This window comes from Rhodococcus sp. NPDC059234 (assembly GCF_042754225.1).
GTDB lineage: Bacteria > Actinomycetota > Actinomycetes > Mycobacteriales > Mycobacteriaceae > Rhodococcus_G.
Window position 1 is genome coordinate 1 of record NZ_JBHZAH010000003.1, and the last position, 105232, is coordinate 105232.

Sequence of the window (105232 nt, forward strand, 5' to 3'; positions counted from 1 at the left end):
CGCCCGAATCTCGGGCGGGGTCACTGTCGTCTGGCGAGGAGGCCGCGCCGGTTCTACCGTGAGTACATGACTGTCACAGCGGACGATTTGCGAATGCTCCTCGACAGCTCCGTCGACGCTCCGACACTGGTGCTCGAGGAGGGCTCGATCAGGATCCTGGCGGGCAACGACGCGACGCAGCGTTCGGCGTGGGTGATCATCACCCTCGAGGACCTGCGCCGGGAACTGCCCGACGGCGACAATCCCACCGAACACGACCTGGTGGAGAAGGCCGCCATGCTCGACGAGCTGATATCCAGTCCGGGAGCGTGAGCCGGCACCGCGTTCCCCCCGACAGCGAAAGGCCCCGGTCCTGCAGTGCAGGACCGGGGCCTTTCACGTCGACCCGGCTAGCGGGCCGTCACATCACGCGTTGCCGGACAGCTTCTCGCGCAGCGCAGCGAGCTGAGCGTCGCTGGCCAGGGATCCGCTCGCCTCGGTCGACGAGGTACCGGCGGACTCGCCACCCTCGGCGGAACCGGACTCCGAGGAGTAGCCGGCGGCAGCGTTGGCAGCCTCGGCGGCCTCGTCTGCGGCGGTCTTCTCCATCTGAGCGGTGTGCATCTTGTGGCGACGCTCGGCCTCGGCGTAGCGGCCTTCCCACTCTTCACGCTGCTTGTCGAAGCCCTCGAGCCATTCGTTGGTCTCGGGATCGAAGCCCTCGGGGAAGATGTAGTTGCCCTGCTCGTCGTACGAGTCGGCCATGCCGTACTTGGACGGGTCGAACTCGGCGTTGTAGTCCTCGTTCGCCTGCTTGAGCGAGAGCGAGATACGACGACGCTCGAGGTCGATGTCGATGACCTTGACGAGCGCATCGTCGCCGACACCCACGACCTGGTCCGGAACCTCCACGTGGCGCTCGGCCAGCTCGGAGATGTGCACCAGGCCCTCGATGCCCTCCTCGACGCGGACGAACGCGCCGAACGGAACCAGCTTGGTGACCTTGCCCGGAACGATCTGACCGATCGCGTGGGTGCGGGCGAACTGACGCCACGGGTCCTCCTGGGTCGCCTTCAGCGACAGGGAGACGCGCTCGCGGTCCAGGTCGACGTCGAGAACCTCGACGGTGACCTCGTTGCCGACCTCGACGACCTCGGACGGGTGGTCGATGTGCTTCCAGGACAGCTCGGAGACGTGCACCAGGCCGTCGACGCCACCGAGGTCCACGAAGGCACCGAAGTTGACGATGGAGGACACGACGCCCTTGCGGACCTGGCCCTTCTGCAGCTGGTGCAGGAACTCGCTGCGGACCTCGGACTGGGTCTGCTCGAGCCATGCACGACGCGACAGGACCACGTTGTTGCGGTTCTTGTCGAGCTCGATGATCTTCGCCTCGATCTCCTTGCCGACGTACGGCTGGAGGTCGCGGACACGACGCATCTCGACGAGCGAGGCCGGGAGGAAGCCGCGGAGACCGATGTCGAGGATCAGGCCGCCCTTGACGACCTCGATGACGGTGCCCTTGACGGCCTCGTCCTTCTCCTTGAGCTCCTCGATGGTGCCCCAGGCGCGCTCGTACTGAGCACGCTTCTTCGACAGGATCAGTCGACCTTCCTTGTCCTCCTTGGTGAGGACCAGGGCTTCGACCTCATCGCCCACGGAGACGACCTCGTTGGGGTCGACGTCGTGCTTGATGGAGAGCTCACGGGAAGGGATGACACCTTCGGTCTTGTAACCGATGTCGAGCAGGACCTCGTCGCGGTCGACCTTGACGATGGTGCCTTCGACGATGTCGCCATCGTTGAAGTACTTGATCGTGGCGTCGATGGCGGCGAGGAAATCCTCGGCAGAGCCGATGTCGTTGACGGCTACCTGCGGCGAGGTGGTGGTTGTGGAGGGCATTAGGTGAGTTGCTCCGGAGGGATAGATAGTCGGTTGATGGTGTTCTGTCGGACTCACGAACATCCCCGCGCCGCGCCGGTTTCGGTGCGGCAGTGTGGACACTCGCGTGGATTAGGGTACGCGACCGGTACTTAGCTGGGCAAACCCGGGCCGATGGCCGACGGGATTCAGCGATTCCTCAGCGCGGAATCGGTACCGTCGAAGTGACTCGTCTCACATCAGGAGGGTCGCGATGACCACGCCCGGTACTCCACCTGCACCCGAACCACCCGCGACCGCCGAAACACCCAGCGCCACCCCCGACGCCGGGCGCGCGCGACCGCCGAGCAACGCCGGATGGGCGGTGGCGTCGCTGCTGTTCTTCTGGCCGCTCGCCTTCGCCGCGTTCACCCATGCGTTCAACGTCTACCCGCTGTGGGCCGACGGGGACGTCGAGGGCGCCACCGACGCGTCGGACCGGGTTCGCCGGCTCGGCCAGATCTCGCTGTGGCTCTTCGGCGGCCTGCTCCTGCTCTTCGTACTGGTCTACGCGGTGGTCGCCGTCACGGTGTTCGCGCACGGCGGCGGCTACCACGGGTACGTGCATCACCGGATGCGTTGACGGCGACTGGTGAGTGGCCCCCTGTTCGCCTCCCCGTGGTGGCTGGCGCTGCTGCTCGCGCCGGTCGCGCTGCTCGTCGGCTACCTGGTGGTGCAGCGGCTCCGCAGACGCCAGTTCCTGCGATTCACCAACCTCGAGCTGCTCGAGCAGGTCGCGCCGCGGCGCCCCGGAGTGTCCCGGCACGTCCCGACAGCCCTGTTCCTGGCAGGGACGGTGCTGCTGGTCGTCGCACTGGCCGGCCCGACCGCCGCGCAGCGGATCCCCCGGAACCGGGCCACGGTGCTGCTGGTCATCGACGTGTCGTTGTCCATGAAGTCCACGGACGTCGCACCGTCCCGGATCGCCGCGGCCCAGGAGGCGGCCAAGGCGTTCGCGGACGAACTCACCCCGGGCATCAATCTCGGGCTGGAGGCCTTCGCGGGGACGGCCTCGGTGCTGGTGTCGCCGACCCGCGACCGCAGCGCGATCAAGGCGGCCATCGATCACCTGCAACTCGCCGAACGCACCGCGACCGGCGAGGCCATCTTCACCGCTCTGCAGGCAATCGACGCGTTCGGCGCGTTGGTGAGCGGCGAGGGCACCCCGCCAGCCCGGATCGTGGTCGAGTCGGACGGCAAGGAGACCGTGCCGGAGAATCTCGACGACCCGCGTGGAGCGTTCACCGCGGCACGTCAGGCCAAGGACAAGGGAGTGCCGGTGTCGACCATCTCCTTCGGCACCGAGGCGGGAACGGTCGCGATCGAGGGCCGGCAGATCCCGGTCCCCGTCGACGATGCCTCGCTCGCCGAGATCGCCCGGCTCTCCGGCGGGTCCTCCTTCACCGCGACCAGCGGCGCCGAACTGCGCAAGAGCTACCAGAGCCTGCAGGAGCAGATCGGCTACGAGGTCACCCGTTCGGATGCGAGCCAGCCGTGGCTGGTCGCGGGCACGCTGGTGCTGATCGTCTCCGCCGGGTCGGCGCTGGTGCTCACCCGACGGCTGCCGTGACGCGCGTCCGGTGTCGGTGGTCGCTGCGAGGCAGTGGATGATCACTCTTCGACTGAGCACGATCGACAACACCTGCCAGGGGTCCCCCGATGACGCAACCTCCCACTCCCGACGACCGCCACGCCGCGGCCAACGCCACGCTGGGCACCGCCGGCGTGAGCCGCACCCGCGTCGGCTCGGCCGACAGCGAGCGGGCCAGCCGCGCCTGGTGGGACGCCGACGCCGACGACTACCACCGCACGCACGGGGAATTCCTCGGGGTGCAGTCCGCGGGCGGCGAGTTCGTCTGGTGCCCAGAGGGTCTGCACGAAGGCGACGTCCACCTGCTCGGCGATGTCGCGGGCAAGGACGTACTCGAGGTGGGGTGCGGTTCCGCCCCTTGCGCACGCTGGCTCGCCGGCCGGGGAGCGCGAGCGGTCGGACTGGACCTGTCGCGGGGGATGCTCGCCCGCGGCCTCGACGCGATGACAGCGGGCGGGCCGCGGGTGCCGCTCGTGCAGGCGGGCGCCGAGGCGCTGCCGTTCGCCGACGAGTCGTTCGACATCGCCTGCTCGGCGTTCGGCGCCGTCCCCTTCGTCGCCGACTCCGCGCTGGTCATGCGGGAGGTCGCGCGGGTGCTGCGACCGGGCGGACTGTGGGTGTTCTCGGTGAATCATCCGGTGCGCTGGATCTTTCCGGACGACCCGGGGCCGAAGGGTCTCACCGCGACGATCCCCTACTTCGACCGCACGCCCTACGTCGAGGTGGACGACGACGGGACACCGACGTACGTCGAGCATCACCGGACGATCGGCGACCGGGTCCGCGAGATCGTCGCCGCCGGACTGGAACTGCGCGACATCGTCGAACCCGACTGGCCGGAGTGGCTGGACCGCGAATGGGGTCAGTGGAGTCCCCTCCGCGGCCAACTGTTCCCCGGGACCGCAATCTTCGTCTGCCACAAGCCCTGACCCTCGCCGGCGAGGGGCAGCGCGAATCAGCCCGAGTCGCGCGGCGGACGACCCGCCGCCTCGAGTGCGCGCCGCAGCGCGTACTCGAGTTGCGCGTTCACGCTGCGGAGGTCGTCGGCGGCCCACTTCGCCATCGCGTCGTACACGGCCGGGTCCAGCCGCAACAGCACTTTCTTGCGTTCGACCATGGGTCTACGAGTACAGCGTGCCCGCGTTGACGATCGGCTGCGTCGCCTTGTCTCCGCAGAGCACGACCAGCAGGTTGGACACCATGTTGGCCTTGCGCTCCTCGTCGAGTTCGACGACGCCCTGCTCCCCCAGCCGATCCAGCGCGAGCCCGACCATGCCGACCGCACCCTCGACGATCATGGTCCGGGCCGCGACCACCTGTGCGGCCTGCTGGCGCACCAGCATCGCCTGGGCGATCTCCGGCGCGTAGGCCAGGTGCGTGATCCGGGCCTCGATCACCTCGACGCCCGCCAGGTCGGTGCGCTCGCGCAACTCCGCGGTGAGCTCGGCCGCGACCTCCGCACCGTCCCGCAGGCTGGTGACGTCGGCCTGATGCGAGTCGTAGGGGTGCGTGGTCGCGAGGTGACGCACCGCCGCCTCGGACTGGATGGCGACGTACTCCTCGTAGTCGTCGACGGCGAAGGTGGCCTTGCCGCTGTCGACGACCTTGTAGACGACCACGGCGGCGATCTCGACCGGATTGCCCGCCGCGTCGTTCACCTTCAGCTTGGCGGTCTCGAAGTTGCGCACCCGCAGGGTGACTCGACGCTTCGTGGTCAGCGGGATCACCCACTGGAAGCCGGCGTCGTCGACCGAACCGACGTAGCGGCCGAAGAACTGCACGACCTTCGCCTCGTTCGGGTTGATCACCGTGAAGCCGGTTGCGATCAGGACGATCACGACCGCGATCACGACCGCGCCGCCGATGCCGGCGTCGCCGGTGGCGGCGACGCCCGCCGCGATCACCGCCAGCACCACCAGGCCCAGCAACACCATGAATCCGTTGAGCCGAAACGCCCGACGCTCCATCTACCCTGCCCCACCTTTGCTATCGAAGTGATATCACTACGATAGCAGTCCTGATCGAGTGAACGGTACGTTCGTTCGATCAGATCGAGTGAACGCTTCCGTTCACTCGATCTGAGTGGGGGCGGGGCGGGGCGGGGTGCGAGTCAGAGGAGCTTGGACAGGAAGGCCTTGGTCCGATCGTGGGTCGGATTCGCCAGCATCTCCCGCGGCTCACCGGACTCGACGACCACGCCGCCGTCCATGAACACCAACTGGTCCGCGACCTCGCGGGCGAAGCCCATCTCGTGGGTGACCACGACCATGGTCATGCCCTCCTTGGCGAGGGTCTTCATCACCCCGAGCACCTCCCCCACCAGTTCGGGATCGAGCGCCGAGGTCGGTTCGTCGAAGAGCATCAGCTTCGGGTCCATCGCCAGCGCCCGGGCGATCGCCACCCGCTGCTGCTGACCACCGGACAGCTGGGCCGGGTAGGCGTCGGCCTTGTCGCTGAGCCCGACCTGGTCGAGCAGGTCACGGGCGCGGGTCATCGCGTCCTTCTTGCGCACCTTCTTCACCTGGGTGGGCGCCTCGATGACGTTCTCCAGCGCGGTGCGGTGCGGGAACAGATTGAAGTGCTGGAACACCATGCCGATGTCGCGGCGTTGCCGCGCCGCGGCCCGCGGATGCAGCTCGTACAGCTTGCCCCCGCGTTCGGCGTACCCGACCAGTTCCCCGTCCACGTACAGCCGGCCCGCGCTGACCTCCTCGAGGTGGTTGATGCAACGCAGGAACGTCGACTTGCCCGATCCGGACGGACCGACCAGGCACAGCACCTGTCCGCGGTCGATCTCGAGGGTGACCCCGCGCAGCACCTCGAGTGCCCCGAAGCTCTTGCACACCTGGTCGGCCTTCACCATCGGTGTCGTCGTCACAGCGATCCTCCTGCATCGGGCGCAGCCGCAGGCGGCACCGGTTTGCGCTGGGCGTCGGCGAGCGCCTGCAGTTGCCGCGGGGTGAGCACCCGGGACAGGCCCTTCGAGTAGTGCCGTTCGAGATAGAACTGCCCGACCATGAGCACGCTCGTGATCGCCAGGTACCAGGTCGCCGCCACGAGCAGCAGCGGGATGGGCTCGAAGTTCGCGCCGGAGATGTCCCGGGCCCGGCCGTACAGTTCGCCGGTGTACGGCACCGCGGCAACCAGCGAGGTGGTCTTGAGCATGCTGATCAGCTCGTTGCCGGTGGGCGGGATGATCACCCGCATCGCCTGCGGCAGCACGGTGCGCCGCATCGTCTGCGACCAGGTCATGCCGAGCGCGGTCGACGCCTCGGTCTGCCCCTCGCTGACCGAACCGACTCCGGCGCGCACGATCTCGGCCATGTACGCGGCCTCGTTGAGGCCCAGTCCGATCACGGCGAACAGGAACGCCGCCTGCAGGTCCTTCAGGTCGAAATGGGCGAACTGCGGCCCGAACGGAATGCCCAGGTCGACCGACTTGTAGATCGACGGGAACAGACCCCAGAACACCAACTGCACGTACACCGGGGTGCCCCGGAAGATCCACAGGTACACCCAGGCGGCAGTGCGCAGCACCGGATTCGGCGACAGCCGCATGACCGCCAGCACCACCCCGAGCACGACCGCGAGCAGCATCGCCAGAACCGTGAGCTGGATTGTCTTCCAGGCACCCTCGGTGATGCGGGCGTCGAACAGGTACTGGCCGTACACGTCCCAGGCGAATGCCTCGTTGGTGGCCGCGCCGTAGACGAACAGCGCCACCAGCACCAGGACCACGACGGCGGCGATCCACCGTCCCGGCCGTCGCAGCGGCACCGCGCGTATCGGCTCCGGTTCGCCGGTATCGGCGCCCGGCGCGCTCGCAGCGTTCTCCGACATCATCTGTGCCTCTCTACCCGGTGGCGCCATTGATCTGTGAAGTCGCGATGGTGCCCGCGCCGACACCCCAGTTGTCGGCGATCTTCTGGTAGGCGCCGGTGTCGATCAAGTGCTGCAGCGCCTGTTGCAGCACCGGCGCCAGCGGCGACCCCTTCTTCACCGGCCAACCGTAGGGCGCCGAGTCGAACTGCGGACCGGCATTCTCGAGCCGGCCGTTGCTGCGTTTGATCGCGTAGGCGGTCACCGGGGAGTCCGCGGACATCGCGTCGACCCGGCCGAGGATCAGCGCGTTCGACACGTCGTCCTGGCTGTCGTACTTGATCTTCGCGATCGGTTCCTTCCCGGCCGCGACGCAGGCGTCGCTCTTCGCGGGTACCTCGTCGATGTCCTCGGTGGTGGTCGTCTGCACACCGACGCGCAGCCCGCACGCGTCGTTCGGATCGATCGCCTCGCCGGTTCGCTGCGCCCACTGGATGCCCGCGGTGTAGTAGTCGACGAAGTCCACGGACTTCTGCCGTTCCACGGTGTCCGTGAACGACGACATCCCCATGTCGTAGGTGCCGGCCTGGACCGCGGGGATGATCTTGTCGAAGTCGGCCTGGTTGAACTCGGCTCGCAACCCCAGTACCGAGGCGACGGCATTCACCAGGTCGACGTCGAAGCCGACGATGTCGCCGTTCTCGTCCTTGAACTCGTTGGGCGCGTACGGGACGTTCACCCCGATCTTCAACCGCCCACTCGCCGCCGTGGCCTGCGGTACCTGCGCGGCGATCTCGTCGACCCGGTCCACGTGCACGGTCGCTGGCGGCACCAGGCCCTCGCTGTTGTGGACGCACCCGGCCAGGACCACCGAGAGCAGCAAGGCTGCGGCAAGCCGGACCCCGCGCCGCGACGACCGACGCACCGGTTTCCCGGAACCGATCCGGCGCTCTCCTGGTGATGTCACCAGCAGAACTTTACTGGCTCAGGTCCGAATCGCAGATTCACCGCTCGACCGTGCGATCCCAAGGTGAGGAGGCGTTACCACCTCAGAATGCGAGCATCGACCGTCTCGGTGAACTCCGCGGTGGACGCGAGGCCGCCGAGATCCGCAGTCGCGACACCGGCCGCGAGTGTGTGCACGATCGCGCCGCGGATTCGCTCGGCGGCCCGCGCGAGCACATCCGATTCGCGCTTCCCGGACAGCCAGTCGAGCAGCATCGCGGCCGAGAGCATCAGCGCGGTCGGGTTCGCTCGGTTACGTCCCGCGATGTCCGGCGCGGCGCCGTGCGAGGCCTGGGCCATCGCCTGGGTCTGCGAGGCGTTGATCGACGGGGCGATGCCGAGAGAGCCGGACAGCTCGCCCGCCAGGTCGGAGAGGATGTCGCCGAACATGTTCTCCGTCACGACCACGTCGAACTCGGCACCGCGCCGGACCAGGTGCGCGGCCATCGCGTCGACGTGCTCGGTGCGCACCTCCACCCCGGGGTACTGCTCGCCGACCTCGAGGCACACGTCGCGGAATAGTCCGGTGGTCAGCGCCAGCACGTTCGCCTTGTGCACCACGGTCACTCGGCGCCGACGCCGCGACGCCAACTCGAAGGCGGTGTGCGCGATGCGTTCACAGGCCTGCCGGGTGAACACTGCGACCGCCAGCGCGACGTCCGGCGTAGGCATGAATTCGCCACTGCCCGTGTGCATGTTGCGATCCGCGTAGAAACCCTCGGTGTTCTCCCGCACGATCACCAGATCCATCGCCGGCACGGTGGATCGCACCCCGGCGAACGCGCGGGCCGGCCGGATGTTCGCGAACAGGTCGAACCGTTTGCGAATCGTCCCGCCCGGCGTCAACTGTCCGCGGAACGCCTGCGGGTAGGCGGCACTGTCGTGGGGTCCGAGGACCCATGCGTCGAGGTCACCGAGCGCCTCCAGAGTCTGCTCCGGGATCGGGGAGCCGTGCGCGGCGATCGCCTCCAGCCCGACGGGGAGTTCGACCCACTCGATCGGCGGCGCGCCGACCGCCGACATCGCGGTGTCGACGACCCGCTGCGTGGCGGGCACGATTTCGTGGCCGATCCCGTCGCCGACCAGCAGGCCCAACCGGGTCGACTCGGGTGTTGTTGCGCGAGGCTGGTTCACCCGACCATCATTGCTCAGATGGTGCAGTCCGTGGAACTGCTGCTCGACTCCGATCTCGACGCTGCGGTGCGCCGGGAGTGGCGACGACTGTCCGACGCCAAGCTGCCTAGCCAGGACATCGTGCGCAAGTCGTCGAACCGGCCGCACATCACGCTGGCGGTGGCACAGCACATCGAGCCGGAAACCGAACTGCTGCTTCAGCAGGAATTGCTGGCCCCGAAACTGCACGTGTCACTGGGCGGGCTGGTGATCTTCGGTGGGCACCGGAAGACACTGGCGTACCTGGTGATTCCCACCTCCGGGCTGCTCGCGTTGCAGCGGACCGTCTTTCGCCTGCTGCACACCAGTCCCGGCATTCCCGCGCACATCCATCCCGGCGACTGGACACCGCACGTCACCCTGGCCCGGCGGGTGTTCCCCGACGAGGTCGGACCGGCGGTCAACGCCCTGACGCCGGCTCACCGGTCCGGCGTCGCGGACGGGATCCGACGCTGGGACGGCGACGCCAAGCGGGAGTGGCGAATCGCGTAGGGGAAGATTTCCCGTGGTCGCGCTGTTGAATCGCAGCATCAGGCCCAACGAGAGGATTCGCATGGCTACCCAGACCCTGACCCAGCAGAACTTCGACGACATCGTCGGCGGCAACGACGTGGTGCTCGTCGACTTCTGGGCGTCGTGGTGCGGACCCTGCCGCGCCTTCGCCCCCACCTTCGAGGCGTCGTCCGAGCAGCACACCGACGTGGTGCACGCCAAGGTCGACACCGAGGCGGAGCAGGGTCTCGCGGCCGCCGCGAACATCCGCTCCATCCCGACCATCATGGCGTTCCGCGAGGGCATCCTGGTGTTCTCGCAGGCCGGCGCCCTCCCGCCGGCCGCGCTCGAGGATCTCGTCACCCAGGTCAAGGCCCTGGACATGGACAAGGTCCGCGAGCAGGTCGCGGCGCAGCAGCAGGGCTGACGCCCCGCCGCTCGACGCCTAGAGCGGCAGCGCGGTCTCCAGCGAATCGGGGGCCGCGCCGCGCCGCCGGAACCACTCGAGTCCGAACGCGGCCGAAAGCTGCTCCTCGGGCATCTCGAGGAAGGGTCCGAAGTCGCCGACCTGCGTGGCGTGCGCGCGCATCGCCGCGCGCTTGGCCGCGATCTGGGCGCTGACGTCCACCGCCGTGGTGATCTCCGACTCGGGCAGCCCGAGGGTCTCGACGTCCGGCGGCTGCGCATCGTCGGTCCACGCCGGGTTCGCCGCCAACAGTCGCTTCATGTGGTCACGGTTGATCGCGGCCTCGTACACGTGCGGCACTCCGGCGAGCTCGGCGGCCCGGACGCCGACCCGATGCACCTGGACGTGGTCCGGATGCCCGTAGCCACCGTTCGAGTCGTAGATGGTCACCACGTCCGCCGACTCCTCGGCGAGGATCTCCGCGAGCCGCTTTGCGGCCAGGTCCACGTCCACGTTGCAGAACGCGTCGGGGTTCTCGTTGTCCGGCGTGCCGGCCATCCCCGAATCCGGGTAGTGCAGCATCACCACCCGGTGCGCTCCGAGCGCACTCGTCGACTCCTCGAGTTCGCGTCGCCGTCGCTGGGCCAGCGACTCACCCGGGGCGAGTAGTCCCGCCGGGACCTCACCGAGCGCACCGTCTGTCGCCGTCACCACGACGACGCGGTGGCCGGCATCCGACGCCTGCCGCATCACCCCTCCGGTGATGAACACCTCGTCGTCGGGATGCGCGTGGAAACACACCAGAACGCTCATGCCTCACATGCCTTCACTCGGTAACCGCTCCTCTGTCACACATGCCGCGCTCGGCGCGCGGACCGTCAGTGAGCCGCACTGTCCCAGCTTCGTCCGGTGCCCACCGACACATCCAACGGCACCGACAGTTCGATCGCACCGGCCATCTTCTCCCGGACCAGGGCCTCGACCGCCTCGCGTTCCTCGTCGACCACCTCGAGCACCAGTTCGTCGTGCACCTGCAGCAGCATCCGCGAGCGCAGTCCGGACGCGGCCAGCGCGTCCTGCACGTCGATCATCGCGACCTTGATGATGTCCGCGGCAGTGCCCTGGATGGGCGCGTTCAGCGCGGCCCGCTCGGCCACCTCGCGACGCTGGCGGTTGTCGCTGTTGAGGTCCGGCAGGTAGCGGCGCCGACCGAACAGCGTCGAGGTGTACCCGTCCTTGCGGGCCTGCTCGACCACCTCGCGCAGGTAGTCGCGGACCCCGCCGAACCGCGCGAAGTACGCGTCCATCTGCGACTTCGCTTCCTCGGTGGAGATCTTCAGCTGGGCGGCCAGCCCGAACGCGCTGAGCCCGTAGGCCAGGCCGTACGACATCGCCTTGACCCGGCGCCGGAGTTCCGGTGTGACCTCCTCGATGGGGACCCCGAACGCGCGCGAACCGACGAAGCTGTGCAGGTCCTCGCCGGTGTTGAACGCCTCGATCAGGCCCTCGTCCCGGGACAGGTGCGCCATGATGCGCATCTCGATCTGACTGTAGTCGGCGGTCATCAGGACGTCGTAGCCGTCGCCGACGACGAAGCCGTCGCGGATCTCCCGCCCCGCGTCGGTGCGCACCGGGATGTTCTGCAGGTTCGGCTCGGTCGAGGACAGCCGGCCCGTGGCCGCCACCGTCTGGTTGAAGGTGGTGTGGATCCGGCCGTCCTCGGCCACCGCCTTGAGCAGGCCGTCCACCGTCACCTTGAGGCGGGTGGCGTCGCGGTGCGCGAGCAGGTGCTCGAGGAACGGGTGCTCCGTCTTCTCGAACAGCGATTCGAGCGCGGCCGCGTCCGTGGTGTAGCCGGTCTTGGTCTTCTTCGTCTTCGGCATGCCCAGGTCATCGAAGAGCACCACCTGCAGCTGCTTGGGCGAACCGAGATTGATCTGCTTGCCGATCACCTCGTAGGCCGCGTCGGCCGCCTCGCCGATCTGCGCGGCGAACCGCGACTGCAGGTCGTGCAGATGCGCGGTGTCCACGGCGATGCCGGTGGCCTCCACGTCGGCGAGGACCGCGAGCAGCGGCAGCTCCATCTCGGTGAGCAACCGCCGCGACTCGATGGCCGCGAGTTCGGTGTCCAGCGCCTCGGCGAGGTCGAGCACGGCGCGGGCGCGGAGGATCTCTCCCTCGGCGGCGGCCGCGTCGGCCTGGTCCTCCTCGTCGAGCAGCGAGAGCTGCGCCTCGCCGGAGTCCTCGACCCGCAGCTCCCGCTTGAGGTAGCGCAGCGAGAGGTCGTCGAGGTTGAAGCTGCGCTGACCGGGCCGCACCAGGTAGGCCGCCAGCGCGGTGTCGCTGGTCAGCCCGCCGAGGGTCCAACCGCGCCCGCGCAGGGCGTGCACCGCGGCCTTCGCCTCGTGCAACGCCTTCGGCGCGTCCGCGTCGGCGAGCCACTCGCCGAGGGCCTTCTCGTCCTCCGGTGTCACGGCGGACACGACGACGTAGCCGCCCTCGCCGTCGGCCGCGGCGATCGCGATCGCGGTGGCGTCCCCGCCGTACGGGGTGCCCGCGCCGACCACCGACAGTCCGCTGCGCCGGCCGTCGCGTCCGTGTTCGGCGAGCCAGGACGCGACGGAGCCCGGCTCGAGCATCCCGCCGCGCACCTCGAAGCCCTCCTCGGCCTCGGGTTCGACCGAGGACAGCGTGTCGAAGAGCCGGTCCCGCAGGACGCGGAACTCGAGGTCGTCGAAGAGGGCGTGGATCTTGTCCCGGTCCCACGGCGCGAGCGCCAACTGGTCGGGGGTGTACGGGAGCGGCACGTCGCGGACCATCTCGGTGAGCTGCCGGTTGAGTACGACCGACGAGAGGTTCGCGCGTAGCGAGTCGCCGACCTTGCCGCGGACCTCGTCGACGTGGTCCACGAGATCGTTGAGCGAGCCGTATTCGCGGATCCACTTGGCGGCGGTCTTCTCACCCACCCCGGGGATGCCCGGCAGGTTGTCGCTCGGGTCGCCGCGCAGCGCCGCGTAGTCCGGGTACTGGCGCGGGGTGAGGCCGTACTTCTCCTCCACCGCCGCCGGGGTGAACCGGGTCAGGTCGGACACGCCCTTCTTCGGGTACAGCACGGTCACGTCGGGGGTGACCAGCTGCAACGAGTCACGGTCGCCGGTGCACACCAGGACGCGGTAGCCGAGTTCCCCGGCCTGGGTGGTGAGGGTGGCGATGATGTCGTCGGCCTCGAACCCGGCCTCGGCCATCACCGGGATGCCCATCGCGCCGAGCACCTCCTTGGTGATCTCGACCTGCCCCTTGAACTCGTCGGGGGTCTTCGCGCGGTTCGCCTTGTACTCCGGAAACGCCTCCGCGCGGAAGGTCTGCCGGGAGACGTCGAACGCCGCCGCGACGTGCGTGGGCTGCTCGTCGCGCAGCAGGTTGATCAGCATCGAGGTGAACCCGTACACCGCGTTCGTGGTCTGGCCGCTGTGCGTCTTGAAGTTCTCCGCGGGCAACGCGAAGAAAGCGCGATAGGCCAGCGAGTGCCCGTCGAGCAGCAGCAGTGTGGGCCTCTCGCTCGCGGTGGCGGCATCGGCTCGGGCGGCGGGGCTCTGATCGGTTGCTGGGCTCACCGGACAGAGTCTAGGGAGCGGCACCGACACTGCGGAACTCCGGCGGCGGGGAACCCTGCCGCGCGCACCGCCCGCACTACCCCACGCCCAGGTACGCGTGCTTGACCGCCGGATCCGCGAGTAGCGCCGCCCCGGTCCCCGTCTTGGTCACCTCGCCGGTCTCGAGGATGTAGGCGCGATCGGTGCGGGTGAGCGCCTGCTGGGCGTTCTGCTCGACGAGCAGGATGGTGGTGCCCTGCGTGTTGATCTCCGAGATGATCCGGAAGATCTGCTGGATCACCATGGGCGCCAACCCCATCGACGGTTCGTCGAGCAACAGCAGTCTCGGCCGGGCCATCAAGGCGCGCCCGATGGCCAGCATCTGCTGCTCGCCGCCGGACATGGTGCCGCCGACCTGGGTGCGCCGCTCGCCGAGCCGAGGGAACAGTTCGAAGACCCAGTCGAGGCGCTGGGTGTAGGCCTGCTTGTTCTCGAACTTGCGGGCGTAGCAGCCCATGTCGAGGTTCTCCTGCACGGTCATGCCGGGGAACACACCGCGACCCTCCGGCGCCTGCACCACACCCAGTTTGACCCGTTCGTGCGCCTTCATCCGGGTGATGTCGCGACCGTCGAAGACGATCCGGCCTGCGGTCAGCGGCAACAGCCCGGACAGGGCGCGCATGGTGGTGGACTTGCCCGCACCGTTCGCGCCGAGCAGCGTGACCAGTTCGCCGCGGTCGACGCGCAGCGAGATCCCGTGCAGCGCTCGGATGCGGCCGTAGCCGACGACCATGTCGGTCACCTCGAGCAGGGGCGACGGTGCCGGCGTGGTCTGCCGGTCGACGGCGGGCGGATCAAGAAGCGGCATCGTCGGGCACCCCCAGGTAGGCGGCGATCACGGCGGGATTCTGCCGGATCGCGGCGGGCAGGTCGTCGGCGATCTTGCGGCCGAACTCGAGCACCACGATCCGGTCGGTCACGCCCATCACCAGACGCATGTCGTGCTCGATGAGCAGCACGGTGAACCCGTCGTCGCGGATCTTGCGGATCAGGTCCATCAGCGCGGACTTCTCGCTCGGGTTGAACCCGGCGGCCGGCTCGTCGAGGCACAGCAGCTTCGGCTCGGTGGCGAGCGCACGGGCGATCTCGAGCCGTCGCTGGTCGCCGTAGGAGAGGTTCTTCGCCTTCTCCACCGCCCGCGGCGCGATGCCGACGAACTCGAGCAACGCCAGGCCGCGCTCGACGGCGTCACGCTCCTCGCGCCGGTGCCGCGCGGTACGGAAGATGGCGCCGGGTACCGAGGTCCGGTGCCGGGCGTCGGTGCCGACCACGACGTTCTCCAGCGCCGTCATCTCCCCGAACAGCCGGATGTTCTGGAAGGTGCGGGCAATGCCGAGGCGGGTGATCTCGTTCCGTTTCGTCTTCTCCAGCGGCTTGCCGTCGAACGTGACGGTGCCGGCGGACGGCTTGTAGACGCCGGTGATCGCGTTGAAGCAGGTCGTCTTGCCGGCACCGTTCGGTCCGATCAGCCCGAGGATCTCGCCGCGCCTGATCTCGAAGGTCACGTCGTCGAGCGCGACGAGGCCGCCGAACCGGACGCTGAGCCCGTCCGTGCGCAGCAGCACCTGCCCCTCGACGGTGGCGATCTCGCGTTGCGGCGCAACGGCTTCAGCGACCGCCTCCGGATCACCGAGCGCCGGGTCGACGGCCGCGACGTCGACGATGCCGGCGCTGGGCGCCTCCGTCTCGGTCGCGGGCTCGGCCATGTCCTCGTTGTCGAACAGGGCATCGCCCGGTCCCGGACCCGCCGTCATCGCGTCTCCCCCGTCGTCGCGCCGACCGGTTCCGCGGACGGCGCCGGCCGCCGAACCGCCTGGTACACCTGCCGGCCGTAGGCGAGCAGCTTCTGCCGTGCCGGGAACAGGCCCTGCGGCCGGAAGATCATCAACACCACCAGGGCGAGCCCGAAGAAGAGGTACTTGTAGTCGCCCAACGACTGCCCGCCGACCTGGATCGACATCGCCCGGTTCGGCAGGTACACGATGATGAACGCGCCGACGATCACGCCGAGCTTGTTGCCCTGGCCGCCGATCACCACCGCACAGAGGAACAGCATCGAGTTGATGACGTTGAACCCGGTCGGATTGATGAACTGGACCTGGCCCGCGTAGAGGGCGCCGGAGAGTCCGCCGATCGAGGCGCCGATCGTGAAGGCCCACAGCTTGAACTTGAAGGTGGGCACGCCCATGATCTCGGCGGCGTCCTCGTCCTCGCGGATCGCCACCCACGCCCGTCCGACCCGACTGCGTTCGAGATTCCCGACGATCAGCAGCACGACGATCACCATCGCCATGCCGACCCAGTACCACCAGACGCCGGAGTTGACGTTGCCGCCGGTGTTGCCCGCCGAGAACACCCCGTACGGCTTGTCCTCGGAGACGCCCAGGCGCGGGTACGCGATCTGGGACAGCCCCTGGCCGCCGTTGGTGACGTCGGTGAGGTTGTCCGCGAGCAGCCGGACGATCTCACCGAAGCCGAGGGTCACGATGGCCAGGTAGTCCCCCCGCAGGCGCAGCGTCGGGGTGCCGAGTATCAGCCCGGTGAACGCGGTGATCGCCACGGCGAGGGGCAGACACGAGAGCCAGGCCCAGTCGGTGGAGAAGAACCCGGTGGCGCTCAGCTTGTTCCACGGACTGTTCGGGCTGGTGAGCAGCGCGACCGTGTAGGCGCCGACGGCATAGAACCCGACGTAACCGAGGTCGAGCAGGCCCGCCTGACCGACCACCACGTTGAGCCCGATGGCGATCAGCGCGTACATGGCGAACTGCGCCATGACCCCGCCGAAGTCGGTGCCGGGGGTGTCCAGCAGCGGCGGACGCCACACCGGCAGGATCGCGATCAGCGCGATCACCGGCACCCCGACCAGCCACTGCATCGGCCGGGCGAGTCCGTTCCACCATCCCCGGATCGCGTCCCCGACGCCGTGCCGCTCGGGCGGCGGCGCGGCGGGGAGGGCGCTCGAATTCGGTGACGCTGCCGTCGAATTGCCGATGCTCATACCCGCACCCTCCCGAGGCTCTCACCGAGAATGCCGGTGGGCCGGAACATCAGCACCGCCACCAGCAGTACGAACGCGACCACGTCGCGCCATTCGGTGCCGAACACCACCTGGCCGTAGTTCTCCATCACGCCGAGCAGCAGACCGCCGAGCAGGGCGCCGCGCAGGTTGCCGATGCCGCCGAGCACCGCCGCCGAGAACGCCTTGATGCCGAGGATGAATCCGCCGTTGAAGATGATGCCGGACGGGATCTTGAGGGTGTAGAGCATGGCGGCGGCGCCGGCGAGGATGCCGCCGAGCAGGAAGGTCAGCATGATCACCCGCTCGCGTGAGATCCCCATCAGCGTCGCGGTGTCGGGATCCTGTGCGACGGCGCGGATTCCGCGGCCGAACTTGGTGCGGTTGATGACGATGTCGGTGAGCAGAGTCAGCAGCAGTGCCGCGACGATGATCACGATGGTCACGTTGGTCACCGCGGCGCCGCCGATGGTGAACACCTCCACCGGCTGGACGAGCTTGATGGGCTGCTGAGCATTGGGGCCGCCGAGCCCAGGCCAGATCTTCGGCAGCACGTAGTGCACGAATTCCTGCAGTACGAAGGACATTCCGATCGCGGTGATGAGGAAGACCAACGGTTTGGCGCCGCGTTTGCGCAGCGGCCGGTATGCCACCCGTTCCAGGCCGACGGCCGCGGTGCCGGACACGGCCATGCCGAACAGCATCGCGAGACCGAGGAACACGACGGTCATGGCCACGCCCTCGTTGTACGCGTTGCCGCTCGGGGTGAAGCCCATCAACTCCAGCGCCACGTACTGGCCGAACATACCGAGCATGAAGATCTCGGAGTGGGCGAAGTTGATCAGCCGGAGCACGCCGTACACCAGCGTGTAACCGATGGCGACGAGCGCGTAGATGGCGCCGTAGCTGAGGCCGTCGATGGTCAACTGCCAGAAGCTCTTGGTCAGTCCGTCGATGTTGAAGCCGATATTGCCTGCGTACAGGTTCGCCGAATCGGCGAGTGCGGTCGCGATCATCGAAGTCTTTCTCCGGGTGTCTTCGGATGTGGTCGACAGCCGCTCGGGCGGTCCGGCCGGGGCCCACGTGCGCGTGTGCGCTGGGCGCCCGGCCGGCGCCTCGGGTCAGTTGACCTTGTAGATCTGGATGAGCGCGTTGGAGAGCTCGCCCTTGTCGTTCCACTGGTACCGCTTGCCGACACCCTGCCCGTCGTAGCCCTTGACGAAGGCGAGCAGTCCGGCCCGGTCCTTGATCCCCGAGTCGATCGCCGCGAGCATGATCGTCGTCAGGTCGTAGCCCTCGACGGAGTATACGCCCGGCGCCTGACCGTTGAGTGCCTCGTACTCCTTCGCCAGCGCGGGCGGGGCCGGGATGCACGGGCAGGTCAGGATCGCGTCCTTGGCGGCCTGGCCGGCCTGCTTGACGAACTCGGGATCGTTGGTGCCGTCGCCCGAACTGAAGGTCGCGGTGACGCCACCCTCGCGCAACTGGGTCACGAACGGCGCGGCCTCGGCGTAGTAGCCCGAGTACCAGATCGCGTCGGGCGATTCGCCCTTGATCTGCGAGACGGTGGCAGCGAAGTCCTTCTGGCCGGTCTTGACGCTGGCCGAGCACGCCGGGTCCGCCGCCGCACCGAGTTCGGCGGTGACGACCTTGGCCAGGCCGACGCCGTAGTCGGAGTCGTCCTGCACGACGCAGACCTTCTTGGCGCCGAGGCTGCCGGTGAGGTACTTGGCGACGACCGTGCCCTGGCTGTTGTCGTTGCCCAGGCCCCGGAAGAAAGTGGTCCAACCGTTCTCGGTGAGAGTCGGGTTGGTGGCCGAGGCGGTGAGGAAGGGCAGGCCGGCCTGGTTGAAGATCGACCCGGTGGCCTTGGTCTCGCCGGAGAACGCCGGCCCGAGCAGCCCGATGACGGACTGGTCGCTGACGATATTGGGCGCGACCTGGGTGGCCTTCTGCGGGTCGCCCTCGGTGTCGAACTGTTTGACGGTGACCTGGCAGTTCGGGTTGGCCTTGTTGTGCTTGTCGATGGCGAGCTTGGCGCCGTACAGGATGTTCTGTCCCAGTGCGGAATTCGCACCGGTCAGTGCGCCCGCCATGGCCAGCGAGACACCCGAACAGGTGGCGTTGCCGCTGCCCGCCGGGTTCGCGGCGTCGGTCACGTCGCTGCCGGGCACCTCGACGGCGCCGGCGTCGAGCAGCACTGTCGGCTGAATGCTCAGCCCAGAGGAACCGGACGTGCTGTTTCCGGACGATCCACTGTCGGTCGATTTGCTGCTGCAGCCCGCGACCGCCAGGACCGCCGCGACACCAATGACCAACGCGCCTCTCGCTGTACGACGATGCACGTCCCACCTCCGAATTCTGCGCTCCCCGGCATTGCCGGAGGGGCCGACCGCGTCAGCCCGGACAGAACATATCCCCGCCGGAATCGGCTTGCAGGGCAACACAACATACGGCCCGAATTCTTGTTTCGAGTGTTACGCGCGAGGCCTTCGGAGCAGCGGGAACACGCCCGCCCGAGTTCGCCAATTCAGCAGGTAGACGCCATTTTGGACGGACGTCCATTTTAGGGTTCGACAGGAAACGTCCGCGAAACAATTCCCTGCCGATATTTTACTGAGTCATTCAAACTATTTGGGATCGAGCGTTTCGATGACGACCTCGGCGACCACCTTCATGGAGGTCCGGCGGTCCATCGCGGCGCGCTGAATCCACTTGAACGCCTCGGGCTCGGTGAGCGACTGCGAGGTCATCAGGACCCCCTTCGCGCGCTCGATGATCTTGCGGGTCTCGATCCGGTCGGTAAGGGTCGCGACCTCCGACTCGAGCGCGGCGATCTCGGCGAACCGGCTCGCGGCCAGTTCGACGGCAGGCACGAGGTCGGACTTGGAGAACGGCTTGACGAGGTACGCCATCGCGCCGGCATCGCGGGCGCGCTCGACGAGTTCGCGCTGACTGAATGCGGTGAGGATGACCACGGGGGCGATCCGCTTGGCGGCGATCTCCGAGGCCGCGTCGATGCCGTCGCGCCGGGGCATCTTCACGTCCATGATCACGAGGTCGGGTCGCAACTCCTCGGCGAGTTCGACGGCGCGTTGGCCGTCGCCGGCCTCGCCGACCACGTCGTAACCCTCCTCGCGGAGCATCTCGACCAGATCCATCCGGATCAGCGTCTCGTCTTCCGCGACCACGACACGTCGCGCAGCCGGGCCGCTACCAGCGACAGGAGCGTTCATCGTGGGCCTTCCCCTTTCCCCCGGCCACCTCGACTCACGTGGCGCGGACTCTAAGAGGGTACCGGTGCTTGACCCTCGCGACGGATCTCCTAGAGTGGACAACCGCACCAGCCCTCGTATCCCAATTGGCAGAGGAAACGGATTCAAAACCCGTGCAGTGTGAGTTCGAGTCTCACCGAGGGCACCACAACAGGCCGCGGCATCGCCGCGGCGCACGACTCTCCCCACCCCAGAATGCGCTGGTTGCCAACGGTGACCGGAGGGCGCAGGGTTAGTGGACACGGGCCGTCCGCTCACCGACGCTCGCATCAGTGCAGGCCGGAGCGAGTGGCTCGGCCGCACACTCACCCGTAGTTGAGAGAACGCCATGAACAAGGTCTCGCTTCGTATGGCACTGGCAGCGATCGCTGTCGCACCCATGATCGCCCTCACGCCCGGCATCGCCGCGGCGGACACTGCAGTGGTACCGGCGCCCGGCCCGATCCAGCCCGTCGTGCTCTTCGGCCAGCTCGGCCCACTCGGCGCACTCCTCTCCTGCGCTCCGGTGGGAATCGTGCCGATCATCGGCCCGAACGTCATCTTCCCCATCTGCTTGGTCTGAGGCGTCTTTCGAACCGTCCTCAGCGGCAGACCCCGAGTGTCGGCGGCGATGTGCCCGTTGACGTTTGCCGGGACCCGGGGCACCCCCTGGACGAAGTCCTCGGGAGAGGATCCCGTCCTCGCCGATGAACACCTGCCGGTCGCCGCGGTGGATGACGGTGTGCTGAAACCTGCACAGCAACACCGGATTCGACAGTGCCGTCGGACCACCGTAGGAGCAGTACGCGCCCGTTCGGCTCGTCAACCGCACAGATGCCAGGTGAGGAAGCACCGCGCGCGACTGCCCGCTGGTGGTCGAGTGAGTCGTCCGCGGCATCGGTTTCACCCCAGCCGGGTGAGGTGTCCAACGCACCGCGCCACGCATCCTGACCCTGAACGAACTTGCCTGCATCCGCCGAAGCCACGCACGCCGACGAGGAGATCGCACATGCCGGATTCGAAGCCGAACATCCTGGTGATCTGGGGAGACGACATCGGGATCACCAATCTCAGTTGCTACAGCGACGGGCTGATGGGATACCGGACCCCGAACATCGACCGCCTCGCCGACGAGGGCATGAAGTTCACCGACTCCTACGGTGAGCAGAGCTGCACCGCGGGTCGCGCCTCGTTCATCACCGGCCAGAGCGTGTACCGCACCGGCATGAGCAAGGTGGGCATGCCGGGCGCCGACATCGGCCTGTCTGCGGAGGACCCGACCATCGCGGAGCTGATCAAGCCACTCGGGTACGCGACCGGGCAGTTCGGCAAGAACCACCTCGGCGACCTGAACAAGTACCTGCCGACCGTGCACGGCTTCGACGAGTTCTTCGGCAACCTCTACCACCTCAACGCCGAGGAGGAGCCGGAACTCCCGGACTACCCCGACGCGGAGCTCTACCCCCGCCTGTACAACCTGCAACGGCCGCGGGGCGTCCTCCGTTGCTGGGCCACCGACGAGGACGATCCCACCGAGGACCCGCGGTTCGGGCGGGTGGGAAAGCAGAAGATCGAGGACACCGGGCCGCTGACGAAGAAGCGGATGGAGACCATCGACGACGAAATCGCCGACGCCGCTGTCGACTTCATCCGACGCCAGCACGAAGCGGACACGCCGTTCTTCCTGTGGCTGAACTTCACCCACATGCACCTGCGGACCCACACCAAGCCGGAAAGCGTGGGGCAGTCCGGCATCTGGCAGTCGCCGTATCACGACACCATGATCGACCACGACGGGAACGTGGGTTCGGTGCTCGACGTCCTGGACGAGCTCGGTCTGGCCGAGGACACGATCGTCATCTACAGCACCGACAACGGGCCGCACGCCAACACGTGGCCGGACGGCGCGACGACACCCTTCCGCAGCGAGAAGGACACCAACTGGGAAGGCGCCTTCCGGGTCCCGCAGGTGATCAGGTGGCCCGGCAGGATCCCCGCGGGTGCGGTCTCCAACGACATCGTCCAGCATCACGACTGGCTGCCCACGTTCCTCGCGGCGGCCGGCGACACGGACATTGTCGAGGAGCTCAAGCAGGGCCATGCCGTCGGGGACAAGACGTTCAAGGTCCACATCGACGGCTACAACCTGCTGCCGTACCTCACCGGTGAGGTGGAGAGGAGCCCGCGCCGCGGCATGGTGTACTTCTCCGACGACTGCGACGTGCTCGGTGTGCGGTTCGAGAACTGGAAGATCGTCTTCATGGAGCAGCGGGCGACGGGCACGCTGGGGATCTGGGCGGAGCCGTTCACGGAACTGCGGGTACCGAAGCTGTTCAACCTGCGCACCGATCCATTCGAGCGGGCCGATTCGACGTCGAACACGTACTGGGACTGGTTCCTCGACCACGACTACATCGTCTTCTACGGCACGGCGATCGGTACCGCCTTCCTCGACACGTTCAAGGACTTCCCGCCGCGGCAGGAGCCGGCCACCTTCACCATCGACCACGCGGTGAAGAAACTGCACGCCTTCCTGGCGCGGGACTGACGACGATGACGGGCTCGCTGGAGTCGTGGGCGGACGGCGGAACACGCTCCGCCATACTGAAATTCGTCGCCCGAGTCACGGACGAGAGCGGGCCCGACTTCGTCGAACCTGCGGCGCGGATCGCGGTGTTCGACAACGACGGCACCCTGTGGTGCGAGAAACCGATGCCCATCCAGCTCGATTTCACCGTCCGGAGGCTCGGCGAGATGGCCGGGAACCAGGCTGACTTGCAGGCGCGGCAACCGTGGAAGGCAGCGTACGAGAACGACCTCGGGTGGCTCGGTGCGGCGATGGTCAAGCACTACCACGGTGACGACGCCGATTTGAAGCTGCTGATGGGTGCCATCACGCAGGCGTTCGGCGAGGTCACCGTGGAGGACTACGACGCACGGGTGACGGCGTTCTTCGGCGGAACCGATCATCCGACACTGGGCCGCCCGTACCGCGGGTGCGGCTTCGCGCCCATGGTCGAACTACTGCGCTATCTCGACGAACACGGCTTCACCAGCTACATCGCCTCCGGAGGCGATCGGGACTTCATGCGTCCGATCGCCGGCGATCTGTACGGGGTGCCGCCCGAACGGGTCATCGGCAGCGCCCTCGGACTCTCGTACCGGGCGGAGGAAGGCCGGGGCGACCTGCTCTACAAGGCGGCGATGGACTTCTTCGACGACGGTCCCGAGAAGCCGGTGCGGATCTGGAGCCGGATCGGCAGGCGCCCGATCCTGTCCGTCGGCAACTCCAACGGCGACCTCCCGATGCTCGCCTTCTCCGCCCTGCCCGACGCACCCGCGCTGCGCCTGCTGATCCTGCACGACGACGCCGACCGGGAGTTCGACTACGTCGCCGGCGCGGAGGACATACTCGAACTCGCGCGTCGCAGCGACTGGACCGTGGTGAGCATGAAGAATGACTGGCACGAGGTGTTCGCCCCCGACACCGCTTGAGCAGGCAGGAGTTTCAGCACTCGTGGAAACCGTCACCGTGACCGAACTCCGGCAGGTCCCGGCCCAGATCTTCACGATGGGCTCCGACCGGCACTATCCGGAGGAGGGTCCGGCCCATCGCGTGGAGGTGGACGCGTTCGCCATCGAGGCCCGCCAGGTCACCAATGCCCAGTACGCGACCTTCGTCGAGGACACCGGGTACCGCACCGTCGCGGAACGCCCACTCGACCCCGCGGAGTTTCCGGGAGCGCCCGCCGAGAACCTGCAGCCGGGCTCGATGGTGTTCGTCCCGACACCCGGCCCGGTCGACCTGCGGCACATCAACCAGTGGTGGAGATGGACACCGGGCGCGTCCTGGCAGCACCCGGACGGTCCGGGTTCCTCGACCGCCGGCCGCCGCGACCACCCCGTCGTCCACATCGCGCACGAGGACGCGCAGGCGTACGCCGGGTGGGCGGGGCGCGCGCTGCCCACCGAAGCGCAGTGGGAGGCGGCGGCGCGGGGCGGGCTCGAGCACACCGAGTTCACCTGGGGCGATCACGCCGAATCCGACGAGAAGCGGCTCGCGAACTACTGGCACGGAGACTTCCCCTGGCGCGCCGACCAGGGATACGGCACCACCGCTCCGGTCGCGTCGTACCCGCCGAACCCGTACGGGCTGTTCGACATGGCAGGCAACGTCTGGGAATGGACCGACGACTGGTACGCCGAGGGTCACGCCGGCGGGCACTCGTGCTGTGCCCCGCGGAACCCGCGCGGCCCTGCCGTCGAGGAGAGCTACGACGCGCGTCAGCCCCAGTTCAGGACGCCCCGAAAGGTCATCAAGGGTGGCTCGTTCCTCTGCGCAGACAGCTACTGCCGACGCTATCGGCCCGCCGCCCGCCGCCCGCACATGATCGATACCGGCATGAGCCACATCGGGTTCCGCTGCGTCTCGAGCGACGACTGAGCTGGCCGCACCGGTACCCGTGAGCTGCTAGCCGGCCAGGTCGTCCGGCCCGATGTCGTCGACCCACTCGGCCCCGCCGAGCTCGGACGACCCGCTCCCGGCCGCCGCGACCGCACGCAGGCCCAGGCCGATCAGCGCCACGAGCACCCCCACGAGCACCCCCGCGAGCACGAGCCCGCCCCAACGGAAACGAGCGGACGAGGACCTCGCGGACACATCAACGGTCATGCCGCCATGCTGCCTCATGCCCGCGCGGGAATCCGCGCCGTCCCGACCCGATACGGTTGAATCCATGACCGACCTCGCCGATCGCGCGTGCCTGCCCCTGAGCGACGGTGACCGCATCCGGCTCCTTCTCGACCTCGTCGAGCTCGCGCAGACCCGGGTCGGGCCGGACGAGGTCGGCGACCTTGCCGGGCCCGCGCTGTCGATGCACGGCGTCGCGCTCAACCAGGACGTCGCTCGCGGCTGGAACCTGGCGCTCGAGATCCTCACCCGCACCCTCGAGGCCAGGCTCCCGCACTGACGCGAGCTGCCCACATACGAACCGACCCCCGCCGCTCACCAGGAGCAGCGGGGGTCGGGACGGAAGCGTCCGAACTACTTCGGCGCAGCCTCGCTGGACCCGAGGCCGAGGCCACCCAGGATGTCGCCGATGGAAGCAAAGATCTCAGTAACGCTGCCCATTAGTTCTCCTACGTAATTGCGGGGAATTGACGCGTCACACTATCGCACGGACCTGAATCAACGGCACCCCGAAATCCCGCTCGCCGGGCACCGCGCAACCTCGGCGTCGGCAGCCTCGTCACCACCGCGCTGCCGCCGCGAACACGCCCTTCGGATCGACGCGATCACGAATCGCGGCCAGCCGCCGACGAGCCTCCGGATCCCAGGTGGCCCGGACCCGGCCGGCCGGCTCCCCCGTCGCCCCACCGGCGAAGTTCATCAGTGCTCCGCCGGTCCCCCACGGCTCCATCGCGGCCAGCACCGACTCCAGTGCCCCCGGAACCGCCTCGGCGATCGGCGGGACCAGCATTCCGACGGTGAACAGGCTGAACGCGGCCTCGCGACCCGCGACCGCGTTCGGCACCTCGGCGTCGCGGCCCAGAGCGCCGCCCATCGCCCGGATCTCCGCGAGCACCAACGGCAGTCCAGCCTCCGGCCCGACCGTAGCGAGGAACTCGTCGATCGCCTCGACCGGCAGCTCGCGCAGCAGCATCGCACGCTCGACACCCGGCATCGGCTCCGTCGGGTCGGCGTGGATCGATCCGAGGTCGGCGTACATGATCTCGGTGACCGTATCGACGATCGGCCTCGCCACGCCGCGCATCGGTGCGAGCAGCGCCTCTCCGTCCTCGGTGTCGCTCAGGTGCGCGAAGCGCAGGTGCAGCACCGTTCTGCCGCGCAGCGGCTCCGGAATCGCGGGCAGCGGGGGGAAGTTCACCACCGCGACGGACGAGGTCACCGACTCCGGCATCTGGTGCACCCAGTCACGCCAGCCGTGCAGGACCCGCGGCGCGTCGAGGTAGTCGAAGAACATCCCACCGGCGTGCAGGGTCTGAATCTCGAAGAGCCGGAAGGTGATCTGGGTGGCGATGCCGAACGCACCACCGGCTCCCCGCAGAGCCCAGAACAGATCGGGGTCGTCGCTCGCACCGACCCTGCGCAACTGACCGTCCGCGGTGACCACCTCGATCTCGACGACATGGTCGGCAGCGAAACCGAGCGTCCGCGCCACCGGGCCGATGCCACCGCCGAGGGTGTACCCGACCACCCCGACTCCCGGCGCAGACCCGCAGGCCCCGCCGAGCCCGTGCGGCGCGGCCGCGTCGAGCACCTGCTGCCAGCGCGCACCCGCCCCGACCGTTGCGGTGCGGGCCTGCGGGTCGACCACGACCGAGTCGAGGAGTCGGGTGTTGATCAGTATCGACTCCGGGCCTACGGCGGCAGCGCCGTGCCCGGTCGCCTGCACGGCCACCGTCAACCCCGCTTCGGCTGCGATCCCGACCGCCGTCGCCACGTCTGCGGCGCTGGACGCGACCACCACGGCGGCGGGCCTGTGCACGGTCGCGGAGTTGAACGACGCGACGGACATGTCGTATCCGGGGTCGCCGGGGGCGTGGACCGGCCCGGCCGTCGCGGCGTCGAGGCGTTCGACGATCGCCGGCAGGACTGGCGAGGATTCTTCGATGCTGGTGGACATGGGCCATTCCTTCGTCTGTCGGAACTGTCCACCGCAGCAGACCCGTACCCACTTACCGTTCTCTTACGGCGCGCGTGGCACCCACCGTTCCAGCAGGTCGGAGAGCATCGCGTTGATCTGCGCGCGACCGAGTTCCGCCCCGACCGCGGTGTGCCGCCGGTAGTCCTCGACGGTGAGCGCGTCCCGCACCGCGGCCGCCTCCCGCGGCCCGTCCACCGGGTCCATCCGCTCGGGTAGGAATCCGATCCGGCTCCCCTGCGCGTGGACCGCGCCCGCGAGGACGGCCGCTTCGACCGGGCGACCCGCCCCGGCCAGCACCGCGGCGGCCGTGTGGATCAGGACCAGCCAGGACGTCACGTCGCCGTCGACCTCGAGCACCGCCTGCATGTCGCGCGCCGAGGACATCGCCGACTCCAGGTCGCCGACGTCCATCGCCGACTTCATCATCGCCCAGATCGACGATCCGACGGCCCACCGGTTGCCGATCCGATCGGCAATCGCGATCGAGGTCGCGAGCGCCGCCCGCGCCTCGGCCGGGCGACCGCTCGTTCGCAGCACCATGCCGAGCACCAACCTGGCGTCCGCCTCCGCGAAGTCCGAGCCCAGGTCGCGGGCGCGTTCGGCGCTGCGGCGGACGATGTCGAGTCCCTCGTCGTGGGCGCCGTCCATCGACAGGAAGTAGCCGAGCCACGCCGTCAGGCGGGCGGCCTCGGCGGCATCGCCCGACACTTCCCAGGCGTCGGCCGCCGACCTCGCGGCCCGGGCCGCGCCCGCCCGGTCCCCGGTGAGATAGGTCAGCGACGCAATCCCCGACTGCGCGCGGGCGAGGAACCTGGGTTCGGGGGCCCGCCTGCCGGCCGCCACCGCGTCGAGCGCGGCGGTGAGGAATCCGAGTCCCTCGCCGATGCGGCCCATCCGATACCAGAACCAGTACAGCCCGCCCGAGAGTTCGAGGGCGTAGTGCGCGTCGCCGACCGCCAGCGCGGACACGAGCGCGGCCCGGTGCTCGGCCTGATCGTCCGACAGCTCACGCATGATCGCCGCGGAGTGGGTTCCGTACAGCGCCGCGTGGGCGGCGTTCACCCGCGCCAGCACGTGCACCCGGTGCGCGGCCTCGCTCCGGGCCCGCTCGGCGGGCGCCGCCTTGTCGAGCGCAAATGCCCTGATGGTCTGCAGCATTCGATAGCGCCGCGGCGAGGTACCGGGCAACACCACCAGCAGCGACCGCCGCACCAGTGCGGTCAGCGGCGCCACCACGGCGACGGCGGTCGCGGCCCCGCTCATCGCGGCGGCGCCCGAGAGGTCGAAACCCTCCGCGAACACGGCCACCCGGCGCAGCAACTCCGACTGCTCGTCGTCGAGAAGTCGGTAGCTCCATTCGATGGTGTCGGCCAGGCCGCGCTGTCTCGGTGGGGCGCTGCGTGACCCACCCTGCAGCAGCGTGAACCGGTCGCCCAGCCCGTCCGCGATCTGACGCTCCGAGAGCACGCGCAGTTGCGCGGTCGCGAGTTCGATGCCGAGCGGCATCCCGTCGAGTTCCGCGCAGATCGTCCGCACCGCATCGCCGTTCGCCTCGCCGAGCGTCCAGCCTGGAACCACGCCGGCTGCCCGCACCGCGAAGAGGTCGACCGCGGCGTCGGGCTCCATCGGCGAAACCTCTTGCAGCACTTCCCCGTCCACGTCGAGCGGCTCGCGGCTGGTGGCGAGCACCCGAACCCGCGGGCAGCGATCCAGGAGAACGGTCACCACCCGGGCCGCCTCGGCGACGACGTGCTCGCAGTTGTCGAAGATCACCAGCATCTCTCGGGAGGAGAGCACGCCCGCGAGGTGCTCGACCGTGCCGACGCCGGGCAGTCCCAGCGCAGCGGCCGTGGCGGACACGAGCAGCGCGCCGTCGGTCAGAGCGCCCAGGTCCACCAGCCACGGACCGTCCGCGTCCGCCCGGATGCGGCACACCTCGACCGCCAGCCGCGTCTTGCCCACCCCACCGGGCCCCACGAGGGTGACCAGCGGACGATCGTCGAGGAGGGCGGTCACCGCCTCGACCTCGGCAGCGCGCCCGACGAATCGGGTGCGCGGGACCGGTAATTTCGTCGCGCGTGGCACCTCGAGGCGCAGCGCCTCGCGCACGGGGTGCAGCGCGTCGTCCTGGGTCAGAACCGCGACCTCCAGTTCCCGCAGTCCGATGCCCGGGTCGATACCGAGTTCCTCGTCGAGGATCGCCCGTACCCGGCGCAGCGCGCCCAGCGCGTCGGACTGCCTGCCGCCGCGGTAGAGCGAGAGCACCAGCAGCTCCCACGCGCGTTCGTCCAGCGGGTGCTCCGCGACGACGGCCTCGGCGTCGGCGGTCACCTCAGCGAACCGGCCTCGGGAAAGCTCCACGGCCAGTAGGGACTTGCGGGCCGTCAGCCGCACCTCGGCGAGCCTCGCGACTTCCGGCATCGCGAACTCGGCGCCCGCGATGTCGGCGTACGCGGACCCGCGCCACAGCGCGAGTGCCTCCCGATAGCAGCGGGCAGCGTCGTCCGCCGTGGCCTCGGACCCGCGGCGGACCAGGTCCTCGAATCTCGTCGCGTCGACCCGCTCCCGGTCGACGGCCAGCACGTAGCGATTGCCCTCGCGGACCAGTACACCGTCGGTGCGCCGGGCCCGCTGCGGGCTCAGCGCGTCCCGCAGCTTCGAGATCGCGACGTGGAGTGAACTGAGCTTGGGCTCGGCGAGGTCGTGCCACACCTGGCCGAGCAGCCGCTCGGCGGAAACCGACTGCGGGTACGCGAGGACGAGGGCCGCGAACAGGGCTCGCTGGCGCGCACCGCCGAGATCGAGCTGCCGCCCTCCCCGGACGGCGGAAACCGGTCCGAGCACCCGCAGTTCGAGGCCGTCCCGCATGTCCACTCCCCGTCCCCCACCACTACCGTTGTGCGCCACACGGTACCGAACCTCGCGCTTGCCAGATATCGACCTGGCATCGGTTCTGCAAACGCGCCGGGCACCCGACCCCGGCTGAGCTACGTTCGGCGAATGAGGCGGCGGGGGTACCTGCAATCGATTGTGGCGACGGCGATCTCTGCGACGGTGGTGGTGTCGGTGCCCCTGGTCGACGCCGGGTGGACGCAGGCTGCGGCAGCGCCGGCCGACAGCACGCTGCAGGCGCCGGGCGCGGTGCTCGAGTCGGCGCCGTTGCCGGCGAATCTCTCGTTACCGGGCGCAGGCACCGCGTGGCGGTTGACGTACCTCACCACCGGGCCGCGCGGCATCACACCGTCGACCGGGATGGTCTTCGTCCCGCCGGGCCGGCCCCCGGCCGGCGGCTGGCCGGTGATCGCCTGGGCCCACGGCACCATCGGGGACTCCGACTTCGACGCTCCGTCGGTCACCGGTGTCGACAACGACACCCGGGCCTATGTCAACGATTGGCTCGGTCGTGGATACGCGGTCACGGCCACCGACTACGTCGGCCTGGGCACCGCGGGGGTGCCGCCGTACCTGGACGGCCAGGCGGCCGCGCATGCGGTGGTCGACTCGGTTCGCGCTGCCTGCGCGCTCGATCACACCCTGTCACGCAAGTGGGCGGTGGTGGGCCTTTCCGAGGGAGGTCACGCCGCGGTGTTCACCGCGCAGGCGGCCACCCGCTACGCCCCCGAACTGGACTATCGCGGCGCCGTCGCCAACGGTGTGCCGTCGAACATCGAGACCCTCACACCACTCGCGGGTCCGTGGTTCCCGCCCTCGGGACTGTTCGCCGGACTGACCAATTTCATGACCTTCGTTCTCGCGGGAATGCGTGATGTCCACCCCGAGCTGAACGTCGACAGCTATCTCACCCCCGTCGGGCGCCGCCTCGTCGATGCGGCGCCCAATCTGCCGTACGCACAGTTCGGCAAGCTCAGTGCCAATGTGTCCGTGGCGCAGATGCTCTCTCGTTCGCTCGCCAACCCCGCCGTGCTCGCCGCGCTACGCGACTACCTCCAGGTGCCCGTCTCCGGTTTCGACCGACCCCTCTTCATCGCCCAGGGTCTGCGTGACGCCGTGGTGCCGATTCCACTGACTCTCAAGCTCATCGCGGACATGAGGCTGGCCGGAACACACCCGGACTTCCGGGTGTACCCCGGCGATCACATCCGTACCATCTACGACGCCGAACAGGACGAGGCCCGGTTCGTCGCCGGGCTCTTTCGCTGACGCGCGCCTTGACCTTCGGGTTACCTGAAGCTCCATGATGGGCCTCGTGACTGACGACATGGACAAATGGATCACGATCGGCGTTCTGGCCCGCGCGAGCGGACTCACGCCGAGCGCCCTGCGGTTCTACGACGACTGCCGACTCCTGGTACCCGCCAGGGTCGACGCGTCGTCCGGCTACCGCTACTACACCGAACAGCAACGAGCGCAGGCGGTGACGATTCGCCGCCTCCGCGAGATCGGCATGCCGATCGACGCAGTCGCGGTGGTACTCGAGGGTGACGCGGATCGAGCCGCGCGACTGCTCGACGAGCACGTCCTCGGCCTCGAACGGCGAGCTCGCGACGCCGCCGCCGTCGCGGACGGGGTCAAGCGCGCACTCGGCGCCGCGGTGGCGGCGAGCCGCCCGGAACTGACCGGCACCCTGCTGGCCGACGCCGTCGACCAGGTGCTCCCCGCGGCCTCGCGCGACCACGCGATCCCGGTACTGCGAGGCATCCTGGTGGAGGCGGCCGGCGGATCGCTGACCTTGACCGCCACCGACCGCTACCTGCTGTCGACGCGAACCCTGGTCGTCCCGCAGCAGGCGGACGAATCGTGGTCCGTGGTGGTCGCGGCCGACGATCTCGCGAACGCGGCGTCCGCGCTGCGCGGCGAGGGCGAGGTCGAATTGACACCCACCGCGGCCGGGTTGGCGGTGCAAGCGGGCCCGAATCGGTTCGACTGCAGCGTGATCGACGACTCGTATCCGGACTACCGGGCCATGTTGGCCGCGCTCGCACCGACCCGAACCCGCGTGATCGTGCCCCGTGTGGCGTTCCTCGACGCGCTGGACGCGATCCGCGAGACGCCGATCCTGTGCACGGTCGGCGCAGGCGTGCTGGCGATCACCGGCGCCGACGAGCAGGACAGACAGTCGGTGCCCGCGAACGTCACCGGCCCCGAGATCGCACTCGCCTTCGATCCGGTCACCCTCCGGCCCGCACTCCTGAGCGCGGTCGGTCCGGAACTCATGCTCGACCTCTCGCATGCCGATCAGCCGGTCGTCATCCGCTCGGCCACGGACGGGGACCTGACAACGCTGGTGATGCCGACCGCGACCTAGAGCGTGTCTCCCAAATCCTCACCGGCGCCCCTGGCGACACGGCTGAACTCGGGAGACTCGGCCTAGCCCCGCGGCACCACCTCCGACAACACGGCGGGCACCGCCGTCCAGTCGGAGGTGACGACGGTCGCCGACCGCGCCGCGAGCTCCGCGACGCGCGCCCGCGCCTGAGCTTCGGTCGGAGCGACCGAGTCGATCGGCGGGGCGACGTTGTGTGCGTCGGTCATCACGAGCAGGTAGTTGTTGTCGCGGTACCACCCGGTGTCGATGCCGCCGGCCGCGTACGCCGCCGCGTCGCCGTCGAAGATCACGAACCACGGCCGCAGCGACTGCTCGTAGCGGGCACGCGGGTCGCCGGCCTGCGCCCGGTGCACGGCGGGGAAGGCGGCGGCGCGGCCCAGCTCGTCCGCCGCCGCCAGATCACGCAGGTGGACGGCGTACTCGCGATCGGTCCAGAGGTCGTCGAGCGGGTTCGACTCCTCGACGGTGCCGGGGATCAACTCGACCACGAAGGTGCCCGCCATGGCCTCCCGGCTCGGCCAGCCGTCGGCGCGTACCGCATCGTCGAGGGTCCGACCGCCGTCGCCGACGAGGGTCGCCGGACGGAACAGTGCGTCGCCGAGCCGATTTCCGAGGAGGCGGTCCAGATCGACTGGGCCACGAGCGAAACCGGCGGAGAAGCCGTCCTTGAGCTCGAGTTTGACCACGATCGGCCGGTGGCCGGGGTTCGCGTCGTGCCACGTCCGAAGGTCCGACAGGCAGTCACCGAGCCCCTGATCCGGGTTGACCGTCAGCTGCATCGACAGGGAACCGTTCGAGCAATTGCTGTCGCTGCCAACCGGATTACTGTGCGACACCCGCCACCCCGGACCCGAACCGTTGGTCCAGACGTCGATCTCGATCAGCGAGGAACCGGCATCGAGTGCGTCGGTGAGCCGGCCGTACTTGGACCGCTCGTAGGTGTTGTGCAGTCCGACCGACGTCGTCGCGGCGAATCCGGCGGCCGGCGGCCGGCCGGCATCGGCGTGCGCCGCAACCGGCGACACGGAGAGGACGAGGCCGGCGAGCACCGACGCGGCGGTGGCCCTCCCGACCGGTCGGGAGCGATTCACGGCAGCCGCCTCGAGCTCGAGTGTGGGTGTATTCGGCTGGAGTGTACGAGCATTCGCCCCCGACGGGGAGCCGAATCGCCGCATTCCGGTCAGCCGGTCGGCCCCGTCCGTGCGTGTTCCGTCAGGCCCCGATCGCACCCTTCATCATCGGGAGCATCGCCCACAGCTGGTCCTGCCAGTACGGCCAGGCGTGGATGCCCGCAGGCGGGAAATCGAAGTGCGCGGTGTCGATTCCCATCGTGAGCAGTCGGACCTGGAACGCGCGGGTCTGCGCGAGGGAGAGCGCCTCGAGGCCCATCCCGGTCGCGGTGTCGAGGTAGTCGATCGGGTACACCGGCCGGGTCTGCGGCCCGGGCAGACCACTGCCCGCGGACACCCACATCGGCAGCCCGCGCAGACCCTCCGCCTGGACGAAGGGGTCGTGCACGAGCCAGGCGGGATCCCACGGCGGGCCCCACATGCAATCCGAGTTGTACAGCCCGGCATCGAGCATCGCGATGCGGATCGCCTCCCGCATGCCCGGCGCCGAGAGATTGAGGTAGCCGGACATGGTGCCCGCGAAGGTGAACTGGTTGCGGTGGTGGGCGGCCAGGATCAGCGCCGCGTTGCCGCCCATCGACAGCCCGACCACCGCGTTGCTCGACCGGCTGATGCCGTAGTTCCGCGCGAGGTGGTCCGGCAGGTTGTTCGTGAGGAACGACTCCCAGGTGTAGGTGTAGGGCTGATTGGTGAAGTTGTTCGGGAAGTACCAGTCGCTGTAGAAGCTCGACTCCCCGCCGACCGGTTCGATGACGTTGACGCCGTGGTCGGACAGCCACGCGGCGTTCGTCTCGTGCTCCCAGCCGCTGACGTCGTCGGTCGCCCGGAGGCCGTCGAGGAGGTACACGGCGCGATTGCTGCCGTTGTTCGCCAGCCACATGCGGACCTTGATGTGCCCGACTCCACCGGGGGCGGGCACCCAGTCCTCGTGGAAACGGTCGTACGGGTTCGCGGCCGCCGTGCCGGCGGTGCCGAGCGCGATCCCCATCGGCACGACCACGACCGCGACGAGCAGCAGTACCGCCGACCGCAGTCGGCCCGGTCCGGACAACGAGGCGGCACGCATCAGATCGACCTCCGTCACACCCGTAACATGAGTCACACTGTGACTTCCACGGTATTCCCGAAGCCCCGCCCGCACAGAGTCCCTGCGGAATCGTTATGCGCCGAGGTCGCGAGGCCTGGAGGGTCGTCCGGCCGTGATCCGCGCCCTCGTTCAGCCGATGGTCACCGTGCGGCGGGCCAGCCGCCAGACCCCGCCGTCGAGTCGCAGCACGTCGTCGTAGCGGCCGATGCTGGACAGCCGCGGTGCGGTGGTCGTCTCGACGAAGAACGTCCAGTACGCGGTGGCCGTCGTCTCCGTGCCCTCCGGTGCCGTCACGGCCACGGTCGTCAGGACGTGCCGCGTCGCCGTTCCCGGGCCCTGGATTCCCGACGCACGGCGGTCCCGCACGCCTGCCTCGATCTCTGCGACACCGGTGCGGGCCTGGGCTGCCATTCCGGTGGCGGGGTTGGCCGAGGACTCCCACACCGCGTCCTCTGTGAAGTTCGAGAGGTACTCCTCGACGGTTCCGTCGTCCGCGAGATGCGCCAATCTCGCCAGCAGGGACTGGATTTCGGAAACAGGATCGACGGTGTTCACCCCGCCAGCCTGCCTGCCGGTCCCGCATTCACGCACCCGCAATCCCACCCCGCGGGACTCCTCGGACAAACGTCCAGGAAATAAACGCCAAACCAACTAATTGGTATGTCCTCATTCGCTACATTGCATGCCAACAGATCGGCTGCCGGCGCGTTCGCGGGTTCGAACGCGCGACACCAGGCACTGCATCTCGGCACGAAAACGCGGTCTACGATCCCGGGGAGGTCACCTTGAGCGCGACAGCACGGCTGGCAACGACGAACCGACTACACGAGCACCACGAAGGTCCGAGCGATGCCTAGGCCCGGACCGGTTCGCCCCCTCGTCGGAGTGAAGATGGACGCGGGTCAGATCCAGCAGTACGACCAGCAGGCCGAACACGAGGGGCTGCTGATGAAGTCGGGGCGGCCCAACCGATCCGAGCTGATCCGCATCAAACTCGCCTTCGCCGACGAGCACATGCCCAGCGGCTGGCGGCCGTGAGCTAGGCCGGCACCGGCGAGAGCTCCCACGGGCCGTCTCCGGCCAACTCCAACTGTCGAGCGTGATGCTGGTCGACGGTGCTGCGGTGACTGACGCTGACAAGCATGCAGTCGGGCACCTCGGTCCGGATCAGACTGTAGAGCGAGTACTCGAGTCCCTCGTCGACCGCCGAGGTCGCCTCGTCGAGGAAGGCCAACGTCGGCCGGATCAGGACGATCCGGGCGAACGCGATGCGCTGCTGCTCACCGGGCGAGAGGATCTTCGCCCAGTCGGCCTCCTCGTCGAGCCGATCGACCAGGTTGCCCAGCTGAACCTTGTTCAACACCTCGCGAATCGACTCGTCGGTGAGCCGCTCCGTCGTCCCCGGATAGGCGACGGCCGCCCGCAGGTCCCCGAGCGGCAGGTACGGCATCTGCGAGAGGAACAGCGTCTCGATTCCGGACGGCCTCCGGATCTCGCCCTCCGTGTACGGCCACATCTCGGCCAGGCTGCGCAGCAGAGTGGTCTTGCCGCTGCCCGAACGACCCTTGACCACCAGCGTGTCGCCCGGGCCCATCCGCAGGTCGAGGTCGGCGATCAGCGCGCCGCCGTCTGGCGTGCGGACATGAACGCCGCTGAGCTCCAATGCACTCGCCAGCTCCGCGGTGTCGATCGTGGGCAACTCCCGCGACTCGCTGTCGGCGGCGAGCAGCCCGTTGAGTCGGATCAGGCTGGCTCGGTAACCGGCGAAGGTGTCGTAGGACTCGCGGAAGAAGGACAGCGAATCGTGCACCTGGCCGAAGGCCTGCGAGGACTGCGTCATGTCGCCGAGGGTGATGGCGCCCGCGAAGAACCGCGGTGCCTGGATGATGAATGCGAAGACCACCGAGATCTGGTTGACGACGAGGTTCCACCCGTTGAACTTCAAGGTCCGGAACACCAGGCGCCAGTAATTGGCGATCACCGCGGCGAAGCGAGACAACAACCCGTGTCGCTCGACGCCCTCCCCTCGGTAGAAGGCGACGTTCTCCGCGCTGTCGCGAACCCGCACCAGCGCATAACGGAAGTTCGCCGTCAGCTGTTCGTTCCAGAAGTTGAGCCTGATCAACGGGCGCCCGATCCAGAACGCGATGACGGTCGACACCAGGACGTAGGCGAACACGAGAAAGACCATCGCGCGCGGGATCTCGGTTCCGAAGACCGTCATCGGTCCGGACAGGTCCCAGAGAATCTGGGTGAACGAGACCAGCGAGACCACCGCGCTGACCGCGCCCATCGACAGAGTGCGGGAGGTCTGCACGAAATCGGTGATGTCTGCCTGAATACGCTGGTCGGGATTGTCGATGCTCGCATCCACGAACCGGCCGCGGTAATAGGCCCGCCCGTGCAGCCAGTCGCTCGTCACGTGCTCGGTCAACCACAGCCGCCAGCGGATGTCGAAGGCCTGGCCGACGAAGTAGTCGAGCAGCGAGCGCGCCACGTGAATCGTCGCCAGGATTCCGAAGATCCACAGGCTCCGCCAGAACGCCGATTCCGCCGCCTCGAGCGCACCGGTATCTCCCTGCGCAAATCCCTGCGCCGCCTTCTGCAGCGCCGTGTACATCTCGTTGCCCTGATACGTGAAGAGCACCGTCATCCGGACCGCGAAGACCGTGATCAGCAGCACGACGGCGAGCAGCGCGTACGTCCGCACACTGTCCCTGCCACGGAAGTAGGCACCGCTGATCCGCCAGAACTGGCGACCCCATCGCGTGAACCGGAACAGCAGGAACGCGATCACCAGGAAGCACACGGCCGAGATTCCGAACGCCTTCAGCGTCCAGAACACTGTGTGGAGTGCCTCGTTGTTCCAGTCGAGTCCGGACGATTCCGACATTCACATCCCCCTCTGCGGGCGATACCGATGGCGCAGTCTAACCCCGGCCCTCCGGCACTGCCGGGTCAACGGATTCGATCTCCGCACAGCACCATTCGACGACCCCACGGCGGCCGCGCCGAACGCCGGCATCGGGCTGGGCTCCGTGCTACGACTTCGTCAATCCCTGTCGCGTCGCGACGCCGCCCGCCACCGACGCCAACCCGATGGTGACCAGGGCACCGAGAATCAACGCCGGCGCCTCCCCCTCGTTCAGCAGGTTCAGCTTGGTTCCTATCGTCGCGGCCGCGACCGGAATGCCGAGTTGTGCGGCGGCCAGCGTTCCGAGCGAGAGCGGCTGACCGAGGAGCCGGGCAGCGCAGTGCACCGCCACCGCCGCCAGACCGAGGGCGAGCCCGAGCACCGTGTACGACGGATGGTCTACCAGTTCGCGCAGGTTCAGCGAAGCGCCGAGCCAGACGTAGAACAGGGGACCGAAGAATCCCTCGGTGATACCGAACAGCTGGCGGGCGAGCCGGCGCGGCTCCCCCACCGCCGAGACCGCGAGCCCGAGTGCGAAGCCCGCCAGCATGATCGAGACGTGACTCCACACCGCGAGCGCGGCCAGACCGAAGAGGACGCACAGGTTGATCCGCAGTTCCATCGCGAACTTGCGGTCCTCGGACACGCGGTGGATCCGGTGGCGCAGGTCGTGGTACTCGAGCGCGCGGAAGAATCCGTACACGAGCACCGCGCCCCCAGCTACGGCCAGCGCGCCGAGCGCGGCCCGCGGCGCGTGCGACGGATCGATCATCAGTGGAAGCGCGACGATGCACACCGTGTCCGCGACCGCGACCTGCGCGACCAGTTGCAGCACCGATGCCCCACCCAGCTGCAACGAGTCGACGATCGGCAGCACCAGCGCCGCCGACGACGACGCGATCAGCACGGCGTAGAGCGCCGCGTGTCCGGTGCCGAAGACCGCTGCGATGCCGATGCCCGCGGGCACGGCGAGCACCCCCACCACGATCGCCGCCGCCGCGCCCCGAGCCAGGGCCGGACGCAGGCTCGCGTCGCGCATCGGCACGTGCGTCCCCGCGACGAACATGACGAGTGCGAATCCGATGTCCGCGAACAGCATCAGTGTCGGGTCGCTCGCGTCGAGCAGCCCGAAGCCGGTCGCGCCGACCACCACCCCTGCGACGAGCTCGCCGAGCACCACCGGAAGGTGCCACTGCCGCCGGTAGGCCACGGCGGGCCCGAGCAGGGCGATCACCGAGATGAAGGCGAGCGTCGAAAAGCCCACTGCCACCCCCCTGTCCCGGAATCAGCCCCGCTTCGGGAAGTGCCGGATCAGGCCCTCCTGGACGACCGTGGCGAGGAGTTCGCCCTCGAGGGAGAAGAACCGCCCGGTCGCCAGGCCGCGCGAGCCTGCCGCGACCGGCGACTCCGTCGCGTACAGCGTCCAGTCGTCGAAGCGGAACGGCCGGTGGAACCACATGGAGTGGTTCACCGTCGCCGCGACGATCCGGTCCAGCCCCCAGGACAGTCCGTGGGTGGTGATGATCGAGTCCAGCACCGTGGTGTCCGAGGCGTAGCCCATCGTCGCGACGTGGAGCAGCGGGTCGTCGGGCAGTCGCCCGTCCGCGCGCATCCACACCCGGTTGTGGTTGAGCTTCTCGCCGGTGCCCTTGAGGATCCAGGTGGGGTCGTTCGCGTACCGCATGTCGATCGGCTTCAGCGCGTTGACGAACATCTGCAGCCGGTCCTCGTACCCGACGAAGTGATCACCCAAGGGCGGCAACGACTCCGGGAAGGGCACCTCCGGCACCTCGACCGCGTGCTCGAGCCCGCGGCCCCAGTCCTGGAACGCGGCGAGCACGACCATCAGCTCATGGCCGTCCTGGTACGCGGTGACCTGCCGGTTGGCGAACGCCCGACCGTCCCGATGCCGCTGCACCCGGTACTCGATCGGCGCCTTGACGTCGCCGCCCCGGATGAAGTGCGCGTTGATCGCGTGCACCGGCCGGTCGCCGTCCACGGTCCGGCCGGCGGCCACGATCGCCTGCGACACCAGCTGACCGCCGAACGTCCGGCTGCCGAGCTGGGCCTGCGCGGGATGCTGCCCGACGAAGACGTCCTCGTCGATCTGCTCGAGGTCCAGCAGATCGAGCAGGACGTCCAGGTCCTGTGCGCGCTCGAGTTCCCCCGCGTCCGCCACCTAGTGGTCCTCTTCGCCGATGCGGTGGACGTGGATGAGGTTGGTCGAGCCGACCGTGCCGGGCGGGGAGCCCGCGACGATCACGACCTGGTCGCCCTTGTTGTACCGGCCGAGGCCGAGCAGCGCGGTGTCCACCTGACCGATCATCTGGTCGGTCGTCGAGACCGGCGAGACCAGGAACGTCTCCGTCCCCCACGTCAGGGTCAGCTGGCTGCGCACCTCCGGCAGCGGAGTGAACGCGAGCAACGGCAGGTGGGTGTGCAGTCTCGCGAGTCGCCGGACCGTGTCACCGGACTGGGTGAACGCGACGAGCGCCTTGGCGTCGAGCCGCTCGCCGATGTCGCGGGCGGCGTAGGAGATCACGCCGCGCTTCGTACGCGGCACGTGGGTCAGCGGGGGCACCCGGGTGGACTCGCTCTCCACCGCCTCGACGATGCGCGCCATGGTCTGCACGGTCTCCATCGGGAACTTGCCGACCGAGGTCTCACCGGAGAGCATCACCGCGTCGGCGCCGTCGAGGACGGCGTTGGCGACGTCGGAGGCCTCGGCGCGGGTCGGCCGCGAGTTCTCGATCATCGACTCGAGCATCTGCGTCGCGACGATGACCGGCTTCGCGTTCTCCCGCGCGATCTGGATGGCACGCTTCTGCACGAGCGGCACCTGCTCGAGCGGCAGCTCGACGCCGAGGTCGCCGCGGGCCACCATCACCGCGTCGAACGCGAGCACGACCGCCTCGAGGTTCTCGATCGCCTCGGGCTTCTCGAGCTTCGCGATCACCGGGATGCGCCGCCCGATGCGGTCCATCACGGCGTGCACGAGCTCGACGTCGGCGGGCGAGCGGACGAACGAGAGGGCGATGAAGTCCACGCCGAGTCGCAGCGCGAACTCGAGGTCCTCGATGTCCTTCTCGGACAGCGCGGGCACCGAGACGTCCATGCCCGGCAGCGACACGCCCTTGTTGTTGCTGACCGGCCCGCCCTCGGTGACCGTGCAGACCACGTCGTTGCCGTCGACGTGGTCGACCGTGAGACCGACCTTGCCGTCGTCGACGAGCAGACGGTCGCCAGCCTTGGCGTCCCGGGCAAGTTCCTTGTAGGTGGTCGAGACCCGGTCGTGGGTGCCCTCGCACTCGTCGACCGTGATCCGCACCTGCTCGCCGTTCTGCCACACGGTGCGGTCCTGGGCGAAGCGGCCGAGCCGGATCTTCGGGCCCTGCAGGTCGGCGAGGATGCCGACCGCCTTGCCGGTCACGTCGGAGGCGTCCCGCACCCGACGGTAGTTCTCCTCGTGATCGGCGTGTTCGCCGTGGCTGAAGTTGAGCCGAGCGACGTCCATGCCGCTTTCGACGAGTTCTCGGATACGGTCCCCGGTCGCGGTTGCAGGTCCCAGGGTGCACACAATCTTAGTCCGTCGAGTCACGCGACAAGCCTAGTCGGTGAACCGATTCAGTTCTATTCGCACCCCGTGAACGAAATGAACACCGGAAACCGTTAACTGATGCGTCACCTGCTGGTCAGAGAACCTCGAGCGGAAGCGCCGTCGGATGCACGGGCGACGGCAGATCCGAGTGCCCGGTCAGGAACGCGTCGACACCGTGCGCGGCCGCGCGGCCCTCGGCGATCGCCCACACCACCAGCGACGCCCCGCGGTGCGCATCCCCGCACACGAACACGCCCGGCGCGCTGGTCTGCCAGTCGGGACCGCAGGAGAGCGTGCCACGCCCGGTGAGGGTGAGCTCGAGATCGTCGAGCAGCCTGCTGTACTCGACTCCCTCGAATCCGATCGCCAACAGTGCCATGTCACAAGGCAACTCGACCTCCTCGCCGACCGGAGTCACGTGCCTGCGGCCGTCGGCGTCGCGAGTGACCGTCACCTCCGCCAGCACCATCGAGCGGACGTGTCCGTCCTCGTCGCCCAGGAACCGTTGTACCGCAACCTCGTACCGGCGCACTCCACCCTCCGCATGTGCCGGCGAAGTGCGCAGCACCATCGGCCACGACGGCCAGGGCGAGCGCTCGTCGTCGCGAGCGGTCGGCAGCTCAGGGTGGTAGTCGAGCTGGGTCACCGACAGTGCACCCTGCCGGTGCGCGGTGCCGAGGCAGTCCGCCCCGGTGTCACCGCCGCCGATGATCACCACGTGCTTGCCCCTCGCCGTGACCGTGGTGGCGCCGTCGCCCTCGCATTCCTTGTTGGAGAGCACGAGATGCTCCATCGCGAGGTGTATCCCTGCCAGCTCACGGCCCTGCACGGTCGCGTTGTCGCGCGCCCGCAGTGCCCCCACCGCGACCACCACGGCGTCGAACTGGGCCCGCAGCTGCTCCACCGTGACGTCGACGCCGACCTCGCAGTCGGTGACGAAATGCGTTCCCTCGGCTCGCATCTGACCCAGGCGCCGCTCCACGACCGCCTTCTCGAGCTTGAACTCGGGAATGCCGTAACGCAGCAACCCACCGAGCCGGTCGTCACGTTCGAAGACGGTGACGTCGTGGCCCGCCCGGGTCAACTGCTGGGCCGCCGCCAGGCCCGCCGGCCCGGAACCCACCACCGCGACGGACTTTCCGGTGCTGATCGTCGCCAGCTGCGCCGACACCGTGCCGCCCTCCCAGGCCGCATCGGCGATCGCCTGCTCGATCCGCTTGATCGTCACCGCGCCGCCGGTGTCGTTCTCGGCGATCGAGAGCACGCACGCCGCCTCACACGGTGCCGGGCACACCCGGCCGGTGAACTCCGGGAAGTTGTTGGTCGCGTGCAGACGGTCACCCGCCGCCGTCCACCGGTCCCGCCGGACCAGGTCGTTCCACTCCGGGATCAGATTGCCCAGCGGGCAGCCCGCGGACCCCGAGTGACAGAACGGGATTCCGCAGTCCATGCAGCGCGTCGCCTGCTCGGCGACCTCGCGGGCCCGTTCCGCCGCCGACTGCGGCGCGGCCACCTCGTGCCAGTCGCGCACCCGTTCGGCGACCGGCCGCTTGGGCGCCTCCTTCTTGCGGACGTTCAAGAAGCCCTGGGGATCAGCCACGTGCCGCCTCCATGATCGCCGCGTCGACGTCGCGCCCCTCGGCACGCGCCATCCGGGTCGCGTCGAGCACCCGCTGGTAGTCGGTGGGCATGACCTTGGTCAGCAACGCACTGCGCCGCGGCCAGTCGGCGAGCACCGACGCCGCGACGGGCGACCCGGTCCGGTCCCGGTGCGCGGTGACGACCTCGCGCAACCAGGCCAGGTCGTCGGGGTCCGGGCGCTGCAGCGTCACCATCGCGGTGTTCACGTTCGCCGGGTCCAGGTCGAGCACGTAGGCGATGCCGCCGGACATGCCCGCCGCCAGGTTGCGACCGATCGGTCCGAGCACCACGACGCGACCACCGGTCATGTACTCGCACGCGTGGTCACCGACCCCCTCCACCACCGCGACGGCGCCGGAGTTGCGAACCGCGAAACGCTCCCCGACCTGTCCCCGCAGGAAGACCTCACCCGAGGTGGCCCCGTAGAGGAGGGTGTTCCCGGCGATCACCTGTTCCTCCGCCTCGAACAGCGCGTCGGACGCGGGTCGGACGACGATACGTCCACCCGAAAGACCCTTGCCGACATAGTCGTTCGCATCACCGATCATCTCGATCGTGATTCCCGGCGGCAGGAACGCCCCGAGCGACTGCCCGGCCGACCCGGTCAGCTGGACCCGGATGGTGTCGTCGGGCAGTCCGGCCGCGCCGTAGCGGCGGGTCACCTCGGCGCCGAGCAACGTGCCGACGGTGCGGTTGACATTGCGTACGGGCAACTCCAGGCGCACCGGGTGGGAGTCCTCGAGCGCCCCCTCCGCGAGCTGGATCAGGCTGCGGTCCAAAGCCAGGCTCAGGCCGTGGTCCTGGTCGCGCCGGCGACGTCGCTGCGACAGCCGGTTGCCGGCGCGGTCGGTCGGCATCACGAAGATCGACGACAGGTCCAGACCGCGGGCCTTCCAGTGCGCCACGCCCTCCGCCGTCTCCAGCGCGTCGGCGTGCCCGACCGCCTCGTCGACGCTGCGGAAACCGAGCTCGGCCAGATACCCGCGGACGTCCTCGGCGACGAAACGGAAGAACTCCTCCACGAATTCCGGCTTGCCCGTGAACCGCTTGCGCAGCACCGGATTCTGGGTGGCGACGCCCACCGGGCAGGTGTCGAGGTGGCAGACCCGCATCATGATGCAGCCGGCGACCACCAGCGGCGCGGTGGAGAAGCCGAACTCCTCGGCCCCGAGCAGCGTCGCGACCATCACGTCCCGTCCGGTTCGCATGCCACCGTCGCACTGCACGGTGATGCGGTCGCGGAGTCCGTTGAGCACCAACGTCTGCTGGGCGTCGGCGAGCCCGATCTCCCAGGGAGCGCCCGCGTGCTTGAGCGACGTCAGCGGGGACGCGCCGGTGCCGCCGTCGTGCCCCGAGATGAGCACCACGTCGGCGTGGGCCTTGCTCACCCCGGCCGCGACCGTGCCCACCCCCACCGAGCTGACCAGTTTGACGTGCACCCGGGCCTGCTCGTTGGCGTTCTTCAGGTCGTGGATCAGCTGGGCGAGGTCCTCGATCGAGTAGATGTCGTGGTGCGGCGGCGGCGAGATCAGGCCGACCCCCGGCGTGGAGTGCCTGGTCTTGGCCACCCACGGGTAGACCTTGAACGCGGGCAGCTGGCCGCCCTCCCCCGGCTTGGCGCCCTGCGCCATCTTGATCTGGATGTCGCTGGCGTTGATCAGGTAGTCGCTGGTGACGCCGAAGCGACCGCTGGCCACCTGCTTGACCGCGCTCCGCCGGCGCGCGTCGTACAGCCGGTCGGCATCCTCGCCTCCCTCCCCCGAGTTCGACCGCCCGCCAAGGTTGTTCATGGCGATCGCCATCGCCTCGTGCGCCTCCGCCGAGATGGACCCGTAGCTCATGGCGCCGGTGTTGAACCGGGTCACGATGGACTCGACCGGCTCCACCTCGTCCAGCGGGACCGGCGGGCGCAGGCCGTCACGGAACCGGAACAGCCCGCGCAGCGCCCCGCCCTCGGCCGCGAGCCGGTTCACCTCCTCGCTGTAGCGCGCGAACACCTCGTGCTTGCCGGTGCGGGTCGCGTGCTGGAGCAGGAACACCGTCTCCGGGGTGAACACGTGCAACTCGCCCTCGCGGCGGAACTGGTACTCGCCGCCCACGTCGAGGCGCCGGTGCACCCGGTCGGTCGGGTTGTCGGGGTAGGCGAGCCGGTGCCGGATCCGCACCTCCCGTGCCAGCACGTCGAGCCCGACGCCGCCGAGCTTGCTGACCGTCCCGCGGAAGTACTCGTGGACCAGGTCCCGGTCGAGACCGATCGCCTCGAACACCTGCGCGGCGGTGTAGGAGCCGACGGTCGAGATGCCCATCTTCGACATCACCTTGAGTACGCCCTTGCCGAGGCCGGTCAGGTAGTTGCGGACCGCGATCGCCGGTTCGACGCCGGTCAACTCCCCCTCGCTGACCAGGTCCTCGATCGACTCCATCGCCAGGTACGGGTTGACCGCTGCCGCGCCGAAGCCGATCAGCAGGGCGAGGTGGTGCACCTCGCGCGCGTCACCCGATTCGACGACCAGGGCGACCTTGGTGCGCTCCTTGGTGCGCACCAGGTGGTGGTGCACCGCCGAGACCGTGAGCAGCGACGGGATCGGCGCGTACGCGTGATCGGAGTCCCGGTCGGAGAGCACCAGGATGCGGCTGCCGGCGGCGATCGCCTCGCTGGCGCGGGCGCGCAGGTCCTCGATCGCCTCGGCCATGCCCACGCCGCCGCGCTCGACGTCGTAGCGGGCCCGCAACACCGTCGCCGCGAAGCCCGGCAGGTCTCCGTCGTCGTTGATGTGGATGATCTTGCTCAGCTCGATGTTGTCCAGGACCGGCCACGGCAACACGATCTGCCGGCACGAGGCGGCGGTCGGTGCGAGCAGGTTCTGTTCCGGCCCCATCACCCGAGTGAGCGAGGTGACGACCTCCTCCCGGATGGCGTCGAGCGGCGGGTTGGTCACCTGCGCGAAGAGCTCCACAAAGTAGTCGTAGAGCAGCCGAGACCGCTGGGAGAGCACCGCGACCGGGGTGTCGGTTCCCATGGAGCCCAACGGTTCCCCGCTCCGGGCGGCCATCGGCGCGAGCAGGATCCGCAGATCCTCCTCGGTGTAGCCGAACGCGACCTGGCGGCGCACCACGCTCTCGTGCGGGTGCGCGACCGGCGCGCGCTGGGACAGTTCCCCGAGCCCGAGCAGGCCCGCGTGCAGCCACTCGTCGTAGGGCCGCTCGATGGCCAGCGACATCTTGACCTCGGCGTCGGGCACCACCCGCCCCGCCGCGGTGTCGACCAGGAACATCCGGCCCGGCTCGAGCCTGCCCTTCGCGAGCACCTGCGACTGCGGCACGTCCAGGACACCGGACTCGCTGGCGAGAATCACCCGGCCGTCGACGGTCTGCCACCAGCGGCCCGGGCGGAGGCCGTTGCGATCGAGCACCGCACCCACCTGGGTGCCGTCGGTGAACGTCACACACGCCGGTCCGTCCCACGGCTCCATCAACGAGGCGTGGTAGCGGTAGAAGGCGCGCCGCTCGGGGGCCATCGCGTCGTCGTTCTCCCACGCCTCGGGCACCATCATCATCACCGCGTGGGCGATGCCGCGGCCGCCGAGGTGCAGCAGCTCGAGCACCTCGTCGAAGGACGCGGAGTCGGAGGCCTCGGGCGTGCAGATCGGGTAGAGCCGGCGCAGGTCGCCGGGGATGAGGTCGCTCGCCAGCATCGCCTCGCGGGCGCGCATCCGGTTCCGGTTGCCGCGCACGGTGTTGATCTCGCCGTTGTGCGCGACGTACCGGAACGGGTGTGCCAGTGGCCAGGACGGGAAGGTGTTGGTCGAGAAGCGGCTGTGCACGATCGCGATCGCGCTCGCGCACCGCTCGTCTCGCAGGTCCGGGAAGAACGCCGACAGCTGGGTGGTGGTCAGCATGCCCTTGTAGACGATGGTCCGGCTCGACAGCGACGGGAAGTACACCCCGCTGCCCTCCGCCTCCACCTCGGCGGTGGACTGTTCGGCGCGCTTGCGCAGGGCGTAGACGAGCCTGTCGAGGTCGAGTCCGGCGGGCCGCCCGGCGGGCCCCGGCGTTGCCGCGACGAACAGCTGCCTCATGTGCGGCATACAGTCTCGGGCCGCGGTCCCGATGTCCGCTCCGTCGGGATCGACCGGCACGTCCCGCCAGCCGAGCACCTCGAGTCCCTCCTCGGCGGCGATCGCATGGATGCGGGCCACCGCGGCCGACCGGGTCGCCTCGTCCTGCGGCAGGAAGCAGATGCCCGCGGCGAAGGCGTTCGCGCCCTCCGCCGTCGGGGCGGGCAGCGCGAACCCGGCGACGTCGGCGAGCAGGTCGAGCGGCAACTGCAACAGGATTCCGGCGCCGTCGCCACTGTTCGGCTCCGCCCCGGCCGCCCCGCGGTGCTCGAGGTTCTCCAAGGCGAGCAGTCCGTCGGCGACGATGCCGTGCGAACGACGGCCGTGGATGTCGGCGACCATCGCGACTCCGCAGGAATCGGACTCCTGCGCGGCGTCGTACAGGCCCTGCGGCTCGGGCAACTGGGAGAACAGCACCTGGGCACCTCCACGTCGGCACGGAATGCCGCCGGTGTGGCGCGCTCGGGCACTGTTCCGGGAACCTCGAGGTAACGAGATCCGCCGACTGCCTCACCGGGTGTCCGCGGAAGTGCTACTTCGGGGGCACCGGGACGACTCTGCCCGAAGGGATTTCCGAGCGTCACACTCGGGTGCGCACAGTCTAGCAGGGGTTACGCCGAAGAATAGGGTCGAGACTCGGCCGCGGATCAGCTCCGGAGCGGGCGGCCCTGACCGTCCCGGACGCCGCCCGACAGCATGATGATCCCGTCCACGAATGACCACACCCAGATCACCGGGAAGATGACGAATCCGATCAGCAGGAAGGTGGCGAACAGCCCGAACCAGAAACCGAGCAGCTGAGCGAGCCCGATGCCGGTGCTGCCGGTGTAGAGACGACCCACGCCGCAGACGCCGACCAACGGCAGCAGCATCTGCAGCAGTCCCGCCGTCGTCTTCGACTTGTCCGACATCGGCTCGCCCGTCAGCGGGTCTCGGCCGAACGGTGCGCCCGGGTCCGCGCCCGGGTAGCCGTATCCGGGCGTCGCCGCGAACTGCTGCGGGTACTGCGACGGGTAGCCGGGCTGCGCACCGTACGGCTGGGGCGGCGGGAACTGCGGGGTGCCGTAGGGCTGCCCGGCACCCGCTGCCGCGTCGCCCGACGGAGGCGGTGGATAAACCGGGCCGCTGCCGGGCGACCCGTACACCGGACCGGAGGCCTGCGGATACCCGGCGTTCGGGGAGCCCGTGGCGTGCTCGTCGGCGGTCGGCTCGAACGGCAGACCGTTCTCGATCCGCTTCTGCCAGTCGTCGGTAGGTCCGGTCACGTGTTGTCCCCCTGTTCGGTGGTGCCCTTGTTCGGCGTCCCCGGGTCGGGCGTCGCCACGGCGGGCTCCGCCACGTCGGCGGGCAGCGGGTCCGCCGGATGCTCCGCCAGGTACGTCTCGCGGGCCTTCCCGATCCGCAGTTCGGCGGGCGTCTCCCGGCCCTTCTTCGCGAGCAGGAAGTAGGCGACCGCGCAGACGAACACGATCACCGAGGTGAACACGTTGATCCGGATCCCGGCGATGTGCGTCGCGTGGTCGTCGCGCAGGAGCTCGACGACGAACCGGCCGACGCAGTAACCGGCGACGTACAGCGCGAACAGGCGTCCGTGCCCGATCCGGAATCGCCGGTCCACCCAGACCAGCAGCACGACGATCAACAGGTTCCAGACCAGCTCGTACAGGAAGGTCGGGTGCACGACCCGCTCGACCACCCCGGTCGAGGTGCCGTTCAGCATGTCGACGCGGCCCGCGGAGTTGACCCGCTCGTAGATCTCGAGTCCCCACGGCACCGTCGTCTCGCGGCCGTAGAGCTCCTGGTTGAAGTAGTTGCCGATGCGCCCGATCGCCTGGGCCAGCAGGATCGCGGGCGCGATCGCGTCGCCGAGGGCCGCCACCGACACCCCGAGCCGGCGGCAGCCGATCCAGGCACCGACGCCGCCGAGCAGCACCGCCCCCCAGATGCCGAGGCCGCCCTGCCAGATCTTCAACGCGTCGGCGGGATGCCCGCCCTCGCCGAAGTAGGTGGTCCAGTCGGTGGCCACGTGGTAGAGCCGGCCGCCGATCAGGCCGAACGGGACCGCCCAGATCGCGACGTCGAGGACCGTGCCCTTCTCCCCACCGCGCGCGACCCACCGGCGGTCGCCCCACACGATGGCCACGACGATGCCGACGATGATGAAGAAGGCGTAGGCGCGCAGCGGGACCGGGCCGATGCTCCACACGCCCTGCGGCGGGCTCGGAATGTACGCCAGGATGTCGGCAGTCGGGGTCACGACGCCACGGTAGCCGAGCGGACTCCGGCGGCGAGTTCGGTGGTGATCGCCCGCAACGCCTCCGGGCCCTCGGCGACGGCGGTGACCAGTGCGGATCCCACGATGACGGCGTCCGCGTAGGCACCGATCTCGGCGGCCTGTGCGCCCGACTTGACGCCAAGGCCGACGCCGACCGGGATGTCGGAGTGCGTGCGCACCCGGGCGACCAGTTCCGGCGCCATGTTGGACACGGCCGCGCGGGCGCCGGTGACGCCCATCGTCGACGTCGCGTAAACGAAACCGCGGCACGAGTCGACGGTCATCGCGAGGCGCTCGGCGGTCGAGGACGGCGCGACCAGGAAGATCCGGTCCAGGCCGTGCTTGTCGGACGCGGCGATCCACTCGGCGGCCTCGTCGGGGATCAGGTCCGGGGTGATGATGCCGAGGCCGCCGGCGGCGGCGAGGTCACGCGCGAAGTTGTCGATGCCGTACTTGAGGACGAGGTTCCAGTAGGTCATCACGACCGCCTTGCCGCCCGCCTTCGAGATGGCCTCGACGACGGTGAACACGTCCCGCACGCGGAAGCCCGCGGTCAGCGCCTCGTCGGCGGCGGCCTGGATGGTCGGGCCGTCCATCACCGGATCGCTGTACGGGATGCCGACCTCGATCAGGTCGCACCCGGCCTCGACCAGCGTCTCGAACGCCTCGATCGACCGGGGCAGGTCGGGGTACCCGGCGGGCAGGTAGCCGACCAGCGCGGCCCGGTTCTCCGCCCGGCACTGCGCGAAGAGGTCGCCCAGCCGGGACTGCTGCTGTTCACTCATTTCGAGGCTACCTCCGTAGCAGTGGCATCGGTGTCGTCGTCGGGGAAGAGGCCGAACCACTTCGCGGCGGTGTCGACGTCCTTGTCACCGCGACCGGAGATGTTCACCAGCACGATCGCGCCCTCACCGAGCTCCTGGCCGAGCTTCAGCGCGCCGGCGAGCGCGTGCGCGGACTCGATCGCCGGGATGATGCCCTCGCGGCGGCTGAGCAGGGCGAGCGCGTCCATCGCCTCGGTGTCGGTCACTGCCCGGTACTCGGCGCGGCCGATGTCCTTGAGGTGCGAGTGCTCGGGACCGACACCCGGGTAGTCGAGGCCGGCGGAGATCGAGTGGGACTCGATGGTCTGGCCGTCCTCGTCCTGCAGCAGGTACGAGTAGGCGCCGTGCAGTGCGCCCGGCGTGCCGCCCCCGATGGTCGCGGCGTGCCTACCGGTCTCGACGCCGTCACCGCCGGCCTCGAGGCCCACCAGACGCACCGACGGGTCGTCGATGAAGGCGTGGAAGATCCCGATGGCGTTGGAGCCGCCACCGACGCAGGCCGCGACCGCGTCGGGCAGCCTGCCGGTGTGCGCGAGCACCTGTGCCCTCGCCTCGAGCCCGATGATGCGCTGGAAGTCGCGCACCATCACCGGGAACGGATGCGGGCCGGCCGCCGTGCCGAAGCAGTAATAGGTGTTGTGCGCGTTGGTGACCCAGTCGCGCAGCGCCTCGTTGATGGCGTCCTTGAGGGTCGCCGACCCGGTGATCGCGGGGATCACCTCGGCGCCGAGCAGCCGCATCCGCGCGACGTTGAGCGCCTGCCGCTTGGTGTCGACTTCGCCCATGTACACGACACATTCGAGGCCGAGCAGCGCGCAGGCGGTGGCGGTGGCGACGCCGTGCTGGCCGGCCCCGGTCTCCGCGATCACCCGGGTCTTGCCCATCCGCTTGGCGAGCAACGCCTGACCGAGAACGTTGTTGATCTTGTGAGAACCCGTGTGGTTCAGGTCTTCCCGCTTGAGCAGCAGTCGCGCGCCGCCGGCGAACTCACTCAGCCGGGTGGCCTCGTACACCGGCGACGGACGGCCTGTGTAGTCGCGCTGCAGGCGGTCGAGTTCGGCGAGGAAGGCGTCGTCTCCGCGGGCCTTGTCGTACTCGGCCGTGACCTCCTCGATCACCGCCATCAGCGCCTCGGGAACATACCGGCCGCCGTAGACACCGAAGTGGCCGCCCTGGTCGGGCTCGTGGGCGCTGCGCTCGGTGACGCCCGCGCTCATGCGGGGAAGGCCGCGGCCTTTGGCGGAAAGTACGGGATCGTCTGTGCTCACCTGTACCAGTCTGCCTTAGTCGCCGCGGTCGGACGCACCTCGGGTCCGACCGCAGGCGGACGGGTCAGCGAGCGGGCTTCGGGCAGGACGGATGCGCCCCGGCCGCGACGAGATCCTTGACGGCCGTGCGCGGATCGCCGCTGGTGACCAGCCCCTCACCGACGAGTACCGCGTCGGCGCCCGCACCCGCGTAGGCGAGCAGGTCGGCGGTCCCCCGCACGCCCGACTCGGCGATCTTCACGACGTTGGTCGGCAGTCCCGGCGCGATCCGGCCGAAGGTGTCGCGGTCCACCTCGAGGGTCTTGAGGTTGCGGGCGTTGATGCCGATCACGCTGGCGCCGGCCTCGAGCGCACGGTTCGCCTCCTCCTCGGTGTGCACCTCCACCAGGGCGGTCATGCCGAGCGACTCGGTGCGGTCGAGCAGCGAGCTCAGGGTGTTCTGCTCGAGGGCCGCGACGATCAGCAGGATCACGTCGGCACCGTGCGCACGGGCCTCGTGGATCTGGTACGGACCGACGATGAAGTCCTTGCGCAGCACCGGGATTCGGACAGCGGCACGCACCGCGTCGAGGTCGGCCAACGAACCGTGGAAGCGGCGCTCCTCGGTGAGGACGCTGATCACGCGCGCCCCGCCCTGCTCGTAGGCGAGGGCGAGTTCGGCCGGGTCCGCGATGGCGGAGAGCTCGCCCTTGGACGGGCTCGCACGCTTGACCTCGGCGATCACGCCGATACCCGGGGAGCGCAACGCCGCAGCGGCGTCGAGTGCAGCGGGAGCGGCGGCGGCCGCGGCCTTGACGGCGGCGAAGTCGACCACGGATTCGCGGGCGGCGACGTCGGCGCGGACCCCGTCGAGAATCGAATCGAGAACAGTCATCGCGTCCCGAGTCCTTTCTGGGCTGGCGGCCGATGTGAGGAACCTCATCGGATTCGTAAAGCGTAGAGGGCGCCCCGGTCTTGACTAACGCCGGGTGTCTGTGTCACCGGCGTCGCCGGGGTTTGCCTGGTCCGGCGACTGCTCCTCGGTGGGGTCCTCCCCCGCGTCGAGCGCATCCCAGAGCTCTCGTTGGCTCTGCGGTTCCCCGGAGCTTGCGCTGCCGCGCTTGCTCGCCTCCTCGCGACGAGCGGCCGGCGCCGCGTACTTCGACGACAACCCGGCGCTGACCGACGCCTTCCGGACCAGCGCCACCGCGGCCGCCAGCGCGAACACCGCACCCAGCAGGGCCAGGACCGCCGGCGCGGGGTGCGTCGCGGTGCCGGTGACCTCGGCGCGGGCCGGCAACTCGGCGAGCCGTCCGGCCTTGTCGTTGTCGGCACCCTCGATCAGCAGCGTCACCGCGGGAATCGCCGCGGCGACCGCCACCGCCGCGACCAGCACACCCACCACCCGCAGCGCCCAGCCCCGCACGGCGAACGAGGCCGCGATCGCCGCGAGCAGCGTCAGCGCGAGCGGAGTGGTCGCGGCCGCCCAGGTACCGCCGATGAGCGCGGTGCTGCGCGCGTCGCCGAGCCCGTCGAAGGAGTCCACCCGCACCCACGTCATCCGGGAGGACGCCCACAGGCACAGCGCGGCGGCCGCGAGCAGCAGGGCGGGCAGCGCCGCGGCCCGCGCGGACCGTCGGGCGGGCGGGGCGGCGGCGTCGCCGGTGGGCGTCCCCTCACTCATCGGCACCTCCCAGGGTCCTGAGCGTGCCCGCCGCCGCGATCGCGCTGAGCACCGCCATGGCCTTGTTACGCGCCTCGGTGTCCTCGTACACGGGGTCCGAGTCCGCGACGATCCCGGCGCCCGCCTGCACGTAGGCGGTGCCGTCCTTGACCAGTGCGGACCGGATGGCGATGGCGGTGTCGGCGTCACCGGCGAAGTCGAGGTACCCGACGATGCCGCCGTAGATGCCGCGCCGGGTCGGTTCGAGTTCGTCGATCAGTTCCATGGCCCGAACCTTCGGCGCGCCGGAGAGGGTGCCGGCGGGGAAGCACGCGGTGACCGCGTCGAGCGCGTGCCTGCCCTCCGCGAGCCGCCCGGTGACCGTGGAGACCAGATGCATGACGTGGCTGTAGCGCTCGACGTGCCGGTAGTCGTGCACCTTGACGGTGCCCGGCTCGCAGACCCGGCCGAGGTCGTTGCGCCCGAGGTCCACCAGCATCAGGTGCTCGGAGTTCTCCTTCTCGTCCGCGATCAGGTCCTTCTCGAGCAGCAGGTCGTCCTCCTCGCTGGCCCCGCGCCAGCGGGTGCCCGCGATCGGGTGGGTGGTCGCGACCCCCTCCTTGACCGTGACCAGCGACTCGGGGCTCGACCCGACGATGGTGAATGCGATCCCGCCGTGGCCGTCAGGGACGTTGACCAGGTACATGTACGGGCTCGGGTTGGATGCGCGCAGCATCCGGTAGATGTCGAACGGGTGCGCGTCGGTGTCCATCTCGAACCGCTGCGAGAGCACCACCTGAAATGCTTCGCCGGCCTCGATCTCGCCGATCAGCGTGCGCACGTCGGCACCGAACGACTCGGTGGTGCGCTGACGCCGGTACTCGGGTGCCGGCTTGCCGAAGGTGGACACCGTGGACGGCGACGACGCACTCAAGGCCGCGGTCATGGCGTCGAGGCGGGCGACGGCGTCGTCGTACGCCTCGTCGACGTGCTCGTCGGTGCCGTTCCAGTTGACCGCGTTCGCGATCAGGGTGATCGCGCCCTCGTGGTGGTCGACGGCGGCCAGGTCGGTGGCCAGCAGCATCACCATCTCGGGGACCTGCAGGTCGTCGACCGCGTTGCTGGGCAGTCGTTCGAGCCTGCGCACGATGTCGTAGCCCATGAACCCGACCATGCCGCCGGTGAGCGGCGGCAGGTCGGGCAGTCGCTCGCTGCGCAGAAGTTCGAGGGTCTGCCCGAGCGCCTGAATCGGGTCGCCACCCGCGGGGACGCCTGCGGGGACGTTGCCCTGCCAGCCGGCCTCGCCGTCCACGACCGTGAGCGCGGCCGGGCTGCCGGCGCCGATGAACGACCATCGCGACCAGGACCGGCCGTTCTCGGCCGACTCGAGCAGGAAGGTTCCCGGCCGGTCGGCCGCCAGCTTCCGATACGCCGAGAGCGGAGTCTCTGAGTCCGCCAACACCTTTCGGGTCACCGGGACGACGCGATGGTCGGCCGCCAGGGAGCGGAACTGTTCCCTGGTGGTGGTGGACTCGCTCGCGTCGACGACAGCGGTTGCGGAGGGGACGGAGGTTGACTCGCCGGACATGGCACCCATCATCCCAGGAGCGGAGCCTGCGCAGCGACCGGGTGCACAGGAGCGGAGCCTGCGCAGCGACCGGGTGCACAGGAGCGGAGCCTGCGCAGCGACCGGGTGCTGTGGCACGACGGCCGGTAGCCTCGTCGCAATGGAAACCGGTCAGCTCGCTCCCGACTTCTCGCTTCCCGACCAGGACGGCACGGTCCGGACGCTGAGCGAACTCGTCGCCGACGGTCCGTTGGTGCTGTTCTTCTACCCGGCGGCGTTCACTCCGGTGTGCACCGCGGAGGCCTGCCACTTCCGCGACCTGGCCTCGGAGTTCGCGGCGGTGGGCGCCTCACGGGCGGGCATCTCCACCGACAAGGTCGACAAGCAGGCCTCGTTCGCCGCCGCGAAGTCGTTCGACTATCCACTGCTGTCCGACGAGTCGGGCGCGGTCGCCGAGCAGTTCGGGGTGCGGCGCGGGCTGCTGTCGAAGCTGTCGCCGGTCAAGCGCACCACCTTCGTCATCGGCACCGACCGGACCGTCCTCAAGGTGATCGCCAGCGAACTGCGCGCGAACACGCATGCCGACCAGGCGCTCGAGTTCCTGCGCGAGCGCTGACGCCTACGCGACCTGGAGCGAGCGCTTCGCCAGGCCCATCCAGAATCCGTCGATCACCTGCTGGGGCACCTGCCCGGGTTCGCTGGACGCGCCGAGCGTGACGAACAGCGGCGCGAAGTGCTCGATCGTGGGGTGCGCGTAGGGCATGCCGGGGGCCTTGGCACGGAAGTCGATCAGCGCGTCGACGTCGGCCGCGGCGATTCGTTCGGCGGCCCAGGCGTCGAAATCCGCGGACCAGCCCGGCGCGGTGGCGTTGGGCGTCCAGTCCCGCAGGAACGGCAGCCCGTGCGTGGCGAACCCGGATCCGACGATAAGCACACCCTGTTCGCGCAGCGGCCGCAGTCGTTCGCCGAGGTGCAGCAATCGCTCCGGGTCGAGGGTCGGCATCGAGATCTGCAGCACGGGGATGTCGGCGTTCGGGTACATCACGGTCAGCGGTACGTACGCACCGTGGTCGAGTCCGCGGTCGGGCTGGTGGACGACGGGCTCGTTGTCCGGCATGAGTGCGGCGACCTGCTGCGCCAGCTCCGGCGCCCCGGGCGAGCGGTAGGTCACCTGGTAGTACTTGCGATCGAATCCGCCGAAGTCGTAGACCAGCGGGGTGCCGGTGGTCACGGAACCGATGGTGAGCGGCGCCGATTCCCAGTGCGCGGAGACGACCAGGATCGCGGTCGGACGGGGCAGGTCGGCGGACCACCGGGCGAGCTGGGAGACCCACAGCTCGTCGTCGACGAGCGGCGGTGCACCGTGGCTGAGGTACAGCGCCGGCATTGCGAGGTCCGTCATTTCGACTCCTTTAGATTGAAGCTTCAACTACAATAGGAGCAAACAGCGGCGGACGGCAAGTATTCCCGGGTGACGTGACAGCATGACCCGGTGGTGCACACGACACGGGGGTTCAGATGACTGTGAGTTCGGACGATTCGGGGGATCCGACGACTCGGTGGCTCAGCGACGAACAGCAGCGCGCCTGGCGCGAACTGGTCGCCCTGACGACCCGCCTGCCCGCGGCGCTGGACACCCAACTCCAGCGCGATTCGGGATTGACCCACTTCGAGTACTTCGTGCTCGCGGTCCTGTCCGAGGCACCGCAGCGGCGCCTGCAGCTCAGCGTCCTCGCCGGTCAGGCGAACGCGTCGCTGTCGCGCCTGTCGCACGTCGTGACGAAGATGGAGAAGGCCGGCTGGGTCAGGCGCAAGAGCATCGTCGGCGCCCGCGGATCGCTCGCGGTCCTCACCGCGGCCGGGTACGCCAAGGTCGTCGCCGCCGCGCCCGGGCACGTGGAGACGGTGCAGGCGCTCGTCTTCGACGGCTTGGACGCCGATCACGTGCGCGAGCTCATCACGCTCGGCAAGACCATGGTCACCCAGCTCGACCGGGCGATCGCCGAGGGCACCGGCAAGGCCTGAGCGGCGGCCGTCACCCCAACGGCACGCCGCCGACACCCCAGTTCTCGCGCGGGACGTCGGTGAGCGTGACCCACACCTGGGCCGGGTTCTTCCCCGTCGCCTCCGCGTACGCCTTGGTGACGGCTTCGATGGTGGCTCGCTTCTGCTCGATGGTGAGCCCCGGCGTCTGGCTGATCTGAATTAGTGGCATGGAAAACACTGTGCCACCAGACGATTGACGCTGGGACGTCGACCGGGGAGACCCTGGGCCTGCCAGCCACCGGGCGAGACAGGTGGCAGCGGAGAAATCGCTGGTCAGACCTGCGCGATCGGCGCGCGCCCCGGTGGTCGGCAACCCCAAGACCGGGTAATGGTCTCTCTGTCGCGCCCTTCGACTTCGAGACCGCGGCGGATACAATCGAAGTTCCGCGCTGGCAGTGGGGGCTCGGATGGAAGCTGAACCGGATGGCCGATCAAGCGAAGCTCCTTGAATACCTGAAGCGGGTCACCGCGGAGCTGTACCAGGCACGGGAGAAGCTTCGCGAGGCCGAAGGGGTGAGCCGGGAGCCGATCGCCGTCATCGGGATCGGCTGCAGGTTCCCCGGCGGGGTGCGATCGCCCCAGGACCTGTGGCGCCTGGTGGAATCCGGTTCGGACACCGTCTCCGGGTTCCCCGAGGACCGGGGCTGGGGCCTGGCGGATCTCTACGATCCGAAGGCCGAGCAGTCCGGCAAGACCTACACGATGCAGGGCAGCTTCCTCGACGACCCGGCGGGGTTCGACCCCGAGGTCTTCGGCATCTCGCCCCGCGAGGCGCTGGCGATGGACCCCCAACAGCGACTTCTCCTCGAGACGAGCTGGGAGACGTTCGAACATGCGGGCATCGATCCGCGGTCGGTGCACGGCCGCCGGGTCGGCGTCTTCACCGGGCTGTCCGGCATCGACTACGCGGCGCGAGCGGGCGGCATGCCGCCCGAGGACCTCGAGGGGTACTTCATCACCGGCAACGCCATGAGCGTCGCGTCCGGCCGCGTTGCCTACAGCTTCGGCCTGAACGGACCCGCGATCACGGTGGACACCGCGTGTTCGTCGTCGCTGGTGTCCATCCACCTCGCCATGCAGGCGCTGCGCGGCGGCGAGTGCGAACTGGCGCTGGCGGGCGGGGCGACCGTCATGGCCACCCCCGCGGTATTCGTGGAGTTCAGCCGCCAGCGCGGACTGGCCAGGGACGGTCGGTGCAAGGCATTTTCCGCCGCTGCGGACGGCACGGCGTGGGGCGAGGGCGCGGGGATGGTCGCGTTGGAACGCCTGTCCGACGCAGAGCGCAGGGGTCGACGGGTACTGGCCGTCATCCGCGGCAGCGCGGTGAACCAGGACGGCGCCAGCAACGGCCTGACCGCCCCGAACAGGCAGGCTCAGGAGCGGGTGATCGCGCAGGCGCTGGCCAATGCGGGGCTCGGCCCGGGCGACGTCGACGCGGTCGAGGCGCACGGCACCGGGACGAAGCTGGGCGATCCGATCGAGGCGTCCGCCCTGCTGGCCGCCTACGGTCGCGACCGTCCCGCCGACCGGCCGCTGTGGCTCGGCTCGGTGAAGTCGAACCTCGGCCACACCCAGGCGGCCGCCGGCGTCGCCGGGGTGATCAAGATGATCATGGCGATGCGGCACGGCGTCCTGCCGAGGACATTGCACGTCGACCGGCCGACACCACACGTCGACTGGTCCGCCGGTTCGGTGTCGCTGCTCACCGAGAACCGGGAGTGGCCGGGGTCCGATCGACCCCGACGGGCGGCGGTCTCGTCGTTCGGCATCAGCGGCACCAACGCGCACGTCGTCCTCGAGGAGTCCCCACCGGTCGAGTCGCGGGCGGGGGAATCAGCATCTCCCCCGGACGAAGTCGTGGCCTGGTTCGTGTCGGGCCACACCGAGAACGCGCTGCGCGCCCAGGCCGAGCGGTTGCGCGAATACGTCACCGAGCACCCCGACCTGACGCCGACCGAGGTGGCAGGTGCGCTGCTGGGTTCCCGTGCCGCGTTCGACCACCGCGCCGCCGTGATCGGCACACGGACGCAGAGCCTGTCGAGCGGACTCGATGCGCTCAGCAGAGGCGCGCCCAGCGCTGACGTCGTGACCGGCGTGGCGTTGGAAGCCGGTGACCGGCCGGTGTTCGTCTTCCCAGGCCAGGGTTCGCAGTGGGTGGGCATGGCCACCGAACTGCTGGACACGTCGCCGGTGTTCGCCGACATCGTGCGCGAGTGCGCCGACGCGCTGGCTCCGCACACCGATTTCTCGCTGCTGGACGTGCTGCGTGACGGCGATCCCGCGGCACTGGACCGCGTCGACGTGGTGCAACCGGCGCTGTTCGCGACGATGGTCGGTCTGGCGGAACTGTGGCGCTCCCACGGCGTCGAACCGGCGGCCGTCGTCGGACATTCCCAGGGCGAGATCGCGGCCGCCTGTGTCGCGGGCGCGCTGGACCTGTCGGACGCGGCACTTGTCGTGGCCGCGCGCAGCAGGGTGATCGGCACGTCGGCTCGGCGTGGCGGCGGGATGGCCTCGGTGGCGCTGCCGCCGGACATCGTGCGGGAGAAGATTCAACCCTGGGCCGGCACCGTCGAGGTCGCGGCGATCAACGGGCCGTCCGCGACGGTGATCTCCGGCCCCGTCGACGCGCTCGACATCCTGGTCGAGCAACTGCAGGGCGACGGCGTCCAGGCCAGGCGGATCGCGGTGGAGTACGCCTCGCACTGCGCGGACGTCTCGGTCCTGCGTGACCCAATTCTCGACGTCCTCGCCTCGATCACCCCCCGCCGGTCGCGGATTCCGTTCTACTCGTCGGTCACCGGTGGCGTGCTGGACGGCACCGCACTGGACGCGGACTACTGGTACCGGAACCTGCGACGGACGGTCCGGTTCGAGGAAGCGACGAGATCGCTGGCCGCGGACGGGTATCGGCTGTTCGTCGAGTCGTGCAGCCACCCCGTCCTCACCGTGCCGTTGCAGGAAACCCTCGACGCGGCGGGCGTCGCCGGCCGTGCCGTCGGCACCATCCGGCGCGGCCGCGCGGGTCTACGCCAGTTCACCGCCGCACTCGCAGAGGCGCGGGTGTACGGACTGCACGTCGAGTGGGATCGGGTGGGCTGGGCTCGACACGGGGATCGGCACCGGTGGGTGGACCTACCCACGTACGCCTTTCAGCACCGCCGCTACTGGCTGGAAACCCCGGTGCCACAAGGCGATTTCGCGTCGACGGGGATGGAATCGGCCGGACACCCGATGCTCGCCGCGGCGGTCGAGCTCGGCGACGGCCGGGGCACGGTGTTCACGGGTCTGCTGTCCCCGCAACGCCTTCCGTGGCTGAGCGACCACGGCGTCACGGGCACCGTCATTCTGCCCGGCACGGCTTTCGTGGAGCTCGCCCTGCACGCGGGAAACCGCATGGGATGCGGCCGGATAGAGGAACTCGCCATCGAGGCACCCCTGGTGATCCCTGCCGAGGGCGAGGTGGCATTGCAGGTGAGCGTGCTCGCCGACGGTGACGCGGGCCGATCCACGGTGTCGGTGCACTCCCGGCCCGCGGATGCCCCGCAGGACACCCCCTGGACCCGGCACGCCACCGGCACGCTCACGGCGGGCGTGGGCACCGCCGACTCCCCCGTCCAGCAGTGGCCGCCCGCCGACGCCACGCCGATCGACGTCCGAGGTCTGTACGACGTGCTCGACGAGGCCGGCTACGAGTACGGCCCGGCCTTCCGCGGTCTGCGGGCGGCGTGGCGGTGCGGCGACGACCTGTACGGCGAGGTGCGGCTGAGCGGGGAGGACCCGGCCGCGGCGGTCGCGGGGTACGGGATCCACCCGGCGGTGCTCGACGCGGCCTTGCACGTGATTGCGCTGCAACATGTGAATGATGGAGCCCCGGACTCCGGTGTCCGGCTGCCGTTCGCCTGGGACACGGTACAGCTGCACGCCGTGGACGCCGCCGCCGTGCGCGTGCACGTCACCACAACCGGACCCGAGCGCTACCGGGTCTCCGTGTACGACACGGCGGGGCGACCGGTGTTGACCGCCCGATCGCTGGCGCTGCGACCGCTCGGGGACACGGACGTGCCTGCCGCCGGGGCCCGCGACAGCCTCTACCGCGTGGAGTGGATACCGGTGGGCGCGTCCAGCGCCGCGCCGGCAGACCTGATGCCGCTCGCGGAGGCGCTTGCCGGCGGTGATCCGGCAGGCCGCGTGCTGTGGCTCGACCTCGAACCGGGCGACGAACCGGACATGCCGGCTCGCGCGCACGCCGCCACGGACGCGACGTTGCGGGCGGTCCAGTCGTGGCTCCGCGAGGATCGCCTGGCCGAGACCCGCTTGCTGGTCACGACCAGGCTCGCGGTGGCGGTCCGCGACGACGAACCGGTCGACGACGTGTCGGCCGCGTCCGCGTGGGGACTCGTCGGCGCGGTGCAGAACGAGCACCCGGACCGCATCACGCTGGTCGACCTGGACGCACCCGCCGGTGATCCTTCGTTGATCTCCATGGCCCTGGCCTGCAACGAACCTCAGCTCGCCGTCCGGGACGGTGCACTGCTGGCGCCCATGCTCGCAGCGGTGACGCCCGCGTCGGCGGCGCCCGAACCGGGATCCGCAGTCTTCGGCGCGGACGGCACGGTCCTGATCACCGGCGGCAAGGGAACCATCGGCAGACTGATCGCCCGCCACCTCGTCGCGCGGCACGGGGTGCGCCGGCTGGTACTGACCGGCCGGCACGCGCTCGATGCCGAGCGTGCGGCCGAACTGCGCGCCGAGTTCGCCGAGTCGGGGGCGGAGGTCAGCATCGTCGCCTGCGACGTGGCCGACCGCGCTGCGCTGGCGGCTCTCCTCGCCGACATTCCGGACCTGTCCGGTGTGATCCACGCCGCCGGGGTGCTCGAGGACGCCACCGCCGCCACGTTGACCGAGCACCAGTTGCACGGCGTCCTTCGACCCAAGGTGGACGGCGCCTGGCATCTGCACGAACTCACCCGGGACCGCGACTTGTCGGCGTTCGTGCTGTTCTCCTCCGCGGCGGGCGTGCTCGGCGGCGCGGGTCAGGCGAACTACGCGGCGGCGAATGTCTTCCTCGACGCACTCGCGCAGCACCGCCGCGCCCGCGGGCTGCCCGCGACGTCCATGGCCTGGGGCCTGTGGGACCGGCCCAGCGGGATGACGTCCCATCTGAATGCTGCCGACCTCGACCGGTTGCAGCGCAGTGGCATCGACACCATCAGCCCGGAGTCGGGCCTGGCCCTGTTCGACGCTGCCCTCGCGGTGAACCGTCCGTTGATCGTGCCGATCCGGCTCTCCACGCGGGCCTCGCGATCCGAGCGTGAGTCGCTGCCGCCGATCCTGCGCCGAGTGCTCGGCGTCCGTCGTCGCGCCACCGCCGCCGCCGATTCCCCGACCGGCCTGGCCGTGGAGTTGCGGGCGCTGGACCCCGGTGAGCGGCACAGCCGAGTGCTCGACATCGTCACCACCCACGTGGCGGCCGTGCTGGGTCACGAAGGCAAGGAGGCGATCGACCCGGAACGTGCCTTCAAACAACTCGGTTTCGACTCGCTTACCGCCGTGCAACTGCGCAATCAGCTGGCGACCGCGACCGGTGTGCGGCTGGCCGCGACGGTGGTGTTCGACCATCCCACCGCCGACGCGCTCACTCAGGAGCTGGTGGCGCGCCTGCTCGGGGACGACGCGGCTGCGCAGCAGGCCGGTCCGGCACGTGCCCGCAGGGACGACGACCCGATCGCGATCGTGGGAATGGCATGCAGATACCCGGGCAAGGTGTACTGCCCGGAAGACCTGTGGCGCCTCGTCCGCGACGGCCGCAACGCCGTGGGCGCGTACCCCCACAACCGGGGCTGGAATCTCGACGAGGTGTACGACCCCGACCCGAATCGGGCCGGCACCACGTACATGAAGGAGGGCGGGTTCCTCTACGACGCAGACGAATTCGATGCCGCGTTCTTCGGCATCAGCCCGCGCGAGGCGATCGCGATGGACCCGCAGCACCGACTGCTCCTCGAGAGCGCCTGGGAAGCCTTGGAGCAGGCGGGGATCCAGCCGACCGCTCCCGGACTCTCCGACACCGGCGTGTACGTCGGGCTGATGGGCGGCGACTACGGCTTCCACCTGATGACTCAGCGCAACGTCGACGCCGAGGGCTACCTGATGACCGGTACGAGCAACAGCGTGGCGTCGGGCCGGATCTCCTACTCCCTCGGCTTCACCGGTCCCGCGGTCACCGTGGACACCGCCTGCTCGTCGTCGCTGGTGGCCATGCATCTCGCGGCGCGGGCGCTCCGCGACGGGGAATGCGCATTGGCGCTGGCCGGCGGTGCGACGGTGATGGCCACCCCCGGTGTGCTGATCGAGTTCAGCCGCCAACGCGGGCTCGCCTCGGACGGGCGGTGCAAGCCGTTCTCCGACCGGGCCGACGGCACCGGACTCAGCGAGGGCGCGGGAATGGTGGTGCTGGAGCGGCTCGGCGACGCCCGGCGCAACGGCCACCGGGTGCTGGCCATCATTCGCGGATCGGCTGTCAACCAGGACGGGGCCTCCAACGGATTGACCGCCCCGAACGGGCCGTCGCAGGAACGGGTCATCCGCCAAGCGCTGGCCGACGCCGCGCTCGGCCCCACAGACATCGACGCCGTGGAAGCCCACGGCACCGGCACGACGCTGGGTGACCCGATCGAGGCGCAGGCGCTGCTGGCCGCGTACGGGCAGGGCCGGGAGGGCCGGCCGCTCTGGCTCGGATCCGTCAAGTCGAACATCGGCCACTCCCAGGCGGCGGCCGGCGTCGCGGGCGTGATCAAGATGGTGATGGCGATGCGCCACGGGATACTGCCCCCGAGCCTGCACGGCGACCTCCCGACCCGGCACGTCGACTGGACCGCGGGCGAGGTCTCGCTCCTCGCCGAATCGGTTGCCTGGCCGGAGACCGGACGACCCCGTCGGGCGGCCGTCTCGTCGTTCGGCATCAGCGGCACCAACTCGCACATGATCCTCGAACAGCCCCCCGAGGACGCGGCCCCGGAGGTCCCGCCGCCGTCGGCGTCACCACTGGTCTGGGTGATCTCCGGAAAGACCGGGGATGCCATGCGGGCGCAGGCCACCCGGTTGGCGGAGTTTCTCGACAGGGACGAGTCCGAGCTCCCGGATCCGGCCGACCTCGCCTACTCACTGGCCACCACCCGATCCGGTTTCGCCCATCGCGCCGCGGTGATCGGAACAACTCTGGCCGACCTGCGCGACGGCCTCTCCCGAGTCGCCACGGGGCGACCGGGCGGCAACGTTGTCGCCGGGACGAGCGCTCGCGGAAAGACGGCATTCATGTTCACCGGCCAAGGTGCCCAGCGCATCGGGATGGGCCGTGGCCTCTACGACACCTTTCCCGTGTTCGCGGGAGCCCTGGACGAGGTCTGCTCCGCGCTCGACGAACATGTGGAAACCCCTTTGCGGCACGTGATCTGGGGTGACGCCGCGGGTGGCGACGCGAAGCTCGACAGCACCGAATACACCCAGCCGGCACTGTTCGCCATCGAGGTCGCGCTCTATCGGCTGCTGCGGGACTGGGGCATCACCCCCGACTACCTGATCGGCCATTCGATCGGCGAGGTCACCGCGGCACACGTCGCGGGGGTGTTCACCCTGCCCGATGCGGCCGCACTGGTGGGCGAGCGTGGACGGTTGATGCAGTCGACCGAACCGGGTCGGATGATCGCTGTACGGGCCCGCGAGGAGGACGTCCTGCCGCGGATCGACGGCCGCCTCGAACTCGCGGCCGTCAACGGCGCCGAATCCGTCGTCCTCGCGGGCCGCGAACGCGACGTGCGCGACGTCGCCTCCGAACTGTCCGCCGCCGGACTGAAGACCACGAGCCTGCGGGTCGAGCGGGCCTTCCATTCGATCCTGATGAACCCCGTCCTCGACCAGTTCGCCGCCATGGTGTCCAGGCTGACGCCGCAGCCGCCGACGATTCCGGTCGTCTCCAACGTCACCGGGCGCGTCGCTACGTCCGAGGAACTCATGTCCCCGGAGTACTGGACCCGTCACCTCCGGCATGCGGTGCGTTTCCACGACGGCATCGGTGCCCTCGACGAACTCGGCGTCACCCGCCTCGTCGAGGTCGGTCCCGGCGCGACTCTGGCGGCCTTGGCCGCCGAGGTCGTCCCGAACACGATCGCCACGCTGCCCGGACGCGGAGACGAAACACACGCGATCATCGAGGCGGTCGCTGCCGCCTACGTGCAGGGCGTGGCGATCGACTGGGATCGGGTACTCCCCGGTCGCCGACGGGTTGCCTTGCCCACCTACGCGTTCCAACGCCGCTCCTACTGGCCGACAGCGCCCACCCGGCACACCGGCGATCCGACCGAGCTGGGTCTGACGCCGGCCGATCATCCGCTGCTCGGTGCCGCGGTGACGCTCGACGACGGTGCGACCCTGTTCACCGGACAGCTGTCGCTGCACCGGGATCCGTGGCTCGCGGGGCCGTCGGTCGACGACGAGCCGTCGACCGACGACGCGAAGACGCTGTCGCCAGCCGTGCTCGTCGAACTCGCCCTGCACGCGGCCCACCACGTCGGTCTCGACCACATCGCCGAACTCACCCTGCACCAACCGCTGATCCTCTCGTCGTCGGAACTGATGTCGGTTCGGGTGCTGGTCACGCCCGCGGACACCGACGACAGTCGCTCCGTCGTTCTCTCGTCGAGCCCGAGTGGGTCCGAGGGCTCCGATACCTGGGTCCGGAACGCTTCGGCGACGATCGACGACGTCGTCGGCCCCGCCGCCGGTGTGCCGCACCAGGTCCCGGGCGACGCCGAGGACGAGGTGTGCGTCGAGGAAGGCACGGACACCAGCGGCTACGGCATCCATCCGGAGCTGTTGCAGGCGGCGCTCGAGCCCGTCCTCGGGCCGGACGACTGGCCGCTGACCTGGTCCGGAATCCGTCTGCACGCCGTCGGCGCGGAGGCGGTGACGGCGCGGTTCGTTCCCGGCGAGGACAGCAGGTACCGCGTCGCCCTCGACGACCCCGCCGGCGAGCCGGTGCTGACCGTGGATGCGCTGCGGGTCGTGCCCAGGGCGGTCGACGGGGCAGGCGCGGGCGGCAGGGCGGCCCCGCCGCTGCACCGGCTGACCTGGATTCCGGTCGAGGGCCCCTTGACGGAGCCGACAACCGGACCGATGGTCGTCCTCGGCTCCGAGTGGCCGGGCGAGCAGGGCGATCGTTCGACCTTCCCCAGCCATCCCGACCTGGCGGCGCTGCGAACCGCGATGGAGTCTGCGCCCGACGACGGCGACCGGGTCCCGTGGACGGTGCTGGCCGGATGCGGCACCGGGGACGAGCACGGTCCGGACGCGACCCACGAACTCTGCGCTCGGGTACTGCGCCTGCTGCAGCAGTGGCTGGACGACGACATCGTCGCCGACAGCCGGCTGGTGATCGTGACCCGCAACGCGATGGTCACCGACGACGGCCAGGACCCGAACGCGGCCGCCGACCTCCCGGCCGCGGCCGTGTGGGGCCTCGTGGGCTCCGCGCAGAACGAGAACCCGGACCGGTTCGTGCTGATCGACCTCGACGACGCGTCGGACACCGGTGCACTGATCGCGTCGGCGGTGGCGAGCGGGGAGCCGCAACTGGCGGCCCGGAACGGCGCTCTGCTGGCACCTCGACTGCGGCGGTTCCGTGCCGGCGACGATGTCGGTTCGCCGTTCGATCCCGCCGGGACCGTTCTCGTCACCGGCGGGACCGGCACCGTCGGATCGTTGGTAGCTCGCCACCTCGTGTCCGAGCACGGGGCGCGGCACGTGTTGCTGACCAGCAGACGCGGGCCCGACGCCGACGGTTGCGACCAGCTGCGTCGCGAACTGACCGACCAGGGGGTCGAGGTGCGCGTCGTCGCCTGCGACACCGCCGACGAGTCGGCCCTCGCGGCGCTGTTGGCCGGGATACCGCAGGAGCACCCACTGACCGCGGTGATCCACGCGGCCGGCGTGATCGACGACGGCACACTGGCCTCGCTCACCCCCGACCGACTCGACGCGGTGCTGCGGCCGAAGGTCGACGCGGCCTGGCACCTGCACCGGCTGACCGCGAAATGCGACGTGCGGGCCTTCGTCCTGTTCTCGTCGCTCGCCGGCATCCTCGGGGCGCCGGGGCAGGCGAACTACGCGGCCGCGAACGTGTTTCTCGACGCCCTTGCCCATCACCGCCACGCCCTGGGGCGGCCAGCGCTCTCGATCGCGTGGGGCATGTGGGCGCCGCCGAGCGCCATGACCGACAACCTCGGAGCTGTCGATCGCGCTCGAGCGCGCCGCAGCGGAATGGTCCCGATGCCCGCCGCCGACGGCCTGGCCCTCTTCGACAGCGCGTTGACCGCCGGGGTTCCGGCGGTGGCGGCCGCTCGCTTCGCCCACTCCGGTGTGTCCGCACCCTACGTTCCCGCCTCGTTTCGTGGCCTGATCCGAGAATCGCGCCCGCGCGCCGCGAGGTCGGACTCGGTCGGGACCGGATCGGACAGGTCCGGGCCGTCGGATTGGGCGCAGCGCCTTGCCGACCGGCCGATTCCAGAACAGCGGCACCTGATGCTCGATCTGGTGCGGGGCGGAGCCGCCGCAGTCCTCGGCTACGACGCTTCGGACTCGGTCGACCCCGACCAGGCGTTCAAGGAACTGGGCTTCGACTCGCTGGCCGCCGTTGCGCTCCGTAACCATCTCGGTGCCGCCACCGGGCTCCGGTTGCCACCGACGATGGTGTTCGATCACCCGAGTCCGCGTGCCGTCGCCGAGTTCCTGCGTGCGGAGCTCGTGCCCGACCCGATGTCGGTTGCCTGTGCCGACGTCGACCGGCTACATGCGACCATCGCCGAGCTCGGTGACGACCTCGAGGCGCGGTCGGCGATCGCACGGCGGTTGGAGAGTCTGCTGGCCGAGGTCCGCGCGGCCGACGGTGCGCATGCCGACGCGGTCGACAAGATCCACGCTGCGACCAGCGAGGAGATCCTGGACCTGATCGATCGCGGTCTGTGATCCGCGGAAAGCGGCGGTCGGCGTCAGGGGCGGGCGAGCAGGACGTCGGTGTCGAAGCAGGTGTGCGTGCCGGTGTGGCACGCGGCGCCCTCCTGGTCGACGACGAGCAGCACCGAGTCGCCGTCGCAGTCGAGCCGCACCTCGTGCACGTACTGGGTGTGACCGGAGGTCTCCCCCTTCACCCAGTACTGCTGACGCGACCGCGAATAGTAGGTCCCCTTGCGGGTTTCCAGCGTGCGGGCCAGCGCCTCGTCGTCCATCCACGCGACCATCAGCACGTCGCCGGTGGACCGTTCCTGGGCGACAGCACTGAACAGACCCGCCTCGTTGCGCTTGAGGCGGGCGGCGATTGCGGGATCGAGACTCATCGGACCACGATACCTTCCGCGCGCATCGCGCCCTTGACCTGCGGAATCGTGAGGTCGCCGAAGTGGAAGACGCTCGCCGCGAGCACCGCATCAGCGCCGGCCTGCACGGCGGGCGCGAAGTCCCCGACCGCACCGGCTCCGCCGCTGGCGATCACGGGCACGTGTACGGCCGCGCGGACGGCCCGGATCATCGGCAGATCGAACCCGGCCTTGGTGCCGTCGGCGTCCATCGAGTTGAGCAGGATCTCCCCCACCCCGAGTTCGGCGCCGCGCTGCGCCCACTCGATCGCGTCGATGCCGGTGCCACGACGACCGCCGTGCGTGGTGACCTCCCAGCCGGACGGGGTCGGTGCCTCGCCCTCGGGCACCGTGCGCGCGTCCACCGAGAGCACGATGCACTGCGAGCCGAACCGCTCGCTGAGCTCGCGCAGCAGCTCCGGCCGGGCGATCGCGGCGGTGTTGACACTGACCTTGTCGGCACCGGCGCGCAGCAGTCGGTCCACGTCCTGCTCGGTGCGGACCCCGCCGCCGACCGTCAGCGGGATGAACACCTGCTCGGCGGTGCGGGTGACCACGTCGAGCATGGTGCCGCGCTCGGAGGTGGACGCGGTGACGTCGAGGAAGGTGAGTTCGTCGGCGCCCTGCGCGTCGTAGACCGCCGCAAGTTCCACGGGATCGCCTGCGTCACGCAGGTTCTCGAAATTGACGCCCTTCACGACGCGGCCCGCGTCCACGTCCAGGCACGGGATGACCCGAACTGCCAACGTCATGTCGTCTTACCTTCCTACCGCCGGATCCAGGTAGCCACCCGGATCGCCCAGAGACTCGAGAATATTCAACACTTCACCGTGCACGCCCGGTGCCGCCGCCAGCACCGACTTCGAACCGATGTGCCAGTCCTGCCCGGCCAGGTCGGTGACCACGCCGCCCGCCGCCCGGACCAGCGCCACCCCCGGCGCGTTGTCCCAGGGGTGGTAGCCGAAGACCACCGACGCCCCGAGCACGCCCGCCGCGGTGAACGCGAGGTCCGCTCCTGTCGAGCCGTGCATCCGCAGCCGCCGGCAGACCCGGCTCACCTCGGCCAGCGCGCGCACCCGGTATGCGCCCGGGATGGGGCCGCGGCCGTCGACGTTGAACGCCCCGAACCCGACCATCGCCTCCGACAGTTGGTGGCGGCGAAGCCCGGGCAGTTCCTCCCCGTTGCAGAACAACGGCCCGTCGACGCTCGCCGCGTACCGCCGATTCATCATCGGCAGCCAGGTCAGCCCGAGGACCGGTCGACCCCGGTCCAACAGCGCCAGCAGAACGCCGGCGGTCGGCAGACCCGACGAGTAGTTCAGAGTGCCGTCCACCGGGTCGAGCACCCACACCGTGCCGTCCGCCAGGTCGGGACCGCCGAATTCCTCGCCGTGCACCGGGATTCCGGTGAGCCGTTCGAGCTCACCGCTGATCCGACGTTCCAGTTCGAGGTCCACCTCGGTGGCGAAGTCCCTGGGCCCCTTGACCACCGCGCTCGGCGCGCCGACGCCGGAGAGGAACCGTTCCACCACCCCGTCGAGCACGCCGCCCGCGATCGAGAGCAACTCGCGCGGGTCGCGGGGCGGGGTCATCGCGGGACCTAGCCGGCGACCGCGGTGAGGGCCTCGGGCAGGGTGAAGCGACCCGCGTAGAGCGCCTTGCCGATGATCGACCCCTCGACGCCCTGGTCGACCAGACCGGCGATCGCCACCAGGTCGTCGAGGCTGGAGATGCCGCCGGACGCGACGACGGGCGCGTCCGTGGCGGCGCAAACCTGGCTCAGCAGTTCGAGATTCGGCCCCGTGAGGGTGCCGTCCTTGCTGACGTCGGTGACGACGTAGCGGGCGCAACCGTCGCGGTCGAGGCGTGCGAGGGTCTCGAACAGGTCGCCGCCCTCGGTGACCCAGCCGCGGCCGCGGAGCTGGTAGCGGCCGTCGACGTTGCGCACATCCAGTCCGACGGCGATCTTGTCGCCGAAGCGGGCGATGGCGCTGGCGCACCATTCGGGGTTCTCGATGGCAGCGGTGCCGAGGTTGACCCGGGCGCAGCCGGTCGCGAGAGCGGCCTCGAGGGAGGCGTCGTCGCGGATTCCACCGGACAGCTCCACCTTGACGTCGAGCTCGCCGATGACGCCGGCCAGCATCTCACGGTTGGATCCACGCCCGAAGGCGGCGTCGAGGTCGACCAGGTGCACCCACTCGGCGCCGGCGTTCTGCCACGCGAGGGCCGCGTCGCGGGGCGATCCGTAGTTGGTCTCGCTCCCTGCCTCCCCCTGAACGAGGCGAACAGCTTCACCGTTGGCGACATCTACAGCAGGCAAAAGGACCAGGCTCACTGCGCCAACCCTAGTGCGTCAGCGCTCCGGGCCGGTGTCCGGGTCGGGCTCACGAGCGGAGGCGGCCTCGGGCCCGTCGTCCGCATCGTCGAACGCCCGCCGGGTCATCCGGGTGGACACCGCTCCCATCGCAGCGATCGCCCCGGCCACCCCGGCCACCACAATCACCAGCCCGACCACCGGTGACGGCCGCAGCGCGGCCACCGCGACCGCCGCGATCACCAGGACCGCGGCCGCTGCGCCGAGCGAATACAGGGCGAGCCGGCCGTAGGAGAACCCGCGCCGCGGCGCCGTCACAGGCTGCGTACCCAGTTCTCGAGCAGCGCGGCGCCCGCGTCGCCCGACTTCTCCGGGTGGAACTGGGTCGCCGAGAGCGGGCCGTTCTCGATCGCGGCGAGGAAGGAACCACCGTGGTTCGCCCAGGTCAGCTTCGGTGGCGCGATGAGTTCCGACTCCGCCAGTTCCCACTTCTGCACGCCGTAGGAGTGCACGAAGTAGAACCGGGTGTCCCGGTCGAGTCCCGCGAACAGCACGCTGTCCTCCGGCGCCTGCAGGGTGTTCCAGCCCATGTGCGGCAGCACCTCCGCCTGCAGCTTCTCGACGGTGCCGGGCCATTCACCGCAGCCGTCGGCCTCCACCCCGTGCTCCACGCCCCGCTCGAACATGATCTGCATGCCGACGCAGATGCCGAGCACCGGGCGACCGCCCGCGAGTCGCTGGCCGATGATCCGCTCACCGCGCACCGCCCGCAGACCCTGCATGCAGGCGGCGAAGGCGCCGACACCGGGCACGACCAGACCGTCCGCGGCCAGCGCCGTCTTCGGGTCGGAGGTCACCTCGACGGCGGCTCCGACGCGAGCGAGCGCCCGCATCGCCGAGTGCAGGTTCCCTGAGCCGTAATCGAGCAGAGCAACGGAGGTCATGACTGAACTCTATCGGCCCGGGGGGACGCCGCCGGAATCCTCCGGCCCAGCGCGAGGGGAATCACCGCCGCGACCGCCACTGCCCCGACCACGAAGACCGCGGGGAAACCGGCCTCCCTCGCCACCACGCCGAGGGCGAGCGCGCCGATTCCGGTGCCCGCGTCGTAGCTGATGTTCCAGGCCGCGCTGGCGGCGCCGAGGCGCGCCGGACCCGCCGAGGTGAACAGCGTCACCAACGCCTCGTTCTGGACCGCGCCGAAGCCGGCACCGAACAGGATCGATCCGGCCAGCAGCAGCGTCACCCGACCGTCGCCCGCGACCGCGACCGCATACATCGCCGCCCCGGCCGCGGAGCAGGCCAACGCGGGGGCCATGATTCGGCCGACCCCGATCCGATCGACGAGCAGGCCGGCTCCGTAGCGGCCGACCAGGATCGCCCCGCTGACGAACGCGAGCGCGACGCCGGCCACCGCGGCCCGATCCTCCACCGCGATGGGCAGCAGGCTCGACGCCCCGCCGTACACGGACGCCACCATCAGCATCGCGAGGCACGGAACGAGCAACAATCGCACCGGGAGCCGATGTCGCGGCCCGTCCGGACGGGCCGCGTGCCGGATCGACGGCAATGCCGCGACGGCGACGACAGCGAGCAGCGGCACCACAGCACCGAGCACGAAGACCAGGCCCCGGTACCCGTGGCCGAAGAGCGCCAAACCGACGGGCAGCGCGATCATCTGGCCGGTGGCGATCGCGATGCCCTGGGCACCGGTTGCCCGGCCGAGCAACTCCTTCGGGGCGAGTTCCGCGACCAGCGCGCTGCCGGCCACCGTCAACAGTCCGAAACCGACACCGCGGACGGCGGAGATGGCGAGCGCGGGTCCCGCCGCGGTGGACAGCAGGAACGCGAGCGCGGGCGCGCCGAGCAGCAGGCAGCCGACTGCGAGGACCGTGCGGTATCCCCACGAACGAAGCAGTCGCGGTGTGACCAGCTGGGTCGCCACCGTGGTGGCCATGAAGACAGCGGTCGCGGCCCCGGCCAGCACGGCCGACCCACCGGCCTCGGAGATCGCCAGCGGCACCACCGGCAGCAACAGCGACCAGCCGCCGAAGGCGGTGAAGCCCATGGTCATCGCCACCGGCATGCCGCGAGTGCGCAGCAGGCTGGGCATCACACGAGCCGAAGCACGCCCGCGACGGCAGCGATGATCGCCAGCGCGACCAACACGCCGGCGGCGAACTTGTTGACCTTCCACAGCGAGTAGGCGCCGCCGATCGCGAATCCGGCCAGCAGGAACAGCCCGTAGATCAGGAAGTCAGACATCGATCACAGCACTCCTGGATTCGCCGCAGGTTCGCTCATGTCAGAGCGCACCCTTGGTCGACGGCACACCGCTCACCCGCGGGTCCGGCTCGACGGCCTCGCGCAACGCCCGCGCGACCGCCTTGAACTCGCCTTCGGTGATGTGGTGCTGGTCGCGCCCGTAGAGCACCCGCACGTGCAGCGCGATGCGCGCGTTCGAGGCGATGGACTCGAAGACGTGCCGATTGATCACCGTCGCGTACGGGACACCGGGGTATCCGCCGATCACGGTGTGCAGCATGTGTTCCGGCTCGCCGGTGTGCACGCAGTAGGGCCGGCCGGAGACGTCGACCGCGGCGTGGACGAGGGACTCGTCCATCGGGATGAACGAGTCGCCGAAGCGGCGGATGCCCTTCTTGTCCCCGAGCGCCTGGCCGAGGGCCTGACCCAGCACGATCGAGGTGTCCTCGACGGTGTGGTGTGCCTCGATCTCGATGTCGCCCTCCGCCTTGACCGTCAGGTCGAAGCTGGCGTGCGCCCCGAGCGCGGTCAGCATGTGGTCGAAGAACGGGATGCCGGTGGAGATGTCGACGATGCCGGTGCCGTCGAGGTTGAGCTCGACGGAGATCGACGATTCCTTGGTGGTGCGCTCGACCTTCGCGATGCGGTCGGTCATCGGTTCCCTCCGGTGGTCAGTTCGGCGGCCGCGACGGCGTCGCTGGCCGCGATGAAGGCGTCGTTCTCGGAGGCGAGCCCGACGGTGGCGCGCAGGAATCCGGGGATGCCCACGTCGCGGATCAGCACCCCGCGGTCGAGGTAGGCCTGCCAGGCGCGGGCGCTGTCGGCGAACTCGCCGAACAGGATGAAGTTCGCGTCCGACGGGATGACGTGGAACCCGGTGTCCGCCAGCGCCTTCGACACCCGGACCCGCTCGGCGGCGAGGGCGTGCACGCTGCCGAGGGTCTCGTCGGCGTGCCGCAAGGCGGCCCGCGCGGCGGCCTGCGTGACCACCGACAGGTGGTACGGCAGCCGCACCAGCAGCAGGGCCTCGACGAACGCCGGTGCGGCGGCGAGGTAGCCGAGCCGGCCGCCGGCGAACGCGAACGCCTTGCTCATCGTCCGCGAGACCACCAGCTTGGTCGGGTACTCGTCGATCAGGGTCAGCGCGCTCGGCGCCTCGGAGAACTCGGCGTACGCCTCGTCGACGATCACGACACCCGGTGCGGCGTCGAGGATCAGCCGCAGCGACGCGATCGGGATGCTGTGCCCGGTCGGGTTGTTGGGGCTGGTGACGAACACGACGTCGGGCCGCTGGTCGGCGATCGCGGCGACGGCCGCGTCCACGTCCAGGGCGAAGTCGGCGCCGCGCAGCACCGGCAGCCACGCGGTATCGGTGCCGTCGGAGATGATCGGGTGCATCGAGTAGGACGGCACGAAACCCATTGCGCTGCGGCCCGGTCCGGCGAAGGCCTGCAGCAGCTGCTGCAGGATCTCGTTGGAGCCGTTGGCCGCCCACACGTTGTCGACCGTGACCGGTACCCCGGTCTGGCGCGTCAGGTACGCGGCCAGGTCGGTGCGCAGCGCGACGGCGTCGCGGTCCGGGTAGCGGTGCAGCTCCCGGGCCGCCTCACGGACCGACTCGGCGACGTCGTCGACGAGCGCCCTGGTCGGCGGGTGCGGGTTCTCGTTGGTGTTGAGCTGTACCGGCACCGTCAACTGTGGGGCTCCGTAGGCCGACTTGCCGCGCAGGTTCTCCCGCAGCGGCAGGTCGTCGACCGTCACCGCCGCGCCGGGCACGGCGCTCACCGCAAGGCCTCGAAGCGCAGCCGCACGGCCTCACCGTGGGCGGGCAGGTCCTCGGCGTTCGCCAGGTTGATCACGTGCTGCGAAACGTCCTTCAGCGCCGACTCCGAGTAGTCGACGATGTGGATGCCACGCAGGAAGGTCTGCACGCTCAGTCCGGACGAGTGCCGGGCACAACCCGCGGTGGGCAGGACGTGGTTCGAGCCCGCGCAGTAGTCGCCGAGGCTGACCGGGGCCCAGGGGCCGACGAAGATCGCGCCGGCACTGCGCACACGCGCCGCGACTGCGGAGGCGTCCTCGGTCTGGATCTCGAGGTGCTCCGCGGCGTACGCGTTGACGACCTCGAGTCCCTTGTCGATCGAGTCGACGAGCACGGTGCCGGACTGGCTGCCTGCCAGCGCGGTGGCGACCCGCTCGCGGTGCTTGGTCAGTTCCAGCTGTGCGGTGAGCGCGTCGTCGACGGCGTCGGCGAGTTCGGTCGAGGTGGTGACCAGCACGGAGGCCGCCATCACGTCGTGCTCGGCCTGGCTGATCAGGTCGGCGGCGACGTGCACCGGGTCGGCGGTGTGGTCGGCGAGGATCGCGATCTCGGTGGGCCCGGCCTCGGCGTCGATGCCGACCAGCCCGCGGCACAGCCGCTTGGCTGCGGTGACGTAGATGTTTCCCGGTCCGGTGATCAGGTCCACGGGGGCCAGTTCCGCGCCGTCGGTGTCGGTGCCGCCGTAGGCCAGCAGGGCGACGCCCTGGCCGCCGCCGACCGCCCACACCTCCTCGACGCCGAGCAGCTGCGCGGCGGCCAGGATGGTCGGGTGCGGGAGTCCGCCGAACGCGGCCTGCGGCGGGGAGGCGACGACCAGCGAGCCCACACCCGCGGTCTGCGCGGGCACCACGTTCATCACGACGGACGAGGGGTAGACGGCGTTGCCGCCGGGCACGTACAGCCCGACCCGCTCGACCGGCACCCAGCGCTCGGTGACGACGCCGCCCGGGACGACCTCGGTGACGGTGTCGGTGCGCCGCTGGTCGGCGTGCACCTTGCGGGTGCGTTCGATCGCGACCTCGAGCGCGGCGCGCACGTCCGGGTCGAGCTCGTCGAGAGCGCGGACCAGCTCGGCGGCAGGTACCCGCACCGTGCCGGGCCGAACGCCGTCGAACTTCTCGCCGTACTCGAGCGCGGCCTCGGCGCCCCGGTCGCGGACCGCCTCGACCATCGGGCGCACCTGATGCAGCACCGCGTCCACGTCCACTCCACCTCGGGGCAGAGCCGACCGGAGTTCGGCGAGGGTGGGGGTTCGACCGCGCAGATCTACGCGGGCGAGCTCGGTGCGGGCAGGCATGAGGGTCCCTTCGAAAGGATGGGTTTGTATCGATTATCCAGGATAGTTGCCAGCCATTTTCGCCAGCCGCCCGTGCGGCGCGTCCGGCCCGGTCGGACAAGAGCCCTCGCGGCGCCCCGCGCCGGACGCCGCGGCTCGTTGCATTCGCCCGTGACGCGGCGGAAATTAGTGCATCCTGCGTCAGCAGCGGTCGGTCGCGACACGCTCGAGTCGGTGGGACGCCGAATCCGAATCGGAGAGGAACTGTTCATCGCGGTGGGACCGACGAAGACCCACCTCGAGGTTGATCGTGCGCACGCCGGACGGGCGAGGTCCAGCGCGGTCGGCGACCCTGCCCACGGCCGACGAGCAGGCGGATCGCCCCGGCGGCCGCGAGCGCCAGTGCGCACGCGAGCGGCAGGTAGTCGCCACCGCGGTCGTAGATCGTGGTCCGCGCGAACAGCGGCACCTCGACCACCATGGCGCCGTGCGCGTCGGCGGGCAGCCACGCCAGCGTGTTGCCGCGGGCGTCGAAGCCCGCCGACACCCCGGTCAGCGCCGCGACGACCGCCGGCCGCCCGGACTCCGCGGCGCGCACGGCCCCGAAACTCGCCAGCTGCGCGGGCGCCCAGCTGCCCTGGAAGGTGGCGGTGGAGGTCTGGTAGACCAGCAGTCTCGCCCCACCCCGCGCCTGGGCGCGGGCCAGGTCGGGGAACGTCAGCTCGAACGAGACGAGCGGTCCGATCGCGAGCCCACCGGCGTCCATGACGACCAGCCCGTGACCGGGTTCGCGGTTCTCTCGCGCGGCGGCGGTGATCCGGCTGATCCAACCGAGCCGATCCCGCAGCGGCACGTACTCGCCGAACGGCACCAGCCGGGTCTTGCGGTAGGTCGCGACGATGCCGTGCGCGTCGACGAGGGTCGCGGTCTTGGCTATTCCGCCGGACGTGCCCACCCGGGCATCGACGTTGACGAGCAGGTCGGATCCCACGGACGCCGACAGCGCCGCGAGCCGCGCGAGGACCTCGGGATGCTCGCCCAGGTCGTCGTCGACGCTGCTCTCGCCCCACACCACGAGGCCGACGTCGCCGGCCACCGTGCGGGTCAACTCCTCCTCCCTGGGTCGAGCGTCACCGGCGACGATTCCGGGCTGGATCAGCGCGACCCGCGTCCGGTCCGCTGTCGTCGGAGCCGGCGTGCTCAGGTACCAGAGCGGCCCCGCCGCGAGCGCGATCACGACCGTGAGGGCCCCGACCGCGCGGGCACCCGCGGGAGTCACCAGCAGCAGTGCCAATCCGGTGTTCGCCGCGACGATCGCGAAACCCACGAGCCACACTCCGCCCACCGCGGCGAGGCCGAGCACGGTCGGATGCGCCCACTGGGTCGCGCCGAGCAGCGACCAGGGTCCGCCGAACCACTGCCAGGACCGGACCGCCTCGAGCACCGTCCAGCCGGCCGGCACACCGAGCACGGCGGCGACGGCCCGAGCACCGGTGACGTGTCCGCGCAGCAGGATCCACACCAGCACACCCCACCCGCACCACAGCAGGGCGAGCAGTGCGACCGCGATCGGAAAGAAGTAGCGGAGATTCGGCACCAGCCAGTACTGGGTCGCGGCGAGGAACCCGACGCCGGTGAGCCAGCCGAGCAGCGCCGCTTCCCGGGCCGAACCGGCACCCCTCAGCAGCAGCAGCGCGGGCACCAGCGCCACCCAGGCGAACCACCCGAGGCTCGGCTCGGGGAAGGCGAGCACCGGCGCGGCGCCGGCGAGCAGCGCGCCCGCCCGGCGGGTCCATCGCGACTTCCCCAGTGCGGCAACCGGTTCGCTGCCATCCGAGCCTGACACGACGGGACCTGTCAGGCCTCCGCGGGCGTGAGGGCCGCCTTCGGCCCCGACTCCGACACCACCGCGTCGCCGGTGGCGGCGCGGACGAACTCACCGATCCGGGCGATCGCGCGCCCGGCCTCGGGCACCAGGTCGGCGGCGGCGTGGAACACGTGCACCTGCCGGTCCCACACCTCGAGCGTGACCGGTACCCCCGCGGCGCCGAGCCGCTGGGCCATCAGTTCCGCGTCCGGGTAGAGCATCTCCGTGGACCCGACCTGGATCAGCACCGGCGGCAGCCCGGTCAGGACGCTGTCGACCGGACTGCGCGTGCGTCCGCCCACCTCTCTGGGTGCGCGACGATTCACGCGTTCGGTGATCTCGGCGAGCGCGACGATCACCGACCGGGGAATCAGGGGGCAGTCGTCGGCGCCGGGATTGGCGAGCTTGCCCGCCGGGTTCAGATCGGTCAGCGGCGAGAGCGCGACCAGGGCCGCCGGACTGGGCAGTCCCAGCTCGGCGGCGGCGAGCGCCGTCATGAAGGTCAGATAGCCGCCAGCCGAGTCGCCCGCGACCACGATGCGGTTCGGGTCGTACCCACGGTCGAGCAGCCACCGGTAACCGGCCACCCCGTCGGCGACGGCGTCACCGATGGGATACCGCGGCAGCATTCGGTAGTCCACGCTGAGCACGCCTGCCCCGACCGCATCGCCAACACGCGCCGCGAGCCTGCGGTGCGTGTTGAGCCCGCAGGTGAGGAACCCACCCCCGTGGAGGTAGAGCACCGCGCGTTCGCCCCCGCCGGCCGCAGGGGTCCACTCGGCGTCACACTCGTCCAGACGCACCCGCTGACTGCGTGCACCTCTGGTCGGCGGCAGGAACCGGGCGGCGTAGTCCAGTAGGCCCGCCGGCCACAGCGGGCTGGGCCAGCATCCCCACACCCCGAGCACCGGCTTGACGGTGTGGCGCAGCGCGCCGGCGAGGAGCTGGGACCGCAGACTGGCACCGGGGATGAACTGGGGTTCGACGGCAACCGCCATGTGCGGCGTTCGCGCACCGGTCGACCGTTTCCTGGTCGACTGCGCTTTCCTTGTCGACTGCGCTGGGTTCCTGGTCGACATTCCTGACGCCGACCGCGGTGCAGCCACGCGGCGGACGGTCCGCTTCGACGGTGATGGGTTCGCTACCATCTCGAGCTCCCGGCGGGTGTTGCAGACATCACTGCCGAAAGTTCAGGGGCAGTTGAATCATGGTACGTGACGCAGAACACATTTACGAGCCTGTAACAAACGGAAACGCACGCGACCTGCCGCGCCGTGGCCTCCGCGAGCTGGTGGCAGCCGCGACGGGACGGGCCTACCGTTGAACTGAGGGTCGGGCGACGGGCGACCGCCACGCCGGCCGGGTCCTCGGACGACGTGATCGTGGGAGTCGAGATGGCCGCGTTCGGCGTGGTGGCGGTGTTGCTGGGCCTGCTGCTCATCCTGGTGGAGGCACACACCCCCACCTCGGGCGTGCTCGGCGGCATCGCGGTGCTCGCGATCGGCGCCGGCATATGGATGCTGTTCCTCTCCGGCGGCGCGGGCCAGGTGGTCGCGGTGCCGGTGGCACTCGGTGTCGCCGGCATCGGAATCGGTGTCTCCGCGGTCGCGGGCCGCAAGGTCGTCGCCGCGCGACGGGCGCCGGTACGCGGCGGACCGCAGTCGCTGGTGGGCACCCACGCGACCGTCAGCAGTTGGTCCGGTCCCGTCGGCCAGGTGCGCGCGGACGGCGGACTGTGGTCGGCCCGCATCGAGTTCGGCTATCCCGACGACCCCGCACCCGCCGCCGGCGAGTCGGTGGTCGTGGAGGGCGTGCACGGCCTGACGCTCACTGTCCGTCGAACCGAGCCCTGGGAGGTGCCGCCGTGACCGTCCTGATCGCGCTGGTCGTAGTCCTGGTCATCCTCGCGCTGGTGGTCCCCGGCACCGCGGTGCGCGTGCTGCGCGAGTACGAACGCGCGGTCGTCTTCCGGCTCGGCCGGGTGCTCGAGGTCAAGGGACCCGGCCTGGTGCTGCTGATCCCCGCCGTCGATCGGATGGTTCGCGTCGGCCTGCGTACGGTGACGCTGAACGTCCCGGTGCAGGAGGTCATCACGCGCGACAACGTGCCCGCCCGGGTGACCGCGGTCGCGTACTTCCGGGTGCTCGACGCCAACCGTGCGGTGGTCGAGGTCGAGGACTTCCTCGCGGCGACCACCCAGATCGCCCAGACCACGCTGCGCTCGGTGCTCGGCAAGGCCGAGCTCGACACCCTGCTCTCGGACCGCGACCGCCTCAACGACGACCTGCAGAAGGTAATCGACCAGCAGACCGAACCCTGGGGAGTCAAGGTCACCACGGTGGAGATCAAGGACGTCGAGATCCCCGAGAACATGCAGCGCGCCATCGCCCGCCAGGCCGAGGCCGAACGCGAGCGGCGCGCGAAGATCATCAACGCTGAGGGCGAGTTCCAGGCGTCCGCGAAGCTGGCCGAGGCCGCCGGCGTGATCAGCCGGAACCCGACCACCCTCCAGCTGCGTTACCTGCAGACGCTCCGCGAGGTCGGCGGCGAGCACAACTCCACGGTGATCTTCCCGCTGCCGATCGACCTGATTCGGCCGTTCCTCGACCCTCCGGCACCCGCCGCCCGGCGACCGGCACCGGAGGGTGCGGCAGGTCAGGACCCGTCGGGAAGCACGAACTCGCCCTGATCGCCGAAGTCGACCTGCCGGCGAGCGTTGGCGAGGGCACTGACGACGCAGGTGCCGATCGGTCCCCGGCGGTCGTACATCGTGGTGGTGCCGACCGCGACACCGTCGGCGCTGATGTGGTCGTCCGCCTCGAGCCCGATCTCGGCGCCCTCGGGCAGCCGGGCCAGCACCAGCGTCATGTCGACGTTGATGAACCCGACGCCGTCGGTACCCCAGTTGGTCATCAGGCTGGTCGGTTCACCCGCCATCGCGGCCCGCACGAATGGGGACGGAGCCTCGCCGTCGACCACCGAAGGATGCTGCGCCCACATGCGTTTGCGACTCGCGCCCTGATGCTCGAGCATCGAGTGGGACCAGCCGTCGGGGTGGTCGTCGCTGCCGAAGAACGGCGGCGCCGGTTCACCCGTGGCGATGTGCGCCGGCGGCGGCGACGGCCGGTGCTCGCGAGTCCACACCCGTCCCGGTGGCTGCTCCGACGGGCGCAGGAACACCGCGGTCGCGCGTGCGACCGCGTCCCCGTCCTGCAGGAGTTCGGCGTCGGCGACCCGGATGCGGTTGCCGTCCCGGACCGCGGTGGTGTGGGTGGTCAACGGACGAGTCCGGGCCGGCGCGAACAGGTCGACGGTGAGCCGTGCGGGCACGAATCCGTCTCCGCCGTGACCCTCCTCGAGGGCACGGGCGACGAGTCCGCACAGTGCCACGCCGCTGACCATGTCCGGCGACCACCGGCTGATCGCGAAGCCCTGGGCGAGGTGCCCGTCGGGTGTGGAGGTGAAGAACGCGAGCGGGTCGGTCACGGCGAGGCCCTTTCGTACGGTGTCAGGTCCATGATCACCGGCCCACGGCGAAAGAGTTAACTGATTCGGCGGTGCACAGTGTGAGTTTCGCCATACCGTGCGCGCCGGCCGACTACCGTGCCGATCGTGGCCCGATCCATTCATCTCCTCGCCCGGCTCGTGACCGCGCTGTGCATCACGGCGGCGGCCGCGCTCGCGGCGTCCTCCCCCGCCCAGGCGACACCGGCGCTCTCCACGCTCGGTCCGGACTTCGAGTGGGGCGTCGCGACTTCGGGGTTCCAGGCCGAAGGTCCGCCCCCGGACAGCAATTGGTCCCGCTACATCGCGGCGGGCAAGACGCACGACCCCTACGGCTCGGGCCCGGACTTCCGGCACCGCTACGCCGAGGACATCGCCGACGCCGCGGCCATGGGCGTCGGGGTGTTCCGTTTCTCCGTCGAATGGGCGCGCGTGCAGCCGGCACCCGGTGTGTGGGACGAGGCCGAGTTCGCCTACTACGACGACGTGGTCCGTCAGATCCGTGCCCACGGCATGAAACCGATGATCACCCTCGACCACTTCGTGTATCCCGGCTGGGTCGCCGATCGCGGCGGCTGGGGCAGCGACGAGACCGTCGGGCTCTGGCTGACCAACGCGGAACACGTGATCGCCCGCTATGCCGGTGTCGGCGCCGACTGGATCACCATCAACGAACCGACCGCCTTCGCGCTCAAGGAACTGACCTTCGGCGGTATCAGCGCTGTCGGAGTCCCGCTGATGATGGACCGACTGGTGCGCGCACACCGCGGCGCCTACGACATCGTGCACCGGCTCGATCCCGGCGCACGGGTGTCGAGCAACGTCTCCTACATCCCCGCCGTCGAAGCCGGGCTCGACGCGACCTTCGCCGACCGGGTGCGCGACAAGCTCGACTTCATCGGGGTGGACTACTACTACGGCGTCTCGCTGGACAACCTCACCGCCGCGAACGCGGTCAGCGACGCCTTCTACGACATCACGCCCCAGCCGGACGGCATCTACCACGCGGTGATGCACTATGCCCAGCGCTACCCCGAGCTGCCGATCTACATCGTCGAGAACGGGATGCCGACGGACAACGCGAAGCCGCGGGCGGACGGGTACACCCGCTCCGACCACCTGCGAGACCACGTCTACTGGCTGACCCGGGCAAAGGCCGACGGCGCCAAGGTGATCGGATACAACTACTGGTCGATCACCGACAACTACGAGTGGGGCAGCTACCGGAACCGGTTCGGCCTCTACACGGTCGACGTGCTCACCGACCCGACGCTCACCCGCAGGCCCACCGACGCCGTCGCCACGTACCGCGACGTGATCGCCGCGGGAGGGGTCGCAGCCGACTACCAGCCGGTGCTGCGACAGTCGGTGTGCTCGCTGGTGAACCCGCCGCAGAGCTGTCTGAACCCGCCACGCTCCGGGGCGCCGAGCGGATCGTCCGGCAGCTGAGCGCTCAGCGGTACCGGCGCTGCAGGCCGAGCAGGGTGGCCGTGATCCCGTCGGCGTTCTTGCCGGGGAACCGGCCCAGTTCGAGGCCCTTGGCGATCGGGGACGTCGAGTAGTCGAACACCTCGGTGACCTCGGTCTGCGGCCTCTCGCCCGCCTCGCCCGTCACGTCCACGAACTCCCACCGCCACCGGTGACCGAACGGGTGTCGCCACTCGATGAGCCGGTCCGGCTCGAAGGCGGTGACGACGCTGGTGATCCGGTAGGGCAGGCAGAACATCCGCATGTCGACCGAGAACTTGTCGCCGAGCGCGAGCCGCTGCGGGCCGGAGACGGTCGACTTCACGGTTCCGGATCCGTCCAGGTCTGCGTGCTTCCGCGGGTCCGCTACCTGGTCGAACAGGTCAGCCGGGGCGGCGGCGACCACGGCGCGCCGGGCAACCTTGCGGCGTCCGAGATCGACGGATTCGACGGGATTCGCCATGCAGTCACGGTACGCCCGGGGCCCGTTCCGGCGGTACCAATAGGCTCTGGCCCATGGCATGGCAGGTCTGGTTGGCGTTTCTCGGCGCGGCGTGGGTGATCAGCCTGTCGCCGGGGGCGGGTGCCATCGCGTCGATGTCGGCGGGGTTGAACCACGGCCTGCGCCGCGGGTACTGGAACATCGTCGGCCTGCAGTTGGGCCTGCTGTTGCAGATCGTGATCGTCGCGGCGGGCGTGGGCGCATTGCTCGCGAGCTCGGCGCTCGCGTTCACCGTGATCAAGTGGTTCGGCGTCGCGTACCTGCTCTACCTCGGCGTCCGGCAGTGGCGGGCCACCCCCACCGAGGTCACCGCGGACACGGATCAGCCCGGCGGATCCGCGGTCGCGCTGGTCACCCGAGGATTCCTGGTCAACGCCAGCAATCCGAAGGCCGTGGTGTTCATGCTCGCCGTGCTGCCGCAGTTCCTCGACCCCGGCTCGGCGCTGGTCCCGCAGTACGCGATCATCGCGGCCACGATGATCGCCGTCGACGTCATCGTGATGACCGGCTACACCGGCCTCGCCGCACGGGTGCTCACGGTCATGCGTTCCCCACGCCAGCAGCGAGTCACCGGCCGGGTGTTCTCCGGCCTGTTCTTCACCGCGGCCGCGTTCCTGTCGCTGGTGGGCAGGGCCGCGACGACGGTGTAGCTCAGCCCTGCGGCGCGCCGATGTCGACCATCCAGCCGATCCCGAACTTGTCGGTGCACATGCCGAATTCGTCGCCCCACATCTGTTTCTCCAGCGGTACCGCGATGGCGCCGCCGTCGACCAGCTTCGCCCAGTAGCCACGCAGTTCGTCGGCGTCGTCGCCGCTGAGGCTCACCGCGATGTTGGTGCCCGGATTGTGTTCCATCCCCGGCGGGGTGTCGGCGCCCATCAGGGTGAATCCGGCCGGCGTCTCGAGCATGCCGTGCATGATGTTGTCGGCGCCGGGGGCCTCCGCGTCGCCGAACTCGCCGAAGGTACTCAGCGTGAGGGTGCCACCGAAGACACCGCGGTAGAACTCCATCGCCTCGCGGGCGTTGTCGGTGAAGCTGATGTACGGGTTGAGACGAGAGGACATGAGGATCTCCTTGTCGTGAAAACCGTCGTCGGTGATCGCCTCCGCTGCGCCACTGAAGACTAGCGCGCGACAGCGACGACGACACGCCCCTTCCGGCAGGCAGAGCCTGCTCGCCGCCGCCGCCCAACGCGTCCGCGGAGGGCTCTTTCTCCTCCCTAGGGTGCCTATCTCGGGGTCCGCTGCCGTCCGAGAATTGTCGGGCACCCACGACGACGAGCCCGCGTCCTCCCCGCTGGCCGCGACCGGCAGCCGCCGACCGTCGCCGGGGCGCAGCGGCCCCGGGCAGCGCCTCACGGGGAATCGCCGCCGACTCACGATCGCCTGGCACCGTCCGAGGAGAACGCACATGCACACCGAATTCGTCTCATACGTCCGCATGCAGGCCACCGCCTACGGGGACGGTCGGGCCTACACCTACTACCGCGAGGTGGGCCTCGACCTGTTCGAGGAGGTCCACACCTTCCGCGAACTGGACCGGAGGGCGAGGGCCACGGCGGCGTGGCTCGGCGGGCAGCCGGAGGCGGACCGACCGGTCCTGCTGCTGTACGTCGACGCGATCGACTTCCTGCCCGCATTCCTCGGCTGCCTGTACGCGGGAGTTGTCGCCGTCCCGGCTCCACTACCGCACGACGCGGAGAGCAGGCGGCGGCTGGCCGGCATGCTCGATGACGCCGACATCGGCATGGTGCTCACGACGTCCGGCGTCGGCGACCTCGTGACCTCCTGGCTTCGCGACAACGGGCGGGCCGGCACGGTGTCCTGGGTGAGCACGGACAGCGGCCGCCTCGGCGACGCCGACGCGTGGCGGATGCCCGAACTCGGCGGCGACACGGTCGCGTTCCTCCAGTACACCTCGGGTTCGACGAGCGAACCCAAGGGCGTCGTGGTCACGCACGGCAATCTGCTGCACAACGAGGGGACCATCACCGAGGCGATCGGCATCGACGACTCGTCGACCGGGGTCAGCTGGCTGCCGCACTTCCACGACATGGGCCTGATCGGGATGCTGGCGGCGATCTACGCCGGCGCCGACCTCGTCATGATGTCGCCGCTCGCCTTCCTCAAGCGCCCGGTCCGCTGGCTGGAGCTGATCGACCGCCACGGCGCCCAGTTCACGGTCGCCCCGAACTTCGCCTACGACCTGGTGGCGCGGCGGGTGACCGACGCGCAACTGGCGGGACTGGACCTGTCCTCGCTGAAGGTCGCGCTCAACGGTGCCGAGCCGGTGCGCTCACGCACCCTCGACGCGGTCGTCGACCGACTCGGGACCGCGGGATTTCCGGCGGCCGCCTTCACGGCGGCGTACGGCATGGCCGAGGTGACCCTGCTCGCGACGGCAGGCGAGATCGCCGCGCCGCCCCGGACCATCGACGTCGACGCGGCGGCCCTCGAGCACCACGAGGCCGTGCCGTGCACCGGCGACCGCGGTGTCCGGCTGGTCAGCTGCGGCCGCCCGCGCGACCTCGACATCCGCATCGTGGACCCGGACACCGGAATCGCCCTGCCCGACAACCGTGTCGGCGAGGTCTGGATCCGCGGCTCGAGCGTCACCGCCGGCTACTGGAACCGCCCCGACGAGACCGATGAGAGGTTCGGCGCCCACCTCGGCGGCGAGGGTCCGTTTCTTCGTACGGGAGACCTGGGTCTGCGGCACCGTGACGAGCTGTTCGTCACCGGACGCCTGACCGACCTGTTGATCGTCAACGGGCGCAACCTGTATCCGCAGGACGTCGAGGAGGTCGTCCGCGAGGTGCATCCCGCACTCGAAGCGGCCGCCGGGGTGGCGTTCTCGGTCGAGACCGGAGATCGGGAGCGGCTGCTGGTGATCCAGGAGGTGCGGACGAGCCTGCTCGCAGGCCTCGCGCCTGCCGACCTCGCGGCGCTGATCAAGATCGCCGTGGCCCGGCACTTCGACGTGCCCGCCCCCGACGTCGTGCTGCTCGACCGGCGCGGGGTGCACCGCACCACGAGCGGCAAGGTGCAGCGTCGGGCGATGCGTAAGTCCTTCCTGGCCGACGCGTTCACGCCGCTGCACGAAGACCTCACCCCGACGGTGCAACGACTGCGAGCCACCGTGTAGCCCCCCTTCGACACCCAGCACCCGCCGCCGCAGAACCCTCAGGAGATCTCCATGTACAACTCGCAGACCACCGCAGACACGCTCGCCCCGATCACGCACTGGCTCACCGATCGGGTGGCCGATCACCTCGACCTCCCCGCGGAGGACGTCGACCCGACGGTTGAGCTCGCCGTCATGGGGATGGACTCCGTGGCCACAGTGAACCTGTGCGGCGAGATCGAGGATCGCTGGCTGATGTATGTCGACGCCACCCTGGTCTTCGACTACCCGACGATCGCGCAGATCGCCGGCTTCGTCGCCGACGCGATCGCGGACCGATCGGCGACCGCGTCATGACCGACATCGCGATAGTCGGGCTCGACTGCCGCTTCCCCCAGGCCCCGAACCCGGAGGCGCTGTGGTCGCTGCTGATGAGCGGCGGGGACGGCATCGTCGACGTCCCTGCCGAGCGTTGGTCGACGACCGAGATCTACTCCCCCGAGGGCGGGCCGGGCACGGTCAACACCCGCAGCGGCGGGTTCCTCACCGACGCCGATGCCTTCGACCACCAGTTCTTCGGCATCCCCCCACGCGAAGCCGCGGCGATGGATCCACAGCAACGACTGCTGCTCCAGGCCGCCTGGCGCGCGTTGGAGGACGCCACGCTCGACCCTCGCGCTCAGGCTGGGTCGAACACCGGCGTGTACGTCGGCGTCATGGCCAACGAGTGGGCTCACCTGCAGATGCGCGACTACTCGAAGATCACGCCCCAACTCGGTTCGGGAAACGGGTACTTCATGACAGCCAACCGCGTCTCGTACCAGCTGGACCTGCGCGGCCCGAGTGTCGCCGTCGACACCGCCTGCTCGTCGTCGCTGGTGGCCGTCCACATGGCGTGCGCCGCGCTCCAGGCCGGGGAATGCGACCAGGCACTCGCTGGCGGGGTCAACGTCGTGCTCACCCCCGCCCTGAGCGTCTTCTACACCCAGGCCGGGCTCTCGGCCCCGGACGGCCACTGCAAGCCGTTCAGCGCGAACGCGGACGGCATCGGCCGTGGTGAGGGCGTCGCCGTGCTCGCCCTACGCCGACTGGAGGACGCCCAATCCGCCGGGCTCCCGGTGTACGCCGTGATCAGGGGCAGCGCGGTCAACTCCGACGGCCGCAGCAACGGCATCACCGCGCCCAGCCGGTGGGCCCAGCAACAGGTCGTCGCCGAGGCGTACCGGCGCGCGGGCGTGTGCCCCGACCAGGTCGCCTTCGTCGAGACCCACGGAACCGGAACGGTGCTCGGCGACATGATCGAGGCCAAGGCACTCGGTCACGTGCACGGCACGCCACGTCCGCAGCCGTGCGCGATCGGCTCGATCAAGGGCAACCTCGGGCATACCGAGGGGGCCGCGGGCATCGCCGGACTGATCAAGGTCGCGCTGAGCCTGCACCACCGGGTGGTGCCGCCGAGTCGGTACGCCGAGCAGCAGAACCCCACCCTGCGTCTCGACGACCACGGCCTCCGGCTCCTCACCGAGCCGCTGCCGCTGCCGCTGCCACCCGATCCCCTCTACGCCGGCGTGAGCAGTTTCGGCCTCGGCGGGACGAACGCGCACATGCTCCTCGCGAGCGCACCGGACCGGCCGGCGGCCCCGGAATCCACGGACGGTGGCGTCGTCACGGTGTCGTCGACCAGTCGAGAAGGGCTGCGACGCAACATGACACGCCTCGCGGACCATCTCGCCGGGCAGCCGGCGGGACGGCTCGCGCAGCTGTGCTGGTCCAGCAACGAGATCAAGTCGTCCGGCCGCCACCGCGTTGCGATCGCGGCGACGCACCTGGACCGGGCCGTCGCAGATCTGCGCGCCACGGCGAACGACGACGCCCGGCTCTCCGCCGCGGCCGGAGTCGCCCGCGCGGTGAGCACAGGATGGTTGTTCACTGGACAGGGTTCCCAGTACCGGGGAATGTCGGCGCCGCTCCACGAGCGGTGCGGAAGCTACCGCCGGGCCCTTGCTGAGGTGGACGAGCGGATGGCACCCCACCTCGGGCGCTCGGTGCGCGAACTCGTCCTTGGCGGTGGCGACCTCGACCGGACCGAGCACGCGCAGCCTGCCCTCTTCGCGATGCAGTACGCACTCGCCACGACGCTCACCGAGGTCGGCGTCGAACCGGCCTGGATCGTCGGTCACAGCGTCGGCGAGTACGCTGCAGCGGTCCTCGCCGGGGTGTTCGACCTCGGCGACGCGTGCCGACTGATCGCCGCACGTGGGCGGCTGATGCAGGCGCTGCCGGCCGGTGGTGGCATGCTCGCCGTCCGCGCGATCGCGGCCGAGGTCGCCGACCTGGTCACCGCGGAACCACTGGTGTCGGTGGCGGCGGTGAACGGTCCCCGGGACCTCGTGCTCTCCGGCGCCGGCGAGGCACTCCGACGGATCGCCGACGACCTGACGCGGCGCGCTGTGGCCGCACGCCCCGTCGCCGTCTCCCACGCGTTCCATTCCCCGTTGATGGACCCGATGACGGCGGCCTTCGCCGACGTCGCGGCCGCCTGCACCTTCGCCCCACCCGCCATTCCCCTCTACTCGACCGTGCGGGGCCGGCTGATCGGTGTCGACGAGACGATGGACGCGCAGTACTGGATCGATCACATCCGCGGGCCCGTGGCGTTCGCCGACACGCTGGCGACCGCGCTGACGACCGACCCCACCCACCTGATCGAGCTCGGCCCGCGGCCCGCCCTCACCGCGATGGTCACCCGCGGCCATCCCGACCTGACGGTGCCCCGTCTCGTCCCCTGCCCTGGGCCGGACGCGACCGGACGCGAACTGATGGAGGTGGTCGCAGCCCTGTACCGGGACGGCCACGACCCGAACTGGAACGCACTGTACGAGCCGAGCCAGCGAGTTCGTCGCTCCGTCGGCGGATACGAGTTCGACACCGGCCCCCGCTACCGAGCCGACAGCACCGTCCCCGACCGGTCACCGAATCCCCCCGTGTCGGAGGACAAGACCATGGAAAGCCTGATCCAGCTCTTTCGCGAGCAGAACGCCCTCCTGTCGGCCGCCGCCCGCGGCGGGGCGGTCGTGAGCCCTGCCGTGCCGGCCACCGCCACGCCGGCGCGGTCGGTCGCGGAACCGACCGGACATCGACTCACCGACGACGCGGTGACCGTGGCTGTCCGCGCCGAGATCGCCCGGGTGACAGGCCATTCCATCGACTCCCTGCGTGCGGCCCACACCATGATCGGCGACCTCGGCTTCGACTCGATCATGGTCAGCGACCTGGCCGCGGGCCTGACCCGGGCGCTCCCCGGCCTGATCGTCGACGGCGGCTGGTTCTCCGCGACCGGCACCCTCGGCGACCTCGAGGACCTGGTCCGCTCCCAGCTCGGCACCGCGGCGCCGCGACCCTCCGGCCGCCCGGACAGCCCGGACAGCCCGGACAGCCCGCAGCCGGGAATACCCGCCGAGTGCTACCTCGTCGCGGAGTTCCCCGAGGTCAAGGCCATGGCAGAGCGATTGGCCCTCGGTGACGCACACGGACTGTCGAACCCGTACTTCCTGGTCAACGACGGGATCACCCGGGACACGTCGATCATCGGCGGGCAGGAAGTGCTCAACTTCTCGAGCTACAACTACCTCGGCATGTCCGGTCACCCGCGCGTCGTGTCGGCGGTGCAGGACGCGGTGGCCCGCTACGGCAGTTCCTGCTCCGCCAGCAGACTGATCTCCGGAGAGAAGCCACTGCACGGGGAGCTCGAGGCCGAACTCGCCGCATTGCTCGGCACCGAGGACGCCATCTCGCTGGTGAGCGGCCACGCGACCAACGTGACCGTGATCGGCCACCTCGTCGGCCCCGACGACCTCGTCATCCACGACAGCCTCGCCCACGACAGCATCCTGCAGGGTTGCACGCTCTCCGGTGCGACACGAAGGTCGTTCCCGCACAACGACCACGGCGCCCTCGACGCCATCCTCACCGAGATCCGGCCGCGGTACCGTCGGGTTCTCGTCCTCGTCGAGGGCGTGTACAGCCAGGACGGGGACATCCCCGACCTTCCCGCCGTGATCGCGGTGAAGAAGAAGCACAAGGCGATGCTGATGATCGACGAGGCGCACAGCATCGGCGTCCTCGGCGCCACCGGAGGCGGCATCGGCGAGCACTTCGGCGTCGACCGCGGCGATGTGGAGCTGTGGTCCGGAACAATGTCGAAGGCACTGGCCGGCTGCGGCGGTTACGTCGCCGGCAGCCATGAGCTGATCCGCTACCTCAAGTACACCACCCCAGGGTTCGTCTACAGCGTCGGCATGACACCGTCGAACGCGGCCGCCGCCCTGGCCGCACTGCGGCAGATGCGAGCCGAGCCCGAACTGCTCGACCGTCTCCACCGGCACTCCCGACTGTTCCTGAACCTGGCCGTCGAGGCCGGCATCGACACCGGCGAGAGCCACGACACCCCGATCGTGCCGTGCATCGTAGGGGATTCGGTGACGACCCTGAAGCTGTCCCGGGCCCTGCTCTCGCGGGGAGTGAACGTGAATCCGATCCTGTATCCGGCAGTGCCCGAGGACAAGGCACGCTTGCGTTTCTTCGTGACCTCCTGCCACAGCGAGGACCAGATCCGCTACGCGGTCAAGACCACGACCGAGGAACTCGCACTGCTCGAGGCCGCTCGATGACCGTGACGACGACCGAGCTGACCCCCTACCTCGACGAGGGAATCGAAGCCGACGGTCGGCTGCGACTGTTCTGCTTCCACCATGCCGGTGGCGGATCGTCGACGTACCACCGGTGGCGCCGCGCGCTCGGGCCCCATGTCGCGGTCGTGCCGGTGCAGCTGCCCGGTCGGGGTCGTCGCACCGCCCACCGCAGGTTCGTCGACCTCGAGCGGCAGCTCGACGATCTCGAAACTCATCTCGGCGAGCACCTGTGCGCCCCGCACGCCTTCTTCGGTCACAGCATGGGAGCACTCGTCGCATTCCGACTGGCGTGCCGCCGCAGCTCGGCCGGTCAGCCGATGCCCCGGGCGCTGCTCCTCTCTGCGTACGCGGCGCCGCATCTGCCCGCGCCGCTGCCCGCCGTCGACCACCTGGACGATGCCGCCCTCGCCCGGCTGCTCACGTCCATCGGAGGCCTTCCCGCCGAGATCGTCTCGTGGCCGGGCCTGCTCGGCGCTGTGCTCCCGGCGATCCGGGACGACCTTCGGATGTGCGCCGACCACCGAGACCCGGGACTGCCGCCGCTCGACTGCCCGATGCACCTGTTCGGAGCCGATGCCGACCCCCTCGTCGGTGAGCGCGACCTGCGAGCCTGGAGCCGGCACACCACCGATCTCGCGGGCGTGCACGTCCTCCACGGCGACCACTTCTACCTCGACAACTCACCCGACGATCTTCTGCGCCTGCTGCGGCCACTGCTACGCCGCTACTCGCGCACCACGTCGACGAACGTCGCGGAGTGATCGAGTCATGCTCCGGCGTCTCGCCACCACCGTCGTCTCGCATCCGCGTCTGGTCCTTCTCGCGGCGCTCGCCGCGCTCGTCGTGGCGGGCACGCTCGGCGCGGGGGTGTCCGCCCGACTGAAGGTCGGCGGATTCGACGATCCGGGATCGGAATCGTCTGCGGCCCAGCGGATTCTCGACGAGAACTTCGGCGGTTCGACGCCGAACCTGGTGCTGCAGGTCACCGCGCGGACCGGCGGCGTGGACACCCCGGAGGTGGCTGCCGCCGCGCGCCGGACCACCGAGAACATCGCCGCCGAACCGGGCGTCACCCGGGTGGCCGGCTACTGGTCGACGGGCTCACCCGACCTCCGGGGCGCGGACGGCCGGTCCGCGCTGGTGCTCCTGCACGTCGACGGGACGCCCGAACAGGCCGCGCAGGCCACCACGCGCATCGTCGACCGACTACCCACCGACGATCCGGTCGTCGAGGTGCGGGCGGGCGGCAGGCTCGGCCTCAGCGAGGACATCGACCGTCGAGTCGATTCGAACCTGGTGCTGGCGGAATCGATCGCGCTTCCGACCACCCTTGTCCTGTTGGTGGTGGCCTTCGGCGGGGTCGTGGCCGCCCTGATGCCGCTGGCCGTCGGCATCGCCTCGATCCTGACCACGATGCTCGTTCTGCTCGGTCTGGCCAGGCTGACCGACGTGTCGGTCTACGCACTCACGGTCGCCACCGCATTCGGGCTCGGCCTGGCCATCGACTTCGGGCTACTGATGGTCTCTCGGTTCCGCGAGGAGCGGGCGGCCGGTCACGAGCCGCGCCAGGCGGTGATCGAGGCGGTCGCCACCGCCGGCCGTACCATCGCGTTCAGCGCCGCGACCGTCACCGTCGCGATGACCGGTCTGCTGGTGTTCCCGACCTACTTCCTCCGGTCCGTCGGGCTGGCGGCGATCGCGGTGGTCGCCGTCGCCGCCGTCAGCGCGGTGGTGATCCTGCCCGCACTGCTGACCCTGCTCGGACCGCGCGTCGACTCGGTGACGGTGCTGCGTCGCCGCGACACCCTGACCGCCGACTCCCGGTTCTGGCGCCGGACCGCCGCGGCGGTGACGCGCAGGCCCGTCCGGTTCGGCCTGCCGGTGGTCGCGTTGCTGATCGTCATGTGCGTCCCGTTCCTGCACGCGCAGTTCGCCACTCCGGACGAACGGGCGCTGCCGGCGGACTCCGCGGCGCGCCAGGTCACCACCGCACTGCGCGAGAACTATTCCGGAGTCTCGGCCGACGCGGTGACCGTGGTCGCCGCCGACGGACGCCGCTCCGTCGAGCCGCTGGCAGCACGGATTTCCGCGATCACCGGCCGGCTCGGGCTCGCGCTCGCGGTCATGGTCGCGGCGACGTTCGTGCTGCTGTTCCTGTTCACCGGCAGCGTCGTCCTACCCCTGAAGGCGCTGCTGCTCAACGTCCTCGTGCTCGCCGCGGTGCTCGGCGCCATGGCCTGGATCTTCCAGGACGGCCACCTGAGCTCGCTCACCGGCGCGACACCCGCGCCCCTGAACATCGCCATGACGGTGCTGCTGTGCTGCATCTCGTTCAGCCTCTCGGTGGACTACGAGATCTTCCTGCTCAGTCGGATCAAGGAGGCTCGCGAGCGCGGGTGCGACACCTGTGACGCCGTGGTCGTCGGGCTCGGCCGCGTCGGGCGCATCGTCAGCAGCGCCGCCGCACTGCTGACCGTCACCCTGCTGTCCTTCGCCACCGGACTGTCCTTCATGCAGATGTTCGGCATCGGCACCGCGCTCGCGGTGCTGGTCGACGCCACCCTGGTCCGCGGCGTACTGGTTCCCGGCTTCATGGCGGTAGCCGGTGACCTCAACTGGTGGGCGCCGCGCCCGCTGCGGCGCCTGCACACCCGATTCGGACCGAGCGAGGCACCGACCTACATGTCCAGTCCGAGGTCCAGCACCGTCACCGAGTGGGTCAGCGCGCCCACCGCCAGGTAGTCGACGCCGGTCCGCGCGTAGTCCGCGGCCACGTCGATCGTGAGACCGCCGGAGGATTCGAGCCTGGTCTGCGGCGACCTCGTGTTGCGCCGCTGCACCGCGGACTGGGTCTCCCAGAGCGCGAAGTTGTCGAGCAGCACCAGTTCGACGTTCTCGGCCAGCACCTCGTCGAGTTGCGCGAGGCTGTCCACCTCGACCTCGCACTCGATGTCCGGGGCGACCGCCCGCACCGCGTTCAGCGCCGCGACCACCGACCCTGCCGCGGCCACGTGGTTGTCCTTGATCAGGGCCGCATCGCCGAGGCCCATGCGGTGGTTGACGCCGCCGCCCATCCGGACCGCGTACTTCTGCAGGGACCGCAGACCCGGCAGGGTCTTGCGGCTGTCCCGGATCTTGCAGTCGGTGCCGTCGACGGCCGCGACCCACTGCGCCGTGGCCGTGGCGATGCCCGAGAGGTGGCACATCAGGTTCAGCATGGTCCGCTCGGCGGTGAGCAGATCGCGGGTCGGCGCCGTCACGGTCAGGACGGACTCACCGGGCCGCACGGACGCGCCGTCCAGCACCCGACCCAGCACCTCGTAGTTGCCGGTGCCGACGACCTCGTCGAGCACCAGCAGACCCACGTCGACGCCGGCGACCACGCCCACGCTGCGGGAGACCACCGAGGCCTTCGCCACGGCGCCGTCGGGGACGGTGGCCACCGAGGTGATGTCGGGTCCGTACCGGAGGTCCTCGTCCAACGCCACCCGCACCAGCGCGGTGATCTCGTCGCGGTCCAGGCCGTCGGCCAGCGTGCTCATCATGCTCCTGTCACCAGTTCGGGTAGTTCGAGTGCACCGTCGGCGGTCATCCGCACCGCGATACTGCGGCGCTGCGCCTCGGACGCCTGCGGGAAGTCGCTGCGAGTGTGGCAGCCGCGGCTCTCGGTCCGTGCCCGCGCCGCCAGCACCAGCGCCGACGCGGTCACGGTCAGCGCGCCGTCCTCGAGGTCGGCGACCGAGGCCGCGGCCACGACCGTGGCCTGGTCGAGTTCGGCTGCCGCCGTGGACAATCCGTCGCCGTCCCGCACGACCGCTGCATTCGCGGTCATCAGCGCCTGCACCCGGTCACGATCGGCGCGCACCGAGTCCGGGACGACCGCCTCGGCGATCTCGACGCGGAGTCCGGCACGCTCCGCGGCCGCGGCCCCTGCCCGCTCCCCCACGACCAGGCCCTCGAGCAGGCTGTTCGAGGCCAGCCGGTTGGCGCCGTGCAGCCCGGTGCGCGCGACCTCGCCCGCCGCGAGCAGTCCCGGCACCGCGGTGCGGCCGTGGACGTCGGTCACGACGCCACCGCACGCGTAGTGCGCCGCCGGCGCAACGGGAATCAGCTGGTGTGCCGGATCGATCCCGGCGGCCAGGCAGGACGCGGTGATGGTCGGGAATCGCTCGGGAAATCCGCTGAGTCCCGTGGCGTCGAGGTAGACGTGGTCGGTGCCGAGTGCACGCAACCGCGACGCGATGGCGCGCGAGACCACGTCTCGCGGGGCGAGGTCGCCCATGGGGTGCACCCCCGCGGTGACCGAGTCGCCGTTGCCGTCCACCAGGATCGCACCCTCGCCGCGGACCGCCTCGCTGATCAGCGGGCGCCTGCCGAGACCGCCGGGCGTGAAGAGCACGGTCGGGTGGAACTGCACGAACTCGAGATCGGTGACCGTCGCGCCCGCGTCCAGCGCCAGCGCGATGCCGTCGGCGGTCGCACCGGGCGGATTGGTGCTGCACGAGTACAGCTGGCCGAGCCCGCCGGTGGCCAGCAGCACCGACGGGGTGTGGATGACACCGAGCCCCCTGTCCGAGAGCACGAGCAGACCGACCACCCCGCGCGCGTCGGTCACGACCCGGGCGGCCGCCGCACCGAACAGCACGGGCAGACCGGCGGCGTTGAGCGCCCGCTGCACCTCGGCCCCGGTCGCGTCGCCGCCGGCGTGGATGATCCGGCGGGTGCTGTGCCCACCCTCGCGGGTCCGGGAGACCGCGCCGTCGCGGCCGCGGTCGAAGACCGCCCCGAGGTCGGTGAGGGCAGCGACGGCGTCGGCGCCGCCGGCGACGATCGAGCGCACGGCGTCCTCGTCGCACAGTCCGGCGCCCGCCGCGCACGTGTCGGCCACGTGCGAATCGATCGAGTCCGTCTGCAGGTCACCGACGACCGCGATGCCGCCCTGCGCGTACTGCGTCGCGGTGTCGGTCGGACCGCCCTTGCTGACGGTGAGCACCTTCAGGCCTCGCAGGGAGGCGGCGCGGGCCGCGGTGAGGCCCGCGACCCCGCCGCCGACGACCACGAGGTCGGCGGTGGCCTCCCAGCTCGCCCGGCCGGCGGGCGACATTACTCGCCGCCGCCCGGGTTGCCGATCTCGATCATTCGCTGCACGGACTTGCGGGCGCGCTCGGCGACCGCCTCGTCGACGTGCACCTCGTCCTTGCCCTCGGCGAGGCACCGCAGCAGCGCCGCCGGGGTGATCATCTTCATGTACGGGCAGGACGCGCGGTCGTTGACGGCCTGGAAGTCGATCTCCGGCGCCGCCTTGCGCAGCTGGTGCAGCATGCCGACCTCGGTCGCGACGAGCACCTGCTTCGACTGGCTCGCGCGGGCGGCGTCGAGCATGCCGCCCGTCGACAGGATCTTGACCTTCTCGTCGTCGACGATGCCCTCACCGGCCAGGTAGAGCGCCGAAGTGGCGCAGCCGCACTCCGGGTGCACGTACAGCTCGGCGTCGGGGTGCGACTTCGCCTGGGCGGCCAGCTCGTCACCGTTGATGCCGGCGTGCACGTGGCACTCGCCCGCCCAGATGTGCATGTTCTGCCGACCGGTGACCCGCTTGACGTGCGCGCCGAGGAACTGGTCGGGCAGGAACAGCACCTCGCGGTCGGGGTCGATCGAGTTCACCACGTCGACCGCGTTCGACGAGGTGCAGCAGATGTCGGTCAGGCCCTTCACCTCGGCCGTGGTGTTCACGTACGAGACCACCACCGCGTCCGGGTACTCGGCCTTCCAGGCACGCAGGTCGTCGGCGGTGATCGAGTCCGCGAGCGAGCAGCCGGCCCGCTCGTCCGGGATCAACACGGTCTTGGCCGGGCTGAGGATCTTCGCGGTCTCGGCCATGAAGTGCACACCGCAGAAGACGATGGTGTCCTCGGGGGCCTCGGCGGCGATCCGGGACAGCGCCAGCGAGTCACCGACGTGGTCGGCGACGTCCTGGATGGCGGGCAGCTGGTAGTTGTGCGCCAACAGCGTCGCGCCGCGCTCCTTCGCCAGCCGCCGCACCTCGGCAGCCCATTCCGGGCCGGCCTCGATGCCGGTGTAGCCACCGGGACCGTCGGTGATCTGACCTGCACCTGCCCACAACGTTGATGTCATGGCCGTTCTCCTTCACCGCGAATCCACGTTCGCTGTAAATGCCGGGCGGGCTGGCCCGGATTTCCGATCGAGGGGTTTTCGACTTAGGATCGAAAACGTGCCCCATCGTAACACTCTCCACGAAGTGCTCACCGCGGTGTTCCAGGTTCGCGCCGTACCCGCAGGTGACGGCGGCGAGAACTGCGAAGAGCTCTGCGTGCTGCTGTGGCAGCGCGCACTCGATCCGCAGCGCGACACCTGGGCCCTGCCCGGCGGGATCCTGCACGAGGACGAGGACCTCACCACCTCGGCGCGACGGCAGCTGGCCGAGAAGGTGGACGTGCGCGAGGTCGCGCACCTCGAACAGCTGTCGGTGTTCAGCGAGCCCCACCGCGTGCCCGGGGTGCGACTGATCGCCTCGACCTTCCTCGGGCTGGTCCCCCTCGACGCCGACCCGGACCTACCGACCGACACCGCCTGGCACCCGGTCTCCACACTGCCGCCGACGGCCTTCGACCACGGCGTCGTCGTCGAGCACGCCCGGGCTCGACTGGCAGCCAAGCTCTCGTACACCAACATCGCCTTCGCCCTCGCCCCCGACGAGTTCGCCATGTCCACTCTGCGCGAAATCTACTGCGCGGCACTGGGTTACCAGGTCGACGCGACCAATCTGCAGCGCGTGCTCGGGCGCCGCGGCGTGCTCACCCCGACCGGCACCACGGCGCCGTCCGGCAAGTCGGGCGGCCGCCCGCCCGCGCTGTACCGGTTCGCCGAGTCGCGGCTGCGGGTCACCGACGAGTTCGCCGCCCTCCGCCCGCCGACCTGAGCCCGAGAGCCGTCAGGTCCGGGCCAGACCGCCCCAGAACAGGTCCGACGCAGCCCTGACCACCTCGTCGACCGGGGCGCCGTCGAGCATGTCTCCCGCCGCGAGGGTGGCAATGCCGTGGAACGTCGCAAACGCGACCAGGGCGATCCGATCGGGATCCCCCGGCCCGATGTCGCCCGCCTCCTGCGCCTCGGTGACGATGCGGACGGTGAGGTCCATCGATTCGCGGCCGGCCGCGGTCAACCGTTCCGGCGCGCCCGGCGCGTGCTTGGTCCCGTACATCAGCGCCAGCAGTGCGGGGTGCGCCGACGCGAAGCCGACGTACGCGTCCGCCAACGCGGCGAAGCGGGCGCGCGCGTCCGGGCGCGCGTCCGCCACCGCCTCGGCCAGCGCCCCCGTCAGCCGATGGAAGCCCGACTCCGCCAGGGCGTCCATCAGAGCCCGACGGTCCCGGAAGTGCTTGCTCGGCGCCGCATGACTGACGCCCGCCTCGCGCGCCAGCCTGCGCAACGAGAGTCCGTCCGCGCCTTCACGCTCGAGGGTGTTCTCGGCGCTGGCGAGCAGCACCTGACGAAGGCTGCCGTGGTGGTACGGCTGGTCGACGGACATGCCGCCAGGATAGCAAGAAGTTGTCATTGACTACATTGGTGACAGTGACTACATTTGAGCCACGCCCGAGCCCCGCCGCGACTGGCGAACCCACCGGCCGGCGAATCCACAACTCCGAGGAGCAGACATGTCCATCGACATAGCCGGAACGACCGTCCTCGTCACCGGAGCCAGCGCCGGCCTCGGCGCCGAGTTCGCGCGACGATTCGCAGAGCGGGGCGCCGATCTCGTCCTCGTCGCCCGGCGGGCGGATCGACTCGAGCTGCTCGCGGACGAGCTGCGTGGCGCCCACGGCGTGACCGTCACGGTCCTGCCCGCCGACCTCGCCGTCACCGGGGCTGCCGCGCGACTGCGCGGCGAACTCGCCGAGCGCGGCATCCGGGTCGGCTCGCTGGTCAACAACGCCGGATTCGGCACCCACGGGGACTTCGCGTCCGCGGACCTCGGGCGCCTCGGCTCCGAGATCCAGCTCAACGTGAACACGCTCGTCGACATGACGCACACCTTCATGCCCGACCTGCTCGACGGCGGCGGCGTGCTCGTCAACGTCGCGAGCACAGCCGCGTTCCAGCCGACCCCCGGGATGGCGGTCTACGGGGCGACCAAGGCGTTCGTGCTCAGCTTCACCGAGGCACTGTGGGCCGAGGCGCGCGGCACGAGACTGACCGTCCTGGCCGTGTGCCCGGGGGCAACCCGGACCGAGTTCTTCGACGTGGTCGGCACCGAGGACGCGGCGGTGGGCCGCATGCAGACGGCGCAGCAGGTGGTCGCGACCACGTTCCGCGCGCTCGACCGCCGCAGCTCGCCGCCCAGCGTCGTCTCCGGCTTCGCGAACTGGGTGACCTCGCTCAGTACCCGCCTGGCCACCCGGCGCCTCGGCGTCATGGCGTCGGCGCGGCTACTCGGCGACGTGCGACTGCGGGCTTCCGTCGATCGGTGACGCGGAGTCGGAGCCGACGGGGTCACCGACGTGGCGATCCTCGCCGGCCTGACCGTCCTCGTCCTGGCTGCGGTCGGAGTCCGCGGCCCCCGTACCGAGGTCGTCGCGCGGATTCAGCGACACCATGAGCAGGTACACCACGGCCGCCGCGAACGGCTGCACGATCAGCGCCATGGGGGTGCCGATGTTCGGCGTGGCCGGCACGATCTGCCCGACCGCCACGTCGGTGATCTCGGGGAACCTGAGCCGGGCCACGCCCAACCCGACCACCGCCGCGGCCGCTGCTCCGACCGCCGATCCGATCAGCAGTCCGGCCAGCACCACGGCGCCGCGCACGGAGCGCCACAGCCAGGCGGCGACCGCCGAGAGCACGCCGAGGATCAGCCCGAGACACAGGAACAGCGCGACGGCGTCGAACTGGTGGTTGCTCTCGGAGGTCAGCGACGCGGCGCGACCACCGGAGAGCACCAGGAAGTGCTGTGCGGGCACGAGCATGCCCCAGCCGATGCCACCGATCGCGCTGGCGAGGACCACCGCAACGACCGTCCGTGCGGAGGCTCTGACCTCGCAGCGGTCGAGCTTCGGCCTTGTGGCGATCCGCGCCCGCACGGTCAACGCTGGCCCAGCGCGACCGAGTCGATCACTCCGTGCCGGGAACACTTGGCCCACCAGCCGTCGGGGCTGACCTGCACGATCATCCGTCGGCCGCACTCCTCACAGAAGCGCGGCGGTTCCAGCCCGAGCTGCGCAGCAGCCGGAACGGCGTCGTCGACGCCCGGCACGACGCGGCGGCCGGTGAAGGGGTTGTAGCGCTCCGGGAAGTCGACGACCTCGGGAGTGCTCAGCTCTTGCGGCATCGTCACGTGCTCAACCCTAGATGGTGTCGTTGAGGGCCTTGATCGGCATCTGCAGCTCACCGAGCAGGTCGAGGTCCGCCTCGGCGGGCCGACCGAGCGTGGTGAGGTAGTTGCCGACGATGACGGCGTTGATGCCGCCGAGGATGCCCTGCTTGGCGCCGAGGTCGCCGAGGGTGATCTCGCGACCGCCCGCGAAGCGCAGGATGGTGCGCGGCAGCGCGAGCCGGAACGCGGCCACCGCACGCAGCGCATCGGAGGCCGGCAGCACCTCGAGGTCGCCGAACGGTGTGCCCGGGCGCGGGTTGAGGAAGTTCAGCGGCACCTCGTCGGGCTCGAGCTCGGCCAGGTTGGCCGCGAACTCGGCGCGCTGCTCCAGGCTCTCGCCCATGCCGAGGATGCCGCCGCAGCAGACCTCCATGCCGGCCTCACGGACCATCCGCAGGGTGTCCCAACGCTCCTCCCAGGTGTGCGTGGTGACCACGTTCGGGAAATGCGACTTGGAGGTCTCGAGGTTGTGGTTGTAGCGGTGCACGCCCATCGCGGCGAGCTGGTCGACCTGCTCCTGGTTGAGCATGCCCAGCGAGCACGCGACCTGGATGTCGACCTCGTTGCGGATGGCCTCGACGCCGGCGGCGACCTGCGCCATCAGCTTCTCGTCCGGTCCGCGGACGGCGGCGACGATGCAGAACTCGGTGGCACCCGACTTGGCGGTCTGCTTGGCGGCCTCGACCAGGCTCGGGATGTCGAGCCAGGCGGCGCGGACCGGGGAAGCGAACAGTCCGGACTGCGAGCAGAAGTGGCAGTCCTCGGGGCACCCGCCGGTCTTGAGGGAGATGATGCCCTCGACCTCGACCTCCGGGCCGCACCACTTCATGCGCACGTCGTGGGCCAGACCGAGCAGCTCCTCGAGGCTCTCGTCGGGCAGCTGCAGCACCTGCAGGGTCTGCTCCTGCGTCAGGCCCTCGCCACGCTCGAGGACCTGCTCCCGCGCGAGCGCGAGAATGTCGGTGCGGACGGGGGCCTGGGTCACTGCAAACTCCTCGGGGGCGGGCGCCACGACGTGAACCATCGCAGACTTGAACACCACGGACTTGAACACCGTACAAGTTGAACGGCGTTCAGGTTAGGGTCGTGGTGAAATGGTGTCAACCAGCGGTCCGATCCGAACCCGAGGAGAGCAAGTCAGTGCAACTGCGACGCGGTGACGTCCTGGGCGGAGCGATCGCCATCCTCGACGAGTACGGCCTCGGCGACCTGACCATGCGGCGCCTGGCAACCTCGCTCGGCGTGCAGCCCGGCGCGCTGTACTGGCACTTCCCGAACAAGCAGACCCTGCTCGCCGCCATCACCGACCAGATGCTCGACCGGGTCTCGGCGCCGCTCGACGCCCGCGACTGGGACGCCCGGCTGGCGGCGTTCGCGCACCGTATCCGCGACGCCCTGCTGGCGCACCGCGACGGCGCCGAGCTCGCCGCCGCGTCCTACTCGGCTCGCCTGGCCACCAACGACGCCAGAGACACCCTCGCCGACGCCTGCGTCGCGGCCGGCCTGCCCGGCGACGAATCCGAACTCGCGGCCGACACCCTGCTGTACTACATCCTCGGCCAGACCATGGACGAGCAGTCGCGCATGCAGATGGACTCCCACGGCGCCCTCACCGAGGACGCGTCCCCGCTCTACGACATCACAAGCGGCACAGCACGTTTCGACTACGGACTGAGCCTGTTCGTGGACGGCGTGCGCAGCCGGCTGCACGCGGCCATCCAGGACTAGTCGCCCCGACCTCGGGTCAGATCCGCGGCGTCAGTGCGACCTTCCGGATCTTGCCCGCGGGCGTCATCGGCAGGCCGTCGACCACCTCGACCCGGTCGGGCACCTTGTACTTGGCCAGGGCGCGCCGACATCGCACGAGCAGCGCCTCGCGGTCCACGGCGGCGCCGGGCGCGGGCACCACGAAGGCGTACCCGGTCTCGCCGAAGGTCTCGTCGGGCACCCCGATCACCGCGCACATCGCGACCGTCGGGTCCGCGGCCAGCACGTTCTCGACCTCCGCCGGGTAGACGTTGAACCCGCCCCGCACGTACATCTCCTTCCGGCGGCCGAGCAGGCTGACGTGCCCGTCCTCCGACATCGACGCGACGTCGCCGGTCGCGAGCCAGCCGTCGGGCAGGAAGGTCGCGGCCGACTCGTCGGGCAGCTGCCAGTAGCCCGCCGCCACGCACCCCCCGCGCACCTGCAGCTCACCGGCCTCGCCCGCGGCGAGCGCGGTGTTCCGGTCGTCGACGATGCGACCCTCGAAGTCGCCGGTCATGGTCCCGATGCTGCGGCCGACGATGTCCAGGGAGTCGCCCGGCGGCGAGATGACGCAGGCGCCGGACGTCTCGGACATGCCGTAGAGGTTCGCGATCCGGACGCCGGGGAATCTCGCCGCCACCTGCTCGGCCAGGGAGGGTTCGAGGTTGGACCCGCCGACCACACACAAGCGCACGCTCGACATGTCCACGCCCGCAGCGGAGTCCGCACCGAGCACCATCTTGTACATGGTCGGGACGCCGACGAACATCGTGACCCCGCTGCCGGCCATCACGTCCACCACCAGGTCCGGATGGAACCTCGGCAGCAGCGCGATCGCGCCGCCGGTGACCAGGGTCGAGCCCAGCGTGCAGGTCAACCCCCCGACGTGATTGAACGGCATCACGCCGAGAATCACGTCCGCGGCCGTCTGCTCGAACCGCTCCACCTGCGCGGCGGCCGAGGCGAGCAGGCTGGCGTGAGTGATGGTGGCCCCCTTGGGCGTCCCGGTCGTTCCGGACGTGTAGAGAATCACCGCCGGATCCGCAGGTCGGACGCCCTCCGCCGCGCCCGCGAGCAGCGCCGGATCGGGATCGGTTGCCGCGAGGTCGGCCCAGCGCCTGCCTCCCGGGACCTCGTCACCACCGATGAACACCAGGTGCTCGACCGTCGGGATGTCGGGACGAAGCCGGTCGAGGAAGGGCCCGAACTCGAATCCGTTCGCCTCCGCGTCGCAGACCAGGGCACGGGCCCCCGACTGCGTGAGCATGTGGATGAACTCGCGCTCGCGGTAGGCGACGTTGAGGGTGACCAGCACCGCCCCGATCTTTACCGCAGCCAGGTGCGCGACGATCCAGTCCGGCGAGTTCGTCGCCGCGATCGCGATCCGGTCGCCGTGGCCGAGTCCCAGACGCAGCCAGCCGGTGGCGGCGCGGTCCGACCGCGAATCGATCTCGGCGTAGCTGATCGCCTCGCCGCCGAAGTGGACGAACGTCGCATCGGGAGCCGTCGCGACCCTGGCCGCAAGTTGCGCGGAAATCGTCGATTCGTTGCCAATTCCTTTGTCCATCAGGGATTTCCGATCAGTCGCCAGGGAAGTGGCGCCACTGTATGCGAACCCCGACCGGATAAGCAAGCATGCTTGCTTGTTTTTCTCGGCGCTGCTACCGTCGCCCCACATATGTGACGGTCACCACTTTCAGGAGTCCCATGCAGCCCGATCTCACCGGCATTGCTCCACTGGACGTCAACCTCGCCACCCGCGTGGCCGTCGGCGATGCCCTCACCCGTTCGGCCCAGATGTTCGGCGCGCGAACCGCGATCGCCGACGGTTCGCGGCTGGCGACGTACCGCGAGCTCGACGAGAAGTCCTCCGCCCTCGCCCACGCCCTCCTGGGCACCGGCCTGCAGCGCCAGCAACCGGTGGCCATGCTCATGCGCAACTCGTTCGAGTTCGTGGCGACCTACTTCGGCTGCGCCAAGTCCGCGCTGGTGGCCCTGCCCGTCAACATCGCCCTGACCCCGGACGACATCGCCTGGATCCTGCGCGACGCCGGTGTCACGACGATCGTCGCCGACCGCGTGGCGTTGCCGCTGTTGACCCCGTTCCTCGCGGGTGAGCACCCCGAGCTCACGATCGTCGTCGTCGGAGACGTCGCGGACGCCCCGGCCGGGAGCTGCAGCTGGGACGAGTTCGTCTCGCGCGGCTCCGTCGACCGCCCCGAGGTGATCGTCGAAGATCGCGACACGGTCCAGTGCCTGTACACCTCCGGGACCACCTCCCGACCCAAAGGTGTTCTCGTCAGTCATGTCTCGGTACTGATCGCGGGGATGACCAACGCACTGCAGACCGGCCACAGCTGGGGCTCGGACCCGTCCACACTGGTCAACGTGCTGCCCCTGTTCCACACCACCGCACTGAACACCCTGGTACTGCCGGTCCTGTTCACCGGCGGCACCGTGGTGCTGCACGCACAGTTCGACCCGGCTTCGATTCTCGCCGACATCGAGAAGCACTCCGCCACCCACCTGATGCTGCTGCCGATCATGTACCGCGCCCTGCTCGCCGCGCGCGGAGAGGCCGGCGGCCTGCCGACGGTGCGCCGCGCCGTCTACGCGATGGCACCCATGCCGGGCGAACTGCTCGACCGCGTCGACGACCTGTTCCCCAACGCCGCGGTCATCCTGGGGTCCGGGCAGACCGAGGTGGTGCCGGCGACCGTCCTGCAGTGGAGCGAGCACCGACACACCAAGGCCGACTCCTGGGGTCCCGCGACGGCCACGGTCGAGACCGGGATCATGGATCCCGCCGGAAAGCTCGTCCAGGAAGGCGAATCCGGCGAGATCGTCTACCGGGGCCCGCACGTGGCCAGCGGCTACTGGAACAACCCGGAGGCCAACCGGGCGTCGTTCGCGCACGGCTGGTTCCACAGCGGCGACATCGGGCACCTCGACGACGAGCGGGTCGTGTGGTTCACCGACCGGCTCAAGGACATCATCAAGTCCGGCGGCGAGAACGTTTCCTCCGTCGACGTCGAACGAGTCGTCACCGGCGCTCCGGGGGTGGCCGAGTGCTCGATCGTGGGCGTACCGGACGACCGCTGGGGCGAGGCGGTGTGTGCGGTGGTCGTCCCGACCGACCCGGACGCCGTCGACGCCGAGTTCGAGGCGACGGTCATCGCCCACGCCAAGACCCACCTCGCCGGATTCCGGGTGCCCAAGCGCGTCGTCGTGGTCGATGCACTGCCCAAGACCGCGACCGGCAAGACCCGTAAGCACGAGCTCCGCTCGCAGTTCGCCGACTGACCGAAATCCACCCGTGACCGCGCGGGGGCGGACACAATGGGGTGATGGTCGCGTCGCTGCGTGCCGGCGTCGCCGCGGTGGGGGGCGCGGCGACACTGACCGTGGCCGGGCGCGCCGCCGCGACACCGGGCGCGGGGGCGGAACCGGGGACCGTGATCGCCACGCGGCCGCGGCCC

The 105232-nt window shown here is 70.0% G+C and carries 90 protein-coding genes and 1 tRNA gene; 31 read left to right on the top strand and 60 right to left on the bottom strand.

What is annotated here, in order from left to right:
• Nucleotides 1-66 precede the first annotated feature (66 nt).
• Nucleotides 67-312 carry a hypothetical protein gene (locus ACFXGJ_RS01000; protein ID WP_378615544.1) on the top strand — a complete coding sequence of 82 codons (246 nt, stop codon included), beginning with the start codon at nucleotides 67-69 and terminating at the stop codon, nucleotides 310-312.
• 93 nt (nucleotides 313-405) lie between these two features.
• Here ACFXGJ_RS01000 and rpsA read toward each other — a convergent pair whose 3' ends face one another.
• Nucleotides 406-1881 carry a 30S ribosomal protein S1 gene (gene rpsA, locus ACFXGJ_RS01005; RefSeq protein ID WP_378424801.1) on the bottom strand — a complete coding sequence of 492 codons (1476 nt, stop codon included), beginning with the start codon at nucleotides 1879-1881 and terminating at the stop codon, nucleotides 406-408.
• Between the two features lie 232 nt (nucleotides 1882-2113).
• Between rpsA and ACFXGJ_RS01010 the strand changes: the two genes are divergently transcribed.
• From ACFXGJ_RS01010 to ACFXGJ_RS01020, 3 genes are all read left to right on the top strand, one after another.
• Nucleotides 2114-2482 (top strand): CD225/dispanin family protein, encoded by a 369-nt coding sequence (locus ACFXGJ_RS01010; protein ID WP_378615546.1) that lies wholly within the window; start codon nucleotides 2114-2116, stop codon nucleotides 2480-2482.
• 9 nt (nucleotides 2483-2491) lie between these two features.
• Nucleotides 2492-3469 carry a VWA domain-containing protein gene (locus ACFXGJ_RS01015; protein WP_378615548.1) on the top strand — a complete coding sequence of 326 codons (978 nt, stop codon included), beginning with the start codon at nucleotides 2492-2494 and terminating at the stop codon, nucleotides 3467-3469.
• 89 nt (nucleotides 3470-3558) lie between these two features.
• The gene (locus ACFXGJ_RS01020) at nucleotides 3559-4419 is read left to right on the top strand and encodes a class I SAM-dependent methyltransferase (RefSeq protein ID WP_378615551.1); all 861 of its coding nucleotides are present in this window, start codon (nucleotides 3559-3561) and stop codon (nucleotides 4417-4419) included.
• Nucleotides 4420-4445: 26 nt separating this feature from the next.
• On the opposite strand, the gene ACFXGJ_RS01025 is transcribed toward ACFXGJ_RS01020, so the two are convergent.
• The 6 genes from ACFXGJ_RS01025 to ACFXGJ_RS01050 form a co-directional block, all read right to left on the bottom strand.
• Nucleotides 4446-4607, bottom strand: a complete 162-nt coding sequence (locus tag ACFXGJ_RS01025) for a hypothetical protein (RefSeq protein ID WP_378615553.1) — start codon at nucleotides 4605-4607, stop codon at nucleotides 4446-4448.
• A 4-nt stretch (nucleotides 4608-4611) separates the two neighbouring features.
• The gene (locus ACFXGJ_RS01030; RefSeq protein WP_378615555.1) at nucleotides 4612-5457 is read right to left on the bottom strand and encodes an SPFH domain-containing protein; all 846 of its coding nucleotides are present in this window, start codon (nucleotides 5455-5457) and stop codon (nucleotides 4612-4614) included.
• A gap of 143 nt (nucleotides 5458-5600) precedes the next feature.
• The gene (locus ACFXGJ_RS01035; protein ID WP_378615702.1) at nucleotides 5601-6353 is read right to left on the bottom strand and encodes an amino acid ABC transporter ATP-binding protein; all 753 of its coding nucleotides are present in this window, start codon (nucleotides 6351-6353) and stop codon (nucleotides 5601-5603) included.
• Nucleotides 6354-6364: 11 nt separating this feature from the next.
• Nucleotides 6365-7330, bottom strand: a complete 966-nt coding sequence (locus tag ACFXGJ_RS01040; RefSeq protein ID WP_378615705.1) for an amino acid ABC transporter permease — start codon at nucleotides 7328-7330, stop codon at nucleotides 6365-6367.
• Nucleotides 7331-7343: 13 nt separating this feature from the next.
• Nucleotides 7344-8192 (bottom strand): ABC transporter substrate-binding protein, encoded by an 849-nt coding sequence (locus tag ACFXGJ_RS01045; RefSeq protein WP_378615707.1) that lies wholly within the window; start codon nucleotides 8190-8192, stop codon nucleotides 7344-7346.
• 158 nt (nucleotides 8193-8350) lie between these two features.
• A complete protein-coding gene (locus ACFXGJ_RS01050; protein ID WP_378615557.1) occupies nucleotides 8351-9448 on the bottom strand; it encodes an isocitrate/isopropylmalate dehydrogenase family protein in 1098 nt (365 codons plus the stop codon).
• A gap of 18 nt (nucleotides 9449-9466) precedes the next feature.
• On the opposite strand from ACFXGJ_RS01050, the gene ACFXGJ_RS01055 reads away from it, so the two are divergent.
• Nucleotides 9467-9979 (top strand): 2'-5' RNA ligase family protein, encoded by a 513-nt coding sequence (locus ACFXGJ_RS01055; protein ID WP_378615559.1) that lies wholly within the window; start codon nucleotides 9467-9469, stop codon nucleotides 9977-9979.
• Between the two features lie 61 nt (nucleotides 9980-10040).
• Nucleotides 10041-10406: a thioredoxin gene (gene trxA, locus ACFXGJ_RS01060; protein WP_378615561.1), complete on the top strand. Its 366-nt coding sequence runs from the start codon at nucleotides 10041-10043 to the stop codon at nucleotides 10404-10406.
• Nucleotides 10407-10424: 18 nt separating this feature from the next.
• Here the strand turns inward: trxA and ACFXGJ_RS01065 are convergent, their stop codons facing one another.
• The 8 genes from ACFXGJ_RS01065 to ACFXGJ_RS01100 form a co-directional block, all read right to left on the bottom strand.
• On the bottom strand, nucleotides 10425-11198 hold the full coding sequence (locus ACFXGJ_RS01065; protein WP_378615563.1) for a PIG-L family deacetylase: 774 nt from the start codon (nucleotides 11196-11198) through the stop codon (nucleotides 10425-10427).
• Between the two features lie 65 nt (nucleotides 11199-11263).
• Nucleotides 11264-13999: a DNA polymerase I gene (gene polA / locus ACFXGJ_RS01070; protein WP_378615565.1), complete on the bottom strand. Its 2736-nt coding sequence runs from the start codon at nucleotides 13997-13999 to the stop codon at nucleotides 11264-11266.
• Nucleotides 14000-14075: 76 nt separating this feature from the next.
• Complete coding sequence (locus ACFXGJ_RS01075) at nucleotides 14076-14846, bottom strand: ABC transporter ATP-binding protein (RefSeq protein ID WP_378615567.1); 771 nt, start codon at nucleotides 14844-14846, stop codon at nucleotides 14076-14078.
• Nucleotides 14833-15792: an ABC transporter ATP-binding protein gene (locus ACFXGJ_RS01080; protein WP_378615569.1), complete on the bottom strand. Its 960-nt coding sequence runs from the start codon at nucleotides 15790-15792 to the stop codon at nucleotides 14833-14835. The genes ACFXGJ_RS01075 and ACFXGJ_RS01080 overlap by 14 nt, the downstream gene beginning before the upstream one ends.
• Nucleotides 15789-16913 carry a branched-chain amino acid ABC transporter permease gene (locus ACFXGJ_RS01085; protein WP_378615709.1) on the bottom strand — a complete coding sequence of 375 codons (1125 nt, stop codon included), beginning with the start codon at nucleotides 16911-16913 and terminating at the stop codon, nucleotides 15789-15791. Before ACFXGJ_RS01085 ends, ACFXGJ_RS01080 begins: the two co-directional genes overlap by 4 nt.
• 119 nt (nucleotides 16914-17032) lie before the next feature.
• Entirely contained in the window at nucleotides 17033-18070 is a 1038-nt protein-coding gene (locus ACFXGJ_RS01090; RefSeq protein ID WP_378615571.1) for a branched-chain amino acid ABC transporter permease, read from the bottom strand.
• 105 nt (nucleotides 18071-18175) lie between these two features.
• Complete coding sequence (locus ACFXGJ_RS01095) at nucleotides 18176-19399, bottom strand: branched-chain amino acid ABC transporter substrate-binding protein (protein WP_378615573.1); 1224 nt, start codon at nucleotides 19397-19399, stop codon at nucleotides 18176-18178.
• 285 nt (nucleotides 19400-19684) lie between these two features.
• Nucleotides 19685-20290: an ANTAR domain-containing response regulator gene (locus ACFXGJ_RS01100; RefSeq protein ID WP_378615575.1), complete on the bottom strand. Its 606-nt coding sequence runs from the start codon at nucleotides 20288-20290 to the stop codon at nucleotides 19685-19687.
• Nucleotides 20291-20400: 110 nt separating this feature from the next.
• On the opposite strand from ACFXGJ_RS01100, the gene ACFXGJ_RS01105 reads away from it, so the two are divergent.
• The 5 genes from ACFXGJ_RS01105 (at nucleotide 20401) to ACFXGJ_RS01125 (ending at nucleotide 24752) form a co-directional block, all read left to right on the top strand.
• Nucleotides 20401-20477 (top strand) — tRNA-Leu (locus ACFXGJ_RS01105).
• Nucleotides 20478-20678: 201 nt separating this feature from the next.
• A complete protein-coding gene (locus ACFXGJ_RS01110; RefSeq protein WP_378615577.1) occupies nucleotides 20679-20891 on the top strand; it encodes a hypothetical protein in 213 nt (70 codons plus the stop codon).
• Between the two features lie 426 nt (nucleotides 20892-21317).
• Nucleotides 21318-22856, top strand: a complete 1539-nt coding sequence (locus tag ACFXGJ_RS01115; RefSeq protein WP_378615579.1) for an arylsulfatase — start codon at nucleotides 21318-21320, stop codon at nucleotides 22854-22856.
• Between the two features lie 5 nt (nucleotides 22857-22861).
• Nucleotides 22862-23803: an HAD family hydrolase gene (locus ACFXGJ_RS01120; RefSeq protein WP_378615581.1), complete on the top strand. Its 942-nt coding sequence runs from the start codon at nucleotides 22862-22864 to the stop codon at nucleotides 23801-23803.
• A gap of 22 nt (nucleotides 23804-23825) precedes the next feature.
• Entirely contained in the window at nucleotides 23826-24752 is a 927-nt protein-coding gene (locus ACFXGJ_RS01125; protein ID WP_378615583.1) for a formylglycine-generating enzyme family protein, read from the top strand.
• Between the two features lie 27 nt (nucleotides 24753-24779).
• Here ACFXGJ_RS01125 and ACFXGJ_RS01130 read toward each other — a convergent pair whose 3' ends face one another.
• On the bottom strand, nucleotides 24780-24980 hold the full coding sequence (locus ACFXGJ_RS01130) for a hypothetical protein (protein WP_378615585.1): 201 nt from the start codon (nucleotides 24978-24980) through the stop codon (nucleotides 24780-24782).
• A gap of 64 nt (nucleotides 24981-25044) precedes the next feature.
• Here ACFXGJ_RS01130 and ACFXGJ_RS01135 point away from each other — a divergent pair, with 64 nt between their 5' ends.
• Complete coding sequence (locus ACFXGJ_RS01135) at nucleotides 25045-25278, top strand: hypothetical protein (protein WP_378615587.1); 234 nt, start codon at nucleotides 25045-25047, stop codon at nucleotides 25276-25278.
• 279 nt (nucleotides 25279-25557) lie between these two features.
• Here the strand turns inward: ACFXGJ_RS01135 and ACFXGJ_RS01140 are convergent, their stop codons facing one another.
• Both ACFXGJ_RS01140 and ACFXGJ_RS01145 read right to left on the bottom strand, forming a co-directional pair.
• Nucleotides 25558-26955, bottom strand: a complete 1398-nt coding sequence (locus tag ACFXGJ_RS01140) for an FAD-binding oxidoreductase (protein WP_378615589.1) — start codon at nucleotides 26953-26955, stop codon at nucleotides 25558-25560.
• 63 nt (nucleotides 26956-27018) lie between these two features.
• Nucleotides 27019-29844, bottom strand: coding sequence for a BTAD domain-containing putative transcriptional regulator (locus ACFXGJ_RS01145; RefSeq protein WP_378615591.1), 2826 nt, complete (start codon nucleotides 29842-29844; stop codon nucleotides 27019-27021).
• Between the two features lie 132 nt (nucleotides 29845-29976).
• Here ACFXGJ_RS01145 and ACFXGJ_RS01150 point away from each other — a divergent pair, with 132 nt between their 5' ends.
• A complete protein-coding gene (locus ACFXGJ_RS01150; protein ID WP_378615593.1) occupies nucleotides 29977-31137 on the top strand; it encodes a lipase family protein in 1161 nt (386 codons plus the stop codon).
• A gap of 46 nt (nucleotides 31138-31183) precedes the next feature.
• A complete protein-coding gene (locus ACFXGJ_RS01155) occupies nucleotides 31184-32242 on the top strand; it encodes a MerR family transcriptional regulator (protein WP_378615595.1) in 1059 nt (352 codons plus the stop codon).
• A gap of 62 nt (nucleotides 32243-32304) precedes the next feature.
• Here ACFXGJ_RS01155 and ACFXGJ_RS01160 read toward each other — a convergent pair whose 3' ends face one another.
• The 3 genes from ACFXGJ_RS01160 to ACFXGJ_RS01170 form a co-directional block, all read right to left on the bottom strand.
• A complete protein-coding gene (locus ACFXGJ_RS01160; protein WP_378615597.1) occupies nucleotides 32305-33354 on the bottom strand; it encodes a phosphatidylinositol-specific phospholipase C domain-containing protein in 1050 nt (349 codons plus the stop codon).
• 121 nt (nucleotides 33355-33475) lie between these two features.
• Nucleotides 33476-34459: an alpha/beta hydrolase gene (locus tag ACFXGJ_RS01165; RefSeq protein WP_378615711.1), complete on the bottom strand. Its 984-nt coding sequence runs from the start codon at nucleotides 34457-34459 to the stop codon at nucleotides 33476-33478.
• 150 nt (nucleotides 34460-34609) lie between these two features.
• The gene (locus tag ACFXGJ_RS01170) at nucleotides 34610-35035 is read right to left on the bottom strand and encodes a nuclear transport factor 2 family protein (protein WP_378615599.1); all 426 of its coding nucleotides are present in this window, start codon (nucleotides 35033-35035) and stop codon (nucleotides 34610-34612) included.
• Between the two features lie 336 nt (nucleotides 35036-35371).
• Here ACFXGJ_RS01170 and ACFXGJ_RS01175 point away from each other — a divergent pair, with 336 nt between their 5' ends.
• Nucleotides 35372-35518 (top strand): hypothetical protein, encoded by a 147-nt coding sequence (locus ACFXGJ_RS01175; RefSeq protein ID WP_378424852.1) that lies wholly within the window; start codon nucleotides 35372-35374, stop codon nucleotides 35516-35518.
• 1 nt (nucleotide 35519) lies between these two features.
• Here the strand turns inward: ACFXGJ_RS01175 and ACFXGJ_RS01180 are convergent, their stop codons facing one another.
• From ACFXGJ_RS01180 to ACFXGJ_RS01240, 13 genes are all read right to left on the bottom strand, one after another.
• Nucleotides 35520-37373 carry an ABC transporter ATP-binding protein/permease gene (locus ACFXGJ_RS01180; RefSeq protein WP_378615601.1) on the bottom strand — a complete coding sequence of 618 codons (1854 nt, stop codon included), beginning with the start codon at nucleotides 37371-37373 and terminating at the stop codon, nucleotides 35520-35522.
• A 148-nt stretch (nucleotides 37374-37521) separates the two neighbouring features.
• Entirely contained in the window at nucleotides 37522-38658 is a 1137-nt protein-coding gene (locus tag ACFXGJ_RS01185) for a cation:proton antiporter (protein ID WP_378615604.1), read from the bottom strand.
• Nucleotides 38659-38679: 21 nt separating this feature from the next.
• Nucleotides 38680-39573, bottom strand: a complete 894-nt coding sequence (locus ACFXGJ_RS01190; RefSeq protein ID WP_378615606.1) for an acyl-CoA thioesterase II — start codon at nucleotides 39571-39573, stop codon at nucleotides 38680-38682.
• Entirely contained in the window at nucleotides 39574-40992 is a 1419-nt protein-coding gene (gene pyk, locus ACFXGJ_RS01195; protein WP_378615608.1) for a pyruvate kinase, read from the bottom strand.
• A gap of 94 nt (nucleotides 40993-41086) precedes the next feature.
• Nucleotides 41087-42592 carry a glutamate synthase subunit beta gene (locus tag ACFXGJ_RS01200; protein WP_378615610.1) on the bottom strand — a complete coding sequence of 502 codons (1506 nt, stop codon included), beginning with the start codon at nucleotides 42590-42592 and terminating at the stop codon, nucleotides 41087-41089.
• Nucleotides 42585-47168 (bottom strand): glutamate synthase large subunit, encoded by a 4584-nt coding sequence (gene gltB / locus ACFXGJ_RS01205; protein WP_378615612.1) that lies wholly within the window; start codon nucleotides 47166-47168, stop codon nucleotides 42585-42587. Before gltB ends, ACFXGJ_RS01200 begins: the two co-directional genes overlap by 8 nt.
• A gap of 230 nt (nucleotides 47169-47398) precedes the next feature.
• Nucleotides 47399-48016: an NINE protein gene (locus tag ACFXGJ_RS01210; RefSeq protein WP_378615614.1), complete on the bottom strand. Its 618-nt coding sequence runs from the start codon at nucleotides 48014-48016 to the stop codon at nucleotides 47399-47401.
• Nucleotides 48013-49008: a prolipoprotein diacylglyceryl transferase gene (lgt, locus tag ACFXGJ_RS01215; protein WP_378615616.1), complete on the bottom strand. Its 996-nt coding sequence runs from the start codon at nucleotides 49006-49008 to the stop codon at nucleotides 48013-48015. The genes ACFXGJ_RS01210 and lgt overlap by 4 nt, the downstream gene beginning before the upstream one ends.
• Nucleotides 49005-49811 carry a tryptophan synthase subunit alpha gene (trpA, locus tag ACFXGJ_RS01220; protein ID WP_378615618.1) on the bottom strand — a complete coding sequence of 269 codons (807 nt, stop codon included), beginning with the start codon at nucleotides 49809-49811 and terminating at the stop codon, nucleotides 49005-49007. The genes lgt and trpA overlap by 4 nt, the downstream gene beginning before the upstream one ends.
• Complete coding sequence (trpB, locus tag ACFXGJ_RS01225; RefSeq protein ID WP_378615713.1) at nucleotides 49808-51067, bottom strand: tryptophan synthase subunit beta; 1260 nt, start codon at nucleotides 51065-51067, stop codon at nucleotides 49808-49810. Before trpB ends, trpA begins: the two co-directional genes overlap by 4 nt.
• Nucleotides 51068-51182: 115 nt before the next feature.
• Complete coding sequence (gene trpC / locus ACFXGJ_RS01230; RefSeq protein WP_378615620.1) at nucleotides 51183-51992, bottom strand: indole-3-glycerol phosphate synthase TrpC; 810 nt, start codon at nucleotides 51990-51992, stop codon at nucleotides 51183-51185.
• Between the two features lie 84 nt (nucleotides 51993-52076).
• Nucleotides 52077-52781: a TIGR02234 family membrane protein gene (locus tag ACFXGJ_RS01235; RefSeq protein WP_378615622.1), complete on the bottom strand. Its 705-nt coding sequence runs from the start codon at nucleotides 52779-52781 to the stop codon at nucleotides 52077-52079.
• Complete coding sequence (locus ACFXGJ_RS01240) at nucleotides 52774-54348, bottom strand: anthranilate synthase component I (protein ID WP_378615624.1); 1575 nt, start codon at nucleotides 54346-54348, stop codon at nucleotides 52774-52776. Before ACFXGJ_RS01240 ends, ACFXGJ_RS01235 begins: the two co-directional genes overlap by 8 nt.
• Before the next feature lie 139 nt (nucleotides 54349-54487).
• Between ACFXGJ_RS01240 and ACFXGJ_RS01245 the strand changes: the two genes are divergently transcribed.
• Complete coding sequence (locus ACFXGJ_RS01245; RefSeq protein ID WP_378615626.1) at nucleotides 54488-54943, top strand: peroxiredoxin; 456 nt, start codon at nucleotides 54488-54490, stop codon at nucleotides 54941-54943.
• 3 nt (nucleotides 54944-54946) lie between these two features.
• On the opposite strand, the gene ACFXGJ_RS01250 is transcribed toward ACFXGJ_RS01245, so the two are convergent.
• Nucleotides 54947-55729, bottom strand: coding sequence for a dioxygenase (locus ACFXGJ_RS01250; protein ID WP_378615628.1), 783 nt, complete (start codon nucleotides 55727-55729; stop codon nucleotides 54947-54949).
• Between the two features lie 116 nt (nucleotides 55730-55845).
• Between ACFXGJ_RS01250 and ACFXGJ_RS01255 the strand changes: the two genes are divergently transcribed.
• Nucleotides 55846-56352, top strand: coding sequence for a MarR family winged helix-turn-helix transcriptional regulator (locus ACFXGJ_RS01255; RefSeq protein WP_378615630.1), 507 nt, complete (start codon nucleotides 55846-55848; stop codon nucleotides 56350-56352).
• A 10-nt stretch (nucleotides 56353-56362) separates the two neighbouring features.
• Here the strand turns inward: ACFXGJ_RS01255 and ACFXGJ_RS01260 are convergent, their stop codons facing one another.
• Nucleotides 56363-56542, bottom strand: coding sequence for a 4-oxalocrotonate tautomerase family protein (locus ACFXGJ_RS01260; protein ID WP_378615632.1), 180 nt, complete (start codon nucleotides 56540-56542; stop codon nucleotides 56363-56365).
• A 254-nt stretch (nucleotides 56543-56796) separates the two neighbouring features.
• Here ACFXGJ_RS01260 and ACFXGJ_RS01265 point away from each other — a divergent pair, with 254 nt between their 5' ends.
• Entirely contained in the window at nucleotides 56797-67395 is a 10599-nt protein-coding gene (locus tag ACFXGJ_RS01265) for an SDR family NAD(P)-dependent oxidoreductase (RefSeq protein ID WP_378615635.1), read from the top strand.
• Nucleotides 67396-67418: 23 nt separating this feature from the next.
• Here the strand turns inward: ACFXGJ_RS01265 and hisI are convergent, their stop codons facing one another.
• The 13 genes from hisI to ACFXGJ_RS01330 form a co-directional block, all read right to left on the bottom strand.
• A complete protein-coding gene (gene hisI / locus ACFXGJ_RS01270; RefSeq protein WP_378615637.1) occupies nucleotides 67419-67763 on the bottom strand; it encodes a phosphoribosyl-AMP cyclohydrolase in 345 nt (114 codons plus the stop codon).
• The gene (gene hisF, locus ACFXGJ_RS01275) at nucleotides 67760-68533 is read right to left on the bottom strand and encodes an imidazole glycerol phosphate synthase subunit HisF (protein ID WP_378615639.1); all 774 of its coding nucleotides are present in this window, start codon (nucleotides 68531-68533) and stop codon (nucleotides 67760-67762) included. The genes hisI and hisF overlap by 4 nt, the downstream gene beginning before the upstream one ends.
• Before the next feature lie 6 nt (nucleotides 68534-68539).
• Nucleotides 68540-69373: an inositol monophosphatase family protein gene (locus tag ACFXGJ_RS01280; RefSeq protein WP_378615641.1), complete on the bottom strand. Its 834-nt coding sequence runs from the start codon at nucleotides 69371-69373 to the stop codon at nucleotides 68540-68542.
• Nucleotides 69374-69381: 8 nt separating this feature from the next.
• Nucleotides 69382-70116 carry a bifunctional 1-(5-phosphoribosyl)-5-((5-phosphoribosylamino)methylideneamino)imidazole-4-carboxamide isomerase/phosphoribosylanthranilate isomerase PriA gene (priA, locus tag ACFXGJ_RS01285; protein ID WP_378615643.1) on the bottom strand — a complete coding sequence of 245 codons (735 nt, stop codon included), beginning with the start codon at nucleotides 70114-70116 and terminating at the stop codon, nucleotides 69382-69384.
• Nucleotides 70117-70134: 18 nt separating this feature from the next.
• Nucleotides 70135-70413 (bottom strand): hypothetical protein, encoded by a 279-nt coding sequence (locus ACFXGJ_RS01290; RefSeq protein WP_378615645.1) that lies wholly within the window; start codon nucleotides 70411-70413, stop codon nucleotides 70135-70137.
• Nucleotides 70410-71039, bottom strand: a complete 630-nt coding sequence (hisH, locus tag ACFXGJ_RS01295) for an imidazole glycerol phosphate synthase subunit HisH (protein ID WP_378615647.1) — start codon at nucleotides 71037-71039, stop codon at nucleotides 70410-70412. Before hisH ends, ACFXGJ_RS01290 begins: the two co-directional genes overlap by 4 nt.
• The gene (locus ACFXGJ_RS01300; protein WP_378615649.1) at nucleotides 71036-72208 is read right to left on the bottom strand and encodes an MFS transporter; all 1173 of its coding nucleotides are present in this window, start codon (nucleotides 72206-72208) and stop codon (nucleotides 71036-71038) included. The genes hisH and ACFXGJ_RS01300 overlap by 4 nt, the downstream gene beginning before the upstream one ends.
• On the bottom strand, nucleotides 72208-72360 hold the full coding sequence (locus tag ACFXGJ_RS01305; protein ID WP_378615651.1) for a hypothetical protein: 153 nt from the start codon (nucleotides 72358-72360) through the stop codon (nucleotides 72208-72210). Before ACFXGJ_RS01305 ends, ACFXGJ_RS01300 begins: the two co-directional genes overlap by 1 nt.
• Before the next feature lie 40 nt (nucleotides 72361-72400).
• Nucleotides 72401-73015 carry an imidazoleglycerol-phosphate dehydratase HisB gene (gene hisB / locus ACFXGJ_RS01310; RefSeq protein ID WP_378615653.1) on the bottom strand — a complete coding sequence of 205 codons (615 nt, stop codon included), beginning with the start codon at nucleotides 73013-73015 and terminating at the stop codon, nucleotides 72401-72403.
• On the bottom strand, nucleotides 73012-74145 hold the full coding sequence (locus tag ACFXGJ_RS01315) for a histidinol-phosphate transaminase (RefSeq protein ID WP_378615655.1): 1134 nt from the start codon (nucleotides 74143-74145) through the stop codon (nucleotides 73012-73014). Before ACFXGJ_RS01315 ends, hisB begins: the two co-directional genes overlap by 4 nt.
• Entirely contained in the window at nucleotides 74142-75479 is a 1338-nt protein-coding gene (hisD, locus tag ACFXGJ_RS01320) for a histidinol dehydrogenase (protein WP_378615657.1), read from the bottom strand. Before hisD ends, ACFXGJ_RS01315 begins: the two co-directional genes overlap by 4 nt.
• A 247-nt stretch (nucleotides 75480-75726) precedes the next feature.
• Complete coding sequence (lnt, locus tag ACFXGJ_RS01325; RefSeq protein WP_378615659.1) at nucleotides 75727-77304, bottom strand: apolipoprotein N-acyltransferase; 1578 nt, start codon at nucleotides 77302-77304, stop codon at nucleotides 75727-75729.
• 11 nt (nucleotides 77305-77315) lie between these two features.
• Nucleotides 77316-78323, bottom strand: a complete 1008-nt coding sequence (locus ACFXGJ_RS01330; RefSeq protein WP_378615661.1) for an alpha/beta hydrolase — start codon at nucleotides 78321-78323, stop codon at nucleotides 77316-77318.
• A gap of 396 nt (nucleotides 78324-78719) precedes the next feature.
• On the opposite strand from ACFXGJ_RS01330, the gene ACFXGJ_RS01335 reads away from it, so the two are divergent.
• A complete protein-coding gene (locus tag ACFXGJ_RS01335) occupies nucleotides 78720-79193 on the top strand; it encodes an NfeD family protein (RefSeq protein WP_378615717.1) in 474 nt (157 codons plus the stop codon).
• Nucleotides 79190-80014, top strand: coding sequence for a slipin family protein (locus ACFXGJ_RS01340; RefSeq protein WP_378615663.1), 825 nt, complete (start codon nucleotides 79190-79192; stop codon nucleotides 80012-80014). The genes ACFXGJ_RS01335 and ACFXGJ_RS01340 overlap by 4 nt, the downstream gene beginning before the upstream one ends.
• Here ACFXGJ_RS01340 and ACFXGJ_RS01345 read toward each other — a convergent pair.
• Nucleotides 79981-80811 carry a thioesterase family protein gene (locus tag ACFXGJ_RS01345; RefSeq protein WP_378615665.1) on the bottom strand — a complete coding sequence of 277 codons (831 nt, stop codon included), beginning with the start codon at nucleotides 80809-80811 and terminating at the stop codon, nucleotides 79981-79983. The genes ACFXGJ_RS01340 and ACFXGJ_RS01345 overlap by 34 nt on opposite strands.
• Nucleotides 80812-80937: 126 nt before the next feature.
• Here ACFXGJ_RS01345 and ACFXGJ_RS01350 point away from each other — a divergent pair, with 126 nt between their 5' ends.
• On the top strand, nucleotides 80938-82278 hold the full coding sequence (locus tag ACFXGJ_RS01350; RefSeq protein ID WP_378615667.1) for a family 1 glycosylhydrolase: 1341 nt from the start codon (nucleotides 80938-80940) through the stop codon (nucleotides 82276-82278).
• A gap of 4 nt (nucleotides 82279-82282) precedes the next feature.
• On the opposite strand, the gene ACFXGJ_RS01355 is transcribed toward ACFXGJ_RS01350, so the two are convergent.
• Nucleotides 82283-82759 (bottom strand): SRPBCC family protein, encoded by a 477-nt coding sequence (locus tag ACFXGJ_RS01355; protein WP_378615669.1) that lies wholly within the window; start codon nucleotides 82757-82759, stop codon nucleotides 82283-82285.
• Nucleotides 82760-82812: 53 nt separating this feature from the next.
• On the opposite strand from ACFXGJ_RS01355, the gene ACFXGJ_RS01360 reads away from it, so the two are divergent.
• Complete coding sequence (locus ACFXGJ_RS01360; protein WP_378615671.1) at nucleotides 82813-83448, top strand: LysE family transporter; 636 nt, start codon at nucleotides 82813-82815, stop codon at nucleotides 83446-83448.
• Nucleotide 83449: 1 nt separating this feature from the next.
• Here the strand turns inward: ACFXGJ_RS01360 and ACFXGJ_RS01365 are convergent, their stop codons facing one another.
• Nucleotides 83450-83863, bottom strand: coding sequence for a VOC family protein (locus tag ACFXGJ_RS01365; RefSeq protein ID WP_378615673.1), 414 nt, complete (start codon nucleotides 83861-83863; stop codon nucleotides 83450-83452).
• A gap of 346 nt (nucleotides 83864-84209) precedes the next feature.
• On the opposite strand from ACFXGJ_RS01365, the gene ACFXGJ_RS01370 reads away from it, so the two are divergent.
• Genes ACFXGJ_RS01370 through ACFXGJ_RS01390 form a run of 5 tightly spaced genes read left to right on the top strand, consistent with a single transcriptional unit; the run spans nucleotide 84210 to nucleotide 93355 of the window.
• Nucleotides 84210-85943: a fatty acyl-AMP ligase gene (locus ACFXGJ_RS01370; RefSeq protein ID WP_378615675.1), complete on the top strand. Its 1734-nt coding sequence runs from the start codon at nucleotides 84210-84212 to the stop codon at nucleotides 85941-85943.
• A 51-nt stretch (nucleotides 85944-85994) separates the two neighbouring features.
• Complete coding sequence (locus ACFXGJ_RS01375; protein WP_378615677.1) at nucleotides 85995-86279, top strand: acyl carrier protein; 285 nt, start codon at nucleotides 85995-85997, stop codon at nucleotides 86277-86279.
• Complete coding sequence (locus tag ACFXGJ_RS01380; protein ID WP_378615679.1) at nucleotides 86276-90592, top strand: type I polyketide synthase; 4317 nt, start codon at nucleotides 86276-86278, stop codon at nucleotides 90590-90592. The genes ACFXGJ_RS01375 and ACFXGJ_RS01380 overlap by 4 nt, the downstream gene beginning before the upstream one ends.
• Entirely contained in the window at nucleotides 90589-91374 is a 786-nt protein-coding gene (locus tag ACFXGJ_RS01385; RefSeq protein ID WP_378615681.1) for a thioesterase II family protein, read from the top strand. The genes ACFXGJ_RS01380 and ACFXGJ_RS01385 overlap by 4 nt, the downstream gene beginning before the upstream one ends.
• Nucleotides 91375-91381: 7 nt before the next feature.
• Nucleotides 91382-93355, top strand: coding sequence for an MMPL family transporter (locus tag ACFXGJ_RS01390; RefSeq protein WP_378615683.1), 1974 nt, complete (start codon nucleotides 91382-91384; stop codon nucleotides 93353-93355).
• On the opposite strand, the gene nadC is transcribed toward ACFXGJ_RS01390, so the two are convergent.
• The 3 genes from nadC to nadA are packed head-to-tail and all read right to left on the bottom strand — an operon-like array spanning nucleotide 93292 to nucleotide 96748.
• Nucleotides 93292-94158, bottom strand: a complete 867-nt coding sequence (gene nadC, locus ACFXGJ_RS01395) for a carboxylating nicotinate-nucleotide diphosphorylase (RefSeq protein WP_378424932.1) — start codon at nucleotides 94156-94158, stop codon at nucleotides 93292-93294. The genes ACFXGJ_RS01390 and nadC overlap by 64 nt on opposite strands.
• Nucleotides 94155-95717, bottom strand: coding sequence for an L-aspartate oxidase (locus ACFXGJ_RS01400; RefSeq protein WP_378615684.1), 1563 nt, complete (start codon nucleotides 95715-95717; stop codon nucleotides 94155-94157). Before ACFXGJ_RS01400 ends, nadC begins: the two co-directional genes overlap by 4 nt.
• Nucleotides 95717-96748, bottom strand: a complete 1032-nt coding sequence (gene nadA / locus ACFXGJ_RS01405; RefSeq protein WP_378615685.1) for a quinolinate synthase NadA — start codon at nucleotides 96746-96748, stop codon at nucleotides 95717-95719. Before nadA ends, ACFXGJ_RS01400 begins: the two co-directional genes overlap by 1 nt.
• Before the next feature lie 97 nt (nucleotides 96749-96845).
• On the opposite strand from nadA, the gene ACFXGJ_RS01410 reads away from it, so the two are divergent.
• Complete coding sequence (locus ACFXGJ_RS01410) at nucleotides 96846-97553, top strand: NUDIX domain-containing protein (protein ID WP_378615687.1); 708 nt, start codon at nucleotides 96846-96848, stop codon at nucleotides 97551-97553.
• A gap of 12 nt (nucleotides 97554-97565) precedes the next feature.
• Here the strand turns inward: ACFXGJ_RS01410 and ACFXGJ_RS01415 are convergent, their stop codons facing one another.
• Complete coding sequence (locus ACFXGJ_RS01415; RefSeq protein WP_378615689.1) at nucleotides 97566-98162, bottom strand: TetR/AcrR family transcriptional regulator; 597 nt, start codon at nucleotides 98160-98162, stop codon at nucleotides 97566-97568.
• A 127-nt stretch (nucleotides 98163-98289) separates the two neighbouring features.
• Between ACFXGJ_RS01415 and ACFXGJ_RS01420 the strand changes: the two genes are divergently transcribed.
• Nucleotides 98290-99102, top strand: a complete 813-nt coding sequence (locus ACFXGJ_RS01420) for an SDR family NAD(P)-dependent oxidoreductase (protein ID WP_378615691.1) — start codon at nucleotides 98290-98292, stop codon at nucleotides 99100-99102.
• Here the strand turns inward: ACFXGJ_RS01420 and ACFXGJ_RS01425 are convergent.
• The 3 genes from ACFXGJ_RS01425 to bioB form a co-directional block, all read right to left on the bottom strand.
• The gene (locus tag ACFXGJ_RS01425) at nucleotides 99061-99636 is read right to left on the bottom strand and encodes a DUF2567 domain-containing protein (protein ID WP_378615693.1); all 576 of its coding nucleotides are present in this window, start codon (nucleotides 99634-99636) and stop codon (nucleotides 99061-99063) included. The two genes, ACFXGJ_RS01420 and ACFXGJ_RS01425, sit on opposite strands and share 42 nt — an antisense overlap.
• A gap of 77 nt (nucleotides 99637-99713) precedes the next feature.
• Nucleotides 99714-99959, bottom strand: coding sequence for a hypothetical protein (locus tag ACFXGJ_RS01430; RefSeq protein WP_378615719.1), 246 nt, complete (start codon nucleotides 99957-99959; stop codon nucleotides 99714-99716).
• Between the two features lie 16 nt (nucleotides 99960-99975).
• Complete coding sequence (gene bioB, locus ACFXGJ_RS01435; RefSeq protein WP_378615721.1) at nucleotides 99976-100989, bottom strand: biotin synthase BioB; 1014 nt, start codon at nucleotides 100987-100989, stop codon at nucleotides 99976-99978.
• 155 nt (nucleotides 100990-101144) lie between these two features.
• On the opposite strand from bioB, the gene ACFXGJ_RS01440 reads away from it, so the two are divergent.
• Nucleotides 101145-101732: a TetR/AcrR family transcriptional regulator C-terminal domain-containing protein gene (locus ACFXGJ_RS01440; protein WP_378615695.1), complete on the top strand. Its 588-nt coding sequence runs from the start codon at nucleotides 101145-101147 to the stop codon at nucleotides 101730-101732.
• Nucleotides 101733-101748: 16 nt separating this feature from the next.
• On the opposite strand, the gene ACFXGJ_RS01445 is transcribed toward ACFXGJ_RS01440, so the two are convergent.
• Nucleotides 101749-103320, bottom strand: a complete 1572-nt coding sequence (locus ACFXGJ_RS01445; RefSeq protein ID WP_378615698.1) for a class I adenylate-forming enzyme family protein — start codon at nucleotides 103318-103320, stop codon at nucleotides 101749-101751.
• A gap of 140 nt (nucleotides 103321-103460) precedes the next feature.
• Between ACFXGJ_RS01445 and ACFXGJ_RS01450 the strand changes: the two genes are divergently transcribed.
• Nucleotides 103461-105056 carry a class I adenylate-forming enzyme family protein gene (locus ACFXGJ_RS01450; protein WP_378615700.1) on the top strand — a complete coding sequence of 532 codons (1596 nt, stop codon included), beginning with the start codon at nucleotides 103461-103463 and terminating at the stop codon, nucleotides 105054-105056.
• Nucleotides 105057-105232: the final 176 nt, after the last annotated feature.

Coding starts and splice junctions, on each gene's coding strand:
- ACFXGJ_RS01000 (WP_378615544.1), top strand. CDS start 67: ATGACTGTCACAGCGGACGATTTGCGAATGCTCCTCGACAGCTCCGTC.
- rpsA (WP_378424801.1), bottom strand. CDS start 1,881: ATGCCCTCCACAACCACCACCTCGCCGCAGGTAGCCGTCAACGACATC.
- ACFXGJ_RS01010 (WP_378615546.1), top strand. CDS start 2,114: ATGACCACGCCCGGTACTCCACCTGCACCCGAACCACCCGCGACCGCC.
- ACFXGJ_RS01020 (WP_378615551.1), top strand. CDS start 3,559: ATGACGCAACCTCCCACTCCCGACGACCGCCACGCCGCGGCCAACGCC.
- ACFXGJ_RS01025 (WP_378615553.1), bottom strand. CDS start 4,607: ATGGTCGAACGCAAGAAAGTGCTGTTGCGGCTGGACCCGGCCGTGTAC.
- ACFXGJ_RS01030 (WP_378615555.1), bottom strand. CDS start 5,457: ATGGAGCGTCGGGCGTTTCGGCTCAACGGATTCATGGTGTTGCTGGGC.
- ACFXGJ_RS01035 (WP_378615702.1), bottom strand. CDS start 6,353: ATGGTGAAGGCCGACCAGGTGTGCAAGAGCTTCGGGGCACTCGAGGTG.
- ACFXGJ_RS01040 (WP_378615705.1), bottom strand. CDS start 7,330: ATGTCGGAGAACGCTGCGAGCGCGCCGGGCGCCGATACCGGCGAACCG.
- ACFXGJ_RS01055 (WP_378615559.1), top strand. CDS start 9,467: ATGGTGCAGTCCGTGGAACTGCTGCTCGACTCCGATCTCGACGCTGCG.
- trxA (WP_378615561.1), top strand. CDS start 10,041: ATGGCTACCCAGACCCTGACCCAGCAGAACTTCGACGACATCGTCGGC.
- ACFXGJ_RS01065 (WP_378615563.1), bottom strand. CDS start 11,198: ATGAGCGTTCTGGTGTGTTTCCACGCGCATCCCGACGACGAGGTGTTC.
- ACFXGJ_RS01075 (WP_378615567.1), bottom strand. CDS start 14,846: ATGCCGCTTCTTGATCCGCCCGCCGTCGACCGGCAGACCACGCCGGCA.
- ACFXGJ_RS01080 (WP_378615569.1), bottom strand. CDS start 15,792: ATGACGGCGGGTCCGGGACCGGGCGATGCCCTGTTCGACAACGAGGAC.
- ACFXGJ_RS01085 (WP_378615709.1), bottom strand. CDS start 16,913: ATGCAGTGGCTGGTCGGGGTGCCGGTGATCGCGCTGATCGCGATCCTG.
- ACFXGJ_RS01090 (WP_378615571.1), bottom strand. CDS start 18,070: ATGATCGCGACCGCACTCGCCGATTCGGCGAACCTGTACGCAGGCAAT.
- ACFXGJ_RS01100 (WP_378615575.1), bottom strand. CDS start 20,290: ATGAACGCTCCTGTCGCTGGTAGCGGCCCGGCTGCGCGACGTGTCGTG.
- ACFXGJ_RS01110 (WP_378615577.1), top strand. CDS start 20,679: ATGGCACTGGCAGCGATCGCTGTCGCACCCATGATCGCCCTCACGCCC.
- ACFXGJ_RS01115 (WP_378615579.1), top strand. CDS start 21,318: ATGCCGGATTCGAAGCCGAACATCCTGGTGATCTGGGGAGACGACATC.
- ACFXGJ_RS01120 (WP_378615581.1), top strand. CDS start 22,862: ATGACGGGCTCGCTGGAGTCGTGGGCGGACGGCGGAACACGCTCCGCC.
- ACFXGJ_RS01130 (WP_378615585.1), bottom strand. CDS start 24,980: ATGACCGTTGATGTGTCCGCGAGGTCCTCGTCCGCTCGTTTCCGTTGG.
- ACFXGJ_RS01135 (WP_378615587.1), top strand. CDS start 25,045: ATGACCGACCTCGCCGATCGCGCGTGCCTGCCCCTGAGCGACGGTGAC.
- ACFXGJ_RS01140 (WP_378615589.1), bottom strand. CDS start 26,955: ATGTCCACCAGCATCGAAGAATCCTCGCCAGTCCTGCCGGCGATCGTC.
- ACFXGJ_RS01145 (WP_378615591.1), bottom strand. CDS start 29,844: ATGCGGGACGGCCTCGAACTGCGGGTGCTCGGACCGGTTTCCGCCGTC.
- ACFXGJ_RS01150 (WP_378615593.1), top strand. CDS start 29,977: ATGAGGCGGCGGGGGTACCTGCAATCGATTGTGGCGACGGCGATCTCT.
- ACFXGJ_RS01165 (WP_378615711.1), bottom strand. CDS start 34,459: ATGCGTGCCGCCTCGTTGTCCGGACCGGGCCGACTGCGGTCGGCGGTA.
- ACFXGJ_RS01175 (WP_378424852.1), top strand. CDS start 35,372: ATGGACGCGGGTCAGATCCAGCAGTACGACCAGCAGGCCGAACACGAG.
- ACFXGJ_RS01180 (WP_378615601.1), bottom strand. CDS start 37,373: ATGTCGGAATCGTCCGGACTCGACTGGAACAACGAGGCACTCCACACA.
- trpA (WP_378615618.1), bottom strand. CDS start 49,811: ATGAGTGAACAGCAGCAGTCCCGGCTGGGCGACCTCTTCGCGCAGTGC.
- trpB (WP_378615713.1), bottom strand. CDS start 51,067: ATGAGCGCGGGCGTCACCGAGCGCAGCGCCCACGAGCCCGACCAGGGC.
- trpC (WP_378615620.1), bottom strand. CDS start 51,992: ATGACTGTTCTCGATTCGATTCTCGACGGGGTCCGCGCCGACGTCGCC.
- ACFXGJ_RS01235 (WP_378615622.1), bottom strand. CDS start 52,781: ATGAGTGAGGGGACGCCCACCGGCGACGCCGCCGCCCCGCCCGCCCGA.
- ACFXGJ_RS01240 (WP_378615624.1), bottom strand. CDS start 54,348: ATGTCCGGCGAGTCAACCTCCGTCCCCTCCGCAACCGCTGTCGTCGAC.
- ACFXGJ_RS01245 (WP_378615626.1), top strand. CDS start 54,488: ATGGAAACCGGTCAGCTCGCTCCCGACTTCTCGCTTCCCGACCAGGAC.
- ACFXGJ_RS01250 (WP_378615628.1), bottom strand. CDS start 55,729: ATGACGGACCTCGCAATGCCGGCGCTGTACCTCAGCCACGGTGCACCG.
- ACFXGJ_RS01255 (WP_378615630.1), top strand. CDS start 55,846: ATGACTGTGAGTTCGGACGATTCGGGGGATCCGACGACTCGGTGGCTC.
- ACFXGJ_RS01260 (WP_378615632.1), bottom strand. CDS start 56,542: ATGCCACTAATTCAGATCAGCCAGACGCCGGGGCTCACCATCGAGCAG.
- ACFXGJ_RS01265 (WP_378615635.1), top strand. CDS start 56,797: ATGGCCGATCAAGCGAAGCTCCTTGAATACCTGAAGCGGGTCACCGCG.
- hisI (WP_378615637.1), bottom strand. CDS start 67,763: ATGAGTCTCGATCCCGCAATCGCCGCCCGCCTCAAGCGCAACGAGGCG.
- hisF (WP_378615639.1), bottom strand. CDS start 68,533: ATGACGTTGGCAGTTCGGGTCATCCCGTGCCTGGACGTGGACGCGGGC.
- ACFXGJ_RS01280 (WP_378615641.1), bottom strand. CDS start 69,373: ATGACCCCGCCCCGCGACCCGCGCGAGTTGCTCTCGATCGCGGGCGGC.
- hisH (WP_378615647.1), bottom strand. CDS start 71,039: ATGACCTCCGTTGCTCTGCTCGATTACGGCTCAGGGAACCTGCACTCG.
- ACFXGJ_RS01300 (WP_378615649.1), bottom strand. CDS start 72,208: ATGCCCAGCCTGCTGCGCACTCGCGGCATGCCGGTGGCGATGACCATG.
- ACFXGJ_RS01305 (WP_378615651.1), bottom strand. CDS start 72,360: ATGTCTGACTTCCTGATCTACGGGCTGTTCCTGCTGGCCGGATTCGCG.
- hisB (WP_378615653.1), bottom strand. CDS start 73,015: ATGACCGACCGCATCGCGAAGGTCGAGCGCACCACCAAGGAATCGTCG.
- hisD (WP_378615657.1), bottom strand. CDS start 75,479: ATGCCTGCCCGCACCGAGCTCGCCCGCGTAGATCTGCGCGGTCGAACC.
- ACFXGJ_RS01330 (WP_378615661.1), bottom strand. CDS start 78,323: ATGGCGGTTGCCGTCGAACCCCAGTTCATCCCCGGTGCCAGTCTGCGG.
- ACFXGJ_RS01335 (WP_378615717.1), top strand. CDS start 78,720: ATGGCCGCGTTCGGCGTGGTGGCGGTGTTGCTGGGCCTGCTGCTCATC.
- ACFXGJ_RS01355 (WP_378615669.1), bottom strand. CDS start 82,759: ATGGCGAATCCCGTCGAATCCGTCGATCTCGGACGCCGCAAGGTTGCC.
- ACFXGJ_RS01360 (WP_378615671.1), top strand. CDS start 82,813: ATGGCATGGCAGGTCTGGTTGGCGTTTCTCGGCGCGGCGTGGGTGATC.
- ACFXGJ_RS01365 (WP_378615673.1), bottom strand. CDS start 83,863: ATGTCCTCTCGTCTCAACCCGTACATCAGCTTCACCGACAACGCCCGC.
- ACFXGJ_RS01370 (WP_378615675.1), top strand. CDS start 84,210: ATGCACACCGAATTCGTCTCATACGTCCGCATGCAGGCCACCGCCTAC.
- ACFXGJ_RS01375 (WP_378615677.1), top strand. CDS start 85,995: ATGTACAACTCGCAGACCACCGCAGACACGCTCGCCCCGATCACGCAC.
- ACFXGJ_RS01380 (WP_378615679.1), top strand. CDS start 86,276: ATGACCGACATCGCGATAGTCGGGCTCGACTGCCGCTTCCCCCAGGCC.
- ACFXGJ_RS01385 (WP_378615681.1), top strand. CDS start 90,589: ATGACCGTGACGACGACCGAGCTGACCCCCTACCTCGACGAGGGAATC.
- ACFXGJ_RS01390 (WP_378615683.1), top strand. CDS start 91,382: ATGCTCCGGCGTCTCGCCACCACCGTCGTCTCGCATCCGCGTCTGGTC.
- nadC (WP_378424932.1), bottom strand. CDS start 94,158: ATGATGAGCACGCTGGCCGACGGCCTGGACCGCGACGAGATCACCGCG.
- ACFXGJ_RS01400 (WP_378615684.1), bottom strand. CDS start 95,717: ATGTCGCCCGCCGGCCGGGCGAGCTGGGAGGCCACCGCCGACCTCGTG.
- nadA (WP_378615685.1), bottom strand. CDS start 96,748: ATGACATCAACGTTGTGGGCAGGTGCAGGTCAGATCACCGACGGTCCC.
- ACFXGJ_RS01415 (WP_378615689.1), bottom strand. CDS start 98,162: ATGTCCGTCGACCAGCCGTACCACCACGGCAGCCTTCGTCAGGTGCTG.
- ACFXGJ_RS01420 (WP_378615691.1), top strand. CDS start 98,290: ATGTCCATCGACATAGCCGGAACGACCGTCCTCGTCACCGGAGCCAGC.
- ACFXGJ_RS01430 (WP_378615719.1), bottom strand. CDS start 99,959: ATGCCGCAAGAGCTGAGCACTCCCGAGGTCGTCGACTTCCCGGAGCGC.
- ACFXGJ_RS01445 (WP_378615698.1), bottom strand. CDS start 103,320: ATGGACAAAGGAATTGGCAACGAATCGACGATTTCCGCGCAACTTGCG.
- ACFXGJ_RS01450 (WP_378615700.1), top strand. CDS start 103,461: ATGCAGCCCGATCTCACCGGCATTGCTCCACTGGACGTCAACCTCGCC.